Below are 112555 nucleotides of genomic sequence, written 5' to 3'. Positions count from 1 at the left end.
CCCGCCATGACCCAGTCGCCCCGCGTCCTGCGCATCGGCCAGATCGTTCCCAGTTCCAACACCACCATGGAAACGGAGATCCCCGCCATGCTGCGCCGGCGCGAGACCATCGCGCCCGAACGCTTCACCTTCCATTCCAGCCGCATGCGCATGAAGCAGGTGACGGCGGCCGAGCTGGCCTCGATGGACCGCGAATCCGACCGCTGCGCGCAGGAACTGTCGGACGCGCGCGTCGACGTGCTGGGCTACGCCTGCCTGGTGGCCATCATGGCGCAGGGCCTGGGCTACCACCGCGCCTCGCAGGAACGGCTGCACCAGGCCACCGTGGACAACGGCGCGCCCGCGCCCATCGTCTCCAGCGCCGGCGCGCTGGTCGAGGGCCTGCACGCCATCGGCGCGCGCAAGGTCGCCATCCTGACGCCCTACATGAAGCCGCTGACCAAGCTGGTGGTGGACTACATCGAACACGAAGGCATCGAGGTGCACGACAGCCTGTCGCTGGAGATCGCCGACAACCTGAAGGTGGGCGCGCAGGACCCGCTGGCGCCCGCCAGCCATGTCGAACGCCTGGATACGCGCGGCGTCGACGCGGTGGTGCTGTCGGCCTGCGTGCAGATGCCGTCGCTGGCGTCGATCCAGCCGGTGCAGGACCGCCTGGGCCTGCCGGTGGTGACGGCCGCCGCGGCCACGGTCTATCGCATGCTCAAGGTGCTGGACCTGGAAACGCGCGTGCCCGACGCCGGCGAACTGCTGACCGGCAAGTACTGAGCGGCGTGGCCGCCACCTGCGCGACAGGCAGGGCAAGCGGCTTTCGGATGCGGGATCAGGGCTTGCGCTTTTTTACCGGCGACACAGCCTGTCGAATGGCGGGCGCGTGCGCGCGCAACGTGTCCCACAAGCGCGTCATGACCGGTCCCTGCGGCCGGTCGGCGCGGCGCGCGGCCGCCAACGTCTCGGTGCTGCCGGGCAGGTGACGATTGGCCAGCGACCGCAGGCGGCCATCGCGCAACTCGTCTTCCACCAGGAAGCGCGGCATGTGGCCCCAGCCCAGGCCCTGCAGGATGATCTCCTTCTTCATCAGTTGGTCGGCCACGGTGCACTGACGCGCCCCCTCCACCATGAAGTAATCGCGCGCCGGCGTGTGGCGGGCGGTGTCGCGCATGACGCATTGGGTGTAGTCGCGCAGGTGCTCGGGCCGCAACGCGCGCGGGGCCGACGGCAGATAGCCGGGTGCGGCCACCGGCACGAATGGCACGCTGCCCAGTTCCAGGCATTCGACGCGCGCCTCGCCCGGCTCCACGCGGTGCAGGATCAGGTCGGCATCGCCGTCCAGCAGCCGTTCCCACGGCCCGGTCACGGCCTCGAAGTGCAGGTTCAGGCGCGTGGCCGGCCATTGCGCGAAGAACTGGCCCAACAGTCCCAGCAGCAGCGGACGTGGACAGAAGTCGCCAATCACCACGTTCAACTCGCTTTCCTGGCCCATCGCCAGTTGTTCGGCGTGGGCGCGCAGGCCGGCCAGTTCGCGCAGCAGGCCCTGCGCGCGCAGATGGAACGAATGCCCCGCGGCGGTGGGCCGCACCCGGTAGCCGCTGCGGTCCAGCAGCGCCAGGTCCAATTGGCGTTCCAGCTTGGCCACGGCGGCGAATACCGCCGGGTGCGAGCGGTGCAGGGTCTCGGCGGCGGCCTGGAAGCCGCCGGCCCGCACCACCGCGTCAAAGCACTGCAGGTCGTGCAGGGTGAACTCGCTCATGTCAGGTTTTCCTACAGTGACTGTGCGATCTTTGTAATTTCTTTCAGGGCGGGCGGCAACTACGATGTCTTCAACGACTACCCCGTTGCCCGGCCCGGCAGATGAGCGCGACATCCGCTCCAGGCCTCGCATCTCCTTCATGAACAGGACGCTCATCATGCCTGCCGACACGACTTTCATCACCACGGGCGACGGCGCCCGCATCGCCTACCGCTGGGACGGCGATGCCGGCCTGCCGCTGCTGGCCTTGTCCAACTCCATCGGCACCACGCTGCACATGTGGGACGACCTGGTGCCGGCGCTGGCGCGGCATTTCCGCGTGCTGCGCTTCGATACCCGCGGGCATGGCAATTCCAGCGTGCCTGCCGGCGCCTACTCGCTGGACCGGCTCGGCCGCGACGTGCTGGAGCTGTTCGATGCGCTGGACGTGACGCGCGCCCACTTCCTCGGCCTGTCGCTGGGCGGCATCATCGGGCAATGGCTGGGCGTGCATGCGCCCGAGCGCATCGACCGCCTGATCCTGGCCAACACCTCGCCCTATCTCGGCCCCGCGCCGCAGTGGGATGAACGCATCGCCACCACGCTGCGGGCGCCGGACATGACACAGGCCGCCGAGACGTTCCTGGCGAACTGGTTCCCGGCGTCGATGCTGCGCGCCGGCGGGCCGGTCATCGACACCTACCGCGACATGCTGCTGAACACCGATCCGCAAGGCCTGGCGGGCGCGTTCGCCGCGGTGCGCGACGCCGACCTGCGCCGCACCATCGCGCTGATTCCGCGGCCGACGCTGGTGATCGCGGGCCGCGACGACACCGTCACGGCCGCCAGCCATGGCGAACAGATCGCCGCGACCGTGCCGGGCGCGCAGTGGCTGCTGTTGGAGGCGGTGCACCTGTCCAACATCGAGCGGCCGGATGAATTCCGCGACGCGGTGCTGGGATTCCTGCTGGCGCGCTGAGGCCCGGGCGCGTCGCCCGATGCCGGCCGTTTGCAGGGTCGGACATTCGGCGACGCGATGGCGGCGTCGACGGGCCTGATGTCAGCGGCGCCGCACAACGGCCCCGGCGTTATTCCCCGGCGCGTTCCCAGCGCCGCTGGATCGCCTTGGCCGCCACCACGCCGTCCGCCATCGACGTGACCACGCAGGGATGCATGCGGTGAGCCACCTCGCCGATGGCGTAGATGTCCGGCACGCTGGTCTCGGCGGTGGCGAAATCGGTGCGGATGTAGCCACGCGCGTCGCGCGCCAGTTGCAGGCCGTCGGCGAACGCGGCCTGCGGCTCCCAGCCGTAGAACACCAGGATCAGGTCGTAGCGCTGGCCGTCGACGCTGCGGGTGGCCGGATCGACCTGGTACGGACCGATGCGCACGCCTTCCTTGCCGGCGCGCAGCACCCACTGCTGCTGGGCGCGCACGCTGCGGGCGTACAGGTGCACGGCGCGGGCGCCGCGGTTGCGCACATAGACGTAGTTCTCGAAGGCGTTGTCGCCGCCCCCCAGCACCGCCACCGACAGGCCGGAGTAATCCTGCGCCACGATCGGCGAACCCGGCCCGATCAGCACCCCCGGCCACTGCGAGCCCGGCGGATGTTCCGGAAAGCCTTTGGCGCGCACGCCCGAGGCGATCACCAGGGTGCGGCCGCGCGCCAGCGATACGTCCCCATTGGCGTCGGAAAGGGTCGCCTCGATGCCGCCCTTGTAGGGCCGCACCGCCGTCACCCGGGTGTCCAGGCGCAGCGGAACGCCGGCGGCGCGCACGCTGGTATCGATATTGGCGGCCACCTGCTGGCCGGTCATGCCGGGCAGCACCGCGATCCAGTCGTCGGCGAAGGGGTTGTCCACGGCCAGGCCGCCCAGGCGGCCGCTTGCCTCGACCAGCAACGGCGCCAGGCCCAGCCGGGCCAGCCAGAGGGCGCAGGAGGCGCCGGCCGGGCCGCCGCCTACAATGACCGCATCGTGCATCTGTTGCATTTCATCCCTTGTTTGCCGTCGCCGCCCCCACGCGGGCGTCCGGCCATGGCCGAATTGTAGCCAGCGCGCCGGCCCGGTCCGCCGCCGCCTTACAATTCCGGGATTCCACCCAGGTTTTCATCATGCCCACTCGCCGCATCATCCTATCCGGGCTCGCGCTCGACGCCCGCATCGGCATCCTCGAACATGAACGCCGCGCCACCCAGCCGCTGCACGTCGATGCCGAGTTCGACGTCGACATCCAGCGCGCGGTCGACGACCACGATATCCACAGCGTGCTGGACTATCGCCGCCTGCGCGAGGCCATCGTCGAGGAATGCACCCAGGCGCACGTGAACCTGATCGAAACCCTGGTGGAACAAGTCGCCGCGCGCCTGTTGGCCGACTTCCATGAAATCCGCTCGCTGCGCCTGCGCATCAGCAAGCCCATGGCCTTCTCCGACTGTGCGGCGGTGGGCGTGGAAATCCAGATCTCGCGTTGACCATGAACGATATCGCCTCCCCCGACATCCGCGCCGTGGCGGACTCTCCTGACGCGGCGGCGCCGACCCGCGCCGTCTCCGTGGCCGGCCCCGACGACAAGAAGGCCCGCCACGAAGGCAACAAGCTCACCAAGCGCCTGGCGCGCGAGACCACCCGCGCCCTCTCCGACTACAACATGATCGAGGCGGGCGACCGCGTCATGGTGTGCCTGTCGGGCGGCAAGGACTCCTACGCCATGCTGGACATCCTGCTCCAGTTGCAAAAGCGCGCGCCGTTCCGGTTCGAACTGATCGCGGTCAACCTGGACCAGAAGCAACCCGGCTTTCCGGCCGACATCCTGCCGCGCTACCTGACCGAACTGGGCGTGCCGTTCCACATCGAGACGCAGGATACCTATTCCATCGTCACGCGCGTGCTCGAAGAAGGCAAGACAATGTGCTCGCTCTGTTCGCGCCTGCGCCGCGGCATCCTGTACCGCGTGGCCTCGGAACTGGGCGCCACCAAGATCGCGCTCGGCCATCACCGCGACGACATCCTGGGCACGTTCTTCCTGAACCTGTTCTACGGCGGCAAGGCCAAGGGCATGCCGCCCAAGCTGGTGTCCGACGACGGCCGCCACACCGTCATCCGCCCGCTCGCCTACGTGCCGGAAACCGACCTGATCGCCTACGCCGAACTCAAGCAGTTCCCGATCATTCCGTGCAACCTGTGCGGCTCCCAGGAAAACCTGAAGCGCAAGGAAGTCGGCCGCATGATCAAGGAGTGGGACAAGCAGCACCCGGGCCGCTCGTGGAACGTCTTCAACGCGCTGTCGCGCGTGGTGCCGTCGCACCTGATGGACCGCGACCTGTTCGACTTCGTCGGCCTCAAGCCGACCGGCGTGCCGGACGCCAACGGCGACACCGCCTTCGACGCGATCGATCCGTCGGATGAGGCGGACGAAGCCTGTGGCGATACGCCCGCCACGCCCGACGCGGCTGGCATCGTCGAAAAGAAAGTGGTGTTCACCCGCAATTGAACACCCCCGTCCGCGCCCGGCGCGGACAGCAAAAGGCCCCGATCTTCCGACCCGCGTGGGACGAAGCGCCGGGGCCTTTTCATCGCCGAGCCGCCTCAAGATGAAAGGCGCCCCCTCGGGGGGCAGCAAGCCGAAGGCGCGGCGTGGGGGTCGCCTTTCCCCTGGCGGCTCAGCCGTTCAACACCCGCACCGGCTGGCCGGCGCGCCAGGCCGTCACGGCCTCCAGCGCGTTGCGGTAGAAGGCCTCGAAGTTCTCGCGGCTGACGTAGCCCAGGTGCGGCGTCAGGATGACGTTGTCCAGGTCGCGCACGCTGTCGGTGGGCGATAGCGGCTCTTCCGGATACACGTCCAGGCCGGCGCCGGCGATGCGGAACTTCACCAGCGCGTCCATCAGGGCTTCCTGGTCCACCAGCCCGGCGCGCGAGGTGTTCACCAGGTAGGCCGTAGGCTTCATCGCGGCCAGCGCCGCGGCGTCGACGATGTGGCGGCTGCGGTCGGACAGGATCAGGTGCAGGCTGACCACGTCGGAGGTGGCGAACAGTTCGTGCTTGTCCACCCGCGTGACGCCCGCCTCGGCGGCGCGCTCGTCGGTCAGGTTGGGGCTCCAGGCCACCACGTCCATGCCGAACGCAAGGCCCACCTTGGCCACCGCCGCGCCCAACTTGCCCAGTCCCAGCACGCCCAGGCGCTTGCCGGCCAGCGGCTCGGGCATGCCGGTCTGCCACATGCCGCGGCGCATGGCGGCGTCTTCGGCGGGCAGGTGCTTGAACAGGCCCAGGATGTGGGCCCACGCCAGTTCGGCGGTGGCGGTGTTGGCGTCGGCGCTGCCAGGCGCGCCACTGACCACGATGCCCTGCGCGGCGCAGGCCGGCATGTCGATGGCGTTGTTGCGCATGCCGGTGGTGACCAGCAGGCGCAGGTTGGGCAGCGCGCGGATGCGGTCGGCCGGGAACGGCGTGCGCTCGCGCATGGCCACGATCACGTCGAAGGGTTCGAGCGTGGCCTCGACCTGCTCGTCGGGGATGAAGTTGTTGAAGATCCGCACTTCGGCGTCGCCGCTCAGGGAACCCCAGTCCGCGTAGCGTTTGGCAACGTCGTGGTAATCGTCGAGTATTGCGATTTTCAAGTCTGTCTCCGGGTGGCGTGGCGCTCGCCGCGCCAGCCGCCCGGCCGACGCGACCCGCGCCGGTCAGTTCAGTCGTGCCTTGAGCTGGTCCAGCGGCAGCGCGCCGCTGATGCGCGTGCCGTCGGCGAAGAACAAGGTGGGGGTGCCGCGCACCATCAGTTGCTTGCCCAGCGCCAGCAGCTTGTCCTCGGGCACGCTGCAATTGGCGGTGGCCGGCTTCTGGCCGCGCAGCATCCAGTCGTCCCAGGCCTTGCCCGGGTCCGGCGCGCACCAGACGTCGCGCACCTTGGTGTTCGAGTCCGGCGACAGGATCGGGTACAGGAAGGTATAGACGGTGAGGTTGTCGACGTCCTCGAGCGTCTTGCGCAACTGCTTGCAGTAGCCGCAGTTGGGGTCTTCGAAAATGGCGACCTTGCGCGAGCCGTCGCCCTTGACCTGCTTGATGGCCAGGTCCAGCGGCAATTGGTCGAACGGGATGGAGCCGAGCTTTTCCTGCGCCTCGCGGGTGACGTCGCGGCGCGTCATGGCGTCGATCAACGGCCCTTCCATGACCCAGGTCACCTTTTCATCGGTGTACAGCAGATCCATGCCCAACTGCACCTCGAACAGGCCGTAGGGCGTGCGGCGCACGGCGGTCACGTCCATGCCGGTGAAGCGCTGCTTGAAACGTTCCTTGACCGCGTCCGCCACGGGGTCCGCCGGCGCCACCTGGGTGGTGGAATAGCTCTTGCCGCCCTTGTCCGCCTTGCCGACCGAATTGGTGGAGACGGACTTGTCGCCGCTGGCCTGCGCCTGGGCGCCGGCCGACAGGCCCAGCCCGGCGGCCATGAAGCAGGCCGCCAGCACGGCGGAAAAACGGAAATTCATGGGGACTCCTGTATTTGTGACGTCTCGCCTTCGATGGCCGAAAGCGTAACCGATCCGGCGCCCGGCCCGGGCCGGCCTTCAGGGAATCAGACACGCCCGCCGCGGGCGGGTTCCGCCCCCCGGGGACCGGTCCCTAATTCGTCGATGCGCCGGCGATCAGGCGCCGCTTGACCAGCGGCGCGCGCTCGACCCAGTGCATGCCGGCATTGCGCAGCCACACCAGCGACGTGGCGCGCGAGCCGAACAGCTTGTGCAAGCCGTCGGTGGCCAGCCGCAACGCCAGCACCGGCTCGGCGCGGGCGCGCTGGTAACGGTGCAGCACGCGCAGGTCGCCGGCCTGGCGGTAGGGTTCGCGTCCGGCCACGGTGCGGGCCAGCGCCTCGACGTCGCCCAGGCCCAGGTTCAGGCCCTGCCCGGCCAGCGGGTGCAGGCGATGCGCCGCGTCGCCGGCCAGCGCGATGCCGGGCGCCACCATCTGGGCGCGCTCCAGCGTCAGCGGGAAACCGTGCAGCGTGCTGCGCACCTTCAGGCGGCCCAGGCGGCCCTGCGCCGCGTGTTCCAGCATCGATTCGAGCCGCGCGGCCTGCTCCTCGGCCGGCAGCGCCAGCAATTCCCGGGCCTGCGCGTCGCGCATCGACCAGACCATCGACACCTGCGGGCCGTCGGCCGTGTCCGGCAGCGGCAGCAGCGCCAGCACGCCGTCGTCGCGGAACCACTGGAAGGCGGTGCCCTGGTGGGCGCGCTCGGCGTCCAGGTTCACCACCAGCCCGGTGTCGTGGTAGGACACGGCGTCGTGCTTGAGGCCGGCGGCGGTGCGCAGCGGCGAAGCGGCGCCATCGGCGCCGACGAACAATTCGGCCTGGATGCGGGCGCCGCTCTCGGTTTCCACCGTGCCAGCCTGGTAGCCGGTGCAGCGGTCTTCCAGCCAGGGGATGCCGAACATGCGCACGGCCTGGATCAGCACCCGCTCGATCTCGCCGGACTCGACGATCCAGGCCAGTTGCGGCAAGGCCGCCTGCCAGGCATTCAGGTGTACCAGGCCATCGGCGTCGCCATGGATCTCCATGGCCTGCACCGGCGTCAGGCGGGCCGACGGCAGCGCGTCCCACACGCCCAGCTCGGCCAGGAAACGCTGGCTCGCGGGCGAAATGGCGTAGACGCGCGCGTGGTAATGGTTGGGATCGGCCGGCGGCACGCTCATGCGCGGCGCCAGCAGGGCCACGCGCTGGCCGCGGCGGGCCAGCGCCAGGGCCGAGGACAGGCCGACGATGCCGGCCCCGCAAACCACGATCTGGTGTGTCATCTTGCGCTCGGCTCCCCGGCCTGTTTCGGCCACAGCAGCCACATCTGGCCGCGCTGCTTCATGCGCCCGGCCTGCTGGCCGGCCTCGTCGCCGTAGCCCCAGTAGAAGTCGGCGCGCGCCGCGCCGCGGATGGCGGTGCCGGTGTCCTGCGCGAACACCAGGCGCTGCAACGGCCGGTCGGAGGCCGGGAAGGTGGTGGCCAGGAACACCGGCGTGCCCAGCGGCACGAAGCCGGCGTCCACCGCGATCGCGCGTTTCGGCGCCAGGTTGACGCCATAGGCGCCCTTGGGGCCGAGTTCGGGGTCGATCACCGGCTCTTCGCGGAAGAACACCACCGCCGGGTTGGCGTTGAGCATCTCGGGCACGCGCTTGGGATTGCGCTGCGCCCACGCGCGGATGTTCTGCATCGAGGCCTGGTCGGCCGACAGCTCGCCGCGGTCCGCCAGCCAGCGGCCGATGGACACGTAGGGCTGGCCGTTATGGTCGGCGTAGGCCACGCGGATGGTCTTGCCGCTGTCGGGGCCGTCGGTCAGCAGCACGCGGCCCGAGCCCTGCACCTGCAGGAAGAAGTTGTCGACCGGGTCGTCGACCCACACCACCACCGGCGGGCGGCGGCCGGTCGACTCGATGGCCGCGCGGGTGTCATAGGGCACCACGCGCTTGCCGTCGAGCTTGCCGCGCACGCGCTTGCCGGCCAGTTCCGGATAGACCGACCCCAGGTCGATGGTCAGCAGGTCGGCCGGCACCGCGTACAGGGGCCATTGGTAGTTGCCGCCCTGGCGGCGCGAACCGCGCACCAGCGGCTCGTAATAGCCGGTGACGGTGTTGGTGGCCGGCTTGCCGTCGGCGGCGTTCAGGCGCCAGGGTTGCAGGTAGGTCTGCAGGAAGCGGCGCACGCCCTCGGGGTCGTTGGCGGCCGGCGCCCGCGAAGGATCAGCCGCCGCGGCGCACACCGGCTGCCAGGCGCGCGGTGTGGCGCGCGCCGGCGCGGCCAGGTTGCCGCTGGTCGGGCGCATCAGCCCCTTGCAATTGCGCAGAAACAGGGGCCAGATCTGCGCCAGATCGTCATTGGTCCAGCCCGGCATCTCGGCCCAGGTGCCGGCCTTGTACTTGCCGGCCAGGGCGCGCGGCGGCGTATCGGGAAGGGACGACAGCGCCGGCACCACCAGCGGGCCGTCGACGGAGGCCGGGCGGGCGCCGGACGCGCCGGGTTCGCCGGATTCGGGCGGAATCTCGGAAGGGGTGGTACATGCCGCCAGCAGGACCGACAGCACGGACAGGCTAAGAATGCGCTTCATGAGCAGATGGAAAACCGTACAACGTATGACCGCGCCCCGTCAGTGCAGCGTGCGCGGCATGGCCAGGACGAATTCGGATATCGGCACTTCGAACGGGATGCCGTTCTCGCCGACGCAATGGTAGGTGCCGCGCATCGTCCCGACCGGCGTGGGCAGGGGACAGCCGCTGGTGTACTCGAAGGTCTCGCCGGGCGCCAGCAGGGGCTGCTGGCCCACGACGCCCAGCCCGCGCACTTCCTGCACGCGCTGGTTGCCATCGGTGATAATCCAGTGGCGGCTGATCACCTGGGCCGGATGTTCCCCGGTGTTGGTGATGCGCACGGTATAGGCGAACACGAATTGCTGCTCGCCGGGATCGGACTGTTCAGGCACGAAGCGCGGAGTGACAGAGACGCTCAGGTCGTAGGGTTTCACAGTCCTTTCCTGTGTGGCACGAGCAAGCTGCAATAATGGCACATTATGCCTTCACCCACCCCGAACACCATGTCTACCACCACCCGCATCACCCCCAGCATCCTGTCCGCCGACTTCGCCCGCCTGGGCGAGGAAGTGCGTGACGTGGTCGCCGCCGGCGCCGACTGGATCCATTTCGATGTGATGGACAATCACTACGTGCCCAACCTGACCATCGGCCCGATGGTCTGCGCGGCGATCCGTCCCCATGTTTCCGTGCCGATCGACGTGCACCTCATGGTCGAGCCGGTGGACGCCCTGGTGCCGATGTTCGCCAAGGCCGGCGCCAACTACATCAGCTTCCACCCGGAAGCCAGCCGCCACGTCGACCGCACCCTGTCGCTGATCCGCGAGAACGGCTGTAAGGCCGGCCTGGTGTTCAACCCCGCCACGCCCCTGTCGTACCTGGACCACGTCATGGACAAGGTCGACCTGGTGCTGATCATGTCGGTCAACCCCGGCTTCGGCGGCCAGAGCTTCATCCCCGGCGCGCTGACCAAGCTGCGCGAGGCCCGCGCCCGCATCGACGCCTGGACCCAGGCTGGCGGCCACGAAATCGTGCTGCAGGTGGACGGCGGCGTGAAGATCGACAACATCGCCGAAATCCGCCGCGCCGGCGCCGACACCTTCGTGGCCGGCTCGGCCATCTTCGGCAAGCCCGACTACCCCGGCATCATCAAGTCCATGCGCGAGCAGATCGCCATCGGCGAAACCACCGCCGTCTGAGGAACCCCGCCATGACTCCCTTCCGCGCCGCGCTGCTGGACCTGGACGGCACCCTGCTCGACTCCATCCCCGACCTGGCCTTCGCGGCCAACGCCATGCGCGTGGAACTCGGCATGATCGCGCTGCGCGAGGATGTCGTGGCCACCTTCGTCGGCAAGGGGGTGGACAATCTGGTGCGCCGCAGCCTGGCCGGCAGCCTGGACGCCGCCGACCCCTCGCCCGAGGACTTCGCCCGGGCGCGCGAGGCCTTCTACCGCCACTATCACCTGGTCAACGGCGAACGCGCCCAGGTCTACCCGGGCGTCATGGAAGGGCTCAAGCACATGCGCGACCAGGGCCTGAAACTGGCCGTGGTCACCAACAAGCCCACCGAATTCACCCTGCCGCTGCTGCAACGCACCGGCCTGGCCGGGTTCTTCGACGCGGTGGTGTGCGGCGACACCTGCGCCCGCCGCAAGCCCGACCCCGACCAGGTGCTGCACGCCTGCGAGCTGCTGGGCGTGACGGTGGCCGAGGCCGTCACCATCGGCGATTCCATCAACGACGCCCAGGCCGGCCGCAGCGCCGGCACCCAGGTGCTGGTGGTGCCTTACGGTTACAACGAAGGCCGTGACGTGCGCGAGCTCGATGTCGATGGTATAGTGGACACGCTCGTCAACGCCGCCCAGTGGGTGGAGCTCTGGAATCAGAACCAGAACGCCGCGAAAGCCCAGGCCTGAAGCCGGGGTCCGCGCCCTTGACGGCATACCTGACTATCGAACCGCTATCACCTGATGAACGTTTCCATCCAGAACCAAATGCTCGGCGCCTCGTGGCGCTGGTGGCGTTTGTCTTCCGGGTGGCGATGATTCCCTTCCCGGCCCTGGACGCGTCCCCGCCTCCCAGCGCCGATACTGTGTAGAACACAGAGCCAAGCCCGGAACCAGTAACCTGGACCGGGCTTTTTGTTGTGCGCCCGGTCCCAAGCAGATACCCATCGCCCACGAGACCCGCCATGACCGAAATCGAATTCAAAGCCCTCGCCGCCCAAGGCTACAACCGCATCCCGCTGGTGGCCGAGACCTACGCCGACCTGGACACCCCGCTGGGCATCTACCTGAAGCTGGCCCATGCCGGCCCGCAGGCCGGCCGCATGACCTGCCTGATGGAGTCGGTGGTGGGCGGCGAGCGCTTCGGCCGCTACTCGTTCATCGGCCTGCCGGCCCGCACGGTGATCCGCGCCAGCGGCACCCGCACCGAAGTGCTGCACGACGGCAAGGTCGTGGAAACCCATGACGGCGACCCGCTGGCCTTCATCGAGCAGTACCAGGCCCGCTTCAAGGTGGCCCTGCGCCCCGGCATGCCGCGCTTCTGCGGCGGCCTGGCCGGCTACTTCGGCTACGACACCGTGCGCCACATCGAACCGTGCCTGGGTCCCGCCGTGAAGCCGTTCCCGGCCGGCATGGAAGGCGGCACGCCCGACCTGATGCTGATGCACGTGGACGAACTGGTCATCGTCGACAACCTGGCCGGCCGCATCTACCTGATGGTCTACGCCGACCCGGGCCAGCCCGAAAGCTACAGCCGCGCCCAGCAGCGCCTGCACGACCTGCGCGCGCGCCTGCGACGCCCGGTGGAAATTCCCTACAGCCACGCCAGCATGCAGACCGAGGAGCGGCGCGACTTCAAGAAGGAAGACTACCTGGCGGCCGTGCACCGCGCCAAGGAACACATCGCCGCCGGCGACCTGATGCAGGTGCAGATCGGCCAGGTCATCGCCAAGCCGTTCCGCGACTCCCCCCTCTCGCTGTACCGCGCCCTGCGGTCGCTCAATCCCTCCCCCTACATGTACTTCTGGAACTTCGGTGATTTCCAGGTGGTGGGCGCCTCGCCCGAAATCCTGGTGCGCCAGGAGCGCGTGGTGGTGAACGGCGCGCCCAAGTCGCAGGTCACCATCCGCCCGCTGGCCGGCACCCGCAAGCGCGGCGCCACGCCCGAGGAAGACGCCGCCCTGGCCGCCGAGCTCAAGGCCGACCCCAAGGAAGTGGCCGAGCACGTGATGCTGATCGACCTGGCCCGCAACGACGTCGGCCGCGTCGCCGAGGTGGGTTCGGTCAAGGTCAGCGACACCATGGTGATCGAGCGCTATTCGCACGTGATGCACCTGGTGTCCAACGTCACCGGCAACCTGAACCCGGGCATGAGCAGCATGGACGTGCTGCGCGCCTCGTTCCCGGCAGGCACCCTGACCGGCGCGCCCAAGGTCGAGGCCATGAAGATCATCGACGAGCTCGAGCCCGTGCGCCGCGGCATCTACGGCGGCGCGGCCGGCTACCTCAGCTACGGCGGCGAAATGGACGTGGCCATCGCCATCCGCACCGGCGTCATCAAGGACGGCACGCTGTACGTGCAGGCCGCCGCCGGCATCGTGGCCGACTCCAATCCCGAAGCCGAATGGGCCGAGACCGAGGCCAAGGCCCGCGCCGTGCTGCGCGCCGCCGAGCAGGTCCAGCACGGCCTGGACGAGCCCATCTGAGACGCCCGCCGCCCCCCATGACCGCCCCGGGCCGCGAATCGGCCCGCCTGGAGAAAAAAATGCTGTTGATGATCGACAACTACGACTCGTTTACCTACAACCTGGTCCAGTACTTCGGTGAACTGGGCGAGGACGTGCGCGTGGCGCGCAACGACCAGATCACCCTGGAAGAGATCGCCGCGCTCAACCCCGACCGCATCTGCGTGTCGCCCGGCCCGTGCTCGCCGGCCGAGGCCGGCATCTCGGTGCCCGTCATCCAGGCCTTCGCCGGCAAGAAGCCGATCCTGGGCGTGTGCCTGGGCCACCAGGCCATCGGCGCCGCCTACGGCGGCAACATCGTCCGCGCCCAGCAGATCATGCACGGCAAGACCGTGCGCATCTCGCATACCGGGACGGACATCTTCACCGACCTGCCGACGCCGTACACTGTCATCCGCTACAACTCGCTGACCATCGACCCGGCGACGCTGCCCGAGTGCCTGGCCGTGACCGCCACGGCGCCGGACGGCGACATCATGGGCGTGCGCCACAAGACGCTGCCCCTGTACGGAGTACAGTTCCACCCCGAATCCGTGCTCAGCGAACACGGCCACGCCCTGCTGCGCAATTTCCTGAACCTCGCCTAAGAAGGACGCACCGTGACGATCTCCCCCTCCGAAGCGCTGACGCGCTGTATCGAACACCGCGAAATTTTCCACGACGAAATGCTGCATCTGATGCGCATGCTGATGCGCGGCGAGATGTCGCCGCAGATCGCAAGCGCCCTGCTGATGGGTCTGCGCGTGAAAAAGGAAACGGTGGGTGAAATCACCGCGGCCGCGCAGGTCATGCGCGAGTTCGCCACGCCGGTGGTCACGCCCAACCCCGAAGACCTGCTCGACATGTGCGGCACCGGCGGCGACGGCAGCCACACCTTCAACATCTCCACCACCGCCATGTTCGTGGCGGCAGCGGCCGGCGTGCCGATCGCCAAGCACGGCAACCGTAGCGCGTCCTCGTCGAGCGGCAGCGCCGACGTGCTGGAAGCGCTGGGCGCCAACCTGGTGCTGACGCCCGAGCAGGTGGCCGAGTGCATCCAGGCCACCGGCATCGGCTTCATGTTCGCGCCCGCCCATCACGGCGCCATGAAGAACGTGGCCGCGGTGCGCAAGGAACTGGCGGTGCGCACCATCTTCAACATCCTCGGCCCGCTGACCAACCCGGCCGGCGCCGCCAACCAGTTGATGGGCGTGTTCCACCCCGACCTGGTCGGCATCCAGGTGCGCGTGCTGGAACGCCTGGGCTCGCGCCACGTGCTGGTGGTGCATGGCAAGGACGGCATGGACGAGGCCTCGCTGGGCGGCGCCACCATGGTGGGCGAACTCAAGGACGGCAAGGTCAGCGAGTACGAGATCCACCCCGAGGACTACGGGCTATCCATGATGTCCAACCGCAGCATCAAGGTGTCCAATCGCGAGCAATCGCGCGAGCTTGTCATAGAGGCGCTGGACAATGTCGAGGGCACCGCCCGCGACATCGTCGCGCTGAATGCGGGTCTCGCCATTTACGCAGGCAATAAAGCCGATTCCATTCCCGCAGCGTTAGCGCTAGCATTTGAACTGATTTCCACCGGCGCGGCGCGAGCCAAGCTGGAAGATTTCTGCGCATATACCCGGAAATTCCAGAAATGAACGATATTCTCGCGAAGATCCTCGCCGTCAAGGTCGAGGAAGTCGCCGCCGCCCGCCAGATGCGCAGCGAAGCCGAAGTCCTGCGCGAAGCGCAGGCGCGCCAGGACGTGCGCGGCTTCGCCCAGGCCATCGAAGACAAGATCTCGCAGGGCAAGGCCGGCGTCATCGCCGAAATCAAGAAGGCCTCGCCCTCCAAGGGCGTGCTGCGCGACACCTTTCAACCGGCTGAAATCGCGGCCTCCTATGCCGTGCACGGCGCCGCCTGCCTGTCGGTGCTGACCGACGTGCAGTTCTTCCAGGGCTCGCACGACCACCTGCGCCAGGCGCGCGCGGCCTGCTCGCTGCCGGTGCTGCGCAAGGACTTCGTGATCGATCCCTACCAGATCATCGCCGCGCGCGCGATGGGCGCCGACTGCGTGCTGCTGATCGTCGCCGCGCTCACGCCCACGCAACTGCGCGAGATGGAAACGCTGGCCATGGAACTGGGCATGGACGTGCTGGTGGAAGTGCACGACGCCCAGGAACTGGACATCGCGCTGACGCTGAAGACGCCGCTGCTGGGTATCAACAACCGCAACCTGCGCACCTTCGAGACCAGCCTGCAAAACACGCTGGATCTGCTGCCGCGCATTCCCGCCGGCAAGCGCGTGGTGACGGAAAGCGGCATCCTCAAGCCGGAAGACGTGAAGCTGATGCGCGCGCACAAGGTCGACGCCTTCCTGGTGGGCGAGGCCTTCATGCGCGCCGCGGACCCGGGCGCCGAGCTGGCGCGCGTGGTCGGCTGAGCCGCCGCCGGTTCCGCGCCACGCGCGATACGGGGCGCGGCCCGCCAGGGCGTCCTGGCATGTTCATGCCTGCGTGTTGATGCATGCGTGCTCTTGCATGCGCGTTCACGCAGCGTCGTTCAACCTGGCCGTGCCAGCCCCAGCGCCGCCGCGCGTCGGTACAAGGTGCTGCGGTGCACGCCCAGCGCGCGCGCCGCGGCGCTGACGTTGCCGGCGTGCGCGGCCAGCGCCGCGCGGATCGCGTCGTCGGCCATGGCCTGCAGGCTGGCCGCGCCCGCGGCCGCCTGCGCCGCCGGCATGCCGCGGATGTCCGCCGGCAGCATCTCTTCATCGACCCTGCCGGACGCGCCCGCCAGCACGTGCAGCGTGCGCAGCACCGCCGCCATCTGGCGATAGTTGCCGGGCCAGGCGTATTGCGCCAGCGCGTCCTCGATGCCCCCCGGCAGCGCCGGCCCGCTGCCCTGCGCGGCCCACAGCGTGCGCAGTAATTCGCGCAGGTCGGGGCGGGCGCGCAGCGGCGCGAGCGTCACGGTGTATTCGGCGATCCGGAAGTACAGGTCGGGGCGCACCGGCGCGTCCGGGCCATCGTGCGCCAGCGCGCGATGGGTCGCGCACACCAGCGCGAAGTCGACCGCCACCGGCCGCGCCGCGCCCAGCGGCGACACCTCGCGCGACTGCAGCACGCGCAACAGACGCGCCTGCAGCGCCAGCGGCATGTCGCCGATCTCGTCCAGGAACAGCACGCCCCCGTGTGCCTGCCGCAGCAGGCCCTTGCTGCCCTGGCGGCGCGCGCCGGTGAACGCGCCGTCTTCATAGCCGAACAGCTCCGACTCGATCAGGCTCTCGGGCAGCGCGGCGCAATTGACCGCCACGAACGGGCCGGCCGCGCGCCGGCTGCGCGCATGCAACTGGCGCGCGAAGACCTCCTTGCCCGCGCCGGTCTCGCCCTGCAGCAGGATCGATACGCCCGCGTCCGACAGATGCACCGCGCGCGCCAGCGCGCCCAGCGTGGCCGCGTCGAAACTGGCGGCATCGCGCTGGGCCAGGGGCGCCGGCAGCGCGGGCGTGGCCGGCAGGCGCAGCGCCGGTTGCGGGGCGACCGGCGGCCGCGACCGGGGCAGGCGCAGGCGCGCGTGGTAGACCGCGCCGCCGCGCGCATGCACCCGCCCGGCCGCGTCGGGCGCCTGTTCCATGACGCCCTCGAACAGGTCCGCGTAGCGATAGACGCCCAGCGCCGTGGACGCCAGGCCCAGCACCTGCATGGCGCGGCGGTTGGCGCCCACCAGCAGGTCGCCCTCGAAGGCCAGCAGGGCCTCGCCCGGCGTGCCCAGCGCGGAACGGTCGGCATGCAGGCGCAGCACCGCGCAGGGTTCGTGCGCGCTGTCGAACAGCCGGTGCTCGATCAGGTCGACGGCGGCCCGCACCAGCGCCAGCACGTCGGGGCGCACCTCGCGCGCGGGACTGGAAAGATCCAGCACGCCCAGCATGCGCCCTTCGCTGTCGGTGATCGGCACCGCGGCGCAGGTCAGGATGCGGTTGGGTTCGAAATAGTGTTCGGCGCCGTGCACCACCAGTGAACGGCCTTCCACCAGCGCGGTGCCGATGGCGTTGGTGCCCGCGGCGGCCTCGTCCCAGGCCGCCCCGGGCATCAGCGCGACGCGCGAGGCGCGTTGCGCGAAATCGATGTCGCCGTCGCTGTCCAGCACCAGGCCCTGGGCGTCCGACAGGATCACCAGGCCGTCGCTGCCGCCTTCGCGGCGCAGCAGCGACATGGCGGGTTCGGACAGCCGCCGCAAGGCCTCGTTGCGCTGGCGTGCCTCGCGCAATTCGGCGGCGGTCATGGGCTCGGCGCGGCGCTTGCCGCGCATGTCGAAACCCAGGTCGGCGCAGCGGCGCCAGGATCGCAGGATGGGTTCGGCGACCAGGCCGCCGGGCACCACGCCCTGCTGGTTGAACAGCTGGCGCGCTTGCGTCAGCGGGTGCCGACCGGATTGAGTGGCCATGCATGTCTCCTTGGACGGTGTTCTGCGACACCTGTTCCGCGACAGTGTCGCGAAACGCGACACACGGTAGCGGCGAAACGCCGCCCACGCCCCTGCCGGCGCGTGGCAATCTACTTTCGCACGCGGCATGCGCGCTTGTCCAGCCGCGTCCCCCGACATGGCACGCGGTTTGCTTGATACGAAGCAGGCACCCGACTGCCGTTACACCGACTATACGGAGACAAGCATGGACATCGCGACCCGCGTCACCCCCGAATCCTATGGCACGCGCCTGGACCTCAGGACGCAGTACGACAACTTCATCGACGGCAAATGGCAGAAGCCCGCCGACGGCGAGTACTTCGACAACGTCACGCCGGTCACCGGCCAGGTGCTGAGCCGCAACGCCCGCTCGAAAGAGCGCGACATCGAGCTGGCGCTGGATGCGGCGCATCGCGCCGCGCCCAAATGGGGTGCGACCCCGGCCGCCGAGCGCGCGCAGATCCTGATGCGTATCGCCGACGTGATGGAGGCCAACCTGGAACGCCTGGCCACCGCCGAGACCTGGGACAACGGCAAGCCGATCCGCGAGGCCCGCGCCGCCGACATCCCGCTGGCGATCGACCACTTCCGCTACTTCGCCTCATGCATCCGCAGCCAGGAAGGCGGGCTGTCCGAGATCGACCACGACACCGTCGCCTACCACTTCAACGAGCCGCTGGGCGTGGTCGGCCAGATCATCCCGTGGAACTTCCCCATCCTGATGGCCGCGTGGAAGCTGGCGCCGGCGCTTGCGGCGGGCAACTGCGTGGTGCTCAAGCCGGCCGAGCAGACGCCGCTGGGCATCCTGCTGCTGATGGAACTGATCGGCGACCTGCTGCCCCCGGGCGTGGTCAACGTGGTCACCGGCTTCGGCCTGGAAGCGGGCAAGCCGCTGGCCTCCAGCAAGCGCATCGCCAAGATCGCCTTCACCGGCGAGACCACCACGGGCCGCCTGATCATGCAGTACGCGTCGCAGAACATCATCCCCGTGACGCTGGAGCTGGGCGGCAAGTCGCCCAACATCTTCTTTGCCGACGTGGCGGCGCAGGACGACGACTTCCTCGACAAGGCGGTCGAGGGCTTCGTCATGTTCGCGCTGAACCAGGGCGAGGTCTGCACTTGCCCCAGCCGCGCGCTGATCCAGGAATCGCTCTACGACAGGTTCATGGAGCGCGCGCTCAAGCGCGTTGCCGAGATCAAGCAGGGCAACCCGCTGGACGCCGACACCATGCTGGGCGCGCAGGCCTCCACCGAGCAGTTGGAGAAGATCCTGTCGTACCTGGACATCGGCAAGCAGGAGGGCGCGGCGGTGCTGGCCGGCGGCGCGCGCGCCCAGTTGCCGGGCGCGCTCGAAGGCGGCTACTACGTGCAGCCCACCGTCTTCAAGGGGCACAACAAGATGCGCGTGTTCCAGGAAGAGATCTTCGGGCCGGTGGTGGCGGTGACCACGTTCAAGGACGCCGACGACGCGCTGGCGCTGGCCAACGACACGCTCTACGGCCTGGGCGCGGGGGTCTGGTCGCGCGACGCCAACACGTGCTATCGCATGGGCCGCGCCATCAAGGCCGGGCGGGTCTGGACCAACTGCTACCACGCCTATCCGGCGCACGCCGCGTTCGGCGGCTACAAGCAGTCCGGGATCGGCCGCGAGAACCACAAGATGATGCTCAACCACTACCAGCAGACCAAGAACCTGCTGGTGAGCTACTCGCCCAAGAAACTGGGTTTCTTCTGACCCACGGGCGATGCCCGCCGGTGCGTCGCGGATCGACCCATGCCAGGTCGTCCCGCGCCGCGTCGGCGCGGCGTCGCGGGAGTTGCATCATGCCAGGACCCACTCCGCGCGTGGTCGGCACCGACGCGGCGCGCGCACTGATCGAAACCTTGCGCGCCAAGCACGGCCCGCTGATGTTCCACCAGTCGGGCGGCTGCTGCGACGGCAGTTCGCCCATGTGCTACGCGCAGGGCGAATTCCTCGTCGGCGGCTCGGACGTGCTGCTGGGCGAACTGGAAGGCTGCCCGTTCTACATGGGCGAGGACCAGTTCGCCTACTGGGAGCACACCCAGCTCATCATCGACGCCGTGCCTGGACGCGGCGGCGCGTTTTCGCTCGACAGCGCCGAAGGACAACGCTTCCTGCTGCGGTCGCGGCTGTACTCCGACGACGAGTGGGCCCACGTGGCCCCGGTCACGCGCGGCTGAAACCGGCCTGCGGAGCCGCCTGGCGGGCATGGCGCGTCAGGAACGCCGCGGTCCGCCGCCCTTGCGTGCCGGCTCGGCGCCACAGGTCACCTGCTGTTGCCACTGGAACGACACGCGGCGGATGCGCGCGGCGCGGAATTGCGTGAACGAGCGGCCACCCGGCATGGGTGCGCCACGTAGCGGACTGCTGCTGTTTTTCATTGTGGGAAAAGCGTTGGCGGAGAAATTCTGCAAGATTGCCGCGTGGCCGCGGCCAGGAGGAAAAGCGGACCTGGCGGCCTCAGCCGGCCGCGGGGGCCCAGGCGCTGACGGGCGCGCGGCGGGTCCATTCGAGCGCGTCCTCGAGGCGGTCGTTGCCCCAGAACATTTCGCCATCCACCAGGAACGTCGGCGCTCCGAACAGGCCCAGGTGACGAGCCTCATCGACCCGGCGGCGCAGCGCTTCCTTGGCGGCTTCCGACTTGGCGCGCGCGATCAGCCCGTCGGCGTCCAGCGCCAGCTCGGTCAGCAACGCGTGCACCACGTCCTCGGCCTGGATGTCCTCGTCGCGCTGGAAATTGGCGCGGAACACCGCCAGGCAGAAATCACGGCCCCAGGGTTGGTCCTCGCCCAGCAGCGCGATGCGCGCCGGCAGCACGCTCATGCGCGGGAACAGGCGCGGCCGGTTGTAGGGCACGCCGTACTTTTCGGCCAGACGCGCGATATCGCGCATCATGTAGGCGCCCTTGCCGGGAAACAGGCGGAACGGCGTGTCATTCCAACCCTGGGCCTGGAAGATCGGACCCAACAGGAACGGTCGCAGGTCGACGCGCACGTCCGCCTGCGCCGCCAGGCCGGCGATGCGCTCGATCGCCAGATAGCTGTAGGGGCTGGCGAAATCGAACCACATCTCGAGGCTGGGCGTGGTGGACAGGGGCGCATTCATGGCACAAGCTCCAACGGCTGGGAAACCAGGGCGACCCGCGCATCCGGCAGGCCGCTGAGGACGACGTCTCGATCGCTGTCCACCGTGATGGACTCGCCGGCCCGCAGCACGCTGTCGTCCGGGCAACGGTATTCGGACAACCAGACCGTGCCGGCATGACACTCGATGCGCAGGCCCGAGGCACGCTTGAGCAGCATAGTCGAACCCCGGGTCAAATGAAATGACATTCCCGCAGTGCAACATAACCGGATCATGGCGCATCCTCCGCCGCAACGGCGTCCAGCGTGCCGGGCGCGGTTGGCGTGTTGCCGCTTCGCCCGTCGTCTGAGTCATATTGGACGCCGCAGGCGTTATATTGCACAAGCGACATTTCCGCCGCCTACGCATGAGTTTTACGCATGTCATACCCGCTAGCCAAACTTCCCCCGCTTGATCTGGTGCGAGGCTTCGTCGCCGTGGGCCGGCGCATGAGCATCACGCTGGCGGCACAGGACCTGCACGTGACGCAATCGGCCGTCAGCCGGCAGATCCGCGCGCTGGAAGCGCACCTGGGCGTGCCGCTGCTGTTGCGGGGCTTTCGCAGCGTCTCGTTCACGTCCGAGGGCGCACAGTTGTTCCGCATGGCGGACGGATGGCTGAGCCAGCTCGGCGACCTGACCGAGCAGTTGCGCGCGCCGGAGCGCCGCACCCCGGTCACCGTCACCACCACCATCGGCGTGGCCTCGCTCTGGCTGCTGCCGCGGCTGGGCGACTTCCAGGCCGCCTATCCCAATATCGACGTGCGCGTCGCGGCCGACAACCGCGTCATCGACATCGATCGCGAGAGCGTCGACATCGCCATTCGCTACAGCCTGCGCGACACGGTGCCGGACGGCGCCGTCTGGCTGTTCGGCGAGTCGGTGGTGCCGGTGGCGCATCCTTCGCTCAAGGCCCGCGCCCTGGACGCGCGCGAGCTGCAGCGGCACGTGCTGCTGGAATTCGACGACCCCACCCGCCCCTGGCTGCAATGGTCGGAATGGCTCAACGCGCGCGGCCTGGGCCGCGTGCGGCCAAAGGGCATGCTGCGCTTCAACCAGTACGACCAGATCGTGCATGCGGCGCTGGCCGGCCATGGCATCGCGCTGGGGCGGCTGGCGCTGATCGCGCCGATGCTGGCGGACCGGCGTCTGGCCACGATCGGCGGCCAGCCCGCCGATGCCACCGAACACGCCTACTGGTTGGTGCGCAATGCGCGCCGCAGCACCCCCGACGCCGAGATCGTGACGCGCTGGCTGATGCAGCAGGCCGCGGCCACCGCGCGCCTGTTGACCCCTGAACAAGACTGACAAATGCGGTTCGCCCGCGGACATGCCGGCCTTTTCAGACCAACGCACCGGCCGATGGTCTGGGCAGCCCGCTACAAGTTCTATACAAACCTTCATAGATTCGCGTTGCCCCTCCTGTAGATTGCGGCCTGCATCCCCGCACGGCTCCGAGCTCCCCTGCGAATGAACCCCGTACCCACCGTCCCGACGGCGGGCGCGGCCTGTTGCCGCCGTTTCGCGGCAACGCCCCGCATTTCTTTCATGACGCAGATGAAGCGCTTCCGTTCCGCGGACGCCTGGCAAGCCTGGTTCATCAACTTCCAGCGTTCCTTCCTGATCCTGCTGGCGCCGTGGCTGGTCTCGGTGCTGGCGCAAGGCGCCGGCCGCGTCTACCTGCTGGCGACCTATGCGCCGCCGGGCGCCTACGCCGCTTTGCCGCAGGACATCAACCGCACCCTGGCGATCGGCCTGCTGTTCGACATCAAGGTCGCGGCCATCGCGTTCTCCGCGCCGCTGCTGGCCGCCCTGCTGCTGGCCGCGCGGCCCGCGGCGCAGGCGCTGTGGCTGCGTTGCCTGCCCTACCTGGGCGCCGTGATGGCGACGCTGTTCGCCGCCAGCACGGTGGTGAGCGTGTGCTACTTCGCCACCTTCTCGCGCTCGATCGACATCTTCGTGTTCGGCCTGATCGATGACGACACCCGCGCCATCGTGGCGACGTTGTGGCACGGCTATCCGGTGCTGCGCACGCTGGCGCTGCTGGCGGCGGTGCTGGCCGCGACCAGTTGGCTGGCGTGCCGCTGGCGCGCCCGGGTGCTGCGCGCGCGCCTGGCGCGGCGGCCGCTGGCGCCCAGCGCCTTGCGGATGCTGCTGATCCTGGGCGTGACCGTGCTGGCCTGCCGCGGCTCGCTCGGCACCTTCCCGCTCAACAAGGACGACACGGGCATTTCCTCGCTGCGGCTGCTCAACGACATCGCGCCCAACGGCATTTCGGCTTTTTTCTGGGCGCTGTCCGAGCGCGACAACGACAAGCGCTTCACGAACGTCACCGACGAGGAGGGCGCGCGGCTCTACCTGCGCTTCCTGGGTCGGCCGGACCACGGCCTGAGGCCCTTCATGGCCACGACCGGCGCCAACCCGCGGGCGCGCGAACGGCCGCCTCACATCGTGCTGCAGGTCATGGAAAGCATGGGCCACCACATGAACATGTACGACCGCCCCGGCCGCGACCTGCTGGGCGCGCTGCGGCCGCACTGGCGCGAGGACTGGCGCTTCGACCGCTTCCTGTCAGAGGGCAACGGCACCATCGACAGCCTCAGCCGCCTGCTGGTGCGCAGCCCGATACCTGCCACGAGCCAGTCGTCGGCGGCCAGCGCCACCTTCGCCAGCAACGCCTTCGCGCCGTTCCTGGCGCGTGGCTACCGCGTGGTGTTCGTCACCTCGGGCACGGCCACCTGGCGCAACCTGGGCCGCTTCGCCAGCCATCTGGGCGCGCAGGAGTTCGTCGACCAGTTGGGGTTGCGGCAGCACTACCCCGAGGCGCAGCCCGGCGTCTGGGGCGTGCCGGACGAATACATGTTCCGCTATATCGGCGAACGACTGGCGCGGGCCGACCGCGACGGCGAGCGCCTGCTCATCATGGCCCTGTCCACCACCCACCATCCGCCCTTCCTGGTGCCCGAGGGCGGCCAACGCGGCGGCCTCGACCTGGGCGAGATCGAACGGCTGCCCTACTACGCCAACTGGACCGGCCTGGACGAAGCCTTCGACACGTTGCGCTACGCGAATGATCAATTGGGCCGCTTCCTGACCGGTCTGAAGGCCTCGCCGAGCGGTGCCCGCACCATTGTCGCCGTCACCGGCGACCACAACATCCTGGGCGTCGACTATGCGCTCGACAGCGACGCCGTGCTGGCACACGCGGTGCCGTTCTACCTGTATGTCCCACCCGCCTATCGGGGGCAATCGACCTATGACCCGTCGCGTCCCGGCAGCCACAAGGACATCCTGCCGACGCTCTATCACCTGAGCCTGCCGGACACGCCCTATTTCCGCAGCGGCTGCGACCTGCTGGCCGCGCGGCCAGACCCGCAGTGGTGCTTCGGCTTCAACAATCCGCGCCTGCTGATCACGCGCGAGGGCGCTTACCAACGCGACCGTCCCGGCCGCATCCGGCCGTGGGCGGACGGCACCGGCCTGGCGCTGGCGGACGAGCGCGACGCCACGCCGGAGCAGGCCGCCGAACTGGCCCGGCTCGACGCCTACGGCCCGCTGCTGCAATGGCAGATCAACTACCAGGTGCAGCACCAACTGCCATCGCGCCCGGAGCGGCCTTGAGCCGCGTCGCCGCGCGCCGATCGCAATCCGGCCGCCGGCAAGCCGGGCAGCGTTGCCGCAAGACCCGCTAGTCCACGCGCACCAGCGCGTCTCCCGCCGTCATCTCGCCGATTACCGCGGCGTCGGCGAAGCCCTGCTCGCGGAACAGGTCCAGCACCGCTTGCGCCGCTTGCGGCGCGCACGCCACCAGCAGGCCCCCGGAGGTCTGCGGATCGGTCAGCAATGCCCGTTCGACGTCGATCACGCCCGCCCCCAGCCGTACCGATTCGCCGTACGAGGCCCAGTTGCGTCCGGAGGCGCCGGTGATCACGCCGTCGGCGGCCAAAGCCTGCACGCCCGGCAGCCACGGCAGGGCCTCGCGCCGCAGGGCCGCGGTCAGCCCCGCGCCGCGCGCCATTTCCAGCGCGTGGCCAAGCAGGCCGAAGCCGGTGACGTCGGTGATGGCGTGCACGCCGTCCAGCGCCGCGAGCGCCGCGCCTGGTCGGTTCAGGCGCGTGGTCGTCTCGATCATTACGCGGTAGCCATCCGCGTCCAGCCGGTTTTTCTTGAGCGCCGCCGACAGGATGCCCACGCCCAGGCCCTTGCCCAGCACCAGCACGTCGCCGGCGCGCGCGTCGGCGTTGCGCTTGATGCGGCCCGGATGCACCAGCCCCATGGCCGCCAGGCCGTAGATCGGCTCGACCGAATCGATACTGTGGCCGCCGGCCACCGGAATGCCGGCGTCCTTGCAAACCGACTCCCCGCCGCGCAGGATGTCGGCGATGACGTCGTGCGGCAGCACGTTGATGGGCATGCCGACGATCGCCAGCGCCATGATCGGCGTGCCGCCCATCGCATACACGTCGGACAGCGCGTTGGTGGCCGCGATGCGGCCGAAATCGTAGGGATCGTCGACGATCGGCATGAAGAAGTCGGTGGTCGCGATCAGGGCCTGCTCGTCGTTGAGGCGGTAGACCGCCGCATCGTCGGCCGTCTCGGTGCCCACCAGCAGGTTGGGATAGCTGGCGGCCGGCCCGAAGCGGGCCAGCAATTGCGACAGCACGCCGGGCGCGATCTTGCAACCGCAGCCGCCGCCGTGCGAGAGCGAAGTCAAGCGCGGCACCGCCGCGGACGCTGCATCCTGGGTCATGTCAGTCTCTCCGTAAGTGATGGGAAAAGGATAGCATCGCGCCCCCGAATGGCCCTATGATGATCCGGCAGCAGGCAGCAACGGACGGCCGCCCGCCACCGGGCGCACCGACAGCCAAACTTCACCGTGCGTGAGGGCTATATGGATCGCCGACTCTTCCTCCGTTTCTCAGGCGCCCTGTGCGCCGCCCAGGCGGCCTTGCCCCTGGCCGCGCGCGCCGAACAGACGCCCGTCAGCGCCGACTGGCGCAGCTTCGAACTGACCACCCACATCCAGGTGCTGGACCCCGGCGCCCATCTGCGCCTCTGGATCCCCCTGCCCTACGCCACCGACACGTCCTACCAGCGCGGCGCGCAAAGCGCCTGGCTGGTCAGCGGCGGCGGCAGCGCGCAACTGGCGCAGGCGCCAGGCTACGACGTGCGCATGCTGGCGGTGCAATGGCCCGACGCCCAGGCGCCACGGGAAGTCACGGTGACCAGCCGCTTCCAGACCCGCAACCGCCGCATCGACCTGACCCGGCCGCCGTCAGGGGCCCCGCGCGAAAGCGTCGCCACCCTGCGCGAATTCATTCAGCCCACTGCGCTGCTGCCCACGGACGGCATCGTCAAGGCCACTGCGGACCGCATCACTCGCGGCCACCAGGGCGCGCTGGCGCGAGCCCGCGCGATCTATGACTGGGTGGTCGACAACACCTGCCGCACCGCCTCCACCCGCGGCTGCGGCACCGGCGACGTGCGCTACATGCTCACCGCCAACGATCTGAACGGCAAATGCGCCGACATCAACGCGTTGTTCGTCGCCCTGGCGCGCGCCGCGGGCATTCCCGCCCGCGATGCCTACGGCCTGCGCGTGGCCGACTCGCAGCTCGGCTTCAGGAGCCTGGGCAAGGCCGGCGACGTCACCCGCGCGCAGCACTGCCGCGCCGAGTTCTACGCCGACGGCTATGGCTGGATTCCGGTCGACCCGGCCGACGTGCGCAAGGTCATGCTGGAAGAGCCGCCTGGCGACCTGCCCGCCACCGACCCGCGCGTGCGCAGCGCCCGCGTCATGCTGTTCGGCGCCTGGGAAATGAACTGGGTCGCCTACAACCACGGCCACGACGTCGCCCTGCCGGGCTCCGCCCACGGCCCGGTGCCGTTCCTGATGTATCCCAACGGCGAAACCGTCGACGGCCGGCTGGACAGCCTCGACCCCGACCGCTTCCGCTACACCCTGACCGCGCGACCCCTGTCCGCCTGAGCAGGTCACGCCATGCTCAGTCGCCGCCAACTGCTGCAATCCGCCCTGTCGCTGGCGGCCCTGCCCGCCTGGGCGGGCGCCGCCAGCGACAGCGCCCTGAAGCTCGCCACCGGTCCCGACTGGGCGCCCTGGACCGCCGCCACCCCGCCCCTGGTGCTGCCCGACCTCGCCGGCCGCGAACAGAAACTCGGCAACTGGCGCGGCAATGTCGTTATCGTCAGCTTCTGGGCGACATGGTGCGACCCGTGCCGCGACGAAATCCCCCTGATGTCGGCCATGGCCAGGCGCCACCGCGAGGAAGGCCTGCGCCTGGTCGCCGTCAACGTCGGCGAGGCCCTCGGCAAGATCACCACCTTCCTGGCCAAATGGCCCGTCGCCGGCGCGGTGCTGCACGACCGCAACAGCACCGTTTCCAAGAAATGGGACGCCATCGGCCTGCCCGCCAACTACCTGGTCGACCGCGGCGGCAGCATCCGCCACTGGCACCTGGGCGCCCTGGACTGGAAGGCGGAGAACGTCAGCGGCGTCGTCACCCGGATGTTGCGCGCGTAGGGCCGGGCTACCGGCTGGCGGCCACGTCCGCGGCGACGGGGCTTGCGGCCCGGGCCATCCGTCGCAGGCGCCAATACGCCTTGAGCAGGCGCCGCAGATCGGTGAAACCGCGCGCGTGGCGAACCAGGCGCGGCCAGGCGCGAAGATCGAGCATGGCCCGCGCGAGGTGGGCGCGCATCTGGGGATTGTCCACGCCCTTGCGAAGCAGATCCACGAAGCACAGCAGTTCATGCTGCGCATGGCGGACAATCGAAATCCGGGTGCCGCGGTCGAGTTCTCGCCGCAAGGACCGGACAAGCAGCGTGCCGATGATATGGACGTAGCTGACGCCGCGCCACTGGCGGACCTGGGGCGACGGCGAGAGCGTGGTCGAATCGGGGTTGCGGCGATAGCCGTACACGGGCTCGGGCGCGAAGCCGATCCGCCTGGCCACGAGGGCGAGGTCAACGGTCCAGAGAATGTCTTCGTGGAATATCGTGGGATCGAAGGCCAGCCCGTGCCGGCGGATGAGGTCACGCCTGATGAGTTGCAGGCAGACGTAGTGCGGCCATTCGCCGACGCCTACGCAGTGGACGATCCAGTCCGTGCCGGCCATCGTCCGCCCCACCGGTTGCCGTGTCAGGACCGCGGGCCGGGGCGCGGGAGGCGGCGTGTCCGTGAACCGATATGCGTTACCGACCAACACGTCCAGCTCCTGTGAGACGGCCTGTTCGTGCCACGCCGCGAGCCCCGCCACGGGCAGTACGTCGTCGGCGTCGGCGAACGCGATCCAGGTGCCACGCGCCGCCTGCAAGCCCGCATTCCTTGCGGCGCCCTGCCCGAGATGGGCCTGCCTGATGATGCGCAGGCGCGCATCCTTGGCGGCATAGGCCTGCAGGATCGCCATGCCGCCATCGGCGGAACCATCATCGACCGCGATCACCTCCACGTCCATCGCGGCATCGCCCAACAGCGCATCCAGTTGGTGGGCAAGATACCGCTCGCAGTTGTAGACGGGGACGATCAGGCTGATCTGTGGCGCAATGGGGTCGACGTGGTTCATATCCGGTGATGCGTAGGCGCGTGAATCCTCGCGCCCTGAACCGGGTCTTGCCATTGGTCTTCGATATTCGATCCATCGTCCAACAGGCGCGGGTGGATCGGTACACTACGCCGTATCACGAGGCCAGAGGGACCAGACTCATCAATACAAGACCGGTCCGCCTGTTTCTGGCCGGACGACCATCGCGGAAAAGAATGGCGGAAGGCAGCAGGAGTCGAACCTACCTGGGAACGTCTGACGCCCCCAACCGGGTTTGAAGCCCGGCCGTGCCACCGGACACGGATGCCTTCCTCGAAAACCCGCCTATGATACCGCCTGCCCGGCCCCCAGATACGCGCTGTCCGTGCGCAGCACGTGCGTGTCACGCACCCGCCGTGTCAGCCCCGTCCGATCGAAGAATTCCAGGATCTGGATCGCGCGTTTGCGCCCCAGGCCGGTGGCATCCCGGAAGGCCGCCGCGTTCAACCCTTCGGGTTTGCCGGCAAGCGCGACCGCCAGCGCCGCCAGCTCCACCACCCGCTCGCGGTGATAGAACAGATCCTTCACCACCTGGGCCACCTCGCCACGCCGCAGCAGCTTGCGCAGCACCTGCCGCACGCGCTCCTCGGGCTCGCCCTGCGCGCGCGCCAGATCGCGCACCCAGGGAGGGTCGTAGGCGCCCGCGGCCAACAGCGGCAACAGGCGTTGCGCCAGTTGCGCCTCGGCCTCGGCCAGCGCCGCGGTGTGCCCCGGCAGATGCAGCCACGGCCCGTTGCGCAACACCCGGCCCTGCCGCTGCAGATCATCCAGCAGTCCCTGCCACAATGCCTCCGGCGCCGCCGGCAGCGCCATGCGGCGCAGGCGCGAACCGTCCGGCCCGGGTTCGTCCGGCGCGCCCTGGTGAAAGGTCGCCAGCGCCTGCTCCACCCGCGCCCGCAGCGCTTCCCAGTGCGCGGCCAGGATCAACGTGCGCGCGCCCTGCGGCGTGCGCGGCTCGATCCAGATCGCACCCTCGGGCGCGGCCAGGTCGCGCACCGCCCTGCCGGTCAGGCGTTGCAGCGCCGTCTCGTCCAGCCCCAGCACGGCCTGCGCCAGCAGCGGTTGCAGCGCGCCGCCGTCCAGCATGTCCGCCACGCCTTGCAGCCATTGCATCCGCGCCGGCGCGCGGCGCTTGCGGTCCGGCGCGTTCGGGTCGAGCACGCGGCCGCCGCCGACCGTGCGCGTGGCCTGCGCATTGCGCACGATGTAGCGATCGCCGGGCATCGCGCACACCAATTCGTCGAATACCAGTTGCACCCAGCCCGACTGGCCCGGCGCCAAGGCATCGGCCGACAGCGGCACCATGTGCGCCACGTGGCGCGCCGCGCCGATGTGCACGTGCAGCGGCGTCCAGGCCCGCAGCGGCGCGTCGGCCGAGGGCAGCAGCGTCAAGGCCACATCGACGTGGCGCGACGGCAGAAAGCAGCGCGCATCGGCAATCCAGTCGCCGCGCGTGATGGCGCTCTTGTCGATGCCCGCCAGGTTCAGCGCGCAGCGCTGGCCAGCCGCGCCAGTCTCGCTCGGCTGGTTCTGCGCGTGGATGCCGCGCACCCGCACCCGCGTGCCCGCCGGCATCAGGCGCAGGTCGGCGTCGTCGTCGCCGACGCGGGCGCGGCCGCCGTGCGCGGTGCCGGTGACCACGGTGCCGTGGCCGGCCAGCGTGAAGACGCGGTCCACCGCCAGCCGGAACAGGCCCGCGCCGTCGCGCGCGCCCAGCGCCTGCGCCGCGTCATCCAGATGCTGTTTGAGGCGCGCCACGCCATCGTCGCCGACGCGCGCCGCGCACACCTCGAACACGGGCGCATCCCGCAGGAAGGTGTCGGCCGCCAGCGCCGCGATCTCGCCGCGCACCGCCGCCAGCCGGGCCGGGTCGGCGCGGTCGGCCTTGGTCAAGGCCACCGCGCCGCGCGCCACGCCCAGCAGCGACAGGATCGCCAGGTGTTCGCGGGTCTGCGGCATGACGCCGTCATCGGCCGCCACCACCAGCAGACCGAAGTCGATGCCGCTGGCGCCCGCCGCCATGGTGTGCACCAGCTTCTCGTGGCCCGGCACGTCGATGAAGCCCAGCACGTCGCCGTTGGGCAGGGGCGTGTAGGCGTAGCCCAGTTCGATTGAAATGCCGCGCGCCTTCTCTTCCTTGAGACGGTCGGTGTCGACCCCCGTCAGCGCCCGCACCAGCGTGGTCTTGCCATGGTCGATATGGCCGGCGGTGCCGACGATCATGCGCGCGGCTCCGCGGATTGCGGCGCCGCTGGCGCGGCGGAGGGTTCAGCGAGTCTTCCGGCGAGTTGTGCGGTGAAGGCGGCCTCGTCGCGCGCCTCCAGGCAGCGCAGGTCGAGCCACAGCGCATCATCGGCGATGCGGCCGATCACCGGCACAGGCAGGTTGCGCAAGCGCGTCTCCAGGCGGTCCAGATGGCGGCCGGGGCGGCCCTTGCCGCGATAGCGCACCGCCAGCCCGTAGCTGGGCAACTGGTCCACCGGCAATGCGCCGCTGCCGATCTGGCTGAACATCGGCACCGCCTCGACCTCGTAGTCCGCGCCCGCCGCATGCGCCAGCGGGCCGCGCAGTCGTTCGGCCAACGGCTGGATCTCGCGCTGTGGCCGCGTCAGCAGGCGCAGCGTGGTCAGGCGCTGCGCCAGGAATTCCGGCGCGCGGTATAGCTGCAATACCGGTTCAAGCGCGGCCAGCGTCAGCTTGCCCACGCGCAGGGCGCGCTTGAGCGGGTTCTTCTTGATCTTGCGGATCAGGTCGGCGCGCCCGACCAGCAGGCCGGCCTGGGGGCCGCCCAGCAATTTGTCGCCGCTGAAGGTGACCAGGTCGGCGCCGGCGGCAATGGTCTCGCGCACCGTGTCCTCGCGCGGCAGGCCGAACTGGGTCAGGTCCACCAGCGTGCCGCTGCCCAGGTCCACCGTGGCCGGCAGGCCGCGCGCATGCGCCAGCGCCGCCACCTCGGCCACGCTGACGCTCTTGGTGAAGCCGGTGACGGCGTAGTTGCTGCAATGGACCTTCATCAGCATCGCGGTGCGCGGGCCGATGGCGTTCTCGTAGTCGGCGGCATGGGTGCGGTTGGTGGTGCCCACCTCGACCAGCCTGGCGCCTGCGCGCTTCATGATGTCGGGGATGCGGAAGGCGCCGCCGATCTCGACCAGCTCGCCGCGCGACACCACCACCTCGCGGCGGTCGGCCAGCGCGTTCAGCATCAGCAGCACGGCGGCGGCGTTGTTGTTGACCACCGTCGCGGCCTCGGCCCCGGTCAGTTCGCACAGCAGGTCGTCGATCAAATCGTCGCGGTCGCCGCGGCCGCCGCTGTCCAGGTCGAACTCCAGGTTGGCGGGCGTGGTCAGCGCGCGCAGCACCGAGGCCACCGCCTCGTCGGGCAGCAGCGCGCGGCCCAGGTTCGTGTGCAGCACGGTGCCGGTCAGGTTGTAGACGGCGCGCAGACGCGGGGCGGCGGCACGCGCCAGGGCGCTGTCGACGGCGGCGGCCACGGCGGCTTCCGCCAGGTCCGCGCGCGGCAGCTCGCCGGCCAGGGCGCGCTGCCGCAGGGCGTCCAGGTGCTGGCGCAGGGCCGCCACCACCTGCGTGCGGCCATGCGTGTCCAGCGTCGTGGCCAGCGCCGGCGCGTTCAGCAGCCGGTCGAGCGCGGGGATGTCGGCGGCGGCGGCGAACCCGGTCATGGCTATTCCTCCTCGGCGCCGTGCCACAGCAGCGGATTGCCGCTGGCGCGCGAATAGCCGGCCTCGCCCACCAGCACGTCCAGCATCAGGCTGGCGAGGTCGTCGGCCACCGGCTCCACGTGCAGGTCCTTGTCCTGGTAGAAGATCTTGCGGTAGGTATGGCAGCGGTCGCAGGTCTCGGCCTTGATGGCGGGCGCGCGGCCCTCGATGGCCTGGTAGGCCACGGATTCGACGTCCTCGCAGTGCGAACACTTGACCCGCACCATGTGCCACTGGGTCGCGCACAGGCTGCAGCACAGGTAGCGGTAGCCCTCGAACTGCCCGCCCACCCGCACCACGCTGGCCACCGGCAGGCTGGCGCAGACCGGGCAGACGCCGAAGGGCGAGGCCACCGGCAATTGCTTTTCGTCGAAGCGGCTGGCCAGGTCGGTCCAGTACACCTGCAGGGCGGCCATGACGAACGGCGCGGCGGCGCCGTCGACGCCGCGATGCTGTTCCGACAACACCGCCTCGGCCAGGTCTTCGAGCGATTCGGTGTCTTCATCGAGCGCGCGGCGCAACGCCGCGCAGACGTCCAGCGCCTCGGCCGGCACGTCCTGGCCGCCGGCGACCTCGTCGACCAGTTGGCGCAGGATGTCGCGCCACAGCGGGTCGCGCGGCCAGCCCACCGCCTGCAGCGGCGGCATGCCATGGGCCTGCGCCAGGGCGATGCGGTCTTCCGAGGCCGGCGGCGCGTTGCAGCCGCGCAGGGCATTGTGCTGGGCGTCGACCAGCCGCGCCATCAGCAGCAGATAGTCGGCCACCGGGCTATCCACGGCCAGTTGCCGCAGGCGCGCCGCGCGCGTCGCGAAAACCGAATCGCGCGCCGGCAACTGGATGCGGGGGATGGTGTTGTGGTCTAGCGCTTCGATCTCGCCGCGCGGAAGAATTCGCTGCAATTGCGTCTCCAGATAAACGAACACGGCTGCCGCCCCGACAGGGGGAGGCAGCCGTGCGGTGGGATCGGGCGGGATCCACCCGGCGGCGCCGCCACCGCCAGGTGGCGCCCGCCGCGCGAGGCCCGCTTACTTCGTCGTGGACTGCTTGCCGATTTGTTCCCGGAACCAGGCGCGGTGGTGCTTCCATGCCCAGCCCGCGGTCACGTAGCCACGCAGCATCGCCGTGAGCGAGCCCTTGACCCAGATCGCCGCATAAATATGCACAATGATCGCGCAAATCAGCACCAATGCACAAACGGCATGCAGCACCGAGGCGGCGCGCACCACCCAGATCGGGAAATAGAAGGCGAAGAACTCGCGCCAGATCACGATGCCGCTGACGAACAGCCCCAGCATGCACAGGATCAGCACATAGAACAGCAGCTTCTGGCCGGCGTTGTACTTGCCGACTTCCGGCAGCTTGTCCTCGCGGTTCTCGACCACGTCGTTGAGCTGGCTGAGCCACTGGCGGTCGGCCTTGGTCATCAGATTGTGGCGCCACATATGACCGGCGAACACCACGAAGCAGAAGAACATCACCAGCCCGATGAACGGATGCAGGATGCGGGTCCAGGGACCGCCGCCGAACAGGTTGGTGAGCCAGAACATCGATGGATGGAACAGCGCCAGCCCGGACAGCGCCAACAGGATGAACGTGAGGGCGATGATCCAGTGGTTGGTGCGCTCGCCGGGGGAATAGCGCTTGATCCGGCGGTGATGGCGGTCGTCACTCATGGCGGATCTCCTGTTCGGCGCGACGTTCGTCTTCCTCGTCGACCTCGTTGCGGCCGACGCGGGCATAGTGGAAGAAGCCGGCCAGCGCCGTCAACGCCATGGCGGCCACGCCCAGCGGCTTGGCGATGCCCTTCCACAGCGAGACCATCGGGCTGATCTGCGGGTCCTTCGGCAGCCCGTGGTACAGCCCGGGCTGGTCGGCGTGATGCAGCACGTACATCACGTGCGTGCCGCCCACGCCCTGCGGGTCATACAGGCCCGCCTGCTCGAAACCGCGCGATTTCAGGTCCTCGATGCGCTCGGCGGCGTGCTGCTTCATGTCGTCCTTGGTGCCGAACACGATGGCGCCGGTGGGGCAGGACTTGACGCAGGCGGGCTCCTGGCCGACGGCCACGCGGTCGGAACACAGGGTGCACTTGTACGCCTTGTGGTCCTTCTTGCTGATGCGCGGCACGTTGAACGGGCAACCGGTGATGCAGTAGCCGCAACCGATGCAGTTCTCTTCGTGGAAGTCGACGATGCCGTTGTTGTACTGGATGATCGCGCCCGGCGACGGACAGGCCTTCAGGCAGCCCGGGTCTTCGCAGTGCATGCAGCCGTCCTTGCGGATCAGCCACTCCAGGTCGCCCTGCGGGTTCTCGTATTCCGAGAAGCGCATGACGGTCCAGGAATGCTCGGTCAGGTCGGCCGGGTTGTCGTAGACGCCGACGTTGGTGCCGATCTCGTCGCGCAGGTCGTTCCACTCCATGCACGCGCTCTGGCAGGCCTTGCAGCCGATGCACTTGGAGACGTCGATCAGCTTGGCCACGGACCCGGTGATGGGTTCGCGGATGCCGGGCGGCGGCGTGGTGGTGGCCGAGCGCCGTTTGATGTCGAGGGATTGCATAGACATGAGCGCTCTCCTAGATCTTCTCGACCTGCACCAGGAACGACTTGAATTCCGGTGTCTGCGAATTGCCGTCGCCCACGAACGGGGTCAGGGTGTTGGTCAGGAAGCCCGGTTTGGCAATGCCGACAAAGCCCCAGTGGATCGGGATGCCGACGTGGTAGACGGTCTTGCCCTCGATGGTCAGCGGGCGCAGGCGCTTGGTGACCAGCGCCACCGCCTTGATGTAGCCGCGGTTGGACGACACCTTCACGCGCGAACCGTTGGCGATGCCCAGTTCCTTGGCCATGACCTCGCTGATCTCGACGAACTGCTCGGGTTGCAGGATCGCGTTGATGCGAACGTTCTTGGTCCAGTAGTGGAAGTGCTCGGTGAGGCGGTAGGTGGTGGCCACGTAGGGGAACTTGTCCACCGTGCCCATCGCCGCCAGGTCGTCCTTGAACACGCGCGCCGCCGGGTTGCTGGTGACGCCCTTGGCCTTCGGATACAGCGGGTTGTAGCCCAGCGGCGTCTCGAACGGCTCGTAGTGTTCCGGGAACGGCCCCTCGGCCATGCCGGCGCGCGCGAAGAAGCGCGCCACGCCCTCGGGGTTCATGATGAACGGGCCCATACCGCCGTCGGGGTTTTCATCGCCCTTGAAGTCGGGGATGTCGGCGCCGACCCAGGCCTTGCCGTTCCACGAGATCAGGCTGCGGCGCGGATTGAACGGCTTGCCCGCGACGTCACAGGAGGCGCGGTTGTACAGGATGCGGCGGTTGGCCGGCCAGGCCCAGGCCCAGTTCAGGGTCTGGCCGATGCCGGTCGGGTCGCTGTTGTCGCGGCGCGCCATCAGGTTGCCGCCGGGCCCCCAGGCGCCGGCGAAGATCCAGCAGCCGCTGGCGGTGGAACCGTCGTCGCGCAGCTCGGCAAAGCCGGCCAACTGCTCGCCGCCCTTGCGCGTGACCTTGGTCGGGTCCTTGGGGTCGACCAGGTCCACCAGCGCCTTGCCCGAGTATTCCTTGGCCAGCTCTTCCGCGGTCGGACTCTGCGGGTTGGAGTACGGCCAGGACAGGTTGACGATGGGGTCGGGGTACTTGCCGCCCTCTTCCTGGTACATCTTGCGCAGGCGCGTGAAGATCAGCGACATGATCTCGATGTCGCTCTTGGCTTCGCCCGGAGGCTCGGCGCCCTTCCAGTGCCATTGCAGCCAGCGCCCGGAGTTCACCAGCGCGCCGTCTTCCTCGGCGAAACAGGTGGTGGGCAGGCGGAACACCTCGGTCTGGATCTGCCTGGGATCGACGTCGTTGGCCTCGCCGGCGTTGCGCCAGAATTCCGAGGTCTCGGTGACCAGCGGGTCCATGATGACCAGGAACTTGAGCTTGGCGAAACCGGCGTTCAGCTTGGCCTTGTTGGGCGCGGCCGCCAGCGGGTTGAAGCCCTGCGCCAGGTAGCCGTTCATCTTGCCCTGGTTCATCAGCTCGTAGACCTGCAGCATGTCGTAGAGCTTGTCGAGCTTGGGCAGGTAGTCGAACGCCCAGTTGTTCTCGGCGGTCGCGGCCTTGCCCCACCAGGCCTTCATCAGGCTCACGTGGAACTTGCCGTAGTTCTGCCAGTAGCTGAGCTGGTTCGGCCGCAGCGGCTTGAGCGCGCGCGCGGCGATGTACTTGCCGTAGTCCTGCTCGGGCTCGTTGGGCAGCGTCATGTAGCCGGGCAGCAGATTCGACATCAGGCCCAGGTCGGTCAGGCCCTGGATGTTCGAGTGCCCGCGCAGCGCATTCATGCCGCCGCCGGCGATGCCGATGTTGCCCAGCAGCAGTTGCACCATGGCGCCGGTGCGGATGATCTGCGAACCGATCGAGTGCTGCGTCCAGCCCAGCGCGTACAGGATGGTGGCGGCCCGGTCGGTGGTGGCGGTGGACGCCAGCATCTCGCAGACCTTCAGGAACTTGTCGCGCGGCGTGCCACAGACGCGTTCGACCATCTCTTCGGTATAGCGCGAGTAGTGCTTCTTGAGCAGCTGGTAGACCGAACGCGGATGCGCCAGCGTCGGGTCGGTCTTGACGTAGCCGTCGTCGCCGCGCTCGTAGTCCCAACTGGCCTTGTCGTAGGTCCGCTTCTCGGCGTTGTAGCCGGAGTACAGGCCCGCGTCGAACGCGAAGTCCTCGCGCACGATGTAGGAAAAGTCGGTGTAGTTGCGCACGTACTCGTGCTGGATCTTGTCGTGATCCAACAGGTACTTGATGACGCCACCCAGGAAGATGATGTCGGTGCCGGTGCGTATGGGCGCGTAGAAGTCCGCCACGGATGCCGAGCGCGTGAAGCGCGGATCCACGACGATCAGCTTCGCCTTGTTATGGGCTTTCGCTTCCGTGACCCATTTGAACCCGCACGGGTGGGCCTCGGCGGCATTGCCGCCCATGATCAGTACTACGTCCGCGTTCTTGATGTCGACCCAATGGTTCGTCATCGCTCCACGGCCAAACGTCGGGGCAAGACCTGCCACCGTCGGGCCATGTCAGACACGGGCTTGGTTGTCGAACGCCAGCATCCCCATGCTGCGCACGGTCTTGTGCGTGATGTAGCCGACCTCGTTGCTGCTTGCCGAGGCGGCCAGCATGCCGGTGGTCAGCCAGCGGTTGACCGTCTTGCCGTCTTCGGTCTTTTCGACGAAGTTGGCATCACGGTCGGCCTTCATGAGCTTGGTGATGCGGGTGAGCGCGTCGTCCCAGGAGATCCGTTCCCACTTGTCCGAACCGGGCGCCCGGTATTCCGGGTACTTCAGGCGGTTGGGGCTGTGGATGAAGTCGATCAGGGCCGCGCCCTTGGGACAGAGCGTGCCGCGGTTGACGGGGTGGTCGGGGTCGCCCTCGATGTGCATGATGCTGGCGCGGGCATTCTTGGCGCCATCGCCCAGGCCATACATCAGCAGACCACAGGCGACCGAACAGTAGGGACAGGTGTTGCGCGTTTCCGTCATGCGCGCAAGCTTGTACTGGCGCACCTCGGCCATGGCCGTGCCGGGGGCTACCCCCAGCAATGCCAGGCTCGAGCCAGCCAGCGTGGTACCGGTCACCTTGAAGAACTGGCGGCGGTTCATGTTGACCATGAAGCACTCCTCTCCGGGTGAATAAGGGGAAAGCGCGGGCCGGTCCGGGGAAAAGCCCTACGATTTCCAAGGATTTGCAAGCAAGTATAGGCGCAGCGCGGGCGAGTTGCCATGCCTTGCGTCCCCGGAACGCAAAATCGGTCAATGAGAACGATTTACGCCCAGGATCGGCGTTTTTCGCGGATTTTGGATGATCGCGAGACTGCTACCATTGCCGACGGCGGGTTCCGGCCCGCTTTTCCGCCCGTCCCGCATTCCCGTTGGAGCGCCGATGCGCCGTCTTGCCCCCCTGGCCCTGTCCCTGTCGCTGGCCGCCCCGAGCCTGGCGCCCGTCCCCGCGACCGCCACGCCGGCGCTGAGCCCCGCCGCCGCCACCGAGTCCGCCCGCGAAGCGGCGATGGAAGGCTATCTGTACTTCTATCCGCTGCTGACCCTCGACCTGACCCGGCGCCAGTTCACGCACCCCGCGCAAGGCGCCGACGGCGCGCCCGCCAACACCTTCCAGCACACGCGCACCCTGCCCCGCCCCGGCGCAGCCGCGCCCTGGGCCAACCCCGACATGCTGCGCAGCGCCGCCTGGCTCGACCTGACGGCGGGTCCCGTGGTGCTGTCGACGCCTGACAGCCATGGCCGCCTTTACACCCTGACCCTGCTGGACATGTGGAACGACGCCTTCGCCACGCTGGGCAAGCGCAGTACCGGCACGGCGCGCGGCAACACGGCGATCGTGCCGCCGGGGTGGAGCGGCACGCTGCCCTCCGGCATGCCGCGCATCGACGCGCCCACCGCCTACGTCTGGGCCCGCGTCCTGATCCAGGCCGACGGCCCGGCCGAGTACGCCGCGGTCAACGCGCTGCAGGACGGCTTCACGCTGACCCCGCTGGCGCAATGGAACCTGCCGCCGCAATCGCAGCGGATCAAGGCCGACCCGTCCCTGGATCTGAAGACCCCGGTGCGCGAGCAGGTCGATGCCATGCCGACCGACGCCTTTTTCGTCCGCGCCGCCGAGCTGCTGCGCCGCAACCCGCCGCACGCCACCGACCAGCCGGTGCTGGCCAAGCTGCGCCGGGTCGGGCTGATCCCCGGCCGGCCGTTCGATTTCGACAAGCTCGACAACCCGGTCAAGCAGGGCCTGCGCCGCGGCCTGCGCGAGGCGCGCGAACGCATGGAAGCCGCCGCTGGCGCCACCCTCAAGAGCGTCAACGGCTGGCAACTGGAGACGGCCAGCCTGGGCGTCTACGGCAATGCCTACCTGCGCCGCGCGCTGGCCGCCCAGGCCCAGCCGGGCTCGGGCCTGCCCGAGGACCTGACCGCGTTGCTGCTGGCGGCCGACAGCCTGGGCCGACCGCTGGATGGCGCGCATCGCTATGTGCTGCATTTCGACAGCGGCCAGTTGCCGCCGGCCAGCGGCCTGTGGTCGCTGGCCGCCTATGACGGCTCGGGCCTGCCCATGGCCAATCCGGTGGACCGCTACTCGCTGGGGAGCCGCGATCCGCTGCAATACAACGCCGACGGTTCGCTCGACCTGGTGCTCAGCCGCGCCGCGCCGGAGCCCGGCGCCCAGGCCAACTGGCTGCCGCTGGCGGCCAGCGGCCCGGTCTACGTGCTGCTGCGCGCCTACGGCGCTGGCCCGGCTCTGTTGGACGGGCTGTGGACGCCGCCGCCCGCGGTGCGCGACGAGCCGGCGCCCGAACCCGAGGCGCAACCGGAGCCGGCGCCAGCCGCCCAGCCTCCGACGCCCGCGCCCGCGAAGAAACCCTGACAAACCTGCTGGGGACGGCGATATGACAGGGTTTCGCCACTACCATAGGCGTTTTGTCGCCGAGTAGAACGCCCGCCATGGACGAAGCCTTTAGCCACCAACTGTCGATGACCATCCTGATGACGCCCGATATGGCGAACTTTTCAGGCAATGTGCACGGCGGAACCATCCTCAAGTACCTGGACCAGGTCGCCTACGCCTGTGCGAGCCGCTACGCCGGCCAGTATGTGGTGACGCTGTCCGTCGACCAGGTCGTGTTCCGCGAGCCGATCCACGTCGGCGAGCTGGTGACCTTCCTGGCGGCGGTGAACTACACCGGCCGCACCTCCATGGAAATCGGCATCAAGGTGGTCACCGAGGACATCCGCAGGAAGCTGGTGCGCCACACCAATAGCTGTTACTTCACGATGGTGGCGGTGGACGACAACGGCGCCCCCACCGCGGTGCCGCCGCTGGCGCCGCGCAACCTCGAGGAAAGGCAGCGCTTCGAAGCCGCCCGCCTGCGCCGCGAGCTGCGCCAGGAAATGGAACGGCGCCACGACGAAATCAAGCGCGAAACCACCCATGAGGGGTGAACGCCCCCACGCCGCGCGCGCTTCGCACGCTAGCTGCCCCCCGAGGGGGCTGCCCGCCCTTGGGGCGGCCCGGCGGGCGGGCGGCTATTCTTGCGATGAGCGGCGTCCAGGTCGCAGGTGAGCGGACATGAAAACCGGGCCTTGAGGCCCGGTTTTTTTTGGCGACGGCGCAACGCGGCGCGTCACGCGCCTTCGGCCGCGCCCGGCGGGCGCGACGGTGGCGCCGTCATGGCCGGTTCGCGGTCGCGGCCGACCATGCGCTTGAGGCCGAGCCACTGTTGCGACCAGAAGCCCTGGCCGTAGTCGCGGCCGCCCAGTTCCGGCTGCTGGTCATGGATGCCGGTGGGGCCATAGCCGACGCCGAAGCGGGCCGAGCGGAACAGTACGTCCCAGACCGGGAACAGCGCGGCGAAGTTGTAGCCGCCGGCCGGGCCCGGCGTCGAGGCGTCATAGGCGATGGAATGGTGATGGCGGTGGAAACGCGGGCTGACCAGCAGGCGTTCGCCGATGGCGCCGAAGTGCATGCGCAGGTTGGCGTGCGAGAAGCTCTGCGCAAGCTGCGTGATGGCCACGATCGCCACGAACTGCGCGGGCGGCACGCCCACCAGTTGCGACACGAACACCACCACGACGTCGCGCAGCATGTCGTCCAGCAGGTGGTTGCGGTCGTCACTCCACATGGTCATCTGGCGCTGGCTGTGGTGCACCGCGTGCAGCGCCCAGAGCCAGGCGAAACGGTGCTGGGCGCGGTGGTACAGGTAGTCCACCAGGTCGAACAGCAGCAGGTAGATGATCAGGCTGACCCAGGCCTGGTCGGTCACGCCGGGCCAGTACTGGTCGAGCTGGAACGGCGCGAAGCCCCAGATGTGCAACTGCCCGAAGATGCTGTCCCAGAACGGATCGATGGTGAAGAACAGCGCCAGGCGGAACACGCCCAGGCGATGGATCAGCGTGTAGAGCACGTCGATGCCGATCTGGCGGCGGTCGGTGACCGGCTCGACCGGGCGCAGGCGCTGCAGCGGGCCGAACACCAGCAGCAGCACGGCCACCTGCAGCAGGCCGACCAGCAGCCACATGGTGGCGTCGTAGCCGTCCTCGATGAAATTGCTCAGGCCCAGGTGGAACAGCGCCGGCTGCACCAGGGTTTCGAACAGCCATTGCTGGCAGTTCCCGAACCATTGACTAAGCGTATCCATGATCAGTGATGCGTGGCGATCCAGTCGCGGTAGGCGGGATGCGTATCCAAAGTGGCAAAACAATAGCCCTTGCGCTGCAGGCCTTCAATCAGCGGCTCCAGCACGGCGGGCGCCCAGGGGTCCTGGCGCGACCAGATGCCCAGGTGGGCCAGCAGGATGTCGCCGGGCTTGATGGTGCGCAGCGCCTGGTCCAGCAGCTTGGCGTTGGGGTACTTGTCGCTGGGCAGTTCGTCGCCCAGGAAGCCGGCCGGCGCCCAGCCCACGTGCTCGAAGCCGCAGGCCTTGGCCGCGCGCAACAGGGCCGGCGAGGTCTTGCCGCCCGGCGCGCGGTACAGCGGCAGCATCTGTTTGCCGGTCATCTGCGTGAAGCGGGCGGCGGAGCGCTTGATCTCGGCGCAGTACTGCTCGGCGGTCCAGGTCTCGCGCTTGCCCGTGTCGGGGCCGGCGCTGGGCTTGACGCGGAACTTGCCGTCCGGCAGGTCGCCCTGCCAGTAGACGTGGTCGTAGGTGTGCGAGCCGAACGCGTGGCCCTCGGCCGCGCGCGCCTTCCACCACGGCGCCCACTGGTCGTCCAGGCTGCTGCCGTCGGTCAGCGTGCGCTCGTTGGCCAGGAAGAACGTGACCTTGACGTGGTGGCGCGCCAGCACGTCGGCGATCAGCGGCGCCACGCCCATGTGGCCGGTATCGAAGGTCAGGTAGACCGGCTTGTCACAGGACGCGGGGGCCGCCGTGGCGGCCTGCGCCGCCAGCGCCAGGCAGACGGCGGCGGCCAGTTGCCGTTTAGCGGGTCGCCGCATGGTTCAGCGTCCAGACGCCGTGCGGCGACTTGCCGACGTTGACCTGCTTGACGACCTTCTTCTGCTCCAGGTCGACCACGGTGAGCTTGCGGGCCCAGCGCGACGTGACCAGCAGGGTCTTGCCGTCGGCCAGCACGTCCATGCAATCGGGGCCGCCCGGCACCGGGAAGGTGTCGACCACGGCCAGCGTCTGCAGGTCGATGCGGCTGATGGAGTTGGCGGTGCGGTTGCTGACGAACAGGTGGCGCTGGTCGCCCTGGGCGCGGAAGGCGTGCGCGCCGGCGGCGGTCTTGATGCGCGAGATCAGCTTGGCGGGGCCTTTGCTGACGTCATAGGCCTCGACGTAGGAATCGCCGGTCAGCGCCACCAGCAGCGTTTTCTGGTCGGGCGTGAGGAACACGTCGGCCGGGGTCTTGCCGACCGAGACGGTCCACTTGGGCGTCTGCGTGGCCAGGTCGATGGCGATGAGCTGGTCGCTGTCCTGCAGCGTGACGTACGCCGTGGTGCTCTTGGCGTCGATCATGATGTGGCTGGGCGTCTTGCCGGCCGGGATGCGCTTGACCAGTTTCAGGTCGAAGCCCTTTTCCAGCGGCTTCCAGGCGTAGATGTCGATGTGGTCCAGGCGGTTGGCGGCCGTGACGAACCACTTCATGTCCGGCGAGAACTGCAACTGGTAGGGATCGACGATGCCGGTCAGGGTGCGCTGCACCTCGCCGGTCTTGGGATCCATCAGCGTGATCGAGTCGCCGGTGGCGTTGGCCACCATCAGCGACTTCTTGTCAGGCGTGAGATACAGGTGGTGCGGTTCCTTGCCCGTGGGGACGCGCCGCAATTCCGTGTACGTGGCGGGATCGACGATGCTGACGTTGGCGTCCAGGGAGTTCAGGACGAAGATCGGGGCCGACGCCGCGGCGGCGCTGAGCGCCATCCCTGCGCCCAGGATGGCGCAGCGGACAAAATGCAAGGGATTCAATTTCCAGGTCCGACAAAAGGGGATCGGGCACCGATCCCAGCGCTCGCCATTTTGGCATAGCCGCCTGTCAAAAAACCGTAAATCCGACCGTCCGGGCCATGCGACAGCCAGGTTGCGGCACGGCTACAACGCTCGCGCCGCCACACCTGCAACAATCGTAAAAAATCATTTGGCGCCAATGGGTTGCGGCGTGATGTTGTTCCAGGTTCCGAACGACACATCGGTGCCCTGGAGCGTGGCCGCGCGGCGCGCCGTGGCCGGGCCCAGGTCAGCCTCGCGCACCCCACCCCGCGCCCCGATAACAAAACTGCGGATGCCGGTATGCCCGTAGCGCGCGGGCCAGGCCAAGATCCCGTAGTCCTGCCCGTCGCGACCGGGCAGGACCTTGTAGCGATAGCCGTAGTAGGCGTCCGCCACCGGCACGTCCGGTCCCATCGCCAGCGCATCGGGGCCGAAGGCCTGCGGCGGGTAGCCGGGCAGTTCAGGCCAGTACAGTCCGTCCAGCGTGCCTGGCCGGCTCACCAGGCGGTCGGCGTAGCGGCCCTGGCCCACGCCGTCGCGGTAACGCGCCTGTGCCGCCTGCAACTCGCGCAGGGTGTCGATGGCGTTCAATTCGTTGCGGCCGATGCTGCGCCGCTGGATCTCCGCCTTGCCGGCGGCTGGATCGAAGCGCCATCCCCGCGCCACGCGCACAATGGGCACCGGCATGGTCCAGCCCGAATCGCCCACGCCCAGCCAGGCGCGCCGTTCGCCGTCGGCCACCACCTCGTGCTTGCGGGACCAGGCCGCCAGGAAACGATAGACATCGTCCTGCCCGACCCCGCCCGGCACGATATGGCGATGGTCCGGCCCCAGCACCTTGGCCAGGGCCACGGGGTCGCTGGTGGCCAGCGCCTCGCCAAAGGCATCGGCCGCGGCCTCGGGCGTGGGATAGACGCTTTGCGCCGCGACGGGCGTGGCCAGCAGCGCCAGCGCCAGCCAAGCGACGCTGGCGGCCCGGCGCGACCACCGGCCGGGGGCACGGACGAACGCGTTCATCATCGAAACTCCGCTGATCATGGTGACTACCTCCGTCCGCCGAAATGTCCGCCACCGCCGCCGATATGACCGCCGCCTCCGCCATGCCAGCCTCCGCCCCCGCCGCGTGGCGCGACCCGGGACTCGCCGCCGCGCTGCACCTGCTGCCGCATGCGATCGCCATTGCCGGCGTCACGCAGGGCGCTGCCGCCGTTGTTGACGCGGGCGCGGTCGCGCGCGGCGGCCGCGTCGGCGCGCTGCCGCTGCGCCGCCGCCTGCCGGTCCTGCGCCGAAAGGTGGCCCGGCCCCTGGGCCCGCGTGCCCGCGCCGCCCTGCCCCAGGTTGCCGCCGCGCGGTCCGGTGTGTCCTTCGATGGGCTGGCCGGTGCGTCCCTGGAACGATTGCGCGGCGCGCTCGCGGGCCGCGTCGCGCGAGCCCGGCGCAGGCGTGGGCCGTCCCTGCGTCCGGTTCCGCAGCCCGGCCTGGCGCTGGCCGTCGAACTTCTGGCGAGTGGCCGCATCCGCGTAGGGCGCGTTGCCGCGGTTGGCGGCGTTGTGCTGCCAGGCGACGTGGTTGCCATTGATGTTGGCGGCGTTGATGCGCTGGTTGACGTTGATGTTGTTGTAGCGGTTGACGTTGATGTCCACGTCGTTGTGGCCCCAGTCGAAACCGCCCCACAGGGAATCGACCGCGGCCACGCCCAGCCCAAAGCCGATGCCGGCCACCAGCGAGGTGGCGAACACCGAGCCCGGCGGCGGCGGGTAATAGGCGGGAGGATAGGCCGGATACGGCCAGGCGCCATAGACCACGGTGGGGTTGTAGCTGGGCACGTAGATCACCTGCGGATCGGCCGGCTCGATCACCACCACGGTCTTGCCGCCGGTATCGGTCGAGGTGACCTTCTGCTGCGGCGTGCTCTTGAGGTTGCCGGCCTGCTTGGCCTGAGCCCGCAGCCGCTGCACCGAGTCCATGACGGCGTCAGGCTGCGCCAGGAAGGCGTCGCCCACCGATTTCACCCAGGCGGGCTGGCGCCCCATCATGTCCATGACCGATGGAAACGCCACCAGTGACTTGACGCTGGGATCCCAGGATTCGCTCTCGACGGCCTTGACGGCGGCGTCGCCCGACTGGCCGGCATGCGCGGCCGACCATTGCGCCGCGGCGGCAATGTCGTCGGGATAGGTGGCCCCCATGAGGACCTGTGACAGAAGGGAGTCGGGGTAGAGCGCCACCGGCGCCAGCAGTTGGTCCAGCTGCCCCTTGTCCAGCTTGGTCTGCGCCGTGGCGGGCAGGCAGATCGCCAACCCGAGGCACAGACAGCCGAGGAACCACGCTTGCAGTCGACGCATTTCCCGTTCTCCGTGATCGCAACGCAAAAGCCACAAACCTGGAGTGAACCGCCGGATACCGCGCAGACAATATATACCGAAGCCGGCGCCGGACAAGCGCCGATTTCGGCGGCGGGCGCCTACAGCTTGGCGACCGAAACCTCGGTGGCCTTGACGAAGGCCAGCACCTCGGTGCCCACCTGCAGGTCGAGTTCCTTGACCGAGCGGGTGGTGATGACGGACGTGACGATGCCGGCGGGGGTGTCCACGTCGACCTCCGAGACCACCGGGCCCAGGATGATTTCCTTGATCTTGCCGCGGAACTGGTTGCGGGCGTTGATGGATTGAATGCTCATGGTCCTGCTCCTGAAAAAATGGAAGGATTTCCGTTGGGTCCCGCTCGCGCCGGGGCGGCGCTTGCCGGGAAAACCGCACAGGCGGCCGCGGCCTAGACCGCGAGCCGCAGGTGCCGTATCTGTATGACCGGCGCAAGGGGCCTGTCCGCCGCCGCTGGCGCCTCCTGCTTCATCACCACCCGCAGCACCCGCGCCTCCAGCGCCGCGAAGGCGACCGAGCCGCGCGCGCGCGGCCGCGCCAGTTCGACGCGCTCGTCCAGCACCACGCGGCCCTCGTCGATCACCAGGATGCGGTCGGCCAGCGCCACCGCCTCGCCCACGTCGTGCGTTACCAGCACCGCGGTGAAGCCGTCGCGGCGCCAGATGTCCTCGATCAGTTGCTGCATGCCGATGCGGGTCAGCGCGTCCAGCGCGCCCAGCGGCTCATCCAGCAGCAGCAGGCCCGGCCGGTGCACCAGCGCGCGGGCCAGCGCCACGCGCTGGCGCTGGCCGCCGGACAGTTGCGCCGGCCAGTCTCCGCCGCGGTCGCCCAGGCCGACCTGGCGCAACACCTCGGCCGCCTGGGCCCGCGCCTGCCCGGGCAGGCCCAGCGCCACGTTCTGCGCCACGCTTTTCCACGGCAGCAGGCGCGCGTCCTGGAACATCATCCGGACCCGGCTGTCGGCCGACCATTGCGGAAAGTTGTCGAACAGCACCGGCGAGCGCGACGGCACGCCGCCCTGCGCCGCGCTGGGCGTCTCCAGCCCGGCCAGCAGGCGCAGCAGGGTGCTCTTGCCGCAGCCGCTCTGTCCCACCACCGCCACGAACTCGCCCGGCGCGATATCCAGGTCCAGCCCCTTGAGCACCTGGCGCTCGCCATAGCGCTTGGAAAGCTGGCGCAAGGTCACGCGCAGCGCGGACCGCGCCGGCACGGCGTCCGCGGCCTGCGGCTCGCGTTCACCGCGCCCGGGCACGTCCAGGTGCTGCAACAGCTCGAACTCGTTGGGGTTGACGAACATGGCGTGGCCTCCGGGCGCCGCGTCCTCAGCGGGACGCCGCCAGCTTCTGCTGATAGTCGGTCTTGACGAAGCCGGCGAACGATTTCTCGGTCACCGCCAGGAACTCGGGCGAGGCGTAGGCCGCGGCGATGTCCGTGACGAACGGCTTGTCCAGGTCGGCCGTGCGCACCGCCACCAGGTTCTGGTAGGTGGGGGTCGTCTTCTCCAGCGCCAGCGCCTCGGTCAGCTTCAGGCCCGAGGCCAGCGCGAAGTTGCCGTTCACGAACGAGTAGTCGGTGTCCTCCAGCGAGCGCGGCAACTGCGCCGCCTCCAGCGGGATAAGCTTGATCTTCTTCACGTTCACGGCCACGTCCTTCTCCGATACCCGCAACGGGTCGTAGCCTTCGCGCAGCTTGATCCAGCCCAGCTCCTGCAGCACCACCAGCGCGCGCGCCTGGTTGGTGGGATCGTTCGGCACCGCCACGCTCACGCCCTCGGGCGCGGCGTCCACGCTCTTGTACTTGCGGCTGTAGATGGCGATGGGCGCGGTCGGCACCTTGACCAGCTCCGACAGCTCCAGCTTGTTCTTGGCGGCGAAGTTCTGCAGGTACACGATGTGCTGGAACGCATTGGCGTCCAGCGCGCCTTGCGCCAGGGCGAAGTTCGGCTGCACGTAGTCGTTGAATTCGACGATGCGCACGGTGTAGCCCTGCTTCTCCAGGATCGGCTTGATGCCGAGCTTGATCTGGTCGCTGTAGGGGCCGGCGGTGGCGCCGAAGACGATTTCCTTTTTGGCGGGATCGGCGGCCAGCGCGGCGCCGGACAGCGACAGGACGGCGGCGGCCAGCGCCAGGCTCAGGAGATTGCGTTTGACGGACATGGGATTCCTCTCGGGATCAGCGTTTGTCGATGCGTCGCGCGACGGTATTGCCGGCGAACTGGATGATCTGCACCAGCACCACGAGCAGCGCCACGGTCAGCACCATCACGTCGGTCTGGAAGCGGTAATAGCCATAGCGGATGGCCAGGTCGCCGATGCCGCCGCCGCCCACCACGCCGGCCACCGCGGAATACGACAGGAAGCTCACCGCCAGCACGGTCAGGGCCAGCACCAGCCCGGACCGCGCTTCCACCAGCAGCACCCGGCGCACGATCTGCAGTTCGGATGCGCCGGCGGCGTGCGCGGCCTCGATGACGCCGCGCGGCACTTCGCGCAGGCACTGCTCGACCAGCCGGGCGAAGTACGGAATCGCCGCGAACGACAGCGGCACCGCCGCCGCCACCGGGCCGATAGAGGTGCCGGCAATGACGCGGGTGAACGGCACCAGCGCCACCAGCAGGATGATGAAGGGGAATGAGCGCACGGTATTGACCGTCCAGCTCAGCAGCCGGTGCGCCAGCGGGCGGTCCAGCGACTGGCCCGGGCCGGTCAGGAACACCAGCACGCCGAGCGGTCCGCCCAGCAGGATCGACGCGGCCAGCGCGATGCCCAGCATCAGGAAGGTCTGGCCGACCGCCACGCCCAGTTCGGGCAGCAATTGCACAAAGGTGTCCAGCATCAGGCGACCTCTTCATAGGGATGGGTGGCTTCGCGGATCAGCTCGCGGCCGAGCGCCGAGGTCAGGTGCACGCCGGCGCCGGAGATCTCGGCCTGCTCCAGCACCTGGCCGTTCTCCATCACGGCGACGTGGCGGCACAGCGCCCGCACCACCGCCAATTCGTGCGTGACGATGACGATGGTCACGCCCAGGCGTTTGTTGATGTCGCGCAGCACGCTCAGCACCGAGCGCGTGGTCTCGGGGTCGAGCGCCGAGGTCGGCTCGTCGCACAGCAGCACCGCCGGCTCGCTGGCCAGCGCGCGCGCGATCGCCACGCGCTGCTTCTGGCCGCCGGAAAGCTGCGCGGGATAGCTGGCGGTCTTGTCCGTCAGGCCGACAATCTCCAGGCACTCGCGCACCCGCGCCGCGACCTGCTCGCGGCCGCGGCCGCCATGCACGCGCAGCGGGAAGGCCACGTTCTCGAACACGGTCTCATTCTGCAGCAGGTTGAACTGCTGGAAGATCATGCCGATGTTCTGCCGCGCGGCGCGCAACGCCGGCTTGCCAAGCGCGGTCAGCTCGGTGCCGCCGACCCGCACCGTGCCTTGGTCGGGGCGTTCGAGCAGGTTGATCAGGCGCAGCAGCGTCGACTTGCCGGCGCCGCTCTTGCCGATGATGCCGAAGGTGTCGCCGGCGCGGATCGACAGCGACACGTCGCGCACCGCGTCGAAGCGTCCGGCGCGGGTGGCGAACGACTTGCTCACCGCGTCCAGCCGGATCAGCGGCTGTGGCAGCGAGGCCGGTTCGGGTAGGGAGGAAAGATCGGTCATCGGCGAATCAGGGTGAGAGTCATGCGCATCAGGAATACGCGGTGGGTTCGGGGATCTGGTCCAGCAGCGCGTAGCGGCCCAGGTCGCGGATCTTGTAGGCCACGGGGTCGTGCAGGGTGTGCACGCGCGCGTTGCGCCAGTAGCGGTCGTAGCCATAGCGCGCGGCGGTGGACGAGGCGCCGGTGACGTCGAACAGGCCGTTGCCCACCTCCAGCGCGGCGCGATGCGCCAGCACCTTGGCCTGGGCGCCGGCCACCGCCACCTCGCCGCGCTCGTCGGCGGTCAGCGACGGACCGCGGGCCAACGCCGCGTCGAGCCGCTGGCCAGCCAGGTCGGCCAGCGCCTGCGCCGCCTGCACCCGCAGCCAGAATTCGCCGAAGCGCTCCTGCACGTAGGGGTCGTCGGCATGGCGCTGCACGCCCGACGCGAACCAGGGCCGGGCGTCATCGCGCACATAGCGGCGCGCTTCGCGGAAGGCGCCGCGGGCGATGCCCAGGTACAGGTTGGTCATGATCAGTTGGGCCACCTGCGAGCGCAGCGTGGCGCGCGGCGTGGGCGCGACGCCAGGCGCCTGCAGCACCTGCACCGGCTCCAGGCGCACGTGGTCGAAGCGCACGGTGCCGCTGTCGGTCTGGCGCTGGCCGAAGGCGTCCCAGTCGGGATTGACGGTGATGCCCTCGGCGCGGGTCGGCAGCGCGGCGATCAACGCCGTATCCGAGGCCTTGTGCCAGGCGGAGAACGTCAGCAGGTCGGATCCGACCGAGCCGGAGCTGAAGTTCTTGACGCCGTCGATGCGGTAGCCGTCCAGTTCCGGCCGCGCCACCACCCGCCGGTCCAGCGGATTGAGCGCATTGCCCCAGAACAGATTGCGTTCGACCGTGGGTTTCAGGAAATACGCGTGCTGTTCAGGCGTGCCATAGAGCAGCACGCCCGCCACTTGCAGATGATGGAAGCCGAACACGTGCGCCAGCGCGCTGTCGGCCTCGGCCAGCGTGCGCACCGCCGCCAGCACGGTCGACCAGTTCGCGCCCGCGCCGCCGTATTGGGTCGGCACCGACAGGCGCAGCAGGCCGCTGGCGCGGATCTGTTCGCGCTCGGCCGCGGCGTGGCCGCCCCGGCGGTCGCGCTCGACGGCGGTGGCGGCCAGTTGATCGGCCAGGGCCTGGACGGCGCGCGGGATGTCGTCGGCCGCGCGCGCCGGCGCGGCGCCGGCGGCAGGCGCGCGTGCAGTATCGGGGTCGGTCTGGATCTTGGCCATGGAATCTCTTCGTCGGTAAGGCGGGTCAGGCCGGCCGGTAGGCCGGGTTCCAGCGCAGCAGGCGGCGCTCCAGCAACCGCGCCAGGGTGTCGGCCACCTTGCCCAGCAGCGCGTAGAGCAGGATGCCCAGCAGCACCACGTCGGTCTGCAGGAATTCGCGCGCGTTCATCGTCATGTAGCCGATGCCCGATTGCGCCGAGATGGTCTCGGTCACGATCAGGATCACCCACACCAGCCCCAGCGCGAAGCGCAGGCCGACCAGGATCGACGGCAACGCGCCCGGCAGGATCACGTCGCGGTACAGGCGCCAGCCCGTCAGGCCGTAGGAGCGCCCCATTTCGATCAGTGCCGGATCGACCGAACGGATCCCGTGGAAGGTATTCAGGTAGACCGGGAAGAACACGCCCAGCGACAGCAGCGCCAGCTTCGCGGTCTCTTCGATGCCGAACCACAGGATGATCAGCGGAATCAGCGCCAGCACCGGAATGTTGCGGATCATCTGCAAGGTGGTGTCCAGCAAGGTCTCGGCAGTGCGCGAGGAACCGTTCAGCAAGCCCAGCGCCAGGCCCAGCCCGCCGCCCAGCAGCAGGCCCCACAGCGCCCGCAGCGCGCTCACCCGCACGTGCTGCCAGAGCTCGCCCGACGCCGCCAGCGACCAGGCCGCGGCCGCCACCGCCGACGGGGCCGGCAGGATGCGCGACGACAGCCAGCCGGCCTGCGCGGCCAGTTGCCACAGGCCCAGGATCAGGGCGGGGACCAGCCAGGGCGCCAGCGCCGCGCGCCAGCCGCCGGGCTTGCGGGCGTCGGCCATCAACTGGCCGCTTCCTTGGGCACCAGTTCGGTGGCCATGACCTCGCCGAACGGCCCCGTGAGCACCGTGTTGCCGACCTGCTTGCCGCCCTTGCCGGGCAGCAGCGGGAACACCAGCTCGGCAAAGCGGTACGACTCTTCCAGGTGTGGATAGCCGGAGAAGATGAAGGTCTCGATGCCCAGGTCGGCGTATTCCTGGATGCGCGCGGCCACGGTCTCGGGATCGCCCACCAGGGCGGTGCCCGCGCCGCCGCGCACCAGGCCGACGCCGGCCCACAGGTTGGGCGAGATCTCCAGGTGCTTGCGGCCGCCATGCTCGTCGTTGAGCTTGCCGCCGTGCAGCGCCGCCATGCGGCGCTGGCCTTCGGAATCCATTTTCGAGAATGCCGTCTGCGCGGCGCGCACGGCGTCCTCGCTCAGGTGGCTGATGAGGGCGTCGGCGGCGGCCCAGGCGGCCGCCTCGGTCTCGCGCACGATGACATGCAGGCGGATGCCGAAGCGCACCGTGCGCCCATGCCGCGCGGCGCGCGCCTTGATGTCGGCGATCTTTTTCGCCACGGCCTCGGGCGGCTCGCCCCAGGTCAGGTACACGTCGAGCTGCTCGGCGGCCAGTTCGTGCGCGGCCTCCGATGAGCCGCCGAAATACAGCGGCGGATACGGCTTCTGCACCGGCGGGTAGATCACCTTGCCGCCCTTGGAAACCAGTTGTTCGCCTTCGAAGCTGTAGCCCTCGGCCTCGTGGCTGTTCTCCAGGATGCCGCGCCAGATGCGCAGGTAGTCGGCGGTGATGGCGTAGCGCTCGTCATGGCTGACGAAGACCCCGTCGCCCTCCAGCTCGCCGGGGTCGCCGCCGGTCACCACATTGACCAGCAGCCGCCCTTCGGACAGGCGGTCGAAAGTGGCGGCCATGCGCGCCGAGAACTGCGGCGAGCTGACGCCGGGGCGGATCGCCACCAGGAACTTCAAGCGGCGCGTGGCGCCGATCAGGCTGGACGCCACCACCCACGCATCCTCGCAGGAGCGGCCGGTGGGCAGCAGCACGCCGTCGTAGCCCAGCGTGTCGGCGGCCACCGCCACCTGGCGGAAGTAGTCGTAGCCGGCCGCGCGCGCGCCGCGGCTGGTGCCGAGATAGCGCGAATCGCCGTGGGTGGGAATGAACCAGAAGACGTCCATGGAATGCCTGCCCTTGTCTATTTCAGGCCCGACGGCGCGGCGTCGAACACGTTGAGGGGTTTGGGAATCAACTTGAGCGCGTGGAACGCATCGGCCACCTGCTGCTGTTCCAGCAGCACTTCCCGGGTGATCGGCTGCACGCCGTAGGCCAGCCGCTCGGCGGCCAGTTCGACCACCGCCTTGTCCAATCCCAGCACCGGCTGCAGCAGCGTCACGGCCTCGGCGCGATGATCGCGGGCCCACAGGTCGCCCTTGCGGATTTCCTCCAGCACGGTCTGGATCACTTCGGGATGCGCCTGCTGGTACGGTCGCGCGGCCAGGAAGAACTGGTAGTTCTTGACCACGCCGGTGCCATCGGCCAGCACGCGCGCGCCCAATTGCTTCTCGGCCGCGGCCTGGAACGGATCCCAGATCACCCAGGCGTCGACCGATCCGCGCTCGAACGCCGCGCGGGCGTCGGCCGGCGTCAGGTAGGCCACGTTCACGTCGGCATAGGGCACGCCGGCGCGCTCGAGCTGCTTGACCAGCAGGTAGTGCACGTTGGAGCCCTTGTTCAGCGCGACTTTCTTGCCCTTCAGGTCGGCGACGCTCTTGATCGGCGAATCCTTGGGCACCAGGATTGCCTCGCTGGTGGGCGACGGCGGTTCGTTGCCGACGTACACCAGCGCCGCGCCGGCGGCCTGCGCGAACACCGGCGGCGCCTCGCCCACCGTGCCGAAGTCGATCGAGCCGACGTTCAGTCCTTCCAGCAACTGCGGGCCGGCGGGAAACTCGGTCCACTTCACCGTGATGCCCTGCGCCGCCAGTCGCTTGTCCAGGTCGCCCAGGGCGCGCACGATGGTCAGCGTGCCGTACTTCTGGAAGCCGATGCGCAACGTCTTGGCGTCCTGCGCCTGCGCGGCGGGCCACAGCAACGCCGCGCACAGCAGCGCCGCCAGCCAGCGGAGGACGGAAAGACGCGAGATCCAGATCATGCTGCGCATGGAAACCCCTTTTTTTGGTTCAGACGCTGAAGCCGCCCGCGAGCGCGAGTCGGCCGAGATCGAAGGCTTCATTGACGACCACGCCGCGCGGGCGCAGCTGCTCGGCCAGGCGCTCCACCGAATCCTCCAGCCGCGTGCGCACGTCGTCATCGATATGGCTGACGCCATCATCATCGACGCGCACCTGCTTGTCGGTGGCGTAGACCCCGGCAAGGATGTGGCGCGCGCCCAGCGCCGACAGCACCGGCTTGAGTCCGTATTCCAGCGCCAGCAAATGCGCCGGACTGCCGCCGGTGGCGATCGGCAGCACCACTTTGCCGGCCAGCGCCTTCTCGTCCAACAGATCCAGCACGGCCTTCAGGCCGCCGGAAAACGAGGCCTTGTAGACCGGCGTCGAGATCAGCACGGCGTCGGCCGCCGCCACGCGGGCGCGCAGCGCATGGGCCGCCGGCCCGGCGTAATGACCTTCGACCAGGTCTTCGGCGGGCACGTCGCGCAGGCCCAGCTCGCTGATGCCCAACCCACGCGCGCGCAGCAATTGCGCGGCATGGCGCAGCAGTGCGGAGGAACGGGAACGCTGCGACGGGCTGCCCGCCAGGGTAAGAATGCTCATGTTGGATGCCGGTGTTGCGTTGGAGAATCGTGCGCGGCGCAGGCCGGCTCAGAAGGCGGGAATCAGCGAGCCCTTGAATTCGGTTTCGATGAAGGTGCGGACTTCGGGCGACTGGTAGGCGGCCACCAGCTTCTTGACCCAGGGCTGGTCGCGGTCCTTGGTGCGCACCGCGATCACGTTGGCATAAGGGCCGTCGGCGGCCTCGCGGCCGATGGCGTCGCGCGCCGGCACCAGGCCGGCCTGGGTGGCGTAATCGTTGTTGATCGACGCCGCCGTCAGGTCGTCGAGCGAGCGCGGTAGCTGCGCCGCGTCCAGCGCCACCAGCTTGAGCTTGCGCGGGTTGGACACCACGTCCAGCGGAGTGGCGTTGTTCTTCTGCTCGGCCTCCGGCTTGAGGGTGATGAGCTTGTAGGCGGCCAGCAGGCGCAGGGCGCGGTTGCCGTTGGACGGATCGTTCTGGATGCCCACCGACGCGCCTTCGGGCAGGTCGTTGAGCGACTTGATCTTGCGCGAGTAGAAGCCCAGCGGCGCGGTGACAGTCAGGCCGACGGGCACGATGTCGAAGCCGCGCGCCTTGATCTGGTTGTCGAGAAAGGGCTTGTGCTGGAAGGCGTTGGCGTCGAGGTCGCCGGCGTTGAGGGCGGCATTCGGAAGTTGGTAGTCGTTGAACTTGACCAGCTTGATCTCCAGGCCTTCACGGGCGGCGACCTGCTTGACGACGTCGAAGATCTTTTCGGTGGTGCCGACGGAGATGCCGACGGTGATGGTCTTTTTCTCTTGCGCGTCGGCGTGGGCCGTACTGGTCAGGGCCAGGGCGAGGGTGGCGGCGGTGAGCAGGTGGCGGGTGAAGGACATCGTGTTTTTTCCGACGGGATTCGAATGGGATGACTGGATTCTGTCATTGCGAAATCCTTGGGAAAAATACTTAGTGGGTATGAGGATATGTGTTGTGGGTTGGTGGTTGGGGTTGTTTTGTCGTTTTGGAAATATGACGTTATTGCTGGGGGTTTTGTTTTTTTTGGGGGGCCGGGAGGTTTGAGTTCTTAAGGCGCGCGTGGCGGGGTCGGTGGGGGATGGCGGGGCTACGATTGCGGTCCGGAGCGTTCGCTCCGGACTGCCCCTTCGTCATCCTCGTTGCCGCCTGCCGGCGGCTGCCTACGGATTCCCTCGGGCGCATCTACACGCCCCGCCATCCCCCACCGACCCCGCCACGCGCTCGCGATGAAATTTAGCCTCGGGCGTTGGGACGGTCTGTGTGCTTGGCGTGTTGGCGCACATCGGAGCTGGAGAAGAGGGTCTTGCGGGGCCCACCGCAAGTCGGCCGCGCGGGCGGCCTTTTGCGGCTTACGCGATGTCTTGCGTCGGGATGATGGCGCTCTCGCGTGTGGGGACGGCGGAATCGTCTGCTATTGATAGTCTGTTGGCATCCCGACGGCTTGTGGTCGGCGGGAGGGGAGTGTCAGTATTTTTGTGTTTAAGGCATTAAACGCCTGGCCGAGGATCGGTCAGGCTTGTTGATGCTATCTCAGCGATACGGGTCGGTGAAGCGTTCGGCATAAATGATGGCGAACTGGTTCATGGCGGTTTTCCAATCATGAGTGGCACCTCCCCAGGCCTCGGTAATGTTGCGCAGTACCAACCAGAGCAGCTTGGTGGCCGCCTCGTCGCTAGGGAAGTGGCCCCGGGTTTTGACCGCGCGCCGCAACTGCGCATTGATGCTCTCGATGGCGTTGGTGGTATAGATCACCTTGCGGATGGCCGGCGGGAACATAAAGAACGGGATCACGCGGTCCCAGGCCCGGCGCCAGGCATCCACGATCGGCGAGTAGCGTTGCCCCCACGGCCCCCGCTCGAACTCTGCCAGGGCCGCTAGTGCTGCCTCGACGGTCGGTGCGGTGTAAATGGGCTTGAGCGCCGCTGCCACGGTGCGCCGCTCCTTCCAACTGGCATAGTCCAGGCTGGCGCGGATAAGGTGCACGATGCAGGTCTGCAGCGTCGTGGCTGGGAACACCGCGTTCAGCGCCTGCTCCATGCCCTTCAAGCCGTCGGTGACCGCGATCAGGATGTCCTGCGTGCCGCGGGTCTTCAGTTCGTTGAACACCTTCATCCAGAACTTGGCGCCTTCGGTCTGCTCGATCCACAAGCCCAGGATGTCGCGCGTGCCGTCTGGCAGCACACCCAGCGCCAGGTACACCGCCTTGTTGCGCACCACCCCATCCTCGCGGATCTTGACTCGTAGAGCATCGAAGAACACCACCGGATACATCGTCTCCAGCGGCCGGGTCTGCCAGGCGGTGACCTCGTCCATGACTGCGTCGGTCACCGAGCTGATGAACTCCGGCGAGACCTCAGTGCCATACTGCTCGGCCAGGAACCCCTGGATCTCGCGCACCGTCATCCCGCGTGCGTACATCGCGATGATCTTGTCGTCGAACCCGGTAAAGCGACGTTCGTGCTTGGGGATCAGGATCGGGGCGAAGCTGCCGTCGCGGTCCCGGGGAATGTTCACGCGCAGCGGGCCGTCGTCGGTAAGCACCGTCTTGGGGCTCTTGCCATTGCGCTGGTTGGTCGCCTCCTCGGGGCGCTCCTGGCCCTGGGCATAGCCCAGGTGGTGTCCAAGCTCAGCCCCCAGGGCCCGCTCGATCAGCGCCTTCTTGAACGCCATCGACAGGTCCTGCACCGCCTCCGCGGTCATCGGGCCTTTAACGAATTGATCTACCAGGTCTGCCGGAATCGACGGCAACTCGCGCAGGGGAAGTCTCTTCTTTGTGGCCATACACATGCTCCTTGAGCGGTATGTTAGGCCTCAAACACAAAATTTATGACACTCCCGGCGGGAGGGCGCGTCATGCGTAACATGCCGCCGATTCAGCACGAGCAGCCTGGCGGCGTGGGCACATCGCAATCATGCGCCAATGAAACACCGCCCGCACCACGCCTGTTTGTGGTCGGCGCGAGAGGTCGTCACGCGCAACATGTCTGATGCCGCGCCGACCACCACCGCCCCTCCCCCCTGACGTGCGGAACCATTAGAAAACCGCCCGCCGCCAGCGCGCAGCGCACCCGCAACACGTTCAAATGAACAGACGCCAGTTGTGGCCGCCCGGGCGGCCGCAACTGGCAGCCCCGCAGATTCCATTCCCTGCACACAGGTCCAGCAGCGCGGCAAGCCCAGACGCACGCAGCCCCTCGGGCGGGCGGACCCGATGGCGGGCAACCTCGATGCGCCCGACGGAATCCGAAGGAGTCGCCGAAGGCGAGGACGAGGATGAGGATGGGGCAGTCCGGAGCGAACGCTCCGGACCGCAATCGCGGGCGCCCGCCATCGGGTCCGCCCGCCCGAGGGGCGACCTACGAAGCTCCGCCCCCAGCCCCCAAAAAACTAAGCCACCACCCGCCGATACTCCCCAGCAGCATGCCCCCCCGCCAGCAACGCCCGCCCCGCCCCGAACAACTTCTCCCGCAACGTCCCCTCCGCATAAGCCGTCTTGTACACGCCTCGCTCCTGCAACTCCGGCACCACCAGATCGACGAAATCCGCGTAGCACTCCGGCGTCACCGTCCGCGCCAGGTTGAAGCCATCGATGTCCGTCTCTTCGACCCACGATGCCAGCTCATCGGCCACCTGCGACGCGCTGCCCACCAGCGCCGGATAGCGTCCGCCCAGCGCCATGTCGGCCAACAGATCCCGCACCGTGCGGTCGGTGCGCGCCACCGTCAGGTTTTTCACCGCCGACTCGATCGCGTTGTTCTTCACGTAGCGGATCGGTTCGTCCGCCGCATAGCGCGAGAAGTCGATGCCGGTGGAGCTGGCGTAGTGGGCCAGGCCGGCTTCCGGATTGGCATAGCGCAGGTACTCCGCGTGCTTCTCGCGCGCCTCGGCCTCGGTGCGGCCCACCACCGCCGTCACGCCCATGAAGAACTTGATGTCGCGCGGATCCCGGCCCTCGCGCGCCACCGACTCGCGCACGCCCGCCACCAGCTTGCGCAGGCCTTCCTTGGTCTGGCTCGACACGAACACGCATTCGGCGTGGCGGGCCGCGAAGGCCTGGCCGCGGCCCGAGGAGCCCGCCTGGTACAGCACCGGCGTGCGCTGGCGCGACGGCTCCGAAAGATGGTAGCCCTGGACCTTGTAGTACTTGCCTTCGTGATCGATGCGCCGCACGGCGGCCGGGTCCGCGTAGACACGCGCGCGCCGGTCGGCGCGCACCGCGTCGTCGTCCCAGCTTCCCTCCCACAGCTTGTAGGCCACTTCCAGGAACTCGTCGGCGCGGTCGTAGCGCTCGTCGTGCGCGATCTGTTCGGACAGGCCCATGGCGCGCGCCGCGCTTTCCAGGTAGCCGGTGACGATGTTCCAGCCGATGCGGCCGTCGGTCAGGTGGTCCAGCGTCGAGAAGCGGCGCGCCAGCAGGTACGGCGCCTCGTAGGTCAGGTTCACCGTCACGCCGAAGCCCAGGTGGCGGGTCGCGGCGGCCATGGCGGAGACGGTCAGCAGCGGGTCGTTGACCGGCAGTTGGATCGACTCGCGCAGCGTCAGGTCGGCCGAGTCCTGGTACACGTCGTAGACGCCAACGATATCGGCCAGGAACAGGCCGTCGAACAGGCCGCGCTCCAGCAGGCGCGCCAGGTCGGTCCAGTAGTCCAGCGTCTTGTACTGCGTCGAGGTATCGCGCGGGTGGGTCCACAGGCCGTGGTTGATGTGGCCGACGCAGTTCATGTTGAACGCGTTCAGGAGGATCTGCTTTTTCGCCATGGCGTACCGTTCCGAGGAAATCAAGTGGTGCCGACGCGGCCGGGCGCGGCGTCGTTCAGGTAGTAGTTGCCGACCGCGTGGCGCTTCCAGCGCACCGGATCGTGCAGCGTGTGGGTGCGGGCATTGCGCCAGTGGCGGTCAAGATTGAGTTGATCGAGCGTGGCCTGCGTGCCCGCCAGCTCGAACAGCTTGGTGCCGGCGGCCAGGGCCGATTCCGTGGTCAGGGCGCGGGCCTCGGCCACGGCGATGGCGGCGGCCGCCACCAGATGCGGCTGCGGATCGGCGGTGGCGACGTCGAGGATGCGGCCGGCGCGCGCCACCAACGCGCGGGCGGCGTCCAGGCGGATCGACAGGCGGCCGAACTCGCTGATGGTCAATGGATCATCGGCGGCGCGCTCGACGCCCGCGTCGATCCATGGCCGCGAACGCTCCCGCACGAAATCCAGCGCATCGGCCAGGGCGGCCTGGCCGATGCCCAGGTCAATGGCCGCATGGATGATCTGCGCCAGCGGCTTGATGGTGTTGGGCGGCGCGGAAGGGTCGACCAGCACCATCACGTCCTCGTCCGGCACCGCCACGTCCTGGAACAGCACCGTGCCGCTGCCGGTCACGCGTTGGCCGAAGCCCGACCAGTCGTCGATCACCTCCACCCCGGGGCTGTCGCGGCGCACGAAGGCGAGCCGCTGCAGGCCATCCTCGCCCACGGTCGCGGTGGGAATCCATTGCGCGTAAAGCGCGCCGGTGCAATAGAACTTGCTGCCGTTGATGCGCCAGCCGCCCCGGCCATCGGCCGACAATCTCGTGCGGCGCTCGGCGGCGGTGCGCGTGCCGATCTCGGCCAGCGCGTTGCCAAAGCGTTCGCCCGCCAGGGCGCGGGCGTAAAAGCGGCGCTGCTGGTCGGCATTGCCGTTGACCCGCAGCACCTCCAGCGCGTAGTAATGGTTCTGCGGGATCTGCCCGAGCGAGCCGTCAGCGCCCGAGATGATCGCGGTGACCTCGGCCAGCGTCACCCGCGACACGCCGGCGCCGCCGTGCTCGCGCGGCACCGTGATGCCCCACAGGCCGGACTGCGAATAGCGCTCCAGTTCGGGCAGCGGCAGGCGCCGCTCGCGGTCGCGCACGGCGGCGTCGCGGGCGAAGTCCGCGGCCAGTTCACGCGCGACCGCGATCGCTTGCGCGTCGCTGTCGATGATCGCGGCGCGCCGCGGCGCCAGGGTCGAGATGGCGAGTTCGGTCATGGCATCAGATCCAGGAATGGCGGTTGGGGCGGCGCCCGTTCAACAGGTAATTGCCGACCGCGTGGTATTTCCAGCGCACCGGATCGTGCAAGGTATGGGTACGGGCGTTGCGCCAATGACGGTCCAGGTTGAACTCCGCCAGCGAGGCTCGGGCGCCGGACAGTTCGAACAGCGTCTCGCTGGCCGCCAGGGCGATTTCCGTGGTCAACGCCTTGGCCCGCGCCACCGCGATCGACGCGGCGGCCACGTCGTCGGCATCCAGCGCGCGCGGGGTGGCCTCGTCCAGGTGCGCCGCGGCTTCGGCCAGCACCGCCTGCGCCGCGTGCAGGTCGATGAACAGCCGGCCGACGTCGCCGATCACGTAGGGATCCTGCGTGGCGCGTTCGACGCCGGCCTCGGCCCAGGGCCGGGCGCGCTCGCGCAGGAACTTGACAGTGTCGTTCAGGGCCGCTTCGGCAATGCCGGCGTCGATGGCGGCCTGCATCAGTTGCGCGAACGGGCCCTGCAAGGCTGGCGCTTCTTGCACTCGCCAGGCGGGCAGCACGCTGTTCGCCTCGACCCGCACGTTGTCCAGCAGCACCGTGCCGCTGGCCGTGGTGCGCTGGCCAAAGCTGGACCAGTCGTCCACCACCGTCAGGCCGGCGGCGTCCCGTTCGAGCAACACCGTCACCAGGCGGCCTTCGGTGTCCAGCGCCTTGGTGGGAATCCAGTGCGCATACAGCGCGCCAGTGGAATAGAACTTGCGCCCGGACAGGCGATAGCCGTCGCCATCGGCCACCAGCCGCGCCTGCACGTCTCGCGCATGGCGGGTGTGGCGCTCGGGCCCGGCGTTGCCCAGCCTGCGGCCGGCCAGCACGCCCTCGTAGTAGCGCCGCTTCTGCCCCGGCGTGCCGACCTGCCGCAGCAGGTTGAGCGAGCCGAAATGGTTCTGCGGAATCTGGCCCAGCGACGGATCGGCCGCGCTGAGGATGCGGAACACGTCCGCCAGCGTCACGTGCGACACCTGGGCGCCGCCGTACTCGCGCGGCACGGTGATGCCCCCCAGGCCGCTGGCCGAATAGCGCTCGATCTCGCGCCAAGGCAGGCTGCGGGTCTGGTCGCGGTGCGCCGCGCCCTGGGCGAAATCGGCGGCGAGGATGCGCGCGGCGTCGATGGCTTCGGCGTCATCGCGAATGCGGGCGGCGGGCACGACGCGCGGCGCGTCGTCATCATCGATGGGCTGGGAAGAACTCGCGGCTTGCGGCATGGAAGGGTGCGCATGGAGGGGAAAAGAACAGCCTATCGACACGCCGCGACGCACGGAAGGACGGATTTCTCATGCGGATATTTGGAATCGGTATATGCGCCGCGATCGCACCATGCGCCTCTATTAGCGATCCGCGAGCCGGCATATCCAAATCACGAAAGAGTGTTTGCGGCGCGCTTCGGCGCTTGCTTAGAGTCGAGCTTTTCCTCGAACGCCCCGCGCCGCCCCATGCCCGAACTGGATCTGCCCATTGCCCTGGACTACGACGGCGCCCTGGAAGCGCGCCTGTTCGACGACATCCGCCTGGCGGTGGCCCCCAACATTCCCGCCGCGCGCAACGACCCGCCGCGCGACCTGGCCAGCGCCGAGGAACGGCGCGCGGCCGGCGAGTACGCCGTCTGGAACACCGTGCACGACCTGTTCATCACGCAGGTCGCGGCGCACGCCATCGCCGGCCTGTTCCGCGACGACACCGAGTTCCAGTTCGCGCTGGCGCGCCAACTTGGCGATGACGCGGCCCATGCGGAGTTCTCGCTGGCGCGGGCCACCCTGCTGCTGGGCCGCGATGTCAGGCCCGAGGTCGAGCAGGGCGTGCGCGACGCCTGGGACCTGGTCGGCGGCTTCGCCCTGCGCAACTGGCAGAACTTCCTGGCCTGGCAGTTCCACTACGAGCACTACATCCTGGCGCGGCTGTTCGTGAATCGCCGCACCGCGAAGGTGCTGGACTTCGGCCACCGCGAGTTCGGCGAAAACCGCATCCTGCCCGACGAGGAAGCCCACCGCATCCGCATCACGCAATGGTGGCTGCGCAAGCTGGCCGGCGCCAGCGACAGCGAGCGCCACGACTGGACCGAAGGCCTGGTCCAGGCCGACGAGGACGTACAGCGCCTGCTCGGCCCCTACCTGCGCGACTCCTGGCAACTGAACCTGCGCGCCACCGGCCTGGACACGCGCAACCACGTGGCGCTGTACGACGCCTGGCGGCGCGAACTGCTCGCCACCCTGCTGCGCGTGGCGCCCGATGACCTGCCTTCCCTGACCAGCCTGGCCGCCTGACGCGGCCGCTCCCCTTACGACCGAAGGAATCCGCATGACCCAGCCCTTCCCCCCGGCGCACGAGACCGACGCGCCGCAGGATACCGTCAACCCCTTGCGCCGCTGGCTGATGGGCGCCGGCGCGCTGATGGGCGTCGGCGCCCTCTTTCCCAACGTGATCATGGCGCCCGCCCATGCCGACACGCAGAGCCTGCCGAACACGCTGGACGGCGCGGTCAAGGGCGGCGTGCTGAACGCGGTGGTGCACCCCGAGCCGCCCACGCTGGCTTTCTACCTGAACTCATCCACCCCTACCGGCGCGGTCGCGAGCAAGATCTTCGACGGCCTGGTGGAATACGGCCCCGACCTGAAGCCGCGTCCGGTCCTGGCGGAAAGCTGGAGCGTATCGGAAGACGGCAAGACCCTCACCTTCAAGCTGCGGCAGGGCGTGCTGTGGCACGACGGCAAGCCGTTCACTGCCGCCGACGTGAAATGGTCGGCCGAAGAGGTCTGGCTCAAGCACGCGCCCAGCGCGCGCCGCGTGTTCCAGTACCTGCAGCGGATCGAGACGCCCGACGACCACACCGTGGTGCTGCACCTGTCGCAGCCCACCCCGGTGGCGCTCAATGCCGTCGACTCGCTGGGCGCGCCGATCCTGCCGCGCCACCTGTTCGAAGGCACCGACATCCAGAACAATCCGTACAACAACAAACCGGTGGGCACCGGGCCGTTCGTCTTCAAGGAATGGAATCGCGGCAACTACATCGTGCTCGAGCGCAACGAGCGCTATTGGCAGCCGGAGCGCCCGTTCCTGGACCGCATCGTCTGGAAGATCGTGCCCGACGTCTCCGGCCGCGCAACGGCGCTGGAGACCGGCGCGGTCTCGTATGGCGAGCGCAATCCGGTCGCCTTCACCGACGCCACCCGGCTCGCCAAACTGCCCAAGCTGGCGGTGGACACCGCCGGCTACAACGGCTTCGCGGCCTGGCTATGGCTGGAAACCAACCTGCGCGACCCGATCCTGTCGAACCTCAAGGTGCGCCAGGCCATTGCGCACGCCGTCAACAAGCAGGCGCTGGTCAAGACCGTGTGGAACGGCTATGCCGAGCCCTTCGTCAGCCCGGTGCCGTCGCTGGTCAAGCCCTATCACAACCCCAACGTGCAGCAGTATCCCTACGACCCGGCGCTGGCCGAGAAACTGCTGGACGAGGCCGGCTACCCGCGCGGCGCCGGCGGCTGGCGTTTCGCGCTGACGCACGACTACATCCCGTTCGGCGACGACTATCGCCGCACCGGCGAATTCGTGCGGCAGGCGCTGCGCAAGATCGGCATCGACGTGACGCTGCGCGGCCTGGACCTGGCCACCTGGACGCGCAACGTCTTCACCGACTACAACTTCCAGCTCATCAGTTCGTGGGGCACGGTATTGATCGACCCGCAACTGGGCGTGGAGACGCGCTACTGGAGCAAGGCGGAGGCGCGCGGCACCCCCTGGTACAACGTGTCCGGCTACAAGAATCCCGACATGGACCGCGTCATCGAGGCGGCCCAGGTCGAGACCGATCCACAGAAGCGCATCGAACACTACAACGAGCTGCAACGGCTGGCGCAGCGCGACCTGCCGCTGATCGGCCTGTTCGAGTTCCGCTGGTTCGGCGTGTGGGACAAGCAGTTGCGCAACGTGACCGACGCGTCGTCGCACTCGCGCAACAACTTCGCCCACGTCTGGCTCGGCAAGGCCTGAGGGGCCGGCGATATGCTTGCGCGCCTGCCCCGTCCCGTCCGCTACCTGCTGCAGATCCTGTTCGTGGTGGCCGCCACGGGGGTCGCCAATTTCTTCCTGCTCAAGCTGGTGCCGGGCGACCTGGTGGACGTGATCGCCGCCGAGAACAGCGGCATCACTCCTGCCCACGTGGCCGAGCTGCGCCAGGCCTACGGCCTGGACCGGGGCCTGCTGGCGCAGCTCGGCTACTACCTCAAGAGCCTGGCTTCGCTGGACCTGGGCTATTCGTTCCGCTATGGCGAACCGGTGGCAGACCTGATCTTCGGCCGCCTGCCGGCCACCCTGGCGCTGATCGGCACCGGCCTGGCCTTGTCGGTGGCATTGGGGGTGCTGCTGGGCGTGCTGGCGGCGCGGCGGCCGCACGGGCTGCTGGACACGCTGCTGTCCGGCCTGGCCACGGCGGGTTATTCGGCGCCGATGTTCTGGACGGCGTTGATGCTGATCGTCGGCTTTGGCGTGCACCTGGACTGGCTGCCGGTCGGCGGCATCCGCGACGTCGGCGCCGCCCATACCGGCGGCGCGCTGTGGCTGGACTACGCGCGGCACCTGGTGCTGCCGGTGGCCACGGTGGCGATCTACTACGTCGCCATCTACGCGCGGCTGTCGCGCGCGTCCATGATCGAGACGCTGCAGGAAGACTACATCCGCACCGCCCGCGCCCGCGGCAATGGGGAGGGCCGGGTGATCTGGCGCCACGCGTTGCGCAACGCGATCCTGCCGGTGGTCACCATGCTCGGCCTGCAGAGCAGCGCGCTGCTGGGCGGCAGCATCGTGGTCGAGACCGTATTTGCGTGGCCCGGCCTGGGCCAGCTGTCGTTCGAGGCCATCGCCAGCCGCGACGTCAACCTGCTGCTGGGCATCCTGCTGATGAGCGCGGCGCTGGTGGCGGTGATGAACATCGTCGTGGATGCCTGTTACGGCCTGCTCGACCCGCGCGTGAGGAAAGCATGAAGCACGCCTTGACGTTCCTGGCGCGCCTGTTGCGGGCGCCTTCCGCCGCCATCGGCGCGGCTGTGCTGCTGTTGCTGGTGGCCGCCGCCGCCACGGCCGGCTGGCTGTATCCGGGCGACCCGCTGGAAATGGTGGGCGCGCCCTTCACCTGGCCCGGCACCGACGCGGAATTTCCGGCCGGCACCGACCTGATGGGCCGCGACATCCTGGCCGGCCTGTTCCACGGCGCCCGAGTCTCGCTGCTGGTGGGCGGCGCCTCCGCCGCCATCGCGCTGGCGCTGGGGCTGCTGGTGGGCGCCATCGCCGGCTATGCCGGGCCGCGCGTGGACGCGGTGCTGATGCGCCTGACCGAGCTGTTCCAGACGGTGCCCTCGTTCCTGCTGGCGATCGTGCTGGTGGCGATCCTCGGGCCTTCGCTGTCGACCATCATCTTCGCGCTGGGCGTGACTTCCTGGACCGGCATTGCGCGCCTGACGCGCGGCGAGTTCATCTCCCTGCGCCAACGCGAATTCGTGCGCGCCGCGCAGGCGCTGGGCGCCGGCCACGCCCGCATCATCTTCCGCGAGATCCTCCCCAACGCCCTGCCGCCCATCATCGTGACCACCGCCGTTCTGGTGGCCAACGCCATCCTGTCCGAAGCCGGCCTGTCGTTCCTCGGCCTGGGCGACCCCAACGTGGTCAGCTGGGGCAGCATGGTGGGCGCCGGGCGCGAGGCGCTGCGCACCGCCTGGTACATGACCGCCCTGCCGGGCCTGACCATCATGGCGGCCGTGCTGGCCCTGAACCTGTTGAGCGACGCCGTCAACGACGCGCTCAATCCCAAGCTGCGGCGGCGCGCCGCCGTGGCGCCCGCCGCCCCGCTACCGACTGCCTCCCCATGAGCACACTGATCGACATCCAAGGGCTGAACGTGGCCTTCCCCGGCCATCAGGCCGTCAACGGACTGGACCTGCGCATCGCCGCCGGCGAGACCCTGGCGCTGGTGGGCGAATCCGGTTGCGGCAAGTCCACCACCGCGCTGGCGCTGCTGGGCCTGCTGCCGCGCCACGCCCGCGCCAGCGGCCGCATCCTGTTCGAGGGCCGCGACCTGCTGGCGCTATCCGAGCGTCAACGCTGCGCCCTGCGCGGCGACCGCATCGCCATGATCTTCCAGGAACCCATGACCAGCCTGAACCCGGTGCTGACGCTGGGCCAGCAGATCGGCGAGGCCCTGCGCCTGCATCGCGGCGCCTCGGCCGGGGCCGCGCGCCAACGCGCGATAGAACTGCTGGACCTGGTGCGCGTGCCCGAGCCGCAGCGGCGCGTCGACGACTACCCCCACCTGCTGTCGGGCGGCCAGCGTCAACGCGCCATGATCGCCGCCGCCATCGCCTGCGAGCCCGCGCTGCTGGTGGCCGACGAGCCCACCACCGCGCTCGACGTGACGGTGCAGGCGCAGATATTGCGGCTGCTGGACGACCTGCGATCGGAACTCGGCATGGGCCTGCTGCTGATTACTCACGACCTGGCGGTGGTGGGCGACTGGGCCGACCGCTTGGCGGTGATGGTGGGCGGCGAGAAAGTCGAGGAAGGCGCCGCCGCCACGCTGCTGTCGCGACCGCGCCACCCCTACACCCAGGGTCTGCTGGGCGCTTCGCTGCGGCTGGATGACGCCACCCACTATCGCCAGCGACGCCTGCCGGAGATCCGCTCGCGGCTCGATCCGGCCTCGGGCCGGCCCATATTTGGCCTGGTGACGCCCCCGCGCGTGGCCGCGGCCAATGACGCGACCGCCGGCGATCCTCATCCCCTGCCCTTGATGCAGGTGCGCGACCTGCGTGTCGACTACGCCACGCCCCAGGGCGCCAAGCACGCGGTGGACGGTGTGTCGTTCCAGATCGCCCATGGCGAAACGCTGGGCCTGGTGGGGGAATCCGGCTGCGGAAAATCGACCCTGTCGCGCACCCTGGTGCGGTTGCTGGCGCCCGCCGGCGGGCAGATCCTGCTGCGCGGACAGGACACCGCCCGCCTGGACCGGCGCGGGTTGGCAGCCTATCGCCAGAGCGTGCAGATGATCTTCCAGGACCCCTACGCCTCGCTCAACCCGCGCCACACCGTCGGCGACATCCTGGAATCGGCGCTGCGCATCCACCGCGTGGCCGAACGCCCGGAACGGCGCCGCCGCATCGCCCACATGCTGGACGCGGTCGGCCTGCCCAGCGGCGCCCTGGCGCGCTACCCCAGCGAATTCTCGGGCGGCCAGCGCCAGCGCATCGGCATCGCGCGCGCCCTGGTGCTGCGGCCGTCGCTGGTGATCTGCGATGAACCGGTGTCGGCGCTGGACGTGTCGGTGCAGGCGCAGATCCTGAACCTGCTGGTCGACCTGAAGGCCGAGTTCAACCTGTCGTACCTGTTCATCTCGCACGACCTGTCGGTGGTGCACTACCTGGCCGACCGGGTGCTGGTGATGCACGGCGGCCGCATCGTCGAGGAAGGCCCCAACGCCACCCTGTGGCGCGAGGCCCGCCACCCCTACACGCGCAGCCTGATCGAGGCGCTGCCGCGCGGCCTGGAGGGGGAAGGGGAAACCCTGCGTCGTCGCGCCTGACGGGGCGGCGCGCCGCGCTCATCCGAATGCGGTACTGGATTGCGGGCAGGGGCGGGCCTATACTGGATTCGCCCTTGCTGGACGTTCCTTTTCTCAAAGGAGACGCAACATGTACAGGCATCTGCTCATCGCCGTGGACGGCTCCCTGCTGTCCGAGTCGGCCTTCAAGAAGGCGCTCGTTTTCGCCAAGGAAATGAACGCCACCATCACCCTGCTGCGCGCCATCCCGGAGGATCACCTGACCGTCTACCAGGCGGAAATGCTGGGCGCCCACCAGCCGCAGCATACCGACCAGGCACGCAAGAACGCCACCGGCTACCTGGAAGGCCTGGAGGCCGAGGCGCGCCACGCCCTGGTGCCTTGCGAGACCGCCGTGGTGGTCAACGACCATCCGCACGAAGCCATCGTCGACACGGCGCAGCAACGGGGCTGCGACCTGATCGTGATGGGGTCGCACGGCCGCCACGGCATGACCGGCTTCCTGCTCGGCAGCGAGACTCAGCGTGTGCTGGCGCGCACCAAGCTGCCGGTGCTGGTGTTCCGCTAGGGATCGCCGCGCGAGCCCGCCCTACGGCATCGCCGCCGTGGCCGGCGCATGCTGGAAGGTGAAGCTGTCGGCGTACACGTGGTCGAGGCTGGCGCCGCGCCCCGCCAGCAGCGTGGTCGCCTCGCTGATCATCGCCGGCGCGCCGCACAGGTAGAAGGCGTGTTCGGACAGGTCGCCGTGGTCCGCCAGCACTGCCTGTTGCACATGGCCGCGCCGGCCCTGCCAATCGGCGCCCGCGCGCGACAGCACCGGCACGAAATTGAACTCGTACAGGCGCCCGGCCCAGCCCGCGATCTGGTCGCGCAGATACAGGTCGGCCTCGGTCCGCATGCCCCAGTAGAGCGTCACCGGCGGGCAGTCGTCGTTGTCCAGCAACGATTCCAGGATCGCCTTGATCGGCGCGATGCCGGTGCCGGTGGCCATCATGATCATCGGCCGCCAATCTTCCTCGTGATAGCTGAACACGCCCAGCGGCGCCTCGATCTCGAGCGCCGCGCCCGGCCGCGCCTGCCCCAGCCACTGGTCGGTGTAGCGGCCGCCCGGAATGCGGCGCACGTGGAAATCCACCAGGTTGCCGGCGGGCGCCGAGGCCATCGAGAAGCTGCGGGTGGCGCCGTCGGGCAACACCACGTTCATGTACTGGCCCGGCGCGTAATCGAGCGGCGTGTCCGGCGGCAGCGCCAGCGTCAGGTGGATGACGTCGTCGCACAGCGCGGCGATGCGGTGCACGGTGGCGTCCAGGCGCCGCGGCTCGGCGAATTGGCGCGGGTTGGCGACGCTGATGCACAGATCGCTGCGCGGCCGCGCCTGGCAGGCCAGCGCATAGCCCTGGGCCGCCTCTTCCGGCGTCAGCGCCATCGGGAATTCTTCGTAGTCGACCGACCCTTCGGCCAGCTTGATGCGGCAGGTGCCGCAGCCTCCGAAGGTGCATTCGTGCGGCAGCCGCACCGAGGCGCGCTCGGCCGCCTGCAACACGGATTCATCCGGCGCGACCATGAAGGCCTGCCCGGTCTCGAGGATCTGGACACGGTATGCCATGACGACAGCGCCTATTTCTTGATGTCCGCCTGCACCAGCACCTTCAGGCCGCGCGGCTCCAGCAGCTCGGCCAGCGCCCCCAACGCGGCCAGGCCGGCCTGGGTGTCCTGCTCGCCGTTGCCGCCGCTCAGGCCCACGCCGCCGACGACCTCGTCGTTGACCACGATGGGAAAGCCGCCCACGAACGCGGCGAACCTGCCTTCGAAGCTCCATTGGATGCCGAAGGCTTCGTTGCCGGGCAGCGCCGGCCCGTTGGGGGGGGTGGTGAACAGGTGCGTCGAGCGCTTGTGGCCGGCGGCGGTGAAGGCCTTGTTCCAGGCGATCTGCGGGCCGGTGATGCGGGCGCCGTCCATGCGCTCCAGCGCGATCGGATAGCCGCCGTCATCAACGATGCATACCGATTCCAGCACGCCGATCTGTTCCGAGCGAGCGATGGCGGCGCGCACCATGAGGCGCGCTTCTTCGAGTTCCAGGCGATAGATCTGCTTCATGTTGCTTGACTCCAGGTAGGGCCGTCAGCCTGCGCGGTAGACGGTCTTGATCTGCGTGTAGAACTCCAGCCCGACCCGGCCCGATTCACGGAAGGTCGAGGTGCTGGAACTTTTCAGGCCGCCGAACGGCGCGTTGATGAGATTGCCGGTGGTGGTGCGGTTGATCTTGACGGTGCCGGCCTGGATGTCGCGGGCGAAGCGATGGGCGTAGCGCGCGTCGCTGGTGGCGATGGCGGCGGACAGGCCGTATTCGGTGTCGTTGGCGCAGGCGATGGCCTCGTCGTAGCCGTCCACCGCGATCAGCGCCAGCACCGGTCCGAAAATCTCCTCGCGCGCGATCCGCATCTGCTGCGTCACGTCGGTGAACAGGGCCGGCGTCACGTAATAGCCGCGCTCGAAGCCGGGACCGTCCAGGCGCTCGCCGCCGATCAGATGGGTGGCTTCCTGCTTGCCCAGCGCGATGTAGCTCAGCACCGTGTCGAGTTGTTTACGGGTGGCCAGCGGACCCAGGTCGAAATTGCCCTCCAGGCCATTGCCGATGGTCAGCTTGGCCATGCGCGCCAGCAGCTTCTCGGTGAACGCCGCCAGCACCTTGCGGTCGACCAGCAGCCGGCTGGTGCCGGTGCAGGCCTGGCCGCTGAGCGAGAACCCGCCCTTGACCGCCAGGTCCACCGCGCGATCCAGGTCGGCGTCGGCCAGCACGATCAGCGGGTTCTTGCCGCCCAGCTCCATCTGCGTGCGCGTGGTCAGGCCGGCGCCGCGGTGGATCTGCTCGCCGGCGGCGGTCGAGCCGGTGAAGGAAATGGCGCGCACCGCCGGCGCGGTGGTGATGGCCTGGCCCACCTTCGAGGCCGGTCCCGTCACGAAATTCAGCACGCCCGGCGGCAGGCCCGCCTCGACCAGCGCCTGCGCCAGCCGGTAGCCGGACAGCGGCGCGTCCGACGACGGCTTGAACACCACGGTATTGCCGGTGATCAGCGCCGGCGCGATCTTGCGCGCCGGAATCGAGATCGGGAAGTTCCACGGCGAGATCACCGTCACCACCCCCAGCGGCTCGCGCTGGCTGTAGACCACCATGTCCGGATCGTCGTTGACGAAGGTCTCGCCGGTGAACGACTGCCCTTCCACCGCATAGAACCGCAGGGTCTGGGCCGAGCGCAGCACTTCGTCGCGGGCCAGCGCCAGGCCCTTGCCTTCCTCGCGGGTCAGTTCGCGCGCCACGCTGTCGGCGCGGTCCTCCAGCAGTTGGGCGGCGCGGAACAGGATGGCGGCGCGCTTGGAGATCGGCGTGTCGCGCCAGGCGGGAAAGGCGGTGGCGGCCGCCGCCACGGCGCGGGCGCCATCGGTGGCGTCCGATTGCTGGAACCGTCCCACCACGTCGGCGCTGTCGGCCGGGTTCAGGTTCGGCACTGTCGCGCCCGAGGCGCAGGCGACCCATTCGCCCCCGATGTGATTCAGAAATTCCTGCTGCGAAAGCTCGTCCACGGAAGTCCTTCCTTTGCCGGGCTGGCCAGGATGCCCGGAAATTGGCCGTCTGAGGTAATTTCTGAACATTGTATACTTTAATCTAAATGGTTCGATCCACGTAAACCCGAACCGGCGTCAATGCCAGATCAGCACGGCGCAGATCGTGGACACGAACAGCGCCAGCAACACGGGCAGCAGCAGCGCCCGCACCAGCGACAGCACGTGGACCCGCGCGAACCCCGCCACCGCGATCAGCGACGACCAGGCGATCAGGGTGCCGCCCCCGGTCCACACCGCGCCCATCTGGCCCACCGCCGCCAGCGTCGCCGGATCCACCCCCACCACCGGCCCCAGCGCGCCCGACAGCGTGCCGGTCAACGGCAGGCCGGCGAAACCCGAACCGTCGATGCCGGTGATCATCCCCACCAGCAGCACGCCGAACGCCACCAGGAAATGGTTCTCCGGGATCAGGTGCTGGCCCGCCGAGATCACTTCGAACAACAGCCCGGGAGCCTGGGCCTGCGGCATGCCCAGGATCTGCGCGGCCGTCTCGTTGGCGCCGACGAAGAAGAAGCCGGCGATCGGCAGCACCGAGCCCATCGCCTTGAAGGCGAACACGAAGCCGTCGGTGACGTGCTCGGGGCAGACGTCCAGCATCTTGCGCGGCCCCTCGGCCGCCAGCGTCACCAGCATCATCACCACGAACGCCACGCCGCCCACCAGCGCCGCCGCGTCGCCGCCGCGCAGCGCAGGCAGCGACGGGAACAGCCGCGGCAGCACCATCACCGCGATCACGCCCAGGAAGGCCAGCGGCGTCACCACCGCGAACACGCGCGACCAGCGCACCCGGCGCCGTTCCTCATCGTTCAGCCCCGGGCCGCGCGGCAGCGCCGGGTTCGCACCCATGGTGCCGCGCGCGAGTTCGGCCTTGTCGAACGATCCTGAGTGCTCGATCTCGGCCAGGCTGCCGTCCTGGGCGCGCGCCTGCCAGGCCGACAACAGGCCCGGGTCGGCCGGCACGATGTGCTTGCGCACCAGCAGGTAGGCGACGGTCAACGCCACCGCGCCGGTGATCAGCGACAGCACCAGCGCGCGGTCCGCCACCACCGCGGCGCTGACCGCGGCGCCCGCGGCCTTGGCGCTGATGCCGGGCGCCACGCCAATCACGTAGTCGGACGACAGCGCCATGCCCTGGCCGGCGATGGCGATCGCCATGGCCCCCGCCAGCGGCGGCAGCCCGGCCGCGATGGCCGCCGGCAGCAGGATCGCCGAGACCAGGGGCACCGCCGGCGTCGGCCAGAAGAACAGCGAGATCACATAGGTACAGAGGGCAATGATGAGGAACGACGAATGGCCGCCGCGCATCACCCGCCGGAACGGCTGCACCATGCGCACGTCCGCCTGCAGCGTCTTGAGCGCATTGAGCAGGGCGGTCATGAAGGTGATGACCAGGAAGATGTTGAAAAGCTCTTTGGCGGCCACGAAGCTGGCCGAGAAGATGCCGATCAGCGCGCTGATCGGGTTGCCGGTGATGGCCAGCACCACCAGAAAGGTGCCGATGACCGACGGCACCACCACATTGGCCCGCAGGATCATCGTCAGGATGATGGCGGCGACGCTGACCAGGTACATCCAGTGAGCGGCGTTGAGGACGACGTCCGATTGCATGCGCTATTCCCCTTGTGACGTGGCTGTTGAATCGCCACTTCGGTATACTATATTTCGTTATGCGTCATACCAACCGAAATATGCATCGCCTAGGGAAACCGATAATTCTGAAATTTCGATGAATATTCGAGGAAAATCAGTGCATTAAGTTGGCGCATAAGCCCAATCTTGGTGCATGGGCGGTTTTGATTCAGACTACGATATACAAAAAAGAGACTGCTACATGCCCATCGCCGTTCCCGATCTCTGGCATTTCGCCGCCATGGCCGCGGTCGTCTTCGGCGCCGCGCTGGCGCAGGGCGTGGGCGGCATCGGCTTTGCCATGTTCGCCGCGCCGGTGGCGGCGCTGTGCTTTCCGCAGTTGGCGCCCGGCCCGCTGCTGACGCTGGGCGGCTTCATCTCGCTGCTGACCGCGCTGCGCGAACGCGGCGCGATCGACTGGCCGGCGGTCGGCTATGCCCTGACCGGGCGCGCCGCCGGCACCCTGATCGCCATCTACGCCATGGCGCGCTTCGCGCCGCAGGCGCTGGGCCTGCTGTTCGCCGCCATGATCCTGGCCGCCGTCGGACTCAGCGCCGCCGGCCTGCGCTTTGCCGCCACCCCCGGCCGGGTCTCGGGCGCCGGCGTGGCCTCGGGCATCATGGGCACCATGACCTCGGTGGGCGCCCCGCCGATTGCCCTGGTGTTGCAGCACGCCGAGCCGCCGCGGCTGCGCGCCACGCTGGGCATGGTGCTGTTCCTGGGGTCGATCTTCTCGCTGGCGATGCTGGCGCTGGCCGACCGCTACACCGGTTACCACGCCGCGCTGGCGCTCAGCCTGGCGCCGTTCCTGCTGGCCGGCTTCGCGGTTTCCGGCCGGCTGCGCTCGCGGCTGCCGCCGCGCGCGGTGCGCGCCGTGCTGCTGGCCGCCTGCGCCATCGGCGCGCTCGGGGTGATCGCCAAGGCCCTGTGGCTCGGCTGACGCCGCTCGCCAACACCGTCGACCCGCCGCCCGGTAATACAATGAAGACTGTATCCATTCCGCCAGACCCGCTCGCCATGACCACTTCGCCCGTCAGCTCGCAAGCCGTAGACATGCAGCAATCTGCTCCGCTGAAGATCGGCGAGCAGCACCCGCAGTTGTTCGCGGTCATCCGCGACAAGCTGCGCGAGCGCATCCTCAGCGGCGAATTCACGCCGGGCGACCGCCTGGTCGAAGGACGCCTGTCGGAGGAAATGGGCGTGTCGCGCATCCCGGTGCGCGAAGCGCTGCGGGCGCTGGCCGCCGAAGGGCTGGTCACCATCGAGCCGCGCCGCGGCGCGTCGGTGTCGGTGCTGTCTGACGCGGTGGCCTACGACATGGTGGAAGTGCGCGCCACGCTGGAAGGCCTGAACGCCAAGCTGGCCGCGCAACGCCGCGACGACAAGACCGTCGAACGCCTGCAGGCGTTCCTGCGCGAAGGCACCGAGGCCGCGCGCAGCGAGCAGTTGGACAAGTTCCTGGCGCTGAATTCGCAGTTCCACGAAATGCTGGCCACCATCGGCGGCAACGTGGTGCTGACCGACCTGATGCGTTCGCTGCGCGACCGCACCGCGCTCTTGTTCGCCCCCAGCAACATGCACCGCGCCAAGCAGAACTGGGACGAGCACTCGCAGATCCTGAACGCCGTCATCGCCGGCAACGGCGACCTGGCAGCGCTGCTGGCCAGCCAGCACGTGCACAACGCCGCCAAGGCCTACACCGAGACGCGCCAGGCGCACTCATCGGCCGCCTGAGCGCGGGCGCGGCACCCCGGCGCGTTCGCCGCCGCCCGACCGTTGCGATGTGGCGGCCAGCGCGCGACCGTCATGGCGCGGCGGGCGCCGCTTGCGCCGCCGCGTCCGTCACCACGCCCTTGCCGTCGCGCACCACCCACGACACGGCCACATCGCCCAGCACAAAGGTCTGGCAAGCCATGCGATAGCCGGCCTCGAAGTCCTCGGGCCGCAGGTGCTTGCGTTCCTTGGGCTTGATGGCGTCGGTGTTCTCGATCCCCTGCTCGATGCGGCACTTGCAGGTGCCGCACAGGCCGCCGCCGCACTTGAAAGGAATGCCACCTTTTTCCTTCAGCGACACCCGCAGCAGATTGCTGTTCTCCGGGGCCTCGGCCACCTTGCCGCCATTCGATATAAACGTGATCTTGACCATGCTGCTCATTGCTCCGCGGCGACGCGGTCGGGATGCCGCGTCAGGGTGGTATCGATGCTGCCGAAGCGGGTCAGGTGGATAAGCTCCTGGCGCGCGGCGTCCAGCGACGCGAAGGCCTCCAGGAACTTGGACGGCACCCGGTTCACCACATAGGGCGGCGTTTCCTCGGTGACCACCAGCCGGCTCGGTCCGCGCAGCCGCGCGATGCTGAAGACGGCGCGCAGGCGGCCATCGCAGGCGTAGTCGTAGGTCTCGACGATCTCGGCCAGCGCGTCCGCCTCGGTGCGGTACACGCCCGGCTTGGACGTCAGAATCACGAACACGGCGTCATTCGCGTCGCGGGTCATGCGGGGTTCCTTTGCGGATTGTGTTCGGGGAGGGCCTGGCGGCTGCCGCCGTGGGCGACGGCTAGCGTTGCTCGGCGGCGGCAACGACCTCGCGCGGCGGCGCCGTCTCGACGTCCTGCGCCAGTTCGATATCGTGGTCGAGCCATAGCTGGCAGGCCAGCCGGTAACCCGCGTCGATGCGCTCGCCCAACTGCTTCTTTTCCTTCCAGTTCACCGGCGGCAGGTGTTCCCCCCCCGACAGCACGCGGCAGGCGCATTTGGCGCATTTGCCCATGCCGCATTCGTAACGCAGGTGCGGAAAGGGAAACTGCCGGATGCCGGCGCGCACCACCAGGTTGGCGTTGTCCGGCACCACCCCGGTATGGGTCTGGCCGTCTTTGTGGAATACGACGGTAGGCATGGATCAGGTATCCGGTAGCGCCCGCCGCCGCCCGCGCGGGCGGACGGCGGCGGGCTGGGGACTCAGGCGGCCAGGCCGAGCTCGGGCAGCGCGATTTCCTGCTGCACGTAGTCGGTATAGAGCGCGGTGGTGTAAAGCAGCCGCATCTGCGCGCCGATCTCGCAGATCTTCAGGCAGCGCTGCTGCAGCTCCACCGTGTTGGCGTGCTCCAGCACGATCTGGTAGCCGCGCTCGCCATGGATCTCGTCGGACACGATGTGCAGATCGAAGAACTCGACTTCCTCGTCGGTGAAGCCATATTTCTCACGCAGGGTCGGCGTCTGCTTGCGGTAGATCGACGGCACCTGCGATTCCAGGCCCACCACCAGGCCGGCCACGGCCACGATCGGGTCTTCGCGCATCGCCACGGCGTAGCACCAGCTTTGCAGCGCTCGCGTGGTGGGCGACATGTTGTCCGGATTGGTGACCCGTTCGCGGGTGGTGCCGCAGGCCTCGGCGAAGCGGATCAGCAGGTCGGTATGGCGGTCGCCGCCGATTTCCTCTTCATACATGTTGGCCAGCAGAAAATCCTTGGCCTCGGTGTAGGTGTCAGGCGTGCGGGCGTACAGGTAGCCCAGGTAGTCGGCGAACGGGCCGACGTAGTGGTAGTGGTTCTCGGCCCAGCGCGACAGGTGTTCGCGGCTGAGCTTGCCTTCGGCCCAGGCGATCGAGAACGGCGAGGCATTGGCGCTCTTGCCCTTGATTGCGTTTTCCAACGCGGTACGGAATTCATCTCGGTTCATCAGTTCAGCCATGACACGCTCCAGGTCTGGTGAGGGAGGGGCGGCCGAAGTCTTCGACCGATTATGAACATTGTATACCGTCTACCGTTTTGATCGACTAGGGTATTCCCGTTGCGGGTCGCCCATAAAAGGGACGGCCTCCTCTGGTATCAAGGACTTGGCGCCGGTTGCCACGGTTGGCGGCGAGGGCGACCGACTGGTACAATGAATACACTTTCAATGCAATACGGAAATACCATGACCACCCGCCATCCCCTGGGAGACGCCCCCATCGGCCAGCAGTTGCTGGCGCACTACGCCGGCCGCGATGCCGTGCGCCATGCCACGCCCCTGTTCCCCTCGTCGTGGTCGGAATGCCTGGCGCCGTTCCGCAACGCCCGGCTGCGGCCGCAAGCCGCGCCGTCGGCCCAGGCCGACAAGCGCACCCCGGCCATCCAGCCGGGCTGACGCCGGCCGCCTGCGTTCCCGTCACGACGGGCGCGATCCATCCGGGGCGCCTCGCGCGCCCCGTCGCCTGAAAATTGATTGCTCGAGGCCCGACGGCCTAGGTCCCGGCGACCCGGGAGCCGACCGATTGGCGACCCGACTGCCACCGCCGCCGCGCCCCGGCCAGCAGTAGCACCAGGAAGAACCCCAGCGTGTAGGCCAGCACATCCCACCAGTCCGGCACGCTGCCCAGCAGGATGCGCAGCACCGGCTGTTCCAGGCGCCAGCCGAACAGCCGCGCCAGGTACTGTCCGAACTCCACCGCGTAGCCGGTCAACAGCGCGGCGATGGCCAGCGGCAGCACGCCGGCACGGATGAAGCTGCGATACACCAGATAGGCCCACCCCACCGCCACCACATCGCCCACGAACCCGCGCAACAGTGGGTAGGGCTTGCCCAGGGTGGCGATCAGCGCCTCCACCACGGTCACGGCAAGCAGGGCGGCGAACGCCGATCGGTCGAAGGTCAGTCGCATCGGGAGGTCAGGCGCGCGGGGCGCGGAAAACGCGGTTATTGGAACGGCCGACGCAACTGTTAACGCATTTGTCAGGCCGGCGGGCGTAGCCTGATTCGACCACGCCGCAGGCGAGGGTACTAGAAAAACACGAGGAGACATGCATGAGCGCATTCGATACGGATGGGCGCAGGCGCTTCCTGCGCCAAGCCTGTACCCTGGGCGCGACCGGCACACTCGCCGGCCACGCCCTCGCCAGCCTGGCGGCCCCCGCCACCGTCACCCTGCCATTCGCCAATGGCGAACGCGACCTGATCGCCTACCCCCAAAAACGCCCCCTGATCCGCCAGACATCGCGGCCGCCGCAGTTGGAAACGCCGTTCGCGGTCTTCAACGACAGCGTGATCACGCCCAATGACGCCTTCTTCGTGCGCTATCACCTGGGCAACATCCCCACCGCCATCGATGCCGCCGCCTACCGGCTGCGCATCGGCGGGCGGGTAAACACGCCGCTGGAACTGTCGCTGGCGGACCTGAAGCAGCAATTCGGCCAGCCGGTCGAGCTGGTGGCCGTAACCCAGTGTTCCGGCAACAGCCGCGGCTTCTTCGAGCCGCGCGTGGGCGGCGGCCAGCTCGGCAATGGCGCCATGGGCAACGCCCGCTGGCTCGGCATCCCGCTCAAGCGCGTGCTGGAGAAGGCCGGCATCCAGGCCGGCGCGCGCCAGGTCACGTTCCAGGGGCTCGACCGCCCGGTGCTGCAAGGCACGCCCGCCTTCGTCAAGGCGCTGGACGCGACCCATGCGCTGGACGGCGAGGTGATGCTGGCCTACGCCATGAACGGCGCCGACCTGCCGATGCTCAATGGCTATCCCGTGCGGCTGGTGGTGCCCGGCTATTACGGCACGTACTGGGTCAAGCACCTGGCGGACATCCAGGTGCTTGACCAGGAGTTCGACGGCTTCTGGATGCAGAAGGCCTATCGCATCCCCGACAACGACTGCGCATGTACGCCCGCGGGCAAGGCGCCGGAGAAGACCCGCCCCATCGGCCGCTACAACGTGCGCAGCTTCATCACCAGCCTGGCCGATGGCGCCCGCGTGGCCAAGGGCGCACGGATGCAGGTGCGCGGCATCGCCTTCGACGGCGGCCGCGGCATCCGCGAGGTGCAGTTCTCGGCCGACGACGGCAAGACCTGGCACGCCGCCACGCTGGGCCCGGATCTGGGACGCTACTCCTTCCGCGAATGGCATGCCGACTTCACGCCGGCCCGGGCCGGCCGCTACGCGCTCAAGGCGCGCGCCACCAACCAGGCCGGCGACACCCAACCGCTGGAACCGCTGTGGAATCCGGCCGGCTACATGCGCAACGTGGTCGAAACCGTGCGCATCGACGCCGCCTGAGCCAGGAGCCCGCCATGATCCCCTTCGCCCGCCTTGCCCTGGCGCTGGCCGCCGCCGGCGCCGTCGCGCCCGCGTACGCCCTGGACATCCAGTTGCCCCAGGAAACCGCCACGCTGCATCCCGGCGCCGGCCCCGGCGCCCAGGCCGCCACCCTGTGCCTGATGTGCCATTCGGTCGATTACCTGTCATCTCAGCCGCCCATGCCCCTGGGCTTCTGGGATGCCGAGGTCAGAAAGATGGTCGGCACCTACGGGGCGCCGATTCCGGCCGAACAGGTCCCCCTGATCGTCGAGTACCTGAACCAGGCCTACCCCGGCCCGGCCCCCGCCAAACCCTGATCGCGTCCGCCGCGCCGCGCTCGACGGGCGCGCGGCGTCTTGCCTTAACCCGGACCCTCAATAGGCGTACCATTGGACAGCCCCCGCCCGCCGTCGCCGGGCGATCACCGAGGCTTCCATGCTCCAGCCCGTTTCGGCCAACAACGATCTGCCTCCTTCCTCGCCGGGCGCGGCCGCCGCCGCCCCCAAACCCGTCCTGCGGGTCAGCACGCTATCCCCCTTCGCCTTCCCGGCGTTCCGCATCATCTGGATCGCCAACCTGTTCGCCAACCTGGGCACCTGGGCGCAATCGGTCGCCGCGGCCTGGGTCATCACCACAGAGCAGAGCAGCCCGCTGATGGTCGCCATGATCCAGGTGGCCGCCGCCTTCCCGCTGGTGGCGCTGTCGATCCTGACCGGCGTGCTGGCCGACAACTACGACCGCCGCAAGGTCATGCTGGTCGGCATGCTCCTCGAGCTGGCCGGCGGTATCTTCATCACCGTGCTGGCGTTCATCGGCCTGCTGCACCCCATCACCCTGATCGTGTCGGTCTTCTGCATCGCCATCGGCAGCGCCATCGTCACCCCCGCCTGGCAGGCGGCGGTGGGCGAGCAGGTGCCGCGCGAGCACATCGGCAGCGCGGTGCTGCTCAACAGCGTCAACTACAACGTGGCGCGCGCGGTGGGGCCGGCCATCGGCGGCCTGCTGCTGGGCGCCGCCGGCGCGCCTGTCGTGTTCCTGCTGAACTGCGTCTGCTACGGCAGCCTGATCTGGGCCATCTGGCGCTGGCGCCGCGATGTGCCGCCACGGCGGCTGCCGCCCGAACGGCTGCTCGAAGGCGTGGTCGCCGCCCTGCGCTACACCCAGCATTCCACCGTGACGCGCGTGGTGATGCTGCGCGCCTTCGCCTTCGGTCTGTCGGCCAGCGCGCTGTGGGCGCTGCTGCCGCTGCTGGCGTACGCCCACGAAACCGGCAACGCGTTGCTGTACGGCTACATGCTGGGCGCGCTCGGCGTCGGCGCCATCCTCGGCAGCGCCGTGGTGCGTCGCCTGCAGGCGGCCTGGGGCGCCAGCGGGCTGGTGACGGTCGCCGCGGGACTGCTGGCCGCCTGCCTGCTGATGCTGGGCCTGACCAGCACGCTGTGGCTGGCGTTTCCGGCGCTGCTGGTGTCCGGCGCCTGCTGGATCGGCGTGCTGGCCACCTACAACACCACCGTGCAGATGCTGGTGCCCGACTGGGTCAAGGCGCGCTCGCTGGCGCTCTACCAGACGGCGATCTTCGGCGGGCTCGCGGCGGGCTCGTTCATGTGGGGCCACTTCGCCGGCACCATGGGCGTGTCCGGCGCGCTGTCGGCGGCGGGCGTGATGCTGGCCATCACCGTCGCGCTGCTGTACCGCTCGCGGCTGCCGGAGCAGGTCAACACGCAATCGCTGGCGCGCGCCGACGCCACCGAACCGGCGCTCTCGGCCGCCGGCTTCGACACCCGGCACGGCGCCGTGCTGGTGGCGGTGCAATACCTGATCCCCAGGGAAAAGCTGTCGGCCCTGATCGACGCGGCGCGGCCGTTGCGCCTGTTGCGGCTGCGCAATGGCGCGCAGCAATGGCAGTTGTTCCGCGACCTGGAGCGCGACGGCGTCTGGCGGGAAGTGTTCCTGGTGGAAAGCTGGATGCAATACCTGCGCATGATCGACCGCATGACGCTGGCAGACAAAATGGTGCTGGACGGCCTGCTGGCGCTGCATGAGGGCGACACGCCGCCAGTGGTGTCGCGCAACGTCAGCTATCTGGCAATGAACGAGGCGCAGGGCTTCTCGCTGCGCCGGGAACCCGAATCCCTCTGACCCGCGAGGTCCGACCATGGCGATCTCCCTCTGGCGTAAATGGCGCGCAGCGCGCCATGGCGGCCCGCAACTGGACACCCTGCTGGCCAGCGCCGACCCGGACGCGCCCCTGGCGCAGCGCAACCTCTGGATGGTCGACCTGTGCCGCTGGATCGACCGCCCCGCGCGCGACCCGGCCGAGGACGGACGCCATCCGCAACACGCCCGCCTGCGCTACGTGCTGCAGGTGCTCGAGAATAATCCGGCGCTGGCCGCGCCGGTGGCCGCCACGCTGCGCTCGCTCATCACCGACAACGACCCCACTTCGCTGCTGTGCGATACCGGCGTGGCCTCGCACCCCGGTTTCTGGGGCGAGTTCTGGGAACGGGCGCAAGCGCGGCTGCTGCCGCCCCCGCCCAATCGCAGCGACATGTTCGGCCTGTTCTCGCTGATCTTCCGCAAGGCCCACGACGCCGCCTGGATCGAAGCCCTGGACGAGCAGACCCGCGCCCGCTTGCGCCGGCTGCTGCGGCAGGGCGACGGCCTTGCCCACGCCGACCCGATGGCGCCCGAGCCACCGCCGCAGCACCTGGTCGAGGCCCTGACCAGCAGCATCCAGGTCCTGGCCAGCCAGGTGCGCGCCACCGGCCTGAGCCAGGACATCCGCAGCCGCCTGCCGGGCCGGGTGCGCGAGAGTCCATTCTTCGCGTTGGCCGGCGCCGCGGCGGAACTCTGCGACAGCGGCCCGGATACGCCGCGCGACGTCTTCGGCAGGCGGCTGAACGTGTTCCGGGCGTTGCTGGACAGTTGCCGCGACGCCACCCGCGGCGTCTACGCCGAGCTGGAACAGAACGGCGTATCGGTCGAAGTGGTGTTCCAGATCGAGCGCATGAAGCTGCGGCTGGCCCGCATCGAACTGCTTCTGGGCGTGTGGGTCGATCCCACCCAGCGCAACAAGTATGCCCACCTGATCGCCGAACTGGTCCGTTCGACCCAGGCGCGCAGCAGCATCCGTCACCTGGCGGCGTCGTCGTTCGCGCAACTGGCGCGGCGCGTCATGGACCGCACCGCCGAGACCGGCGAGCACTACATCGCCCGCGACGCCGCCGAATACCTGTCGATGCTGAAGGCATCGGCGGGCGGCGGCCTGGTGATGGTGCTGACCGTCTACCTGAAGTTCTTCATCGTCTCGCTGCACCTGGACAAGTTCATCGAGGGCCTGCTGGCCTCGCTCAACTATGCCGGCGGCTTCCTGGCGATCCATTTCGCGCATTTCACGCTGGCCACCAAGCAGCCGGCCATGACCGGCCCGGCGCTGGCGCACCGGCTCGACGGGGCCAACACCCCCGAAGGTCGCGAGGCCTTCCTGGACGACACCCTGTCGATGATCCGCTCGAACGCGGCGGCCATCCTGGGCAACCTGGCCGTGGTGTTCCCGCTGGCGTGGGCCGTGCAGTGGGTGGCGCAGCATTGGCTGCAACGGCCCCTGATCGATGCCGAGAAGGCTCAGGCCACGCTGGACTCGTTTTCCCTGTGGGGACCGACGCCGATCTACGCCGCCGCCACCGCCGTGCTGCTGTGGCTGTCCAGCCTGATCGCGGGCTGGGCCGACAACTGGTTCGCCCTGCATCGCGTGCACGACGTCATGGCCTACGACCGCCGCATCCGCCATCTGTTCGGCGCGCGCGGCGCGGCGCGCTGGGCCGGCTTCTGGCAGCGCAACATCTCGGGCATCGCCGGCAACGTGTCGCTCGGGCTGATGCTGGGCCTGGGACCGGCCATCGTCAGCTTCTTCGGTCCCCACGTCGAAGTCCGCCACGTCACGCTCAGCGCCGGCCAGATCGGTTCAGCCATCGGCGCGCTGGGATGGGAAGTCGTGCACACGCATGCGTTCTGGATGGCGGTGGCCGGCACCGCCGTGACCGGGCTGTTGAATGTCGGGGTGAGTTTCGCGCTGGCCTTCAATGTCGCGCTGCGCTCGCGCAACCTGCGCCGCGGCGATCGGCAGGCGCTGGCGCTGGGAGTGCGCCAACGCATCTGGCAACGGCCGGCCACGCTGTTCTGGCCGGTCAAGCCGCGCGTCGCGCCGCCCGCGGCCTGATGCCGGGCGCGGCGCCACTCAGAAAGTGATGGTGACCAGCACGGTGTCCTTGTAATTGCCGGGGCGCGGCGTCGTCTGCGCGGGCACCCGCCCATACACGGTGAACACCTGATTGGCGCCGGTGCCTGTGCGGTTGAGCGTGGTGCCTCCGGTCACGCCGTCGCCCCAGACCGTCGCGTAGTTCGCATCCTGGTAAAGCTGATAGCCGACCGTATCGGCCTGTGTCTCATGCTTCATCTTGCGCGCCGACACATTGTTGGCCACCGAGCCGCCATTGAGCGCGACCGCAAACGCATTGCTGTTGGTGCATCGCACCGTGACCTGCGCATTCCCGGTGACGGCCTGATTGAGCAGACCCTGCGGCGGGAACGCCAGATCGGTGGTGTTGATCGTGCAGTTCTTCTGCACCGTGGCCTGCACGGTCAGCGGGATGGACAGCCGCTGCGTCGGCGCGGCAAGCGGGCAATTCACCAGCAGGGAGGCCAGCAACCCGATGGCGATATCCACATAGCCGGTGGTGGTGTAGCTCTCGCTGTAGAGCGTATTGGCGTTGCCGACGGTCGAGACCGTGTTCTGGCCGCCGGGCAGCTTGGCATAATAGGAAAACGTCGCCGACGCGTTGCCCCCCAGCGCGGGCCCGCTCAGCAGCACCGAGGTCGGCGCCGTCGTGCCCGCAGTGCTCCACACCTGAGTGTGGCCGCTGTCCGTGTATAGGTTGTAATTCATGCGCAAGGCGCCCGCGCCCAGGGCCCTTGCCGCGGTGCTGGGGCTGGTGTTGCCCACGCCCATGTAGAAGCACAGCCGCGCGCCCAGCGCCAGCGCAGTGAAATTGCAATTGACGACGACGCTGTTGGCATCCGCGAAGGTATCGGTGGCCAACAGCGGATTGACCGAGCCGAAGTTGATCGTTGACGTCGTGCCCGCCCCCAACGAGCATGAACTGGCCTGCGCATCGACGGTCGCGCCCAGCCCGAGCAAGGCACCCAGAACGAACAAGGCGGATTTCATTGGCCGGGCTCCTTCAGCGGCTGGCATACGAACGGCCCCAGCGTGGGCAGCGGGCGCGCCGGATCGTGACGGTATGGAAATTCCGCCACGCACGACACGCCGCTGCCTTTCACGCGCAAATGATTCTCGACCTGCAGGTCTTCGACAAAAGCGATGCCGTCGTAGCCCACCACCGACTGCTTGCCGCTTTCGACGTGCGCGACCCGCGCCCCCACCGGCAACACCGAGCCGTCCGGCAGGTGCAGGATGACCGACGCCGCGGCATAGCGTTGCAACTGGAACTTGACCAGCACGCCGGACCCCGCCTGCGGCACCGCCACCGCCTTGGTCGACTCCAGTTTCATGTCGACCGGCAGTTCGTCCGGATCGATGGACAGGCGGTTGATCTGATAGGAATTCAGGTCCGGCACCAGCAGGTGGCCCGCGCTGTTGGTGCGGCCCAGCTTGCGGTTCTCGTGCAGCACCGCCACGTCCGGCGTGCCGTCGGTGCTGACCAGCGCGAAGCCGTCGTTGATCCGGCGCGACGGCGTCAGCGAACCATCCATCAGCACCACCGCGCCGACGGCCTGCAGCGCCGCCTGACTCTTGCCGCCGTAGTCCTGCCCCAGCGCGGTCAACTGGCCATAGCGGCCCAGGAACTGCAGCTTGCCCTGGTTGTACTGCCTGCCGCCGCTGCGGCCATTCTCCACGCCCCAGCCCCAGCCGCCGTCGTAATCCACATTGCGCTGCGCGCCGGCGCTATAGGTATCCTGCTCACCCTGACGGCCGACCGAGGCGTTGAACTGCGTGTTGTCGCCCAGCAGGATGGAAAAGCCGAGATAGACGCCGTGTGAATTGGTCTGCGCGAAATCGTTGTACGCGCTGAGGTTCATGGATACGCGGCTGTGCAGATTGGCGGTGTACGAGGCCGACCCGATCTTGGCGGCCGGCACCTGCGGCATGCGAAAGCCGATGTAGCTCAGCGACACGCTCTGCGACTGGGTCAGCGGCAGCGAGAACGTGACGCGGTCGGTCTGCCGCGGCACCGGCGCGTCCTCGCGCGAGCCCAGGTCGCCGTAATTTCCCAGGGCGCGCACCGTTTGCAATTCGACGCTGAAGGCCGGGTCGACGTATTGGTAGCCGAGGCTGACCTGGCCGCCGTCGTAGTGGCCCGCGCTGCCGGACAGCGCGCCATTGACCACGCCCGCCTGTCCCAGCCTGACGAGCGCGCCCGCGCCGACGTTGTAGACGCCGGCGCTCATTTCACTATGGCCCTCCAGGGTCAGCGCATCGTCCAGGCCATAACGCCCCGACGCCGTGACGGCGGGCCGCTTGTCGTAGTCGAACGAGCGCACGCTGAACTGGCGCCGCGCGAAGCCGGCCTCGACGGAATAGCTGGACAGGCCGGCCGCCAGCATGCGCGTATCGATGTAGAGCGGCACCGAGGTGCTGACGCTGCGTCCCAGCGCGTCGCGCGTGACCAGCGTGGCCTGGCCCGATCCCGTGACGCCGGGAATCTGGTTGACCACGAAAGGTCCGGCCGGGACGTTGCCCGAATACTGCTGCACGCCATTGACGTACAGGGACACGGAGGAGGGCACCACCGATGAAGCGCTCAGGGACGACACCGGGAATGTCACCAGATCCGGACGCAAGGCGAAATTGCGCCCCCACTGGATTCCGGCCACCCGCACCGAGCGCGACCAGTTCAACGACGAGGTGATGGTGTCGCCGACCCGCAGGGTGCGCAACGTGTCCTGGTCGGAATGGGTCCAGTAGGTGTCATAGCGGATGTAGCGGTCGGCCCGACCGCCGAGGTAGGCCGTGCCGGTGTTGTTGAACGTGCCGCGCGGATCGAAGTAGCGCTGCTCGGTGTACATCGACACCTTGTTGTAGGCATCGGTCTGCGCATAGGCCTCGTAGTTCAGGACCAGCCCGCGGCCCGAGGTGGCGCGCGGCGTCTGCGGCAAGCCGCGGGTATCCACCTGGAATGGGAGGCGCAACGCGTCGGGCACCACCAGATTCACCGTCTGCATGGCGGCGTTGTAGGTGTAGCGCAGGCCGGCAATGTCATCGAGCGGGATCTCGCTGTCGCGGGGCGCGCCGAGCTTGCTCACGTCCACCCCGACGGACCCCAGCGCGCCCGGGCTGGCGGACAGCCGGCCCTGCGCATCCCGGAAACGCAATAGCTGCGCGGTATTCACGCCGTTGATACTTACCTCCAAATACACATCGCGCTCGGCGATATTGCCGAACGACACCAGTTGGATGGGCAAATCCGCCGCCGCCGACGTCGCGCCGGACAGTGCGAGCGCGAGGCGGCAGGCGCAGCGCCCGCAAGCACGGATCGCGCGTACTGCCATGGGCTGCCTTCTCTTACCCCAACGGCCGCCAAAAGGGCGGCGCGGGACGCAATCAGTCAGTCGACTCGCGGCGTGACGGTGACGGTGCTGCCGTTCACCATGGCCCGGATCCTGATCTGGCCGGCCGCGTCCTGTTTGGCGGGAAAGCGCCAAAGCCGCTCGCGGCGGGCCAGCGCATATCCCAGCAGGCCGTCCACTTTCGCCAGCGGCGCGTCGGCGCCGGACAGCAGTTGCAGCGACGCCACCTGCGCATAACGGGTGCCGGAGTTGTCGAGCCGCAGCACCCATTCCTTGCCCTGGCGCGACAGGTGCCAGGCCAGCTCGGGCACCGGCTCGGGCGTGGCGCCGGCCACGAAGACCGGCACGGAGTAGCGCATGCGCAGCACCACGCCATTGACCATTGGCGTGGACGGATCGGGAATCTCGTCGATCACCAGCCGGTAACTCTGCTCCAGCGCCGCCAGTTCCTTGCCAGCACGCACCAGACGCACCAGTTGTTCACCTTTGGGCGGCACCTGGATGATCGGCGGGCTGGCCAGGATCTCCTGCGTCGGCGTCAGCACGTCTTCACCCTGCGCCTGGTCCCAGGCGTAGACGCGCACCTGGCCGTAGACGGGCGTCACGCCCGGATTGCGCAGCATGATGCCGGTGGCGCTCTGCTGCGGCTGCAAGTCCACCAGCACGGGGGATATCTGCAGCGTCGCCGCCCGCGCCGGCACGGCCAGGACGCTCCAGGCGAAAACCGCGCCGACCAGTATGCGGAAGATACGACCCACGAATGGGCGGCCCGCGAATGGGCGGCCCACTAGAAATACACCGTCGCGGTCACGGTCGAGGAATAGGTATCGGGCGCCGGCGTACTCTGCACGGGCACCGTGCCGTTCACGGTGAGCGCCTGCGATGAGCCATTGCCGACGCCGCCGACGCGATCGCTGGAGCCGGTATCGCCCCAGACCACCGTCTGGTTGGGCGCGGGCTGGTACAACTGATATCGCACCGTGCTGGCGGTATTGCCCGTCGCGGTCCCGTTCATATAACGGGTGGCGAAGGTGGATCCCGAACCGGTCCCGGCACTCAGGCCGACGGTATAGGGCGTGGTATTGGTGCAGGTCACGTTGACCGTGGTATTGCCCGTGACCGCGGTGGTGAGCAGGCCGTGACTGCCGAAGCTCAGGTTATTCGCGGCGATGGTGCAATTGGCGGTAATGGTCAGCGTCACCGTCATGTTGGCCGTGGTCTGAGCCAGCGCCGCCTGGGGCAGGGCGCCGGCCGCCGCAAGCGTCAAAGTCAGAGTCGTCGCGCACAAGGACAAGCGTTTCATGAATCACTCCCACGAAATACTGCTGCACTGTCAGACCTGCATAACAACCATGGTACGGCGAATAAAGTGGCCGGGCACAATTTGGTTAAATTCAAACTCGCATCGCTTACCACTTCTCACCAGACGGATTAAGAATCCCGGACAACGAATTGAATTATCTCTATGAAAACACGATTAATCCGGGATGGGATATTTTGTTGTAATTCAGCACACAGGACAATTTCAATTAGTAACCGGCGTTCCCAGAAACGAGAGAAATCCCGGCCGCGGGATTATTCGTTGATGATTATTCCGACGCCGCCGCGTGACCGCCCGGTCGCATTAATGCCGAGCGGCCGATAATCACCGCGCGTCCGCCATTGCGCGTGCCGTCCCGGCGCGCTGGCCGCCCGGGCGCCCACGGCACGGCCACGTCCGCCCGGCTGACGAAGCGTTGAATCGACATGTCGCACTAGAATCAACGCTCACCCACAGCCGTCGGCCCCGGCGTTTCGCCGCGCGTCTCCTCATGTTCTCCTTCTCAAGCAACACCATCCATCCGGCGGGCCGCGGCCTGCCCGCGTCCGAACGCCTGGGCGCGCTGCTGGCCGTCATGCTGGCGGTCTGCATGGCCAGCCTCGACACCGCCATCGCCAACACCGCGCTGCCCACCATCGCTCGCGACCTGCAGGCCAGCGACGCGGGTTCCATCTGGGTCATCAGCGGCTACCAACTGGCGATGGTCGCGGGCCTCTTGCCGGCGGCGGCGCTGGGCGAGATCCTGGGACACCGGCGCGTCTACATGGTCGGCATCGTGGTGTTCACCCTGGCCTCGCTGGCCTGTGGGCTGGCGCCCTCCCTGCCGGTGCTGGTGGCGGCCCGCATCCTGCAGGGCCTGGGCGCGGCCGGCGTCATGAGCGTGAACGCGGCCTTGCTGCGCTTCATCTATCCAGCCCCGGTGCTCGGCCGCGGCATGGGCCTGAACGCGATGGTGGTGGGCCTGTCGTTCGCCGCAGGGCCGACCGCGGCCTCCACCATCCTGCTGCTGGGGTCATGGCACTGGCTGTTCCTGATCAACGTGCCGATCGGCCTGCTGGCGGTGGCGCTGGGCCTGCGCGGCCTGCCCCTGACCACGCGCGCGCCGCACGGCTTCGACGGCCTGGCCGCGGCGCTGTGCGCCATGACGCTGGGGCTGTTCGTGCTCGGCTCGAACGAACTGGCGCATAGCGCGCCGTGGCCGCGCGTCACCCTGGAATGGGGCCTGGCGGCGGCCAGCCTGTGGCTGCTGATGCGGCGCCAGGCCGGCCACCCGGCGCCGATCCTGGCGGTGGACCTGTTGCGCCGACCGCTGTTCGCACTGTCCGCCGCCACCGCGGTGTGCGCGTTCGCGGCGCAGGCGCTGGCGTTCGTGTCGCTGCCGTTCCTGTTCCAGACGGTGCTCGGCTACACCCAGGTGCATACCGGCTTTCTCATCACGCCGTGGCCGGTGGTGGTGGCGATCATGGCGCCCATCGCCGGGCGCATGTCCGACCGCTATCCGGCCGGCATGCTGGGCGGCGTGGGGCTGGCGCTCCTGGCCCTGGGCATGGCGTCGCTGGCGCTGCTGCCGGCCGCGCCCTCGGCCTGGGACATCTCTTGGCGCATGGCACTGTGCGGCGCCGGCTTCGGTTTCTTCCAGTCGCCCAACCTGCGCGCCATCATGACCTCCGCGCCGCCCTCGCGCGCGGGCGGGGCCAGCGGCATGATCGGCACGGTGAGGCTGCTGGGCCAGGCCACCGGCGCGGCGCTGGTGGCCGCCTGCTTCAACGTGTCAACCACCCACGGCGCCGTGATCGCGCTGTGGCTGGGCGGCCTGTGCGCCGCGCTGGCCAGCCTGGCAAGCTTCGCGCGGCTGCGCTTTGGCGCGATCGAGCCGGCCGAAACGCCCGCCACGCGATGAAAAGACGCTTTTATTGCGGTTAATGTCGTTATATATCGCTGACAGGCCGACACATACGTAAGATGTGCAACACGCGCTAAATATCAAGGGGGCCGGGCCGTTGTCCGGGGTGAGGCAGTCTCCTACCCCCAAGAAAGACGCGTATGACACAGTTCCTGAAAGACATCACCATCCGCCGCATGATCCTGAGCACGTTGCTCCTGATCAGTGTCCTGTTCGCCGGCCAGGCAGCCATCAGCGTGAACGGGTTGCGCCACGCCAGCGACGCCCTCGAAGCCAGCAACGACCTGCTGAACGAAGTTTCCTCGCTTTCCCTCATCAACGACCAGATCATGCGCGCCCGCCTGCGGCTGGCGCGGCAGCTTGAATACGCCCGCGACGGCCTGGCCGCGCCCGCCGCCGAAGAAGGCCGCGCGATCGACGCGGCGCTGGAGGAAGCCCGCAAGAACCAGCAGGCATTCCTGGAGTCGGCCAAGAACGATACGCCCGCGTCGATCCTCGACCCATTGCGCAACGACTTCGATGCGCTGGTCAATGGCGGCATCGCGGTGCAGCGCAACTTCCTGGCGCAGGACGACATCGAGAAGGCGCGCGCCCACGCCGCCGGACCGGTCGTCACCGCCAGCCGCGCCTTCGGCAAAAGCATCGAAAACTACCAGGCCTACGCCAGGCAGCGCCAGGAGGCCCTGATCGAACGGTCCATGACCGAGCGCCGCGAAGCGTTCGCGGGCATCGGCATCGTGCTGGGCGTCAGCCTGCTGCTGCTGGTGCTGGGCGACCGCTATGTCGTGCACTTCATGCAGCGGCCATTGAACGTGGTCAAGCGCCACTTCCAGCATATCGCCGCGGGCGACCTGACCGCGCCCATTGCCCCGTTTGGCAACAACTGCGTCGGCCAGTTGATCCCTTACCTGCAGGAAATGCAGGCCAGCCTGGTGCGGACGGTGCATTCGGTGCGCGACGGCGTGGCTGAAATCAACACCGGCTCCAGCGAGATCGCCGCCGGCAACCAGGACCTGTCCAGCCGCACCGAGCAACAGGCCGCCGCGCTCGAGGAAACCGCGGCCAGCATGGAACAGTTGCTGTCGACCGTCACCAGCAACGCCGACAACGCGCGCCAGGCCAACGCCATGGCCGCCGAGGCGTCGGAAGTGGCCCGCCGTGGCGGCGCCGCGGTGCAGAGCGCAGTCGCCACGATGCGAGAAATCGCGCAGGACTCGGGGCGCATCGAAGACATCGTCGGCGTGATCGACGGCATCGCCTTCCAGACCAACATCCTGGCGCTGAACGCGGCGGTCGAAGCCGCGCGCGCCGGCGAGCAGGGCAAGGGCTTCGCCGTGGTGGCGGGCGAAGTGCGCTCATTGGCGCAACGCAGCGCCAGCGCCGCCAAGGAAATCAAGCAGTTGCTGGGCGCCTCGGGCGCGACGGTGCAGGCCGGCGCGGCCCAGGTCGAGACCGCCGGCCGCACCATGGAGGAAATCCAGGCGGCGATCGAGCGGCTGACCACGCTGGTCGGCGACATCGCCAGCGCCTCGCACGAACAGGTCACCGGCATCGATCAGGTCAACACCGCGGTGACCCAGATGGACCAGGTGACGCAGCAGAACGCCGCGCTGGTCGAACAGGCCGCCGCCGCCGCGGCCTCGCTGGAATCGCAGGCGCAGCGCCTGCAGCATTCGGTCAGCACCTTCCGGCTGCCGGCTGGCCAGCAGGAATACGCGCCGCCGGCCCTGCCGGCGCGTGAGCGCCTGGCGCTGTCGGCCTGATCCGCGCGCGCGGCGCCGGCCGCGGACCGGCGCCGCCGCGTCAGTCCAGCGCGGTCGCGCAGACCGGCTCGCCGTGGCGGATGACCCGCTTGGGCAGTTCGCCGCCGATCCAGTACGCCAGCTCGGCCGGATGGGCGATGTCCCACGCCACGAAGTCGGCGACCTTGCCCGGCGCCAGCACGCCGTGGCTGGCCTGCAGGCCCAGCGCGCGCGCCGCGTGGACCGTAGCGCCGGCCAGCGCCTCCTGCGGCGTCAAGCGGAACAGAGTGCATGCCATGCTCAACATCAGCCGCAGAGACAACGCGGGCGAGGTGCCCGGGTTGAGGTCGCTGGAGATCGCGATCGGCACGCCGTGCCGCCGCAGCAGGTCGATCGGCGGCAGTTGCGTTTCACGCAGCGCGTAGAACGCGCCCGGCAACAGCACCGCCACCGTGCCGGCCGCCGCCATGGCGCGGACGTCGGCCTCGGTCAGGTATTCCAGATGGTCGGCGGACAATGCGCCGTAGCGCGCGGCCAGGCTGGCGCCGTGCAGCGACGACAATTGCTCGGCGTGCAGCTTCACCGGCAGGCCCAACTGGGCCGCGGCCTGGAATACCCGCTCGACCTGCGCCGGCGAGAAGGCCAGGTGCTCGCAGAAAGCGTCCACCGCGTCCACCAGCCCTTCGGCCGCCAGCACCGGCAGCATGCGACGCGCGACCTCGTCGATATAGTCATCGGCGCGGCCGGCGAATTCAGGCGGCAGCGCATGCGCCGCCAGACAGGTGGCGCGCACCGTCAACGGCAGCGTCTGCCCCAGGTGGCGCGCCACCCGCAGCATCTTGCGCTCATTGGGCAGGTCCAGGCCGTAGCCGGACTTGATCTCCAGCGTGGTGACGCCATCGCGCAGCAGATGCAGCGCGCGTCGCCGAGCGCTGGCGTACAACTGCGCCTCGGTGGCGGCGCGGGTGGCGCGCACCGTGCTGGCGATGCCGCCGCCCTGTCCCGCGATCACCGCGTAGTCCATGCCCTGCAGGCGCTGTTCGAACTCCTGGCTGCGGTCGCCGCCGAACACCAGATGCGTGTGACAGTCGATCAGCCCCGGCGTCACCCAGGCGCCGCCCAGGTCGTGCTCGGCCGCCTCGTCGCCGCGCGGCAGGTCAGCTTCCGGGCCGACCCACTCGATGTGCTGGCCGCGCGTCACCAGCGCGGCGCGCTCGACGGCCGCGTATTCGCCGCCGGCCATCGTCGCCACGTGGCAGTTGCGCCAGATCTGTTTCATGCGCGTACTCCCCTTATCGTCGATGCGCTCAAAGGCTGGGCAACAGGCCAGCCGGCATCAGCGCGTTCAGGTGACGGCCAGCGATCAACCGACTGGCGGCCTCGATGTCGGGCGCGAAGAAGCGGTCCTTCTCGTAGTGCGCGACCTGCTCGCGCAGCAGGCCGCGGGCGCGTTCCAGCTTGGGAGAGGTCTTCAACCCGGCGCGGAAGTCCAGCCCCTGGCAGGCGCCCAGCCACTCGATCGCCAGGATGTCGCGCACGTTGTCGGCCATCGGCCAGAGCCGCTTGCCGGCATTCGGCGCCATCGACACGTGGTCTTCCTGGTTGGCCGAGGTCGGCAGACTGTCGACGCTGGCAGGATGCGCCAGCGCCTTATTGTCGCTGGCCAGCGCGGCCGCCGTGACCTGCGCGATCATGAACCCCGAATTGACGCCGCCGTTGCTCACCAGGAACGGCGGCAGTTGCGACATGTGCTTGTCCATCATCAACGAAATGCGGCGCTCGGACAGCGCGCCGATCTCGGCCAGCGCCAGGGCCAGGTTATCGGCCGCCAGCGCCACCGGCTCGGCATGGAAGTTGCCGCCCGACAGCACGTCGCCCTGTTCGGCGAACACCAGCGGGTTGTCGGACACGGCGTTGGCCTCGATCTGCAGCACCTGCGCCACGTGGCGGATCTGCGTCAGGCAGGCCCCCATCACCTGCGGCTGGCAGCGCAGCGAGTAGGGGTCCTGGACCTTGTCGCAGTCCACGTGCGAATGGCCGACCTCGCTGTCTTCGGTCAGCAGGTCGCGGTAGACGGCGGCCACGTCGATCTGGCCCGGCTGGCCGCGCGCCTCGTGGATGCGGGCGTCGAACGGCACGCGCGAGCCGAGCATCGCTTCCACGCTCAGGCTGCCGCAGACCAGGCCCGCGGCGAGCAGGTCCTCGGTCTCGAACAGGCCGCGCAGCGCGTAGGCCGTGGACACCTGGGTGCCGTTCAGCAGCGCCAGGCCCTCCTTGGCCGCCAGCGTCAGGGGTTCCAGTCCGGCGCGGGCCAGCGCCGCCCTGGCCGGCAGCCACTCGCCGTCGCAGCGGGCGCGGCTCTCGCCCAGCAAAAGCAGCGACATGTGCGCCAGCGGCGCCAGGTCGCCGGAAGCGCCCACCGAGCCTTTCAGCGGGATATGCGGATACACGCCGGCATTGACCAGCGCGATCAGGCTGTCGATGACCTGGCGGCGGATGCCCGAGCGGCCGCGCGCCAGGCTGTTGATCTTGAGCACCATGATGAGCCGCACCATGGCGTCGTCGAGCGGCTCGCCCACCCCGGCGGCATGCGACAGCACCAGCGAGCTTTGCAGCGCCTGCAGGTCTTCGCGGGCGATCTTGGTCGAGGCCAGCAGGCCGAAGCCGGTGTTGATGCCATAGGCCGTGCGGCCTTCGGCAATGATGCGCTCGACGCAGGCGACGCTGGCGTCGATCTGGCCGTAGGCGGCCGGATCCAGCGTCACGCGGCCCGCTTGCTGGTACACCTGGCGCAGTTGCGCCAGCGTCAGGTGGCCAGGATTCAAGTGCAGATCCATTTCTTATTCTCCAGGACGGATATCCGATGTCATGCGATGTCGTGTCCGCGCAGGGTCGGGTGGGGCGCAGGCGTCTGCCCGCGGCGGGCGAACACGTAATAGAGCAGGCCTGGCACGATCAGCCCGATGATCCACGAGATGTCCACGCCGCCCAGGCGCGCGACCATCGGACCGGTGTAGAGCCTGGTCGAGATGAAGGGCATCTGCACCAGCACGCCCGCCACGTAGACCAGGATGCCGGGCCAGTTCCAGCGCCCGTAGCGGCCATCGGGATCCGACAGCGCGGCGACGTCGTAGCGCTCGCGGTTGATGAAATAGTAGTCAACCAGGTTGACGGCGCTCCAGGGCGTGAAGAAGGCCAGCAGGAACAGGATGAACGATTTGAACGCGTTCAGGAACGAATGCTGCCCCACCAGCGCCACACAGGTGGCCGCGCCGACGATCAACAGCACGAACACCAGCCGCTGGCGTCGCGAGATCTCCACATGGCCGCGAAAGCCGCTGATGATGGTGGCGATGCACATGAAGCTGCCGTAAGAGTTCAGCGTCGAGATGGTGACCTTGCCGAAGGCGATGCTGAAGTACAACAGCGCAGCGGTGGCGCCGGCGCCGCCCAGTCCGACGATGTAGGCCACTTCGCGGCCGGCGAACTGGCCCGCCGCCATGGCCGCCGCCAGCACGCCGAGCGTCATCGCGATCTGCGCGCCCGCGACCGAACCCAGGCCCACCGCCAGGAAGGTCCTGGACGACGAGGTGCGGCTGGGCAGGTAGCGCGAGTAATCCGCCACGTAGGGGCCATAGGCGATCTGCCACGAGGCCGCCAGCGACACCGCCAGCAGGAACGAGGTCCAGTTGAAATGGCGGATCTGCAGCAACTGGCCCACGTCGCCCAGCGTCATCACACGGCTGAACAGGTAGACGAACGCGATCAGCCCCAGCACGCTGGCCACGCGCCCGATCATGTGGATCGTGCGGTAACCGAACACCGTGACCAGCACGATGACGGCGGCAAACAGCAGGATGCCTGCGCTGTCGCTGACGCCCAGCAACTGGCCGATGGCCTGCCCCGACAGCACGGCGCCTGTAGCCGTGAACCCCAGATACATCAGGCACACCAGCACGATCGGGATGGCCGCGCCGTAGACGCCGAACTGCACGCGGCTGGAGATCATCTGCGGCAGGCCCAGCCTGGGCCCCTGGGCCGCGTGCAGCGCCATGACGGCGCCGCCGAAGACCTGGCCGATGAACAGCCCGACCAGCGACCAGAACACGTCCCCGCCTAGCACTACCGCCAGCGCGCCGGTGACGATGGCGGTGATCTGCAGATTGGCGCCCAGCCACAGCGTGAACTGACTGTAGAGCCTGCCATGGCGTTCGGCCTCCGGAATGAAGTCGATCGAGCGCCGCTCGATCAGCGCTCCGTCGTGCGCCCCATTGCGCGCCTCGCTGTCCTGCTCCATGCGTTGTCTCCTGGCGGGCGCCGCGCGGCGGAGCCCGGTTGTGGTGCCGTGGCCGCCGGCCCCGGATCAGCGTTGCGCGTTGACCATGGGCAGGTCCAGGCCCTGCTCGCGGGCGCAATCGGCCGCGGCCTCATAGCCCGCGTCGGCATGGCGCATCACCCCGGTGCCCGGATCGTTCGTGAGCACGCGCGCGATACGCTCGGCCGCCGCATCGGTGCCATCGCACACGATCACCATGCCGGCGTGCTGCGAGAAGCCCATGCCGACGCCGCCGCCGTGATGCAGCGACACCCAGGTGGCGCCCCCCGCGGTGTTCAGCAGCGCGTTGAGCAGCGGCCAGTCGGAAACCGCGTCGGAACCGTCGCGCATGGCCTCGGTTTCGCGGTTGGGACTGGCGACGGAGCCGGAATCCAGATGGTCGCGGCCGATCACCACCGGCGCCGACAGCTCGCCGCTGCGCACCATCTCATTGAATGCCAGGCCCAGCCTGGCGCGTTGTCCCAGGCCGACCCAGCAGATGCGCGCCGGCAGGCCCTGGAACCGGATGCGCTCGCGCGCCATGTCGAGCCAGCGGTGCAGGTGGGCGTCGTCGGGGATCAGTTCCTTGACCTTGGCGTCGGTCTTGTGGATGTCCTGCGGGTCGCCCGACAGCGCGGCCCAGCGGAACGGGCCAACGCCGCGGCAGAACAGCGGGCGGATGTAGGCGGGCACAAACCCGGGAAAATCGAAGGCGTTGGCGACGCCTTCTTCCATGGCCATCTGGCGGATGTTGTTGCCGTAGTCGAACGTCGGCACGCCCTGACGATGGAATGCCAGCATGGCCTGGACGTGCACCGCCATCGACTGCTTGGCGGCCTTGACCACGGCGGCGGGCTCGCGCCTGCCGCGCTCGCGGTATTCGGCCCAGGTCCAGCCGGCGGGCAGGTAACCATTGAGCGGATCGTGGGCGCTGGTCTGGTCGGTGACCATGTCCGGGCGCACGCCGCGCCGCACCAGCTCGGGCAATACCTCGGCGGCATTGCCGCACAGCGCCACCGACACGGCGCGACGCGCCTTGGTATAACGCGCGATGCGGGCCAGCGCGTCGTCCAGGTCGGCGGCCTGTTCGTCGACATAACGGGTGCGCAGGCGGAAGTCGATGCTGGCCTGCTGGCATTCGATCGTCAGCGAGCAGGCGCCGGCCAGCGTCGCCGCCAGCGGCTGCGCGCCGCCCATGCCGCCCAGGCCCGCGGTCAACACCCAGCGGCCGGCGAGCTTGCCGTCGTAATGCTGGCGCCCCGCCTCGACGAAGGTCTCGTAGGTGCCCTGCACGATGCCCTGGCTGCCGATGTAGATCCAACTGCCGGCGGTCATCTGCCCATACATGGCCAGGCCTTTGGCGTCGAGTTCGTTGAAATGCTCCCAGGTGGCCCAATGCGGCACCAGGTTGGAATTTGCGATCAACACGCGCGGCGCGTTGGCGTGGGTCTTGAACACGCCTACCGGCTTGCCCGACTGCACCAGCAGGGTCTCGTCGTCCTCCAGGCGCTTGAGCGTCTCGACGATCTTGTCGTAGCAATCCCAATCGCGCGCGGCGCGACCGATGCCGCCATAGACCACCAGCTCCTTGGGATTCTCCGCGACGTCCGGATCGAGATTGTTCATCAGCATGCGCAACGGCGCCTCGGTCAGCCAGCTCTTGGCGGTGAGCTGGTTGCCGCGCGGCGCGCGGATCTCGACGTCGCGGTAACGGTTAGATTGTTCCAAGGCGGTCTCCATGATCGATGGCGCGGCGCGATGCGCGGCCTGCTGGCGGAATCATAGGATGCCTATGCTTGTATATACAAGCTGGTCGGACCCGGTTACCGATCAGGGATTTCCCGTACGACGCCGCGCTCGGCGGGCGTCGCACCCCGGCATCAGCCCTGGCGCGGCTGCAGCTCGATCAGGCAGGCGTCCAGCACCGTGGCCGATTCCAGGCGGTATTCGGCCAGCCCTTCCGCGCTCTCCAGGTGCAGGCAGTCGTAGCGCGCCGGCGCCGGCAGCACATGGCCGTCGCGCCGCGCCGTGAGCGCGTCGCCCGCATTGAACAGCAGCACGGTGGTGGCCGCGCTGTGGAAGGTCCAGTCGCGCGCGCCGCCAATCCATTGCAGCCGCGCGTGGTGGTGGCGCGGCGAATAGATCAGGTTGAAATCGCGGATGGGGCCGTCCAGCAGGCGGCAATCGACCCGCGCGTCGCCCGGGAAGGCGTAGGCCTGGCGCGCCCGCAATGGCGCCTGCGCGCGGCCGTCGACGGTCAGCGCGATGCCCGCGCCTTCCAGCACGGTAATGACGCGCTGCAACCCATTGAACGCGGAAAAGCCGCCGTCCTGGGCCACCTCGGCGATCGACAGGCGCCAGGTGAACGCGGCGCTGCTGCCTCCGGCGTTGCACGCCACCTCCTGCGTGGTGCCCCCGCCATTGCGCCATGGCATGCGGGGATAGTCCTGTGCGCGGTACAGGCGCACGTCTGGCGAAGTCATGTGGAGAATTTTCCTTCCAGGCGGTGGCGCGAGCCAGGGTGGATCAGGCGCGCCAGGGTGACGGCGCGCTCGCCCGACCAGGTGCGCCGGCGGATCAGCAGGCACGGCTCGCTGCGCTCGATCTGCAGCAACTGGCATTCGCGCGGTTTGGCGACGATGGCCTCGACCACGTGCTCGCCTTCGGTCAGCGGCGCCACGCGCGTCAGGTATTCATAGGGCGTGTGGCGAGTGAAATCCTGCTTGAGGTAGTCGGGCGCCAACCGCACGTTGACGTAGCGGTCTTCGAGCTGGATCGGCACGTCGTCCTCGAAGTGCACAATGAGCGAATGAAACACCGGCTGGCCTTCGCGGATGTCGAGCGCGGCGGCCTGCTCGCTGCCGGCCGCTTCCTCGAGCAGCCGCACCACGCGGCTGTGATGGCGATGGCCGCGGGCCACGATCTCGTCGGCGATGTTGTTGACCGCGAACAGCGCCGAGCGCGTCTTGGGCTGGGCCACGAACGTGCCCACGCCCTGCATGCGCACCAGCAGGCCCTCGGCCGTCAGCTCGCGCAGCGCGCGATTGATGGTCATGCGGGAATAGCCCAGCTCCTGCACCAGTTCGCTTTCCGACGGCACGCGGTAATGCGCCGGCCAGGCGCCGCTGCGGATCTGCTGGGCGATCATCTGCTTGAGTTGCGCATAGAGCGGCGCGGGCAGGGCATTGGCCTGGGCCGGCAGCCGGGGCGGATTGGAAGCCACGGAATATCCTGTGTCGTGCCGTTGGACGAAAACCGATTATAGGGGCCACTAGACATGTACAGACAGGCCGCCCGCATTGGACGCGGACGCCATGCCTGCGTATACTCCCCCCCTGTATCTACCGGAGCCCAGTGTGCCCCATTCCCCCGCAGAGAAAAAGCGCGTCACAACGCGCCTGCGCCGCATCCAGGGCCAGGCGCTGGCGCTGGAGCGCGCCGTCAACGAAGGCACGGAATGCGGCGCGCTGCTGCAACAACTGGCCGCCCTGCGCGGCGCGGCCACCGGCCTGATGGCCGAAGTGCTCGAAAGCCATCTCCGGGAGACCTTCCTCCAATCCGCCCAGGGCGGACGGCCCGGCGCCACGATCGAACCCGAAGCGGAAATCGATCAGATCATGCGCATCGTCCGTTCCTATCTGAAATAACGCCATCGACATCGTGGAGCAAGCTATGAAATCACGCGCAGCAGTTGCATTCGGACCCGGCAAGCCGCTGGAAATCGTTGAAATCGACGTCGCGCCCCCGCAGCGCGGCGAAGTGCTGGTGCAGATCACCCACACGGGCGTCTGTCACACCGACGCCTTCACCCTCAGCGGCGACGACCCCGAAGGCCTCTTCCCCGCGGTGCTGGGCCATGAAGGCGCCGGCGTGGTGGTCGAGGTCGGCGAGGGCGTGACCTCGCTCAAGCCGGGCGATCACGTCATCCCGCTCTACACGGCCGAGTGCCGCGAGTGCAAGTTCTGCCTGTCGGGCAAGACCAACCTGTGCCAGAAAGTGCGCGCCACCCAGGGCAAGGGCGTGATGCCCGACGGCACCTCGCGCTTCAGTTATGAAGGCAAGCCGCTCTACCACTACATGGGCTGCTCGACCTTCAGTGAGTACACCGTGGTCAACGAGATCTCGCTGGCCAAGATCAACCCGGCCGCGCCGCACGAGAAGGTCTGCCTGCTGGGCTGCGGCGTCACCACCGGCCTGGGCGCGGTGCACAACACCGCCAAGGTCAAGGAAGGCGACACCGTGGCCGTGTTCGGCCTGGGCGGCATCGGCCTGGCGGTGATCCAGGGCGCGGTGCAGGCCAAGGCCGGCCGCATCATCGCGGTCGACACCAACCCCAACAAGTTCGTGCTGGCCAGCGCCATGGGCGCCACCGACTGCATCAACCCCAAGGACCACGACAAGCCGATCCAGGAAGTGATCGTCGAGCTCACCGACGGCGGCGTGGACTTCTCGTTCGAATGCATCGGCAACGTGCACGTGATGCGCGCCGCGCTCGAATGCTGCCATAAGGGTTGGGGCGAAAGCATCATCATCGGCGTGGCCGGCGCCGGCCAGGAAATCAGCACGCGCCCGTTCCAACTGGTCACCGGCCGCGTCTGGCGCGGCTCGGCCTTCGGCGGCGTCAAGGGCCGCACCCAGCTTCCCGGCATGGTCGAGGACGCGATGAACGGCAAGATCGACCTGGATCCGTTCGTCACCCACACACTGCCGCTGGACCGCATCAACGAGGCCTTCGACCTGATGCATGAAGGCAAATCGATCCGCACCGTGATCCACTTCTGACACCGGCGGATGTTCCCGAGGGCCCGGCACATGCCGGGCCTTTTTTTCCGGCATGACAGATCTGCGACGGCGACAGGACCCTTGCCAACGTGCCTGCTGCGCGGCGCCAAAGCATCGGCGCGCCGGGCCCCGACGCCTCAGCGCGCGCCGCGCAGCCGCATCAGGCTCAGGATCTCGAACAGGATCTGCGCGCCCGCGTGCGCCGTATTGGCGGTGGCGTCATACGACGGCGCCACTTCCACCAGGTCACCGCCGACGATGTCCAGGCCCGCCAATCCACGCAGCATGGCCTGGGCCTCGCGCACGGTCACGCCGCCGACCTCCGGCGTGCCGGTGCCGGGCGCGAAAGCCGGATCCAGGCAATCGATGTCGAACGACACATACACGGGCGCGTCGCCGACCACGGCCCGCGCCTGGGCGATGATGGCGTCCACTCCCAGGCGCGGAATGTCCTCGGCGTGGATCACCGTCATGCCCGAATCGTACGAGAACTCCCACAGGTACTCGGCCGAGCCGCGGATGCCGATCTGGATCGTGCGGGTCGGGTCGAGCACGCCTTCCAGCACCGCTTGCCGGAACGGCCCGCCATGATGAAAGCGGCTGCCGTCGAACGGACCGCCGGTATCGCAATGCGCATCGAAGTGCACCAGCGCCACCGGCTGCCGCGCCCCCAATGCGCGCAGGATCGGCAGCGTCACGGAATGGTCGCCGCCCACCGACAGCGGCGTGACGCCGGCCGCCACGATCTTCTCGTAGGTCGCGTGGATGTCCTCGTGCGACTGTTCCAGGCTGTAGCGGCTGCGCATCGGCACGTCGCCGATGTCGGCCACGCGCAGCTCGCGCACCGGCGTGCATTTGAGCGCGTGGTTGTACGGCCCGACGCGCTCGATGGCGCGCAGCGCGCGCGGTCCGAAGCGACAGCCGCTGCGATTGCTGGCCCCCAGGTCCATCGGCACGCCCAGCAGCGCCACCTGCAGATCGCCGAAATCCGGCCGGCTCCAGTCGATCTGCCGGGCCGGCGCATCCAGCAGTGTCGGCATGCCGGCATAGGGCGCGCTGCGCGTGCCGCTGTCGTCGATGACGTTGGCCGCCACCGCGCGAAAGTGCGGATCGTGGATGACGGCTTCGTTGGCGCCGCCGAACCGGGCGCGCAACGCGGCCAGCTTCTCGGGGGTGAAACTCATGGGGTGCTCCTGGAAGATGAATCGCCGTGGACCGGCGCCGCCGCCTGTCCCATCAGGCTGACGATGATGAAGCTGACGGCGCTGACGGCCAGGCTGGCGTAGATCGGCGTATTGGCCGCCAGGCCGTCGCGGATCATGAAGCCGATCGCCGTGGCGCAGCCCAGCAGCATGCTGGCGATCGCGCCCGTGGTCGTTCCGCGGCGCCACCAGATGGCGCCCAGGATCGGCACCAGCATGCCGCCGACCAGCAGGTTGTAGGCGCAGGTAAGCGCGTCCAGCACGTCATCGACCACCAGCGCGATGCCGAGCGTGGCCACGCCGACCAGCAGTGTCATCAGGCGATGGCTGCGCACATGGGTGAAGCCGCGGCCGCCGCGCAAGGCCGGCAGCAGGTCCTCGGCCAACACGGTGGAAGACGCCAGCATCGCCGCGCTGGCCGTGGACATCATGGCCGCCAGCGCCGCCGCGATCACCAGGCCGCGGATGCCGGCGGGCAGCTCGGCCTGCACGATGGCGGCAAAAGCGTTGTTGACGTTGTCCAGGTCGGGCAGCAAGACCCTCGCCGTCATGCCGATCAGCGCGCCCACCAGGCCATAGACGATGCAATACAGCCCCGCCGCCGCCCCCGCCAGCCTCGCCACCCGCTCACTGCGGGCGGTGAAGACGCGTTGCCAGATGTCCTGGCCGATCAGGATGCCGAAGAAATAGATCAGGAAGTACGTCACGATGGTGGGCCAGCCGATCGCGGTCGGCTCGAAGCTGGCCGCCGGCAGTTTCGCCACCAGTTGGTCCCAGCCGCCGACCCGCGACAGGCAGATCGGCAGCAGCACGGCCATCAGGCCGACCGTCTTGATCAGGAACTGCACGATGTCGGTCAGGGTCAGCGACCACATGCCGCCCACCGCCGAATAGACCACCACCACGCCGCCGCCCACCAGTATCGCCAGCCAGAAGGGCATGTCGAACAGCACCTGCATCACCGTGCCGGTCGCGATCACCGAGGTCGCGGCCAGCATCAGCGCGTAGGCCATCATCACCAGCGCGCTGACATGCCGGGTGCGCGCGCTGTAGCGGAATTCCAGGATCTGCGTCACGGTGAAGATGCGCAGCTTCAGCAGCGGCCGGGCCAGGAACACGTTCAGCACGATGATGCCCAGGCCCAGCATGGCGCACAGCCAGAAACCGGAGATGCCATGCACATACCCCAGCCGCACCGTGCCGACGGTGCTGGCGCCGCCGAGCACCGTGGCCGCCATGGTGCCCATGTAGAAGGCCGGTCCGAGATTGCGGCCCGCCACCAGGAAATCCTCGTGCGTCCTGGCCCGCCGCATGCCGTACCAGCCCAGTAGCAGCATCGCGGCCAGATAGGCCACGACCACGCCGATGTCGACAAACATGTCCTTCCCCTTGTCTCGTCGCGCGCGATCCGCGCGCTGAATGACCGCCGCCGGCCAAACAACTATCTACGTAGAAGTGAATCCGTAAAAAATCGATTCTCCGGGCTGCCGACTGCCTGTTGGCCGCCGACGGCACCGGCGCCAGGTTGAATCGGCAACACCGGTGGAATAATAGGAATCCACTCTTTTTCCATCCATATCTGGTTCGGAAAATTCACATCGATCTTCATCAATGTTTTGTCGGTAGTTACCCTATGCTCTCGAACGTCTCCGACCTCGACCTGCGGCTGATCCGCGTCTTCCTGACTATCGTCGACGCTGGCGGCGTGTCGGCCGCGCAGGCCCTGCTGGGCGTGGGTCAGTCCACCATCAGCAGCCAGCTCGCCACGCTCGAAACCCGGCTTGGCTTCACCCTGTGCGAACGCGGGCGCGGCGGCTTTCGCCTGACCGCCAAGGGACAGCGTTTCGACAAGCTGGCGCGCCGCGCGCTGGCGTCGCTGGATGACTTCAGCGCGCAGGCGCGCAATATGCATCGGCAACTGGTGGGCAACCTGACGCTGGGCCTGATCGGCAACGCCACCATGGCGCAGAACGCGCGCATCGGCCACGCCATCGAGAGATTCCGCCGGCGCGACGAGGCCGTGCGCCTGTCGGTGCTGATCCGCAGCCCGCGCGAACTCGAAGAGCTGATCCTCAAGGACGAGATGCAGGTCGCCATCGGCTACTTCCTGCACCGGGTGCCGATGCTGGACTACACCGCGCTGTTCCAGGAACGCCAGATCGCTTACTGTGGCGCCACCCATCCGCTGGCGGCGCGCGCCGGCCGCGTCACCGAGCAGGATCTGGCCGACGCCGACTGGACCTGGCGCACCTACCCCTTGCCGGAGTCCTCGTTCGCCGGCCGGCCGCGCCACATCACCTCCGAGGCCGACAACATGGAGGCCGCACTGATCCTGATCCTGTCGGGCGCGCACCTCGGATACCTGCCCGAGCACTATGCGGCGCCGTACGTGGCCGCCGGCCTGCTGCATGCGCTGGACGCCAACGTCTACCACTACGATGTCGAGATCAGCATGGTGGCGAAACGGCGCAGCCACCTGGACGACATCGCCGCGACCTTTCTCGAAGACATGCGCGCGGCCCTGCTGGAGGCGCCGGCCCCGCCGCCGTGATATACCTGTGCCGCGCGCGGCGTCCGCACCAGGCCCCGCGCGCCGCAGACCAGGAGCCCCGCATGTCCACCACCGCCACCCTGAATTCCGCGGCCGCCGCGCCGCGCCGCATGACCGTCCCGGCCTTTCGCGCCCGCAAGCGCGCCGAGCCGCTGGTCATGCTCACCGCCTACACCGCGCGCATGGCCGAATTGCTCGATCCCCACTGCGACGCGCTGCTGGTGGGCGACAGCCTGGCGCAGACCATCTATGGGCTGCCGTCCACCGTGCCCGTCACGCTCGACATGATGATCGCGCACGGCGCCGCCGTCGTGCGCGGCGCGCGCCAGGCGCTGGTGGTGGTCGACATGCCCTTCGGCAGCTATGAGGAAAGCCCCGAACAGGCTTTCCGCTCGGCCGCCCGCGTTCTCAAGGAAACCGGCGCCAGCGCCGTCAAGCTGGAAGGCGGCCAGGCCATGGCGCCGGCCATCGCCTGCCTGTCGGCGCGGGGCATTCCCGTCATGGCGCACATCGGCCTCACGCCCCAGGCCGTCAACATTCTCGGTGGCTACGGCGCGCGCGGCCGCGGCGATGCCGAATACGCCCGCATCGCCGCCGACGCCACGGCCGTGGCCGACGCCGGCGCCTTCGCGGTGGTGATCGAGGGCGTGGTCGAGTCGCTGGCGCTGGCCATCACCGAAGCCATCGCCTGCCCCACCATCGGCATCGGCGCGTCCGCCGGCTGCGACGGCCAGGTGCTGGTGGTTGACGACATGCTCGGCATGTTCGACCGCACCGCCCGCTTCGTGAAGCGCTACGACACCCTGTCGGCCCGCATCCAGGATGCCGCCCGCGACTACGCCGCCGACGTGCGCGCGCGCCGCTTTCCGGACGCGGAGCACCTGTACGGCTGATCCCGCGGCGGCCGGGCGGTAAGGCCCAGTCGGCCCGGGCGGTAAGGCCCAGTCGGCGTTTGTCGCTAGAATCGAGCCATATCCGATCCCCGCGCCCGCCGCGCGCCCTGCCCTTGCCAACCATGACTCCGCCCCGCCACGACACGCCCCAGTTGCAGGACGCGATCGCCGATGCGATCAGCACCGCCACGCGCGGCGCCGGCCGCGTCAACATCCTGGTCGCCGGCAAGACCGGCGTAGGCAAGAGCACGCTCATCAACGCGGTGTTCCGCGGCGACCTGGCCAAGACCGGCGCCGGCAAGCCGGTCACGCAGACCACGCAGGAATTCTCGCGGCCCGGCCATCCGCTCACCATCATCGACACCCGCGGCCTGGAAGTTGGCGATTACGCCCACTCGCGTCAGCAACTGGCCGACCTGATCCGCGAGCGCGCGGCTTCGGAAGACCAGGACCGGCATCTGCATGTGGCCTGGCTGTGCATCCAGGACAGCAGCCACCGTGTCGAAGATGCCGAGATCGAGCTGTGCGCGCTGCTGGCCGATGCCGGCATACCGGTCATCGGCGTGCTCACCAAGGCGCGCAAGAACAGCCCCTTCCTGGAACAGGCGCGGGCGCTGCTGCCGCGCGCGCGCCAGGTGGTGGCGGTGCGCGCGCTGCCCGAACGCATCGAGGAACTGGACGCCGACCTGCCGCCAATGGGGCTGGACGCGCTGATCGAAGCCACCGCCGCGTTCATTCCCGAATCGCAGCAGCGCGCCTACGCCAACGCGCTCTCGACCCGCAACCAGAAAGCGCTGGAAGTAAAAAAAAAGCGGGCTGAAATAGAGGTCAACGTCGCCGCCGGCCTGGCCGCCTCGGCCGCCGCCGCGCCGATCCCGTTCTCCGACGCCGTGGCGCTGGTGCCGATTCAGGTCGGCATGATCGCCAAGATCGGCATCACCTTCGGCATGGAACTGAACACCGCCGCCATCAGCACGCTGGTCACGTCCACGCTGGGCGCGTCCGCGGCCACGATGGTCGGGCGCTCGGTGGTGTCGGGCCTGCTGAAGTTCATCCCCGGCGCCGGCAGCGCGATCGGCGGCACCATCGCCGCCACCACCGCCGGCGCCATCACCAAACTGCTGGGCAACGCCTACATCGCGGTGTTGTACGACTTCTGCCAGAAGCATCCGGGCCAGGATCTCGACATCCCCATGATCACGCAGGCCCTCAAGCAACGCATGAAACCCTGAGCCTGTTACGCCTGCCCACTCTCAATGATCATCGACCATTCCGACGTCATGTATCGGCACCTCGTGCAAGGTGTCGTTGACTACGCCATCTACATGTTGAACCCCGACGGCACCGTCGCCAACTGGAACGCCGGCGCCGAGCGCGCCAAGGGGTATACGCGGGACGAAATCGTGGGGCGGCATTTTTCCTGCTTCTACAGCCCCGCCGACCAGGCCTCGGGTCTGCCGGGACGCGGCCTGAGCATCGCCCGCGAGCAGGGCCGCTTCGAGGCCGAAGGCTGGCGCATCCGCAAGGACGGCGCGCCGTTCTGGGCCCATGTGGTGATCGACGCCATCCACGACGACGCTGGCGCGCTCATCGGCTACGCCAAGATCACGCGCGATTGCACCGAACGCCGCGAACGCGAACTGCAGGTGCTGCATGCCAAGGAACTGGCCGAGCGCTACAACAGCGAGCTGACCTCGCTGTCCAGCTTCCTGGAAGCCGTGGTCTCGCACATCCCGTCCTGCGTGCTCGTGCTGGACGCGGTGTCACGCCGCATCCTGCTGGCCAACCGGCAGACCGAAAACGTCTTCGGCGCGCGCCGCGAGCAGATGCAGGGCCGCACCATGCAGCAATGTTTGCCGCCCGCGGTCCATGAATTCTTCGAGCGCCTGACCAATGACGCCCTGCGCTCCGACGGCGCCCTGCGCGAGGCCGGTCAGGAAGAGGTCGTCACCGGCCGCGGCCCGCGCACGCTGCGCAGCAAGACGCTGGTGTTTCACAGCAGCGACCCGCGTTCGCGCTACGTGCTGCTGATCGCCGACGACATCACCGACGAGAACGCGGCCCAGGCCCAGGTGCGCTACATGGCACACCATGACACGCTCACCGGGATACCCAACCGCCGCCTGTTCCGCGAGCGGCTCCTCAAGGCGCTGTCGCCCGAGGGCCGGGAACGCAGCGCCGCGGTGCTATGCCTGGACCTGGACAATTTCAAGAGCGTCAACGATACGCTTGGCCACCAGTACGGCGATGAGCTGCTGCGTCAATTGGCACGGCGCCTGGCCAAGAACCTGCGCGAGCAGGACACGCTGGCGCGACTGGGCGGCGACGAATTCGCGGTGGTGCTGCCCGGCATCGAGAAGACCGACGACCTGCGCCATATGGCGCAGCGCCTCATCGATGCGGTGCGCGAGCCGTTCCAGGTCGATGGCCACACGGTGCCGGTCAGCGTCAGCATCGGCATCGCCCGGGCTACCGCGCAGGAAGCCAGCGCCGATCACCTGCTGCGCTACGCCGATATGGCGCTGTACGAAGCCAAGCGCAATGGCCGCAACTGCCTGGCGTTTTTCAAGCCCGAAATGGAAGCGGCCGCGCTCAAGCGCCACGAAATGGAAATGGACCTGCGCCAGGCGATCCTGTCGCAGCAGCTACAGTTGTACTACCAGCCGATCAAGGACATCACCCACGTCCGCACGGTGGGGCGCGAGGCGCTGATGCGCTGGCAGCATCCGGCCAAGGGCCTGATCATGCCCAACGACTTCATCCCCATCGCCGAAGAGACCGGCCTGATCCACGAGCTGGGCGCCTTCACGCTGCACGAAGCCTGCCGCGAAGCCATGACCTGGGACGCGCACGAAACCGTGGCGGTGAACCTGTCGGCCACGCAATTCACCAACAACGCGCTGGTCTCGCTGGTGGAATCCGCCCTGGCCACCTCCGGCCTGCCGGCGCGGCGGCTGGAGTTGGAAATCACCGAATCGGTGCTGCTGGCCAATTCCGAGGCCAACCTGACCACGCTCAACCGGCTCAAGCAACTGGGCGTCAAAGTGGCGCTGGACGATTTCGGCACCGGCTATTCATCGCTGGGCTACCTGCGCACCTTCGAATTCGACAAGATCAAGATCGACAAGTCCTTCACGCAGGACGTCGAATCGAGCAAGGAAGCGCTCGCCATCATCCGCGCCATCAACGGCATCGGCCGCAGCCTCGATATCCCGACCACCGCCGAGGGGGTGGAGACCGCGGCCCAACTGGAAAGGCTGACGCAGGAAGGCTGCTCGCACTTCCAGGGCTTCCTGCTGGGGCGGCCGGTGTCGCACGAGCCGGCGCAATCCGAATAGGCCGCGGCGCCCTGGCGCGGCTCAGTCCTTGAGCAGCGCCGGGTTGACGCGGGCCGCGGCCTGCGCGGCGGCCTGGCGGCCACGCACCAGTTCGAACAGATTCTTCGGATCGGCCAGTCTCGGCGCCACTTCCACGCGGGTGCCGATGCCATGCTTGACTGCGCTGTCGCGCAGCCAGCGCAGGGCCGAGAAGTCCTCGAGCGCGAAACCGACGGAGTCGAACACGGTGATGTCGTGATCGCCCTGCCGGCCGGCGCTCTGGCCCGTCAGCACGCGCCACAACTCGGTCACTGCGAAGTCGGCGGGCATCTGCTGTAGGTCGCCCTCGATGCGCGTCTGCGGCTCGTATTCGACGAATACCGGCCCGGCCCGCAGCACGTCGGCGTGCAGCTCGGTCTTGCCCGGGCAGTCGCCTCCCACGGCGTTGATGTGCATGCCCGGCTCGATCATGTCGACGGTCAGGATGGTGGCATAGGCCTTGTCGGCCGTCACCGTGGTCACGATGTCCGCGCCCTTGGCGGCGGCGGCGGTGCTGTCGAAGCGTCGCAGTCGCAGGCCGGGCACGCCGGCCAGATTGCGCTCGAGCTTGTCGGTGGCGGCCGGGTCGACGTCATACAGATGCAACGTGTCGATGCCGAGAATGTGATGGAACGCCAGCGCCTGGAATTCGCTTTGCGCGCCGTTGCCGATCAACGCCATGCTGCGCGAGCCCGGACGAGCCAGGGCGCGGGCGGCCAGCGCCGACGTGGCGGCGGTGCGCAGCGCCGTGGTCAACGTCAGTTCGCTGATCAGCAGCGGTTCGCCGGTGTTGACCTGCGCCAGCGCGCCAAAGGCCATCACGGTGCTCAAACCGGCCGCCGGATTGCCAGGATGGCCGTTGACATACTTGAAGCTGTAAAGATCGTTGTCGGCCGTGGGCATCAGTTCGATCACGCCGGTCGCCGAATGGCTGGCGACGCGCGCGCTCTTGTCGAACTCCTGCCAGCGCAGGAAATCGGCCAGCAGATAATCCAGCAGATCTTCGAATACCTTGCGCGGGCCCTGTGCGGCCACGATCTTCGCGACGTCGGTGGTGGTGAGCAGTGTCGTCATTATTTTCCCCTGATGTTTCGGTACAGAAATTCTGTCCGATGCCCAGGTCAATGCCTAGCGCCCACTTTCCACACAAAATGCAAGGAAGCTGCCATTCTGGCAACGGTCGATGCCACTTGTCGCAATCCGGCCGCGGCGCTGCTGGTAATCCCTGATATGCCGCGATCTGCGCCTAAACCGCGTCACTCGCGCGCAACTCCGCGGGCAGATGCTCGCGCATGACCTCGATGAAACGCCGCAGCCGCGGTGGTTGCAAGCGAGACGGGGCGTAGACCAGATAGACAGGCAAGGGCGGGGCGAACCAGTCCGGAGCCAACTGCACCAGTTGGCCGCTGGCCAGTTCCTCGCGCAGCGCCCAGGCCGACGCGATACCCACGCCCAGGCCTTGCAGCGCGGCCTTGCGCAGCGCGTACAGGCCGTCGGTGGACAGGCGCGGCACGATGTCGATGCGCACCACCTCGCCAGTGCGGACGTGCGTCAGGCTGACTTCGTCCCGGTAGAACGTGCGCAGCGCGAGCCACGGCAGCGCCGCCAGTTCGGACGGATGCCGGGGCAGGGGGCCGCCGCCCAGCAGCGACGGCGCCGCCATGACGCTGCGCGCCACATCGCCCAGCTTGATCGCGACCACCGAAGGATCCTGCACCGGCCCGACCTTGATCGCGCAATCGATGTTCTCGGCGATGAAATCCGGCACCCTGTCATGCAGCAGCCATTCCACCCGCATGCGGGGATACTGGCGCAGGTAATGCGCCAACGCCTCCATGAACTGGTTCTGACCGAACGCGTGCGGCGCCACCACTCGCAACGACCCGGTCAGGTCCTCGCCCGCGCCACTGACCTCGCTCTCGAGCGACTGCCAGGTGGTCGTCAATTCCCGGGCGCGTTCGTAGCAACGCTGACCATCGTCGGTCAGCCGGATGGCGTGGGTCGAGCGCTGCAGCAGACGCACCCCCAGCGAGCGCTCCAGCAACTGCAGCCGGCGGCTGATCGTCGGCTGCGTCGCTCCCAACTGCAAAGCGGCCGCCGACAGGCTGCCAGCCTCCACGATGCGTATGAAGGTCTCCAGCAACAGCAGGCGGTCTGTTCCAGTTGCGGCGGGCAGGGCGGGCTTGGTCATACGCCTATCGTATAACGGATCTACCCGGGGGACGGCTACCCACGGCCCCCGCGGACGCTCAGAATCTGCCCCGTGCCCCCTTCGCGGCCTATTTCCTGAACGGAACCCCCATCATGTCCTCCGATACCCGGGCGCACCCCGCGCCCACAACCCAAGATCCGTCCGCCGGACTGGTCCTGCTGCTCGCCATCGGCGCCGGCCTGGCCGTTGCGTCCCTGTATTACAACCAACCGATGCTGGGCATCCTGGGCGCGGACCTGCACGCCAGCGCCAGCCAGCTTGGCTGGATTCCGACGCTGACCCAGTTGGGCTATGCGTTCGGCATCCTGCTGCTGGCGCCGCTGGGCGACCGCTACGACCGCAAGCGCATCGTCCTGATCAAGGCCGCCGCCCTCGCCGCGGCGCTGTTGCTGGCCGCCGCCGCCCCCGCCATCGGCGTGCTGCTGGCCGCCAGTTTCGCCATCGGACTGTCCGCCACCCTGGCGCAGGACATCGTGCCCGCCGCCGCCACGTTGGCGCCCCCCGCGCATCGCGGCCGCATCGTCGGCACGGTGATGACCGGCCTGCTGTTGGGCATCCTGCTGTCACGCGTCATCAGCGGCTTCGTCGCCGAACAGCTCGGCTGGCGCACCATGTTCCTGGCCGCCGCGGTGTCGATCGTGGCGCTGGGCGCGGCCCTGTGGCGCGGCCTGCCCGCGTTCGCCCCGACCTCCCGGCTGCCCTACGCCGAACTGCTGCGCTCGCTGCCCCGCCTGTGGCGCCAGCACGGCGAACTGCGCCGCGCCGCGACCGCGCAAGGCCTGTTGTCGCTGGGTTTCAGCGCCTTCTGGTCGACCCTGGCGGTCATGCTGCACGAGGCGCCATTCCACCTGGGCGCGGCGGCGGCCGGCGCCTTCGGCCTGGCCGGCGCCGCCGGCGCCCTGGCGGCGCCGCTGGCCGGCCGCTACGCCGACCGGCGCGGCCCCAACGCCGTCAGCCGCCTGGGCGCCGCGCTGACCGCGGTGTCGTTCGCCACCATGGCGTTGCTGCCGTTGCTGTCGGCCCAATCAGGCCTGTGGCTGATCGCGGCCAGCGCCATCGGCTTCGACCTGGGCATCCAGGTGGCGCTGATCGCGCACCAGAGCATTGTCTATGGCATCGACCCCGCCGCGCGTAGCCGGCTCAACGCGGTGCTGATGGTCAGCGTCTTCATCGGCATGGCCGCGGGCGGTGCGCTCGGCAGCCTGGCACTGGCGCACTGGGGCTGGATCGGCGTGACCGCGGTGGCCACGGCCGCGGCGGTCGGCGCCCTGGCCCTGCGCCTCTGGCCGGCCCGGCGCCGCGTGGCGCAGGGCGCGAACTGCGCGGCCTGACCGGACGGCCCGCGCCAGCGGACGTCGAATGCGACACAGCCCTCGAACCGAGCAACGGTTCGAGGGCTGTGCGACCCGATGCAAACGTCGGGGACTTACTGCGCGGCGTAGCGCGGCGAACGCGGACCGTACAGGATGCCGCCCGGCGTGCCGGCGCTGAGCAGCATGTTGTTGGTCATGCCCGCCACGCCGAAGCTGCGGTCGGACAGCGTGTTGA

At 68.7% G+C, this 112555-nt stretch carries 104 protein-coding genes and 1 tRNA gene (1 of these 105 running past the window's edge); 40 read left to right on the top strand and 65 right to left on the bottom strand.

What is annotated here, in order from left to right; translation table 11 throughout:
• Positions 1–6: 6 nt before the first annotated feature.
• Positions 7–768, top strand: coding sequence for an aspartate/glutamate racemase family protein (locus AAID08_RS01855; protein ID WP_049070818.1), 762 nt, complete (start codon positions 7–9; stop codon positions 766–768).
• A 55-nt stretch (positions 769–823) separates the two neighbouring features.
• Here AAID08_RS01855 and AAID08_RS01850 read toward each other — a convergent pair whose 3' ends face one another.
• Positions 824–1750, bottom strand: a complete 927-nt coding sequence (locus AAID08_RS01850; protein WP_395757303.1) for a LysR family transcriptional regulator — start codon at positions 1748–1750, stop codon at positions 824–826.
• A 157-nt stretch (positions 1751–1907) separates the two neighbouring features.
• Between AAID08_RS01850 and pcaD the strand changes: the two genes are divergently transcribed.
• Complete coding sequence (gene pcaD, locus AAID08_RS01845) at positions 1908–2708, top strand: 3-oxoadipate enol-lactonase (RefSeq protein WP_395757302.1); 801 nt, start codon at positions 1908–1910, stop codon at positions 2706–2708.
• A 109-nt stretch (positions 2709–2817) separates the two neighbouring features.
• Here pcaD and AAID08_RS01840 read toward each other — a convergent pair whose 3' ends face one another.
• Positions 2818–3720, bottom strand: a complete 903-nt coding sequence (locus tag AAID08_RS01840) for an NAD(P)/FAD-dependent oxidoreductase (protein WP_336236073.1) — start codon at positions 3718–3720, stop codon at positions 2818–2820.
• 122 nt (positions 3721–3842) lie between these two features.
• On the opposite strand from AAID08_RS01840, the gene folB reads away from it, so the two are divergent.
• Together folB and ttcA are read left to right on the top strand one after the other, a co-directional pair.
• Positions 3843–4202, top strand: a complete 360-nt coding sequence (gene folB / locus AAID08_RS01835) for a dihydroneopterin aldolase (RefSeq protein WP_006386740.1) — start codon at positions 3843–3845, stop codon at positions 4200–4202.
• 2 nt (positions 4203–4204) lie between these two features.
• A complete protein-coding gene (gene ttcA / locus AAID08_RS01830) occupies positions 4205–5221 on the top strand; it encodes a tRNA 2-thiocytidine(32) synthetase TtcA (protein WP_395757301.1) in 1017 nt (338 codons plus the stop codon).
• A gap of 169 nt (positions 5222–5390) precedes the next feature.
• Here the strand turns inward: ttcA and AAID08_RS01825 are convergent, their stop codons facing one another.
• The 5 genes from AAID08_RS01825 to apaG form a co-directional block, all read right to left on the bottom strand.
• On the bottom strand, positions 5391–6347 hold the full coding sequence (locus AAID08_RS01825) for a D-2-hydroxyacid dehydrogenase family protein (RefSeq protein ID WP_395757300.1): 957 nt from the start codon (positions 6345–6347) through the stop codon (positions 5391–5393).
• Positions 6348–6410: 63 nt separating this feature from the next.
• Positions 6411–7214 (bottom strand): DsbC family protein, encoded by an 804-nt coding sequence (locus AAID08_RS01820; protein WP_049070812.1) that lies wholly within the window; start codon positions 7212–7214, stop codon positions 6411–6413.
• 133 nt (positions 7215–7347) lie between these two features.
• Complete coding sequence (locus AAID08_RS01815) at positions 7348–8517, bottom strand: UbiH/UbiF family hydroxylase (RefSeq protein ID WP_395757299.1); 1170 nt, start codon at positions 8515–8517, stop codon at positions 7348–7350.
• Complete coding sequence (locus AAID08_RS01810) at positions 8514–9815, bottom strand: murein transglycosylase A (RefSeq protein ID WP_054503624.1); 1302 nt, start codon at positions 9813–9815, stop codon at positions 8514–8516. The genes AAID08_RS01815 and AAID08_RS01810 overlap by 4 nt, the downstream gene beginning before the upstream one ends.
• Positions 9816–9854: 39 nt before the next feature.
• Positions 9855–10229: a Co2+/Mg2+ efflux protein ApaG gene (apaG, locus tag AAID08_RS01805; RefSeq protein WP_054503625.1), complete on the bottom strand. Its 375-nt coding sequence runs from the start codon at positions 10227–10229 to the stop codon at positions 9855–9857.
• Positions 10230–10274: 45 nt separating this feature from the next.
• Between apaG and rpe the strand changes: the two genes are divergently transcribed.
• The 6 genes from rpe to trpC all read left to right on the top strand — a co-directional run bounded on the left by rpe (position 10275) and on the right by trpC (position 15964).
• A complete protein-coding gene (gene rpe, locus AAID08_RS01800) occupies positions 10275–10994 on the top strand; it encodes a ribulose-phosphate 3-epimerase (RefSeq protein ID WP_049070804.1) in 720 nt (239 codons plus the stop codon).
• An 11-nt stretch (positions 10995–11005) separates the two neighbouring features.
• Positions 11006–11713 carry a phosphoglycolate phosphatase gene (locus tag AAID08_RS01795; RefSeq protein ID WP_026385137.1) on the top strand — a complete coding sequence of 236 codons (708 nt, stop codon included), beginning with the start codon at positions 11006–11008 and terminating at the stop codon, positions 11711–11713.
• Positions 11714–11988: 275 nt separating this feature from the next.
• Positions 11989–13509 (top strand): anthranilate synthase component I, encoded by a 1521-nt coding sequence (gene trpE / locus AAID08_RS01790; RefSeq protein ID WP_395757298.1) that lies wholly within the window; start codon positions 11989–11991, stop codon positions 13507–13509.
• Positions 13510–13568: 59 nt separating this feature from the next.
• Positions 13569–14135, top strand: a complete 567-nt coding sequence (locus tag AAID08_RS01785; RefSeq protein ID WP_049077392.1) for an aminodeoxychorismate/anthranilate synthase component II — start codon at positions 13569–13571, stop codon at positions 14133–14135.
• A gap of 12 nt (positions 14136–14147) precedes the next feature.
• Positions 14148–15179 carry an anthranilate phosphoribosyltransferase gene (gene trpD / locus AAID08_RS01780; RefSeq protein ID WP_049070803.1) on the top strand — a complete coding sequence of 344 codons (1032 nt, stop codon included), beginning with the start codon at positions 14148–14150 and terminating at the stop codon, positions 15177–15179.
• Positions 15176–15964, top strand: a complete 789-nt coding sequence (gene trpC / locus AAID08_RS01775) for an indole-3-glycerol phosphate synthase TrpC (protein WP_054503627.1) — start codon at positions 15176–15178, stop codon at positions 15962–15964. The genes trpD and trpC overlap by 4 nt, the downstream gene beginning before the upstream one ends.
• A gap of 119 nt (positions 15965–16083) precedes the next feature.
• Here the strand turns inward: trpC and AAID08_RS01770 are convergent, their stop codons facing one another.
• A complete protein-coding gene (locus tag AAID08_RS01770; RefSeq protein WP_054503628.1) occupies positions 16084–17967 on the bottom strand; it encodes a sigma-54-dependent Fis family transcriptional regulator in 1884 nt (627 codons plus the stop codon).
• 226 nt (positions 17968–18193) lie between these two features.
• On the opposite strand from AAID08_RS01770, the gene adh reads away from it, so the two are divergent.
• Positions 18194–19723: an aldehyde dehydrogenase gene (gene adh, locus AAID08_RS01765; protein ID WP_054503629.1), complete on the top strand. Its 1530-nt coding sequence runs from the start codon at positions 18194–18196 to the stop codon at positions 19721–19723.
• A gap of 89 nt (positions 19724–19812) precedes the next feature.
• Positions 19813–20190, top strand: coding sequence for a DUF779 domain-containing protein (locus tag AAID08_RS01760; RefSeq protein ID WP_269874348.1), 378 nt, complete (start codon positions 19813–19815; stop codon positions 20188–20190).
• A 36-nt stretch (positions 20191–20226) separates the two neighbouring features.
• Here AAID08_RS01760 and AAID08_RS01755 read toward each other — a convergent pair whose 3' ends face one another.
• From AAID08_RS01755 to AAID08_RS01745, 3 genes are all read right to left on the bottom strand, one after another.
• Positions 20227–20391 (bottom strand): hypothetical protein, encoded by a 165-nt coding sequence (locus AAID08_RS01755; RefSeq protein WP_395757297.1) that lies wholly within the window; start codon positions 20389–20391, stop codon positions 20227–20229.
• Between the two features lie 79 nt (positions 20392–20470).
• Positions 20471–21115 (bottom strand): 2-hydroxychromene-2-carboxylate isomerase, encoded by a 645-nt coding sequence (locus tag AAID08_RS01750; RefSeq protein WP_395757296.1) that lies wholly within the window; start codon positions 21113–21115, stop codon positions 20471–20473.
• Positions 21112–21342 (bottom strand): DUF2917 domain-containing protein, encoded by a 231-nt coding sequence (locus AAID08_RS01745; RefSeq protein ID WP_081273524.1) that lies wholly within the window; start codon positions 21340–21342, stop codon positions 21112–21114. The genes AAID08_RS01750 and AAID08_RS01745 overlap by 4 nt, the downstream gene beginning before the upstream one ends.
• Positions 21343–21513: 171 nt before the next feature.
• On the opposite strand from AAID08_RS01745, the gene AAID08_RS01740 reads away from it, so the two are divergent.
• Together AAID08_RS01740 and AAID08_RS01735 are read left to right on the top strand one after the other, a co-directional pair.
• The gene (locus tag AAID08_RS01740) at positions 21514–22440 is read left to right on the top strand and encodes a LysR substrate-binding domain-containing protein (RefSeq protein ID WP_116792723.1); all 927 of its coding nucleotides are present in this window, start codon (positions 21514–21516) and stop codon (positions 22438–22440) included.
• A 240-nt stretch (positions 22441–22680) separates the two neighbouring features.
• A complete protein-coding gene (locus AAID08_RS01735; protein WP_240317371.1) occupies positions 22681–24753 on the top strand; it encodes an LTA synthase family protein in 2073 nt (690 codons plus the stop codon).
• Positions 24754–24820: 67 nt separating this feature from the next.
• Here AAID08_RS01735 and selD read toward each other — a convergent pair whose 3' ends face one another.
• Complete coding sequence (gene selD / locus AAID08_RS01730; RefSeq protein WP_395757295.1) at positions 24821–25882, bottom strand: selenide, water dikinase SelD; 1062 nt, start codon at positions 25880–25882, stop codon at positions 24821–24823.
• Between the two features lie 141 nt (positions 25883–26023).
• Between selD and AAID08_RS01725 the strand changes: the two genes are divergently transcribed.
• The gene (locus AAID08_RS01725; protein WP_395757294.1) at positions 26024–27121 is read left to right on the top strand and encodes a transglutaminase-like domain-containing protein; all 1098 of its coding nucleotides are present in this window, start codon (positions 26024–26026) and stop codon (positions 27119–27121) included.
• Between the two features lie 12 nt (positions 27122–27133).
• The gene (locus AAID08_RS01720; RefSeq protein WP_054503636.1) at positions 27134–27673 is read left to right on the top strand and encodes a TlpA disulfide reductase family protein; all 540 of its coding nucleotides are present in this window, start codon (positions 27134–27136) and stop codon (positions 27671–27673) included.
• A gap of 7 nt (positions 27674–27680) precedes the next feature.
• Here the strand turns inward: AAID08_RS01720 and AAID08_RS01715 are convergent, their stop codons facing one another.
• The 8 genes from AAID08_RS01715 to fdnG form a co-directional block, all read right to left on the bottom strand.
• The gene (locus AAID08_RS01715) at positions 27681–28715 is read right to left on the bottom strand and encodes a glycosyltransferase (protein ID WP_116792720.1); all 1035 of its coding nucleotides are present in this window, start codon (positions 28713–28715) and stop codon (positions 27681–27683) included.
• 195 nt (positions 28716–28910) lie between these two features.
• Positions 28911–29006: transfer RNA gene (locus AAID08_RS01710), tRNA-Sec, on the bottom strand.
• Between the two features lie 12 nt (positions 29007–29018).
• Positions 29019–30956, bottom strand: coding sequence for a selenocysteine-specific translation elongation factor (gene selB, locus AAID08_RS01705; protein WP_395757293.1), 1938 nt, complete (start codon positions 30954–30956; stop codon positions 29019–29021).
• Entirely contained in the window at positions 30953–32413 is a 1461-nt protein-coding gene (selA, locus tag AAID08_RS01700) for an L-seryl-tRNA(Sec) selenium transferase (RefSeq protein WP_395757292.1), read from the bottom strand. The genes selB and selA overlap by 4 nt, the downstream gene beginning before the upstream one ends.
• Before the next feature lie 2 nt (positions 32414–32415).
• A complete protein-coding gene (fdhE, locus tag AAID08_RS01695) occupies positions 32416–33351 on the bottom strand; it encodes a formate dehydrogenase accessory protein FdhE (RefSeq protein WP_116792717.1) in 936 nt (311 codons plus the stop codon).
• Positions 33352–33477: 126 nt separating this feature from the next.
• The gene (locus AAID08_RS01690) at positions 33478–34125 is read right to left on the bottom strand and encodes a formate dehydrogenase subunit gamma (RefSeq protein ID WP_049070779.1); all 648 of its coding nucleotides are present in this window, start codon (positions 34123–34125) and stop codon (positions 33478–33480) included.
• Positions 34118–35017 (bottom strand): formate dehydrogenase subunit beta, encoded by a 900-nt coding sequence (gene fdxH / locus AAID08_RS01685; RefSeq protein WP_054503641.1) that lies wholly within the window; start codon positions 35015–35017, stop codon positions 34118–34120. The genes AAID08_RS01690 and fdxH overlap by 8 nt, the downstream gene beginning before the upstream one ends.
• 10 nt (positions 35018–35027) lie before the next feature.
• A complete protein-coding gene (fdnG, locus tag AAID08_RS01680; protein WP_156330790.1) occupies positions 35028–38096 on the bottom strand; it encodes a formate dehydrogenase-N subunit alpha in 3069 nt (1022 codons plus the stop codon).
• Between the two features lie 271 nt (positions 38097–38367).
• Between fdnG and AAID08_RS01675 the strand changes: the two genes are divergently transcribed.
• Both AAID08_RS01675 and AAID08_RS01670 read left to right on the top strand, forming a co-directional pair.
• Positions 38368–39858, top strand: a complete 1491-nt coding sequence (locus AAID08_RS01675) for a DUF1254 domain-containing protein (protein WP_395757291.1) — start codon at positions 38368–38370, stop codon at positions 39856–39858.
• A 77-nt stretch (positions 39859–39935) separates the two neighbouring features.
• Entirely contained in the window at positions 39936–40433 is a 498-nt protein-coding gene (locus AAID08_RS01670; RefSeq protein WP_054503644.1) for an acyl-CoA thioesterase, read from the top strand.
• A gap of 182 nt (positions 40434–40615) precedes the next feature.
• Here the strand turns inward: AAID08_RS01670 and AAID08_RS01665 are convergent, their stop codons facing one another.
• The 20 genes from AAID08_RS01665 to AAID08_RS01570 form a co-directional block, all read right to left on the bottom strand.
• A complete protein-coding gene (locus tag AAID08_RS01665; RefSeq protein WP_175167237.1) occupies positions 40616–41629 on the bottom strand; it encodes a sterol desaturase family protein in 1014 nt (337 codons plus the stop codon).
• Between the two features lie 2 nt (positions 41630–41631).
• Positions 41632–42426 carry a polysaccharide deacetylase family protein gene (locus tag AAID08_RS01660; RefSeq protein ID WP_054503646.1) on the bottom strand — a complete coding sequence of 265 codons (795 nt, stop codon included), beginning with the start codon at positions 42424–42426 and terminating at the stop codon, positions 41632–41634.
• Positions 42410–43354 carry a YncE family protein gene (locus AAID08_RS01655; protein WP_395757793.1) on the bottom strand — a complete coding sequence of 315 codons (945 nt, stop codon included), beginning with the start codon at positions 43352–43354 and terminating at the stop codon, positions 42410–42412. The genes AAID08_RS01660 and AAID08_RS01655 overlap by 17 nt, the downstream gene beginning before the upstream one ends.
• 210 nt (positions 43355–43564) lie before the next feature.
• Entirely contained in the window at positions 43565–44440 is an 876-nt protein-coding gene (locus AAID08_RS01650; RefSeq protein ID WP_395757792.1) for a DUF2950 family protein, read from the bottom strand.
• Between the two features lie 23 nt (positions 44441–44463).
• Positions 44464–45765: a DUF3300 domain-containing protein gene (locus AAID08_RS01645; protein ID WP_144656660.1), complete on the bottom strand. Its 1302-nt coding sequence runs from the start codon at positions 45763–45765 to the stop codon at positions 44464–44466.
• 119 nt (positions 45766–45884) lie between these two features.
• Positions 45885–46100: a molybdopterin-binding protein gene (locus tag AAID08_RS01640; RefSeq protein WP_006227327.1), complete on the bottom strand. Its 216-nt coding sequence runs from the start codon at positions 46098–46100 to the stop codon at positions 45885–45887.
• Positions 46101–46192: 92 nt separating this feature from the next.
• Positions 46193–47098 (bottom strand): ATP-binding cassette domain-containing protein, encoded by a 906-nt coding sequence (locus tag AAID08_RS01635; protein WP_395757290.1) that lies wholly within the window; start codon positions 47096–47098, stop codon positions 46193–46195.
• 25 nt (positions 47099–47123) lie between these two features.
• Positions 47124–47957, bottom strand: coding sequence for a MetQ/NlpA family ABC transporter substrate-binding protein (locus AAID08_RS01630; RefSeq protein WP_395757289.1), 834 nt, complete (start codon positions 47955–47957; stop codon positions 47124–47126).
• A gap of 16 nt (positions 47958–47973) precedes the next feature.
• Positions 47974–48636, bottom strand: a complete 663-nt coding sequence (locus AAID08_RS01625) for a methionine ABC transporter permease (RefSeq protein WP_006387310.1) — start codon at positions 48634–48636, stop codon at positions 47974–47976.
• Entirely contained in the window at positions 48636–49445 is an 810-nt protein-coding gene (locus AAID08_RS01620; RefSeq protein ID WP_144656657.1) for a methionine ABC transporter ATP-binding protein, read from the bottom strand. The genes AAID08_RS01625 and AAID08_RS01620 overlap by 1 nt, the downstream gene beginning before the upstream one ends.
• Before the next feature lie 28 nt (positions 49446–49473).
• Positions 49474–50703: an acyl-CoA dehydrogenase family protein gene (locus AAID08_RS01615; protein ID WP_054499505.1), complete on the bottom strand. Its 1230-nt coding sequence runs from the start codon at positions 50701–50703 to the stop codon at positions 49474–49476.
• 25 nt (positions 50704–50728) lie between these two features.
• Complete coding sequence (ssuC, locus tag AAID08_RS01610) at positions 50729–51514, bottom strand: aliphatic sulfonate ABC transporter permease SsuC (RefSeq protein ID WP_116792706.1); 786 nt, start codon at positions 51512–51514, stop codon at positions 50729–50731.
• Positions 51514–52686: an FMNH2-dependent alkanesulfonate monooxygenase gene (gene ssuD, locus AAID08_RS01605; RefSeq protein ID WP_054434985.1), complete on the bottom strand. Its 1173-nt coding sequence runs from the start codon at positions 52684–52686 to the stop codon at positions 51514–51516. Before ssuD ends, ssuC begins: the two co-directional genes overlap by 1 nt.
• A gap of 17 nt (positions 52687–52703) precedes the next feature.
• A complete protein-coding gene (locus AAID08_RS01600) occupies positions 52704–53669 on the bottom strand; it encodes a sulfonate ABC transporter substrate-binding protein (RefSeq protein ID WP_395757288.1) in 966 nt (321 codons plus the stop codon).
• A 19-nt stretch (positions 53670–53688) separates the two neighbouring features.
• The gene (ssuE, locus tag AAID08_RS01595) at positions 53689–54282 is read right to left on the bottom strand and encodes an NADPH-dependent FMN reductase (protein WP_054419216.1); all 594 of its coding nucleotides are present in this window, start codon (positions 54280–54282) and stop codon (positions 53689–53691) included.
• A gap of 48 nt (positions 54283–54330) precedes the next feature.
• Entirely contained in the window at positions 54331–55137 is an 807-nt protein-coding gene (locus AAID08_RS01590; RefSeq protein WP_054517921.1) for a MetQ/NlpA family ABC transporter substrate-binding protein, read from the bottom strand.
• A 670-nt stretch (positions 55138–55807) separates the two neighbouring features.
• Positions 55808–57058 (bottom strand): IS256 family transposase, encoded by a 1251-nt coding sequence (locus tag AAID08_RS01585; protein ID WP_395756634.1) that lies wholly within the window; start codon positions 57056–57058, stop codon positions 55808–55810.
• Between the two features lie 606 nt (positions 57059–57664).
• Positions 57665–59035 carry an LLM class flavin-dependent oxidoreductase gene (locus AAID08_RS01580; RefSeq protein WP_020925504.1) on the bottom strand — a complete coding sequence of 457 codons (1371 nt, stop codon included), beginning with the start codon at positions 59033–59035 and terminating at the stop codon, positions 57665–57667.
• A gap of 20 nt (positions 59036–59055) precedes the next feature.
• Entirely contained in the window at positions 59056–60273 is a 1218-nt protein-coding gene (locus AAID08_RS01575) for an SfnB family sulfur acquisition oxidoreductase (protein WP_175143678.1), read from the bottom strand.
• A 4-nt stretch (positions 60274–60277) separates the two neighbouring features.
• Entirely contained in the window at positions 60278–61519 is a 1242-nt protein-coding gene (locus tag AAID08_RS01570; RefSeq protein WP_107316270.1) for an SfnB family sulfur acquisition oxidoreductase, read from the bottom strand.
• A gap of 228 nt (positions 61520–61747) precedes the next feature.
• Between AAID08_RS01570 and AAID08_RS01565 the strand changes: the two genes are divergently transcribed.
• The 6 genes from AAID08_RS01565 to AAID08_RS01540 all read left to right on the top strand — a co-directional run bounded on the left by AAID08_RS01565 (position 61748) and on the right by AAID08_RS01540 (position 68422).
• Positions 61748–62575 carry a hypothetical protein gene (locus AAID08_RS01565; protein ID WP_081273589.1) on the top strand — a complete coding sequence of 276 codons (828 nt, stop codon included), beginning with the start codon at positions 61748–61750 and terminating at the stop codon, positions 62573–62575.
• A gap of 34 nt (positions 62576–62609) precedes the next feature.
• Entirely contained in the window at positions 62610–64298 is a 1689-nt protein-coding gene (locus AAID08_RS01560; protein WP_395757287.1) for an ABC transporter substrate-binding protein, read from the top strand.
• Between the two features lie 12 nt (positions 64299–64310).
• Positions 64311–65288, top strand: coding sequence for an ABC transporter permease (locus AAID08_RS01555; RefSeq protein WP_054482314.1), 978 nt, complete (start codon positions 64311–64313; stop codon positions 65286–65288).
• Positions 65285–66169 carry an ABC transporter permease gene (locus tag AAID08_RS01550; protein WP_054419100.1) on the top strand — a complete coding sequence of 295 codons (885 nt, stop codon included), beginning with the start codon at positions 65285–65287 and terminating at the stop codon, positions 66167–66169. The genes AAID08_RS01555 and AAID08_RS01550 overlap by 4 nt, the downstream gene beginning before the upstream one ends.
• Positions 66166–67875, top strand: coding sequence for an ABC transporter ATP-binding protein (locus tag AAID08_RS01545; RefSeq protein WP_395757286.1), 1710 nt, complete (start codon positions 66166–66168; stop codon positions 67873–67875). The genes AAID08_RS01550 and AAID08_RS01545 overlap by 4 nt, the downstream gene beginning before the upstream one ends.
• A 109-nt stretch (positions 67876–67984) precedes the next feature.
• Positions 67985–68422 carry a universal stress protein gene (locus AAID08_RS01540; protein ID WP_054503650.1) on the top strand — a complete coding sequence of 146 codons (438 nt, stop codon included), beginning with the start codon at positions 67985–67987 and terminating at the stop codon, positions 68420–68422.
• Between the two features lie 21 nt (positions 68423–68443).
• On the opposite strand, the gene AAID08_RS01535 is transcribed toward AAID08_RS01540, so the two are convergent.
• The 4 genes from AAID08_RS01535 to AAID08_RS01520 form a co-directional block, all read right to left on the bottom strand.
• Positions 68444–69460: a 2Fe-2S iron-sulfur cluster-binding protein gene (locus AAID08_RS01535; RefSeq protein ID WP_054503651.1), complete on the bottom strand. Its 1017-nt coding sequence runs from the start codon at positions 69458–69460 to the stop codon at positions 68444–68446.
• A gap of 11 nt (positions 69461–69471) precedes the next feature.
• Positions 69472–69951, bottom strand: coding sequence for a heme-binding protein (locus AAID08_RS01530; protein WP_175143673.1), 480 nt, complete (start codon positions 69949–69951; stop codon positions 69472–69474).
• Between the two features lie 24 nt (positions 69952–69975).
• Positions 69976–71436: an aldehyde dehydrogenase family protein gene (locus AAID08_RS01525; RefSeq protein WP_144656613.1), complete on the bottom strand. Its 1461-nt coding sequence runs from the start codon at positions 71434–71436 to the stop codon at positions 69976–69978.
• A 117-nt stretch (positions 71437–71553) separates the two neighbouring features.
• Positions 71554–73086: a hypothetical protein gene (locus AAID08_RS01520; protein WP_054503654.1), complete on the bottom strand. Its 1533-nt coding sequence runs from the start codon at positions 73084–73086 to the stop codon at positions 71554–71556.
• 223 nt (positions 73087–73309) lie between these two features.
• Between AAID08_RS01520 and AAID08_RS01515 the strand changes: the two genes are divergently transcribed.
• Positions 73310–74047 carry a sulfite exporter TauE/SafE family protein gene (locus tag AAID08_RS01515; protein WP_054503655.1) on the top strand — a complete coding sequence of 246 codons (738 nt, stop codon included), beginning with the start codon at positions 73310–73312 and terminating at the stop codon, positions 74045–74047.
• Positions 74048–74124: 77 nt separating this feature from the next.
• Positions 74125–74841 (top strand): GntR family transcriptional regulator, encoded by a 717-nt coding sequence (locus tag AAID08_RS01510; protein WP_054503656.1) that lies wholly within the window; start codon positions 74125–74127, stop codon positions 74839–74841.
• Positions 74842–74911: 70 nt separating this feature from the next.
• Here the strand turns inward: AAID08_RS01510 and AAID08_RS01505 are convergent, their stop codons facing one another.
• The 4 genes from AAID08_RS01505 to AAID08_RS01490 all read right to left on the bottom strand — a co-directional run bounded on the left by AAID08_RS01505 (position 74912) and on the right by AAID08_RS01490 (position 76794).
• Entirely contained in the window at positions 74912–75262 is a 351-nt protein-coding gene (locus tag AAID08_RS01505; protein WP_054503657.1) for a 2Fe-2S iron-sulfur cluster-binding protein, read from the bottom strand.
• On the bottom strand, positions 75259–75600 hold the full coding sequence (locus AAID08_RS01500; protein WP_081273588.1) for a ferredoxin: 342 nt from the start codon (positions 75598–75600) through the stop codon (positions 75259–75261). Before AAID08_RS01500 ends, AAID08_RS01505 begins: the two co-directional genes overlap by 4 nt.
• A gap of 61 nt (positions 75601–75661) precedes the next feature.
• Entirely contained in the window at positions 75662–76000 is a 339-nt protein-coding gene (locus AAID08_RS01495) for a 2Fe-2S iron-sulfur cluster-binding protein (RefSeq protein ID WP_054503658.1), read from the bottom strand.
• Between the two features lie 62 nt (positions 76001–76062).
• Positions 76063–76794 (bottom strand): TenA family transcriptional regulator, encoded by a 732-nt coding sequence (locus tag AAID08_RS01490; RefSeq protein ID WP_006387284.1) that lies wholly within the window; start codon positions 76792–76794, stop codon positions 76063–76065.
• A gap of 225 nt (positions 76795–77019) precedes the next feature.
• Between AAID08_RS01490 and AAID08_RS01485 the strand changes: the two genes are divergently transcribed.
• On the top strand, positions 77020–77229 hold the full coding sequence (locus AAID08_RS01485; RefSeq protein WP_054503659.1) for a hypothetical protein: 210 nt from the start codon (positions 77020–77022) through the stop codon (positions 77227–77229).
• 97 nt (positions 77230–77326) lie between these two features.
• Here AAID08_RS01485 and AAID08_RS01480 read toward each other — a convergent pair whose 3' ends face one another.
• A complete protein-coding gene (locus AAID08_RS01480) occupies positions 77327–77743 on the bottom strand; it encodes a DUF2809 domain-containing protein (protein ID WP_054503660.1) in 417 nt (138 codons plus the stop codon).
• Between the two features lie 143 nt (positions 77744–77886).
• Here AAID08_RS01480 and AAID08_RS01475 point away from each other — a divergent pair, with 143 nt between their 5' ends.
• The 4 genes from AAID08_RS01475 to AAID08_RS01460 all read left to right on the top strand — a co-directional run bounded on the left by AAID08_RS01475 (position 77887) and on the right by AAID08_RS01460 (position 83362).
• The gene (locus AAID08_RS01475; RefSeq protein ID WP_175143671.1) at positions 77887–79122 is read left to right on the top strand and encodes a molybdopterin-dependent oxidoreductase; all 1236 of its coding nucleotides are present in this window, start codon (positions 77887–77889) and stop codon (positions 79120–79122) included.
• A gap of 14 nt (positions 79123–79136) precedes the next feature.
• The gene (locus AAID08_RS01470; RefSeq protein ID WP_054503662.1) at positions 79137–79460 is read left to right on the top strand and encodes a hypothetical protein; all 324 of its coding nucleotides are present in this window, start codon (positions 79137–79139) and stop codon (positions 79458–79460) included.
• Positions 79461–79578: 118 nt separating this feature from the next.
• A complete protein-coding gene (locus tag AAID08_RS01465; protein WP_395757285.1) occupies positions 79579–81282 on the top strand; it encodes an MFS transporter in 1704 nt (567 codons plus the stop codon).
• A gap of 16 nt (positions 81283–81298) precedes the next feature.
• Positions 81299–83362, top strand: coding sequence for a site-specific recombinase (locus tag AAID08_RS01460; RefSeq protein ID WP_395757284.1), 2064 nt, complete (start codon positions 81299–81301; stop codon positions 83360–83362).
• Positions 83363–83380: 18 nt separating this feature from the next.
• Here AAID08_RS01460 and AAID08_RS01455 read toward each other — a convergent pair whose 3' ends face one another.
• The 4 genes from AAID08_RS01455 to AAID08_RS01440 are packed head-to-tail and all read right to left on the bottom strand — an operon-like array spanning position 83381 to position 88033.
• Positions 83381–84370 (bottom strand): spore coat U domain-containing protein, encoded by a 990-nt coding sequence (locus AAID08_RS01455; protein ID WP_064527229.1) that lies wholly within the window; start codon positions 84368–84370, stop codon positions 83381–83383.
• On the bottom strand, positions 84367–86712 hold the full coding sequence (locus AAID08_RS01450) for a fimbria/pilus outer membrane usher protein (protein ID WP_395757283.1): 2346 nt from the start codon (positions 86710–86712) through the stop codon (positions 84367–84369). The genes AAID08_RS01455 and AAID08_RS01450 overlap by 4 nt, the downstream gene beginning before the upstream one ends.
• A gap of 56 nt (positions 86713–86768) precedes the next feature.
• Entirely contained in the window at positions 86769–87488 is a 720-nt protein-coding gene (locus tag AAID08_RS01445) for a molecular chaperone (protein ID WP_196767563.1), read from the bottom strand.
• A gap of 29 nt (positions 87489–87517) precedes the next feature.
• Positions 87518–88033 (bottom strand): spore coat protein U domain-containing protein, encoded by a 516-nt coding sequence (locus AAID08_RS01440; protein ID WP_064527227.1) that lies wholly within the window; start codon positions 88031–88033, stop codon positions 87518–87520.
• A gap of 508 nt (positions 88034–88541) precedes the next feature.
• Between AAID08_RS01440 and AAID08_RS01435 the strand changes: the two genes are divergently transcribed.
• Both AAID08_RS01435 and AAID08_RS01430 read left to right on the top strand, forming a co-directional pair.
• Positions 88542–89951, top strand: coding sequence for an MFS transporter (locus tag AAID08_RS01435; protein ID WP_054503667.1), 1410 nt, complete (start codon positions 88542–88544; stop codon positions 89949–89951).
• Positions 89952–90094: 143 nt separating this feature from the next.
• Positions 90095–91717, top strand: coding sequence for a methyl-accepting chemotaxis protein (locus AAID08_RS01430; RefSeq protein ID WP_054503668.1), 1623 nt, complete (start codon positions 90095–90097; stop codon positions 91715–91717).
• A 40-nt stretch (positions 91718–91757) separates the two neighbouring features.
• Here the strand turns inward: AAID08_RS01430 and hutI are convergent, their stop codons facing one another.
• From hutI to hutC, 6 genes are all read right to left on the bottom strand, one after another.
• Positions 91758–92975 carry an imidazolonepropionase gene (gene hutI / locus AAID08_RS01425; RefSeq protein ID WP_395757282.1) on the bottom strand — a complete coding sequence of 406 codons (1218 nt, stop codon included), beginning with the start codon at positions 92973–92975 and terminating at the stop codon, positions 91758–91760.
• A 28-nt stretch (positions 92976–93003) separates the two neighbouring features.
• Complete coding sequence (gene hutH / locus AAID08_RS01420; protein ID WP_054503670.1) at positions 93004–94533, bottom strand: histidine ammonia-lyase; 1530 nt, start codon at positions 94531–94533, stop codon at positions 93004–93006.
• A gap of 29 nt (positions 94534–94562) precedes the next feature.
• The gene (locus AAID08_RS01415) at positions 94563–95993 is read right to left on the bottom strand and encodes a cytosine permease (RefSeq protein ID WP_054503671.1); all 1431 of its coding nucleotides are present in this window, start codon (positions 95991–95993) and stop codon (positions 94563–94565) included.
• A gap of 66 nt (positions 95994–96059) precedes the next feature.
• Positions 96060–97751, bottom strand: coding sequence for a urocanate hydratase (gene hutU / locus AAID08_RS01410; RefSeq protein WP_395757281.1), 1692 nt, complete (start codon positions 97749–97751; stop codon positions 96060–96062).
• A gap of 140 nt (positions 97752–97891) precedes the next feature.
• Positions 97892–98494: a HutD family protein gene (locus tag AAID08_RS01405; protein WP_054503673.1), complete on the bottom strand. Its 603-nt coding sequence runs from the start codon at positions 98492–98494 to the stop codon at positions 97892–97894.
• Entirely contained in the window at positions 98491–99234 is a 744-nt protein-coding gene (gene hutC / locus AAID08_RS01400) for a histidine utilization repressor (RefSeq protein ID WP_175167250.1), read from the bottom strand. The genes AAID08_RS01405 and hutC overlap by 4 nt, the downstream gene beginning before the upstream one ends.
• Positions 99235–99367: 133 nt before the next feature.
• Between hutC and AAID08_RS01395 the strand changes: the two genes are divergently transcribed.
• Both AAID08_RS01395 and AAID08_RS01390 read left to right on the top strand, forming a co-directional pair.
• Entirely contained in the window at positions 99368–99658 is a 291-nt protein-coding gene (locus AAID08_RS01395) for a metal/formaldehyde-sensitive transcriptional repressor (RefSeq protein WP_006392430.1), read from the top strand.
• Between the two features lie 25 nt (positions 99659–99683).
• On the top strand, positions 99684–100793 hold the full coding sequence (locus AAID08_RS01390; protein ID WP_054503674.1) for an S-(hydroxymethyl)glutathione dehydrogenase/class III alcohol dehydrogenase: 1110 nt from the start codon (positions 99684–99686) through the stop codon (positions 100791–100793).
• Between the two features lie 137 nt (positions 100794–100930).
• Here the strand turns inward: AAID08_RS01390 and speB are convergent, their stop codons facing one another.
• From speB to AAID08_RS01375, 3 genes are all read right to left on the bottom strand, one after another.
• The gene (gene speB / locus AAID08_RS01385) at positions 100931–101977 is read right to left on the bottom strand and encodes an agmatinase (protein WP_395757280.1); all 1047 of its coding nucleotides are present in this window, start codon (positions 101975–101977) and stop codon (positions 100931–100933) included.
• Complete coding sequence (locus AAID08_RS01380; protein ID WP_054503676.1) at positions 101974–103374, bottom strand: sodium:solute symporter; 1401 nt, start codon at positions 103372–103374, stop codon at positions 101974–101976. The genes speB and AAID08_RS01380 overlap by 4 nt, the downstream gene beginning before the upstream one ends.
• A 62-nt stretch (positions 103375–103436) precedes the next feature.
• On the bottom strand, positions 103437–103604 hold the full coding sequence (locus tag AAID08_RS01375; RefSeq protein WP_395757279.1) for a hypothetical protein: 168 nt from the start codon (positions 103602–103604) through the stop codon (positions 103437–103439).
• Positions 103605–103628: 24 nt separating this feature from the next.
• Between AAID08_RS01375 and AAID08_RS01370 the strand changes: the two genes are divergently transcribed.
• The 4 genes from AAID08_RS01370 (at position 103629) to AAID08_RS01355 (ending at position 108777) form a co-directional block, all read left to right on the top strand.
• Positions 103629–104546 carry a LysR family transcriptional regulator gene (locus AAID08_RS01370; RefSeq protein ID WP_054503677.1) on the top strand — a complete coding sequence of 306 codons (918 nt, stop codon included), beginning with the start codon at positions 103629–103631 and terminating at the stop codon, positions 104544–104546.
• 62 nt (positions 104547–104608) lie between these two features.
• Positions 104609–105439 (top strand): 3-methyl-2-oxobutanoate hydroxymethyltransferase, encoded by an 831-nt coding sequence (gene panB / locus AAID08_RS01365; protein WP_395757278.1) that lies wholly within the window; start codon positions 104609–104611, stop codon positions 105437–105439.
• 122 nt (positions 105440–105561) lie between these two features.
• A complete protein-coding gene (locus AAID08_RS01360) occupies positions 105562–106671 on the top strand; it encodes a YcjF family protein (RefSeq protein WP_395757277.1) in 1110 nt (369 codons plus the stop codon).
• A gap of 24 nt (positions 106672–106695) precedes the next feature.
• Positions 106696–108777 carry a GGDEF and EAL domain-containing protein gene (locus tag AAID08_RS01355; RefSeq protein ID WP_116791698.1) on the top strand — a complete coding sequence of 694 codons (2082 nt, stop codon included), beginning with the start codon at positions 106696–106698 and terminating at the stop codon, positions 108775–108777.
• Positions 108778–108798: 21 nt separating this feature from the next.
• Here the strand turns inward: AAID08_RS01355 and AAID08_RS01350 are convergent, their stop codons facing one another.
• Positions 108799–109869, bottom strand: coding sequence for an ornithine cyclodeaminase (locus AAID08_RS01350; RefSeq protein ID WP_175189855.1), 1071 nt, complete (start codon positions 109867–109869; stop codon positions 108799–108801).
• A gap of 172 nt (positions 109870–110041) precedes the next feature.
• The gene (locus tag AAID08_RS01345; RefSeq protein ID WP_175167253.1) at positions 110042–110986 is read right to left on the bottom strand and encodes a LysR family transcriptional regulator; all 945 of its coding nucleotides are present in this window, start codon (positions 110984–110986) and stop codon (positions 110042–110044) included.
• 113 nt (positions 110987–111099) lie between these two features.
• On the opposite strand from AAID08_RS01345, the gene AAID08_RS01340 reads away from it, so the two are divergent.
• Positions 111100–112338, top strand: a complete 1239-nt coding sequence (locus AAID08_RS01340) for an MFS transporter (RefSeq protein WP_064528777.1) — start codon at positions 111100–111102, stop codon at positions 112336–112338.
• Positions 112339–112433: 95 nt separating this feature from the next.
• Here the strand turns inward: AAID08_RS01340 and AAID08_RS01335 are convergent, their stop codons facing one another.
• Positions 112434–112555: the end of a DUF799 domain-containing protein gene (locus AAID08_RS01335; RefSeq protein ID WP_054503682.1), read on the bottom strand. 526 nt of this gene lie beyond the right edge of the window; only the last 122 of its 648 coding nucleotides appear in the window; its start codon lies beyond the right edge, outside the window; its stop codon occupies positions 112434–112436.

It is taken from the genome of Achromobacter sp. EB05 (assembly GCF_044232075.1).
GTDB classification, from domain to species: domain Bacteria; phylum Pseudomonadota; class Gammaproteobacteria; order Burkholderiales; family Burkholderiaceae_B; genus Achromobacter; species Achromobacter dolens.
The sequence above is the reverse complement of the archived record's forward strand: the minus strand, read 5'-3'. Positions and strand labels throughout refer to the sequence as shown.

Excerpts from the sequence above, each read along its gene's own strand:
- AAID08_RS01855 (WP_049070818.1), top strand. The coding sequence starts at position 7 with ATGACCCAGTCGCCCCGCGTCCTGCGCATCGGCCAGATCGTTCCCAGT.
- AAID08_RS01850 (WP_395757303.1), bottom strand. The coding sequence starts at position 1,750 with ATGAGCGAGTTCACCCTGCACGACCTGCAGTGCTTTGACGCGGTGGTG.
- pcaD (WP_395757302.1), top strand. The coding sequence starts at position 1,908 with ATGCCTGCCGACACGACTTTCATCACCACGGGCGACGGCGCCCGCATC.
- AAID08_RS01840 (WP_336236073.1), bottom strand. The coding sequence starts at position 3,720 with ATGCAACAGATGCACGATGCGGTCATTGTAGGCGGCGGCCCGGCCGGC.
- folB (WP_006386740.1), top strand. The coding sequence starts at position 3,843 with ATGCCCACTCGCCGCATCATCCTATCCGGGCTCGCGCTCGACGCCCGC.
- ttcA (WP_395757301.1), top strand. The coding sequence starts at position 4,205 with ATGAACGATATCGCCTCCCCCGACATCCGCGCCGTGGCGGACTCTCCT.
- AAID08_RS01820 (WP_049070812.1), bottom strand. The coding sequence starts at position 7,214 with ATGAATTTCCGTTTTTCCGCCGTGCTGGCGGCCTGCTTCATGGCCGCC.
- AAID08_RS01815 (WP_395757299.1), bottom strand. The coding sequence starts at position 8,517 with ATGACACACCAGATCGTGGTTTGCGGGGCCGGCATCGTCGGCCTGTCC.
- AAID08_RS01810 (WP_054503624.1), bottom strand. The coding sequence starts at position 9,815 with ATGAAGCGCATTCTTAGCCTGTCCGTGCTGTCGGTCCTGCTGGCGGCA.
- rpe (WP_049070804.1), top strand. The coding sequence starts at position 10,275 with ATGCCTTCACCCACCCCGAACACCATGTCTACCACCACCCGCATCACC.
- AAID08_RS01795 (WP_026385137.1), top strand. The coding sequence starts at position 11,006 with ATGACTCCCTTCCGCGCCGCGCTGCTGGACCTGGACGGCACCCTGCTC.
- trpE (WP_395757298.1), top strand. The coding sequence starts at position 11,989 with ATGACCGAAATCGAATTCAAAGCCCTCGCCGCCCAAGGCTACAACCGC.
- AAID08_RS01785 (WP_049077392.1), top strand. The coding sequence starts at position 13,569 with ATGCTGTTGATGATCGACAACTACGACTCGTTTACCTACAACCTGGTC.
- trpC (WP_054503627.1), top strand. The coding sequence starts at position 15,176 with ATGAACGATATTCTCGCGAAGATCCTCGCCGTCAAGGTCGAGGAAGTC.
- AAID08_RS01770 (WP_054503628.1), bottom strand. The coding sequence starts at position 17,967 with ATGGCCACTCAATCCGGTCGGCACCCGCTGACGCAAGCGCGCCAGCTG.
- adh (WP_054503629.1), top strand. The coding sequence starts at position 18,194 with ATGGACATCGCGACCCGCGTCACCCCCGAATCCTATGGCACGCGCCTG.
- AAID08_RS01760 (WP_269874348.1), top strand. The coding sequence starts at position 19,813 with ATGCCAGGACCCACTCCGCGCGTGGTCGGCACCGACGCGGCGCGCGCA.
- AAID08_RS01755 (WP_395757297.1), bottom strand. The coding sequence starts at position 20,391 with ATGAAAAACAGCAGCAGTCCGCTACGTGGCGCACCCATGCCGGGTGGC.
- AAID08_RS01750 (WP_395757296.1), bottom strand. The coding sequence starts at position 21,115 with ATGAATGCGCCCCTGTCCACCACGCCCAGCCTCGAGATGTGGTTCGAT.
- AAID08_RS01745 (WP_081273524.1), bottom strand. The coding sequence starts at position 21,342 with ATGTCATTTCATTTGACCCGGGGTTCGACTATGCTGCTCAAGCGTGCC.
- AAID08_RS01740 (WP_116792723.1), top strand. The coding sequence starts at position 21,514 with ATGTCATACCCGCTAGCCAAACTTCCCCCGCTTGATCTGGTGCGAGGC.
- AAID08_RS01735 (WP_240317371.1), top strand. The coding sequence starts at position 22,681 with ATGACGCAGATGAAGCGCTTCCGTTCCGCGGACGCCTGGCAAGCCTGG.
- selD (WP_395757295.1), bottom strand. The coding sequence starts at position 25,882 with ATGACCCAGGATGCAGCGTCCGCGGCGGTGCCGCGCTTGACTTCGCTC.
- AAID08_RS01725 (WP_395757294.1), top strand. The coding sequence starts at position 26,024 with ATGGATCGCCGACTCTTCCTCCGTTTCTCAGGCGCCCTGTGCGCCGCC.
- AAID08_RS01720 (WP_054503636.1), top strand. The coding sequence starts at position 27,134 with ATGCTCAGTCGCCGCCAACTGCTGCAATCCGCCCTGTCGCTGGCGGCC.
- AAID08_RS01715 (WP_116792720.1), bottom strand. The coding sequence starts at position 28,715 with ATGAACCACGTCGACCCCATTGCGCCACAGATCAGCCTGATCGTCCCC.
- selB (WP_395757293.1), bottom strand. The coding sequence starts at position 30,956 with ATGATCGTCGGCACCGCCGGCCATATCGACCATGGCAAGACCACGCTG.
- selA (WP_395757292.1), bottom strand. The coding sequence starts at position 32,413 with ATGACCGGGTTCGCCGCCGCCGCCGACATCCCCGCGCTCGACCGGCTG.
- AAID08_RS01690 (WP_049070779.1), bottom strand. The coding sequence starts at position 34,125 with ATGAGTGACGACCGCCATCACCGCCGGATCAAGCGCTATTCCCCCGGC.
- fdxH (WP_054503641.1), bottom strand. The coding sequence starts at position 35,017 with ATGTCTATGCAATCCCTCGACATCAAACGGCGCTCGGCCACCACCACG.
- AAID08_RS01675 (WP_395757291.1), top strand. The coding sequence starts at position 38,368 with ATGCGCCGTCTTGCCCCCCTGGCCCTGTCCCTGTCGCTGGCCGCCCCG.
- AAID08_RS01670 (WP_054503644.1), top strand. The coding sequence starts at position 39,936 with ATGGACGAAGCCTTTAGCCACCAACTGTCGATGACCATCCTGATGACG.
- AAID08_RS01665 (WP_175167237.1), bottom strand. The coding sequence starts at position 41,629 with ATGGATACGCTTAGTCAATGGTTCGGGAACTGCCAGCAATGGCTGTTC.
- AAID08_RS01660 (WP_054503646.1), bottom strand. The coding sequence starts at position 42,426 with ATGCGGCGACCCGCTAAACGGCAACTGGCCGCCGCCGTCTGCCTGGCG.
- AAID08_RS01655 (WP_395757793.1), bottom strand. The coding sequence starts at position 43,354 with ATGGCGCTCAGCGCCGCCGCGGCGTCGGCCCCGATCTTCGTCCTGAAC.
- AAID08_RS01650 (WP_395757792.1), bottom strand. The coding sequence starts at position 44,440 with ATGATGAACGCGTTCGTCCGTGCCCCCGGCCGGTGGTCGCGCCGGGCC.
- AAID08_RS01645 (WP_144656660.1), bottom strand. The coding sequence starts at position 45,765 with ATGCGTCGACTGCAAGCGTGGTTCCTCGGCTGTCTGTGCCTCGGGTTG.
- AAID08_RS01640 (WP_006227327.1), bottom strand. The coding sequence starts at position 46,100 with ATGAGCATTCAATCCATCAACGCCCGCAACCAGTTCCGCGGCAAGATC.
- AAID08_RS01635 (WP_395757290.1), bottom strand. The coding sequence starts at position 47,098 with ATGTTCGTCAACCCCAACGAGTTCGAGCTGTTGCAGCACCTGGACGTG.
- AAID08_RS01630 (WP_395757289.1), bottom strand. The coding sequence starts at position 47,957 with ATGTCCGTCAAACGCAATCTCCTGAGCCTGGCGCTGGCCGCCGCCGTC.
- AAID08_RS01625 (WP_006387310.1), bottom strand. The coding sequence starts at position 48,636 with ATGCTGGACACCTTTGTGCAATTGCTGCCCGAACTGGGCGTGGCGGTC.
- AAID08_RS01620 (WP_144656657.1), bottom strand. The coding sequence starts at position 49,445 with ATGACCGATCTTTCCTCCCTACCCGAACCGGCCTCGCTGCCACAGCCG.
- AAID08_RS01615 (WP_054499505.1), bottom strand. The coding sequence starts at position 50,703 with ATGGCCAAGATCCAGACCGACCCCGATACTGCACGCGCGCCTGCCGCC.
- ssuC (WP_116792706.1), bottom strand. The coding sequence starts at position 51,514 with ATGGCCGACGCCCGCAAGCCCGGCGGCTGGCGCGCGGCGCTGGCGCCC.
- ssuD (WP_054434985.1), bottom strand. The coding sequence starts at position 52,686 with ATGGACGTCTTCTGGTTCATTCCCACCCACGGCGATTCGCGCTATCTC.
- AAID08_RS01600 (WP_395757288.1), bottom strand. The coding sequence starts at position 53,669 with ATGCGCAGCATGATCTGGATCTCGCGTCTTTCCGTCCTCCGCTGGCTG.
- ssuE (WP_054419216.1), bottom strand. The coding sequence starts at position 54,282 with ATGAGCATTCTTACCCTGGCGGGCAGCCCGTCGCAGCGTTCCCGTTCC.
- AAID08_RS01590 (WP_054517921.1), bottom strand. The coding sequence starts at position 55,137 with ATGTCCTTCACCCGCCACCTGCTCACCGCCGCCACCCTCGCCCTGGCC.
- AAID08_RS01585 (WP_395756634.1), bottom strand. The coding sequence starts at position 57,058 with ATGGCCACAAAGAAGAGACTTCCCCTGCGCGAGTTGCCGTCGATTCCG.
- AAID08_RS01580 (WP_020925504.1), bottom strand. The coding sequence starts at position 59,035 with ATGGCGAAAAAGCAGATCCTCCTGAACGCGTTCAACATGAACTGCGTC.
- AAID08_RS01575 (WP_175143678.1), bottom strand. The coding sequence starts at position 60,273 with ATGACCGAACTCGCCATCTCGACCCTGGCGCCGCGGCGCGCCGCGATC.
- AAID08_RS01570 (WP_107316270.1), bottom strand. The coding sequence starts at position 61,519 with ATGCCGCAAGCCGCGAGTTCTTCCCAGCCCATCGATGATGACGACGCG.
- AAID08_RS01565 (WP_081273589.1), top strand. The coding sequence starts at position 61,748 with ATGCCCGAACTGGATCTGCCCATTGCCCTGGACTACGACGGCGCCCTG.
- AAID08_RS01560 (WP_395757287.1), top strand. The coding sequence starts at position 62,610 with ATGACCCAGCCCTTCCCCCCGGCGCACGAGACCGACGCGCCGCAGGAT.
- AAID08_RS01555 (WP_054482314.1), top strand. The coding sequence starts at position 64,311 with ATGCTTGCGCGCCTGCCCCGTCCCGTCCGCTACCTGCTGCAGATCCTG.
- AAID08_RS01550 (WP_054419100.1), top strand. The coding sequence starts at position 65,285 with ATGAAGCACGCCTTGACGTTCCTGGCGCGCCTGTTGCGGGCGCCTTCC.
- AAID08_RS01545 (WP_395757286.1), top strand. The coding sequence starts at position 66,166 with ATGAGCACACTGATCGACATCCAAGGGCTGAACGTGGCCTTCCCCGGC.
- AAID08_RS01540 (WP_054503650.1), top strand. The coding sequence starts at position 67,985 with ATGTACAGGCATCTGCTCATCGCCGTGGACGGCTCCCTGCTGTCCGAG.
- AAID08_RS01535 (WP_054503651.1), bottom strand. The coding sequence starts at position 69,460 with ATGGCATACCGTGTCCAGATCCTCGAGACCGGGCAGGCCTTCATGGTC.
- AAID08_RS01530 (WP_175143673.1), bottom strand. The coding sequence starts at position 69,951 with ATGAAGCAGATCTATCGCCTGGAACTCGAAGAAGCGCGCCTCATGGTG.
- AAID08_RS01520 (WP_054503654.1), bottom strand. The coding sequence starts at position 73,086 with ATGCAATCGGACGTCGTCCTCAACGCCGCTCACTGGATGTACCTGGTC.
- AAID08_RS01515 (WP_054503655.1), top strand. The coding sequence starts at position 73,310 with ATGCCCATCGCCGTTCCCGATCTCTGGCATTTCGCCGCCATGGCCGCG.
- AAID08_RS01510 (WP_054503656.1), top strand. The coding sequence starts at position 74,125 with ATGACCACTTCGCCCGTCAGCTCGCAAGCCGTAGACATGCAGCAATCT.
- AAID08_RS01505 (WP_054503657.1), bottom strand. The coding sequence starts at position 75,262 with ATGAGCAGCATGGTCAAGATCACGTTTATATCGAATGGCGGCAAGGTG.
- AAID08_RS01500 (WP_081273588.1), bottom strand. The coding sequence starts at position 75,600 with ATGACCCGCGACGCGAATGACGCCGTGTTCGTGATTCTGACGTCCAAG.
- AAID08_RS01495 (WP_054503658.1), bottom strand. The coding sequence starts at position 76,000 with ATGCCTACCGTCGTATTCCACAAAGACGGCCAGACCCATACCGGGGTG.
- AAID08_RS01490 (WP_006387284.1), bottom strand. The coding sequence starts at position 76,794 with ATGGCTGAACTGATGAACCGAGATGAATTCCGTACCGCGTTGGAAAAC.
- AAID08_RS01485 (WP_054503659.1), top strand. The coding sequence starts at position 77,020 with ATGACCACCCGCCATCCCCTGGGAGACGCCCCCATCGGCCAGCAGTTG.
- AAID08_RS01480 (WP_054503660.1), bottom strand. The coding sequence starts at position 77,743 with ATGCGACTGACCTTCGACCGATCGGCGTTCGCCGCCCTGCTTGCCGTG.
- AAID08_RS01475 (WP_175143671.1), top strand. The coding sequence starts at position 77,887 with ATGAGCGCATTCGATACGGATGGGCGCAGGCGCTTCCTGCGCCAAGCC.
- AAID08_RS01470 (WP_054503662.1), top strand. The coding sequence starts at position 79,137 with ATGATCCCCTTCGCCCGCCTTGCCCTGGCGCTGGCCGCCGCCGGCGCC.
- AAID08_RS01465 (WP_395757285.1), top strand. The coding sequence starts at position 79,579 with ATGCTCCAGCCCGTTTCGGCCAACAACGATCTGCCTCCTTCCTCGCCG.
- AAID08_RS01460 (WP_395757284.1), top strand. The coding sequence starts at position 81,299 with ATGGCGATCTCCCTCTGGCGTAAATGGCGCGCAGCGCGCCATGGCGGC.
- AAID08_RS01455 (WP_064527229.1), bottom strand. The coding sequence starts at position 84,370 with ATGAAATCCGCCTTGTTCGTTCTGGGTGCCTTGCTCGGGCTGGGCGCG.
- AAID08_RS01450 (WP_395757283.1), bottom strand. The coding sequence starts at position 86,712 with ATGGCAGTACGCGCGATCCGTGCTTGCGGGCGCTGCGCCTGCCGCCTC.
- AAID08_RS01440 (WP_064527227.1), bottom strand. The coding sequence starts at position 88,033 with ATGAAACGCTTGTCCTTGTGCGCGACGACTCTGACTTTGACGCTTGCG.
- AAID08_RS01435 (WP_054503667.1), top strand. The coding sequence starts at position 88,542 with ATGTTCTCCTTCTCAAGCAACACCATCCATCCGGCGGGCCGCGGCCTG.
- AAID08_RS01430 (WP_054503668.1), top strand. The coding sequence starts at position 90,095 with ATGACACAGTTCCTGAAAGACATCACCATCCGCCGCATGATCCTGAGC.
- hutI (WP_395757282.1), bottom strand. The coding sequence starts at position 92,975 with ATGAAACAGATCTGGCGCAACTGCCACGTGGCGACGATGGCCGGCGGC.
- hutH (WP_054503670.1), bottom strand. The coding sequence starts at position 94,533 with ATGGATCTGCACTTGAATCCTGGCCACCTGACGCTGGCGCAACTGCGC.
- AAID08_RS01415 (WP_054503671.1), bottom strand. The coding sequence starts at position 95,993 with ATGGAGCAGGACAGCGAGGCGCGCAATGGGGCGCACGACGGAGCGCTG.
- hutU (WP_395757281.1), bottom strand. The coding sequence starts at position 97,751 with ATGGAGACCGCCTTGGAACAATCTAACCGTTACCGCGACGTCGAGATC.
- AAID08_RS01405 (WP_054503673.1), bottom strand. The coding sequence starts at position 98,494 with ATGACTTCGCCAGACGTGCGCCTGTACCGCGCACAGGACTATCCCCGC.
- AAID08_RS01390 (WP_054503674.1), top strand. The coding sequence starts at position 99,684 with ATGAAATCACGCGCAGCAGTTGCATTCGGACCCGGCAAGCCGCTGGAA.
- speB (WP_395757280.1), bottom strand. The coding sequence starts at position 101,977 with ATGAGTTTCACCCCCGAGAAGCTGGCCGCGTTGCGCGCCCGGTTCGGC.
- AAID08_RS01380 (WP_054503676.1), bottom strand. The coding sequence starts at position 103,374 with ATGTTTGTCGACATCGGCGTGGTCGTGGCCTATCTGGCCGCGATGCTG.
- AAID08_RS01375 (WP_395757279.1), bottom strand. The coding sequence starts at position 103,604 with ATGAAGATCGATGTGAATTTTCCGAACCAGATATGGATGGAAAAAGAG.
- AAID08_RS01370 (WP_054503677.1), top strand. The coding sequence starts at position 103,629 with ATGCTCTCGAACGTCTCCGACCTCGACCTGCGGCTGATCCGCGTCTTC.
- panB (WP_395757278.1), top strand. The coding sequence starts at position 104,609 with ATGTCCACCACCGCCACCCTGAATTCCGCGGCCGCCGCGCCGCGCCGC.
- AAID08_RS01360 (WP_395757277.1), top strand. The coding sequence starts at position 105,562 with ATGACTCCGCCCCGCCACGACACGCCCCAGTTGCAGGACGCGATCGCC.
- AAID08_RS01355 (WP_116791698.1), top strand. The coding sequence starts at position 106,696 with ATGATCATCGACCATTCCGACGTCATGTATCGGCACCTCGTGCAAGGT.
- AAID08_RS01350 (WP_175189855.1), bottom strand. The coding sequence starts at position 109,869 with ATGACGACACTGCTCACCACCACCGACGTCGCGAAGATCGTGGCCGCA.
- AAID08_RS01345 (WP_175167253.1), bottom strand. The coding sequence starts at position 110,986 with ATGACCAAGCCCGCCCTGCCCGCCGCAACTGGAACAGACCGCCTGCTG.
- AAID08_RS01340 (WP_064528777.1), top strand. The coding sequence starts at position 111,100 with ATGTCCTCCGATACCCGGGCGCACCCCGCGCCCACAACCCAAGATCCG.